Origin of the sequence: Galbitalea soli (assembly GCF_010686725.1) — a bacterium.
Lineage (GTDB): Bacteria > Actinomycetota > Actinomycetes > Actinomycetales > Microbacteriaceae > Galbitalea > Galbitalea soli.
Genome location: NZ_JAAGWZ010000002.1, coordinates 453,251 through 566,615, shown reverse-complemented (window position 1 = coordinate 566,615; position 113,365 = coordinate 453,251). Strand labels below are relative to the sequence as shown.

The 113,365-nt window shown below is 69.0% G+C and carries 105 protein-coding genes, 1 tRNA gene and 2 pseudogenes (2 of these 108 cut by a window edge); 41 read left to right on the top strand and 67 right to left on the bottom strand.

From position 1 onward, the window contains the following. The 4 genes from G3T37_RS08815 to G3T37_RS08800 form a co-directional block, all read right to left on the bottom strand. A protein-coding gene (locus G3T37_RS08815; RefSeq protein ID WP_174247756.1) for a putative sulfate exporter family transporter crosses the window boundary here: on the bottom strand, positions 1–898 show its 5' portion. The gene continues 119 nt to the left of window position 1, outside the view; only the first 898 of its 1,017 coding nucleotides appear in the window; it begins with the start codon at positions 896–898; its stop codon lies beyond the left edge, outside the window. Continuing rightward, on the bottom strand, positions 895–1,671 hold the full coding sequence (locus G3T37_RS08810) for a fumarylacetoacetate hydrolase family protein (protein WP_163473185.1): 777 nt from the start codon (positions 1,669–1,671) through the stop codon (positions 895–897). Before G3T37_RS08810 ends, G3T37_RS08815 begins: the two co-directional genes overlap by 4 nt. Positions 1,672–1,707: 36 nt before the next feature. After that, the gene (locus G3T37_RS08805; protein ID WP_241732357.1) at positions 1,708–2,784 is read right to left on the bottom strand and encodes a branched-chain amino acid aminotransferase; all 1,077 of its coding nucleotides are present in this window, start codon (positions 2,782–2,784) and stop codon (positions 1,708–1,710) included. A gap of 62 nt (positions 2,785–2,846) precedes the next feature. Next, positions 2,847–3,899: a 3-isopropylmalate dehydrogenase gene (locus G3T37_RS08800; RefSeq protein ID WP_163473183.1), complete on the bottom strand. Its 1,053-nt coding sequence runs from the start codon at positions 3,897–3,899 to the stop codon at positions 2,847–2,849. A gap of 90 nt (positions 3,900–3,989) precedes the next feature. Between G3T37_RS08800 and G3T37_RS08795 the strand changes: the two genes are divergently transcribed. Then, entirely contained in the window at positions 3,990–4,250 is a 261-nt protein-coding gene (locus G3T37_RS08795) for a DUF6458 family protein (RefSeq protein WP_163473181.1), read from the top strand. Positions 4,251–4,273: 23 nt separating this feature from the next. On the opposite strand, the gene serA is transcribed toward G3T37_RS08795, so the two are convergent. Continuing rightward, positions 4,274–5,863 (bottom strand): phosphoglycerate dehydrogenase, encoded by a 1,590-nt coding sequence (serA, locus tag G3T37_RS08790; RefSeq protein ID WP_163473179.1) that lies wholly within the window; start codon positions 5,861–5,863, stop codon positions 4,274–4,276. A gap of 118 nt (positions 5,864–5,981) precedes the next feature. Between serA and G3T37_RS08785 the strand changes: the two genes are divergently transcribed. After that, positions 5,982–6,389, top strand: coding sequence for a DoxX family protein (locus tag G3T37_RS08785; protein WP_163473177.1), 408 nt, complete (start codon positions 5,982–5,984; stop codon positions 6,387–6,389). 62 nt (positions 6,390–6,451) lie between these two features. On the opposite strand, the gene G3T37_RS08780 is transcribed toward G3T37_RS08785, so the two are convergent. Together G3T37_RS08780 and G3T37_RS08775 are read right to left on the bottom strand one after the other, a co-directional pair. Then, positions 6,452–6,769 carry a hypothetical protein gene (locus G3T37_RS08780; RefSeq protein ID WP_163473175.1) on the bottom strand — a complete coding sequence of 106 codons (318 nt, stop codon included), beginning with the start codon at positions 6,767–6,769 and terminating at the stop codon, positions 6,452–6,454. A gap of 1 nt (position 6,770) precedes the next feature. Then, positions 6,771–7,286 carry a hypothetical protein gene (locus G3T37_RS08775; protein WP_163473173.1) on the bottom strand — a complete coding sequence of 172 codons (516 nt, stop codon included), beginning with the start codon at positions 7,284–7,286 and terminating at the stop codon, positions 6,771–6,773. Positions 7,287–7,351: 65 nt separating this feature from the next. On the opposite strand from G3T37_RS08775, the gene G3T37_RS08770 reads away from it, so the two are divergent. Both G3T37_RS08770 and G3T37_RS08765 read left to right on the top strand, forming a co-directional pair. Beyond that, positions 7,352–8,161 (top strand): FAD binding domain-containing protein, encoded by an 810-nt coding sequence (locus G3T37_RS08770; protein WP_163473172.1) that lies wholly within the window; start codon positions 7,352–7,354, stop codon positions 8,159–8,161. Continuing rightward, positions 8,158–10,884, top strand: a complete 2,727-nt coding sequence (locus tag G3T37_RS08765) for a molybdopterin-dependent oxidoreductase (RefSeq protein WP_163473170.1) — start codon at positions 8,158–8,160, stop codon at positions 10,882–10,884. Before G3T37_RS08770 ends, G3T37_RS08765 begins: the two co-directional genes overlap by 4 nt. Positions 10,885–10,935: 51 nt before the next feature. Here the strand turns inward: G3T37_RS08765 and G3T37_RS08760 are convergent, their stop codons facing one another. Genes G3T37_RS08760 through G3T37_RS08750 form a run of 3 tightly spaced genes read right to left on the bottom strand, consistent with a single transcriptional unit; the run spans position 10,936 to position 14,242 of the window. Next, complete coding sequence (locus tag G3T37_RS08760) at positions 10,936–12,294, bottom strand: 8-oxoguanine deaminase (protein ID WP_163473168.1); 1,359 nt, start codon at positions 12,292–12,294, stop codon at positions 10,936–10,938. Beyond that, positions 12,291–13,379: an XdhC family protein gene (locus tag G3T37_RS08755; RefSeq protein ID WP_163473167.1), complete on the bottom strand. Its 1,089-nt coding sequence runs from the start codon at positions 13,377–13,379 to the stop codon at positions 12,291–12,293. The genes G3T37_RS08760 and G3T37_RS08755 overlap by 4 nt, the downstream gene beginning before the upstream one ends. 35 nt (positions 13,380–13,414) lie before the next feature. After that, positions 13,415–14,242: an SDR family NAD(P)-dependent oxidoreductase gene (locus G3T37_RS08750; RefSeq protein WP_163473165.1), complete on the bottom strand. Its 828-nt coding sequence runs from the start codon at positions 14,240–14,242 to the stop codon at positions 13,415–13,417. 100 nt (positions 14,243–14,342) lie between these two features. On the opposite strand from G3T37_RS08750, the gene G3T37_RS08745 reads away from it, so the two are divergent. After that, positions 14,343–15,638 (top strand): amidohydrolase family protein, encoded by a 1,296-nt coding sequence (locus G3T37_RS08745; protein ID WP_163473164.1) that lies wholly within the window; start codon positions 14,343–14,345, stop codon positions 15,636–15,638. A gap of 16 nt (positions 15,639–15,654) precedes the next feature. On the opposite strand, the gene G3T37_RS08740 is transcribed toward G3T37_RS08745, so the two are convergent. Then, a complete protein-coding gene (locus G3T37_RS08740; protein ID WP_163473163.1) occupies positions 15,655–16,605 on the bottom strand; it encodes a PDR/VanB family oxidoreductase in 951 nt (316 codons plus the stop codon). Then, positions 16,602–17,165: a helix-turn-helix domain-containing protein gene (locus G3T37_RS08735; protein WP_194241568.1), complete on the bottom strand. Its 564-nt coding sequence runs from the start codon at positions 17,163–17,165 to the stop codon at positions 16,602–16,604. The genes G3T37_RS08740 and G3T37_RS08735 overlap by 4 nt, the downstream gene beginning before the upstream one ends. Before the next feature lie 240 nt (positions 17,166–17,405). Between G3T37_RS08735 and G3T37_RS08730 the strand changes: the two genes are divergently transcribed. The 8 genes from G3T37_RS08730 (at position 17,406) to G3T37_RS08695 (ending at position 25,028) form a co-directional block, all read left to right on the top strand. Next, positions 17,406–18,659, top strand: coding sequence for an amidohydrolase family protein (locus G3T37_RS08730; RefSeq protein WP_163473162.1), 1,254 nt, complete (start codon positions 17,406–17,408; stop codon positions 18,657–18,659). Between the two features lie 5 nt (positions 18,660–18,664). Further along, complete coding sequence (locus G3T37_RS08725) at positions 18,665–19,441, top strand: ABC transporter ATP-binding protein (RefSeq protein WP_163473160.1); 777 nt, start codon at positions 18,665–18,667, stop codon at positions 19,439–19,441. Next, positions 19,441–20,304, top strand: a complete 864-nt coding sequence (locus G3T37_RS08720; protein ID WP_163473159.1) for an ABC transporter permease — start codon at positions 19,441–19,443, stop codon at positions 20,302–20,304. Before G3T37_RS08725 ends, G3T37_RS08720 begins: the two co-directional genes overlap by 1 nt. Positions 20,305–20,378: 74 nt before the next feature. After that, entirely contained in the window at positions 20,379–21,554 is a 1,176-nt protein-coding gene (locus tag G3T37_RS08715; RefSeq protein WP_163473157.1) for an ABC transporter substrate-binding protein, read from the top strand. 10 nt (positions 21,555–21,564) lie between these two features. Next, positions 21,565–22,326, top strand: a complete 762-nt coding sequence (locus G3T37_RS08710) for an SDR family NAD(P)-dependent oxidoreductase (RefSeq protein ID WP_163473155.1) — start codon at positions 21,565–21,567, stop codon at positions 22,324–22,326. 31 nt (positions 22,327–22,357) lie between these two features. Continuing rightward, positions 22,358–23,680 (top strand): FAD-binding oxidoreductase, encoded by a 1,323-nt coding sequence (locus tag G3T37_RS08705; RefSeq protein ID WP_163473153.1) that lies wholly within the window; start codon positions 22,358–22,360, stop codon positions 23,678–23,680. Further along, the gene (locus G3T37_RS08700; protein ID WP_163473151.1) at positions 23,677–24,459 is read left to right on the top strand and encodes a creatininase family protein; all 783 of its coding nucleotides are present in this window, start codon (positions 23,677–23,679) and stop codon (positions 24,457–24,459) included. The genes G3T37_RS08705 and G3T37_RS08700 overlap by 4 nt, the downstream gene beginning before the upstream one ends. Beyond that, on the top strand, positions 24,456–25,028 hold the full coding sequence (locus tag G3T37_RS08695) for a pyridoxamine 5'-phosphate oxidase family protein (protein ID WP_163473150.1): 573 nt from the start codon (positions 24,456–24,458) through the stop codon (positions 25,026–25,028). Before G3T37_RS08700 ends, G3T37_RS08695 begins: the two co-directional genes overlap by 4 nt. An 8-nt stretch (positions 25,029–25,036) precedes the next feature. On the opposite strand, the gene G3T37_RS08690 is transcribed toward G3T37_RS08695, so the two are convergent. Continuing rightward, entirely contained in the window at positions 25,037–26,128 is a 1,092-nt protein-coding gene (locus G3T37_RS08690; RefSeq protein ID WP_163473149.1) for a methylenetetrahydrofolate reductase C-terminal domain-containing protein, read from the bottom strand. Between the two features lie 65 nt (positions 26,129–26,193). Between G3T37_RS08690 and allB the strand changes: the two genes are divergently transcribed. The 3 genes from allB to G3T37_RS08675 are packed head-to-tail and all read left to right on the top strand — an operon-like array spanning position 26,194 to position 29,019. Further along, the gene (gene allB, locus G3T37_RS08685; protein ID WP_163473147.1) at positions 26,194–27,552 is read left to right on the top strand and encodes an allantoinase AllB; all 1,359 of its coding nucleotides are present in this window, start codon (positions 26,194–26,196) and stop codon (positions 27,550–27,552) included. 25 nt (positions 27,553–27,577) lie between these two features. Next, on the top strand, positions 27,578–28,471 hold the full coding sequence (gene pucL, locus G3T37_RS08680; protein WP_163473145.1) for a factor-independent urate hydroxylase: 894 nt from the start codon (positions 27,578–27,580) through the stop codon (positions 28,469–28,471). Positions 28,472–28,485: 14 nt separating this feature from the next. Then, complete coding sequence (locus tag G3T37_RS08675; protein WP_163473143.1) at positions 28,486–29,019, top strand: nucleoside deaminase; 534 nt, start codon at positions 28,486–28,488, stop codon at positions 29,017–29,019. Between the two features lie 73 nt (positions 29,020–29,092). Here G3T37_RS08675 and uraH read toward each other — a convergent pair whose 3' ends face one another. Both uraH and uraD read right to left on the bottom strand, forming a co-directional pair. Beyond that, a complete protein-coding gene (gene uraH, locus G3T37_RS08670; RefSeq protein ID WP_163473141.1) occupies positions 29,093–29,419 on the bottom strand; it encodes a hydroxyisourate hydrolase in 327 nt (108 codons plus the stop codon). Continuing rightward, positions 29,416–29,904 (bottom strand): 2-oxo-4-hydroxy-4-carboxy-5-ureidoimidazoline decarboxylase, encoded by a 489-nt coding sequence (uraD, locus tag G3T37_RS08665; RefSeq protein WP_163473140.1) that lies wholly within the window; start codon positions 29,902–29,904, stop codon positions 29,416–29,418. Before uraD ends, uraH begins: the two co-directional genes overlap by 4 nt. 19 nt (positions 29,905–29,923) lie before the next feature. Between uraD and G3T37_RS08660 the strand changes: the two genes are divergently transcribed. Next, a complete protein-coding gene (locus G3T37_RS08660; RefSeq protein ID WP_163473138.1) occupies positions 29,924–30,469 on the top strand; it encodes a nucleotidyltransferase family protein in 546 nt (181 codons plus the stop codon). On the opposite strand, the gene G3T37_RS08655 is transcribed toward G3T37_RS08660, so the two are convergent. The 7 genes from G3T37_RS08655 to G3T37_RS14635 form a co-directional block, all read right to left on the bottom strand. Beyond that, on the bottom strand, positions 30,466–31,287 hold the full coding sequence (locus tag G3T37_RS08655; RefSeq protein WP_163473137.1) for a MurR/RpiR family transcriptional regulator: 822 nt from the start codon (positions 31,285–31,287) through the stop codon (positions 30,466–30,468). The genes G3T37_RS08660 and G3T37_RS08655 overlap by 4 nt on opposite strands. Next, on the bottom strand, positions 31,284–32,561 hold the full coding sequence (locus tag G3T37_RS08650; RefSeq protein ID WP_163473136.1) for an allantoate amidohydrolase: 1,278 nt from the start codon (positions 32,559–32,561) through the stop codon (positions 31,284–31,286). Before G3T37_RS08650 ends, G3T37_RS08655 begins: the two co-directional genes overlap by 4 nt. Beyond that, positions 32,558–33,787, bottom strand: coding sequence for a pyridoxal-phosphate-dependent aminotransferase family protein (locus G3T37_RS08645; RefSeq protein WP_241732282.1), 1,230 nt, complete (start codon positions 33,785–33,787; stop codon positions 32,558–32,560). Before G3T37_RS08645 ends, G3T37_RS08650 begins: the two co-directional genes overlap by 4 nt. 70 nt (positions 33,788–33,857) lie before the next feature. Beyond that, positions 33,858–34,865 (bottom strand): sugar phosphate isomerase/epimerase family protein, encoded by a 1,008-nt coding sequence (locus G3T37_RS08640; RefSeq protein WP_163473134.1) that lies wholly within the window; start codon positions 34,863–34,865, stop codon positions 33,858–33,860. After that, entirely contained in the window at positions 34,862–35,968 is a 1,107-nt protein-coding gene (locus tag G3T37_RS08635) for a Gfo/Idh/MocA family protein (RefSeq protein ID WP_338401224.1), read from the bottom strand. Before G3T37_RS08635 ends, G3T37_RS08640 begins: the two co-directional genes overlap by 4 nt. Positions 35,969–35,970: 2 nt before the next feature. Then, positions 35,971–37,074: a Gfo/Idh/MocA family oxidoreductase gene (locus G3T37_RS08630; protein ID WP_163473132.1), complete on the bottom strand. Its 1,104-nt coding sequence runs from the start codon at positions 37,072–37,074 to the stop codon at positions 35,971–35,973. Next, positions 37,071–37,850 carry a sugar phosphate isomerase/epimerase family protein gene (locus tag G3T37_RS14635; protein ID WP_163473130.1) on the bottom strand — a complete coding sequence of 260 codons (780 nt, stop codon included), beginning with the start codon at positions 37,848–37,850 and terminating at the stop codon, positions 37,071–37,073. Before G3T37_RS14635 ends, G3T37_RS08630 begins: the two co-directional genes overlap by 4 nt. 92 nt (positions 37,851–37,942) lie before the next feature. Between G3T37_RS14635 and G3T37_RS08620 the strand changes: the two genes are divergently transcribed. Continuing rightward, positions 37,943–39,100, top strand: coding sequence for an ROK family protein (locus tag G3T37_RS08620; RefSeq protein WP_163473128.1), 1,158 nt, complete (start codon positions 37,943–37,945; stop codon positions 39,098–39,100). Here G3T37_RS08620 and ligD read toward each other — a convergent pair. The 4 genes from ligD to G3T37_RS08600 form a co-directional block, all read right to left on the bottom strand. Further along, positions 39,066–40,403: a non-homologous end-joining DNA ligase gene (ligD, locus tag G3T37_RS08615; RefSeq protein ID WP_163473126.1), complete on the bottom strand. Its 1,338-nt coding sequence runs from the start codon at positions 40,401–40,403 to the stop codon at positions 39,066–39,068. The two genes, G3T37_RS08620 and ligD, sit on opposite strands and share 35 nt — an antisense overlap. 86 nt (positions 40,404–40,489) lie before the next feature. Further along, positions 40,490–41,284 (bottom strand): ferritin family protein, encoded by a 795-nt coding sequence (locus G3T37_RS08610; RefSeq protein ID WP_163473124.1) that lies wholly within the window; start codon positions 41,282–41,284, stop codon positions 40,490–40,492. A gap of 49 nt (positions 41,285–41,333) precedes the next feature. Then, positions 41,334–43,598: an SDR family oxidoreductase gene (locus tag G3T37_RS08605; protein WP_163473122.1), complete on the bottom strand. Its 2,265-nt coding sequence runs from the start codon at positions 43,596–43,598 to the stop codon at positions 41,334–41,336. Further along, a complete protein-coding gene (locus G3T37_RS08600) occupies positions 43,595–44,416 on the bottom strand; it encodes a hypothetical protein (RefSeq protein WP_163473120.1) in 822 nt (273 codons plus the stop codon). The genes G3T37_RS08605 and G3T37_RS08600 overlap by 4 nt, the downstream gene beginning before the upstream one ends. Positions 44,417–44,493: 77 nt before the next feature. Between G3T37_RS08600 and G3T37_RS08595 the strand changes: the two genes are divergently transcribed. The 3 genes from G3T37_RS08595 to G3T37_RS08585 are packed head-to-tail and all read left to right on the top strand — an operon-like array spanning position 44,494 to position 47,683. Then, positions 44,494–45,273 carry an SDR family NAD(P)-dependent oxidoreductase gene (locus G3T37_RS08595; RefSeq protein ID WP_163473118.1) on the top strand — a complete coding sequence of 260 codons (780 nt, stop codon included), beginning with the start codon at positions 44,494–44,496 and terminating at the stop codon, positions 45,271–45,273. After that, positions 45,270–46,016 (top strand): lysophospholipid acyltransferase family protein, encoded by a 747-nt coding sequence (locus tag G3T37_RS08590; protein ID WP_163473116.1) that lies wholly within the window; start codon positions 45,270–45,272, stop codon positions 46,014–46,016. Before G3T37_RS08595 ends, G3T37_RS08590 begins: the two co-directional genes overlap by 4 nt. Continuing rightward, entirely contained in the window at positions 46,013–47,683 is a 1,671-nt protein-coding gene (locus tag G3T37_RS08585; protein WP_163473114.1) for an FAD-binding protein, read from the top strand. The genes G3T37_RS08590 and G3T37_RS08585 overlap by 4 nt, the downstream gene beginning before the upstream one ends. Before the next feature lie 8 nt (positions 47,684–47,691). On the opposite strand, the gene G3T37_RS08580 is transcribed toward G3T37_RS08585, so the two are convergent. The 5 genes from G3T37_RS08580 to G3T37_RS08560 all read right to left on the bottom strand — a co-directional run bounded on the left by G3T37_RS08580 (position 47,692) and on the right by G3T37_RS08560 (position 51,543). Further along, the gene (locus G3T37_RS08580) at positions 47,692–48,234 is read right to left on the bottom strand and encodes a YbhB/YbcL family Raf kinase inhibitor-like protein (protein WP_163473112.1); all 543 of its coding nucleotides are present in this window, start codon (positions 48,232–48,234) and stop codon (positions 47,692–47,694) included. Between the two features lie 104 nt (positions 48,235–48,338). Then, a complete protein-coding gene (locus tag G3T37_RS08575) occupies positions 48,339–49,223 on the bottom strand; it encodes an ABC transporter permease (RefSeq protein WP_163473110.1) in 885 nt (294 codons plus the stop codon). After that, positions 49,210–50,190, bottom strand: coding sequence for an ATP-binding cassette domain-containing protein (locus G3T37_RS08570; protein WP_163473108.1), 981 nt, complete (start codon positions 50,188–50,190; stop codon positions 49,210–49,212). The genes G3T37_RS08575 and G3T37_RS08570 overlap by 14 nt, the downstream gene beginning before the upstream one ends. Next, positions 50,187–51,254 carry a LolA family protein gene (locus tag G3T37_RS08565; protein WP_163473106.1) on the bottom strand — a complete coding sequence of 356 codons (1,068 nt, stop codon included), beginning with the start codon at positions 51,252–51,254 and terminating at the stop codon, positions 50,187–50,189. The genes G3T37_RS08570 and G3T37_RS08565 overlap by 4 nt, the downstream gene beginning before the upstream one ends. 88 nt (positions 51,255–51,342) lie before the next feature. Beyond that, positions 51,343–51,543 carry a hypothetical protein gene (locus tag G3T37_RS08560; RefSeq protein WP_163473104.1) on the bottom strand — a complete coding sequence of 67 codons (201 nt, stop codon included), beginning with the start codon at positions 51,541–51,543 and terminating at the stop codon, positions 51,343–51,345. Positions 51,544–51,705: 162 nt separating this feature from the next. Between G3T37_RS08560 and G3T37_RS08555 the strand changes: the two genes are divergently transcribed. Continuing rightward, positions 51,706–52,404: a histidine phosphatase family protein gene (locus tag G3T37_RS08555; RefSeq protein WP_163473102.1), complete on the top strand. Its 699-nt coding sequence runs from the start codon at positions 51,706–51,708 to the stop codon at positions 52,402–52,404. A 10-nt stretch (positions 52,405–52,414) separates the two neighbouring features. On the opposite strand, the gene G3T37_RS08550 is transcribed toward G3T37_RS08555, so the two are convergent. Next, positions 52,415–54,295: a thiamine pyrophosphate-dependent enzyme gene (locus G3T37_RS08550; protein WP_338401223.1), complete on the bottom strand. Its 1,881-nt coding sequence runs from the start codon at positions 54,293–54,295 to the stop codon at positions 52,415–52,417. Positions 54,296–54,434: 139 nt separating this feature from the next. Further along, positions 54,435–57,251 (bottom strand): LuxR C-terminal-related transcriptional regulator, encoded by a 2,817-nt coding sequence (locus G3T37_RS08545; RefSeq protein WP_163473098.1) that lies wholly within the window; start codon positions 57,249–57,251, stop codon positions 54,435–54,437. A 138-nt stretch (positions 57,252–57,389) separates the two neighbouring features. On the opposite strand from G3T37_RS08545, the gene G3T37_RS08540 reads away from it, so the two are divergent. The 3 genes from G3T37_RS08540 (at position 57,390) to G3T37_RS08530 (ending at position 59,071) form a co-directional block, all read left to right on the top strand. After that, entirely contained in the window at positions 57,390–57,644 is a 255-nt protein-coding gene (locus tag G3T37_RS08540) for an SCO4226 family nickel-binding protein (protein WP_163473096.1), read from the top strand. A 96-nt stretch (positions 57,645–57,740) separates the two neighbouring features. Continuing rightward, positions 57,741–58,391, top strand: coding sequence for a helix-turn-helix domain-containing protein (locus G3T37_RS08535; RefSeq protein WP_163473094.1), 651 nt, complete (start codon positions 57,741–57,743; stop codon positions 58,389–58,391). Beyond that, entirely contained in the window at positions 58,388–59,071 is a 684-nt protein-coding gene (locus G3T37_RS08530; RefSeq protein WP_163473092.1) for an SRPBCC domain-containing protein, read from the top strand. The genes G3T37_RS08535 and G3T37_RS08530 overlap by 4 nt, the downstream gene beginning before the upstream one ends. 9 nt (positions 59,072–59,080) lie before the next feature. Here the strand turns inward: G3T37_RS08530 and G3T37_RS08525 are convergent, their stop codons facing one another. After that, positions 59,081–59,428, bottom strand: coding sequence for a hypothetical protein (locus G3T37_RS08525; protein ID WP_163473090.1), 348 nt, complete (start codon positions 59,426–59,428; stop codon positions 59,081–59,083). A gap of 175 nt (positions 59,429–59,603) precedes the next feature. Between G3T37_RS08525 and G3T37_RS08520 the strand changes: the two genes are divergently transcribed. Then, positions 59,604–60,215: a hypothetical protein gene (locus G3T37_RS08520; protein WP_163473088.1), complete on the top strand. Its 612-nt coding sequence runs from the start codon at positions 59,604–59,606 to the stop codon at positions 60,213–60,215. An 18-nt stretch (positions 60,216–60,233) separates the two neighbouring features. Here the strand turns inward: G3T37_RS08520 and G3T37_RS08515 are convergent, their stop codons facing one another. Next, the gene (locus G3T37_RS08515) at positions 60,234–61,385 is read right to left on the bottom strand and encodes a low temperature requirement protein A (RefSeq protein ID WP_163473086.1); all 1,152 of its coding nucleotides are present in this window, start codon (positions 61,383–61,385) and stop codon (positions 60,234–60,236) included. Positions 61,386–61,775: 390 nt separating this feature from the next. On the opposite strand from G3T37_RS08515, the gene G3T37_RS08510 reads away from it, so the two are divergent. The 3 genes from G3T37_RS08510 to G3T37_RS08500 all read left to right on the top strand — a co-directional run bounded on the left by G3T37_RS08510 (position 61,776) and on the right by G3T37_RS08500 (position 64,862). Further along, positions 61,776–62,732: a sugar ABC transporter substrate-binding protein gene (locus G3T37_RS08510; RefSeq protein ID WP_241732281.1), complete on the top strand. Its 957-nt coding sequence runs from the start codon at positions 61,776–61,778 to the stop codon at positions 62,730–62,732. A 94-nt stretch (positions 62,733–62,826) separates the two neighbouring features. Further along, positions 62,827–63,579 (top strand): ATP-binding cassette domain-containing protein, encoded by a 753-nt coding sequence (locus tag G3T37_RS08505; RefSeq protein WP_163473082.1) that lies wholly within the window; start codon positions 62,827–62,829, stop codon positions 63,577–63,579. Beyond that, a complete protein-coding gene (locus G3T37_RS08500; RefSeq protein ID WP_163473080.1) occupies positions 63,576–64,862 on the top strand; it encodes a sugar ABC transporter permease in 1,287 nt (428 codons plus the stop codon). Before G3T37_RS08505 ends, G3T37_RS08500 begins: the two co-directional genes overlap by 4 nt. Positions 64,863–64,941: 79 nt before the next feature. On the opposite strand, the pseudogene G3T37_RS15390 reads toward G3T37_RS08500, so the two are convergent. Both G3T37_RS15390 and G3T37_RS15385 read right to left on the bottom strand, forming a co-directional pair. Then, positions 64,942–65,457: pseudogene (locus G3T37_RS15390) on the bottom strand (patatin-like phospholipase family protein); the annotation flags it as partial. Between the two features lie 158 nt (positions 65,458–65,615). Beyond that, positions 65,616–65,732: pseudogene (locus tag G3T37_RS15385) on the bottom strand (hypothetical protein); the annotation flags it as partial. On the opposite strand from G3T37_RS15385, the gene G3T37_RS15305 reads away from it, so the two are divergent. Then, complete coding sequence (locus tag G3T37_RS15305; protein WP_163472620.1) at positions 65,676–65,921, top strand: hypothetical protein; 246 nt, start codon at positions 65,676–65,678, stop codon at positions 65,919–65,921. The pseudogene G3T37_RS15385 and the gene G3T37_RS15305 sit on opposite strands and share 57 nt — an antisense overlap. Here the strand turns inward: G3T37_RS15305 and G3T37_RS08485 are convergent. The 7 genes from G3T37_RS08485 to G3T37_RS08455 form a co-directional block, all read right to left on the bottom strand. After that, positions 65,894–66,757: an IS3 family transposase gene (locus tag G3T37_RS08485; RefSeq protein ID WP_194241563.1), complete on the bottom strand. Its 864-nt coding sequence runs from the start codon at positions 66,755–66,757 to the stop codon at positions 65,894–65,896. The two genes, G3T37_RS15305 and G3T37_RS08485, sit on opposite strands and share 28 nt — an antisense overlap. 8 nt (positions 66,758–66,765) lie before the next feature. Then, on the bottom strand, positions 66,766–67,050 hold the full coding sequence (locus tag G3T37_RS08480) for a transposase (RefSeq protein WP_163473078.1): 285 nt from the start codon (positions 67,048–67,050) through the stop codon (positions 66,766–66,768). Between the two features lie 350 nt (positions 67,051–67,400). Further along, positions 67,401–67,856, bottom strand: a complete 456-nt coding sequence (locus tag G3T37_RS08475) for a hypothetical protein (RefSeq protein WP_163473076.1) — start codon at positions 67,854–67,856, stop codon at positions 67,401–67,403. Positions 67,857–68,234: 378 nt separating this feature from the next. Further along, a complete protein-coding gene (locus G3T37_RS08470; protein WP_163473074.1) occupies positions 68,235–75,113 on the bottom strand; it encodes an RHS repeat-associated core domain-containing protein in 6,879 nt (2,292 codons plus the stop codon). Positions 75,114–75,253: 140 nt separating this feature from the next. Continuing rightward, on the bottom strand, positions 75,254–76,279 hold the full coding sequence (locus G3T37_RS08465) for an ABC transporter permease (protein ID WP_163473072.1): 1,026 nt from the start codon (positions 76,277–76,279) through the stop codon (positions 75,254–75,256). Positions 76,280–76,371: 92 nt separating this feature from the next. Then, positions 76,372–77,007 (bottom strand): ABC transporter ATP-binding protein, encoded by a 636-nt coding sequence (locus G3T37_RS08460; RefSeq protein WP_163473071.1) that lies wholly within the window; start codon positions 77,005–77,007, stop codon positions 76,372–76,374. An 11-nt stretch (positions 77,008–77,018) separates the two neighbouring features. Further along, on the bottom strand, positions 77,019–78,080 hold the full coding sequence (locus tag G3T37_RS08455) for a peptidoglycan-binding domain-containing protein (RefSeq protein ID WP_163473069.1): 1,062 nt from the start codon (positions 78,078–78,080) through the stop codon (positions 77,019–77,021). 222 nt (positions 78,081–78,302) lie between these two features. Here G3T37_RS08455 and G3T37_RS08450 point away from each other — a divergent pair, with 222 nt between their 5' ends. From G3T37_RS08450 to G3T37_RS08440, 3 genes are all read left to right on the top strand, one after another. Continuing rightward, positions 78,303–78,641 (top strand): hypothetical protein, encoded by a 339-nt coding sequence (locus G3T37_RS08450; protein WP_163473067.1) that lies wholly within the window; start codon positions 78,303–78,305, stop codon positions 78,639–78,641. 155 nt (positions 78,642–78,796) lie between these two features. Beyond that, positions 78,797–79,327, top strand: coding sequence for a hypothetical protein (locus G3T37_RS08445; protein ID WP_163473065.1), 531 nt, complete (start codon positions 78,797–78,799; stop codon positions 79,325–79,327). A gap of 214 nt (positions 79,328–79,541) precedes the next feature. Beyond that, entirely contained in the window at positions 79,542–79,778 is a 237-nt protein-coding gene (locus tag G3T37_RS08440; RefSeq protein ID WP_163473063.1) for a hypothetical protein, read from the top strand. Between the two features lie 159 nt (positions 79,779–79,937). On the opposite strand, the gene G3T37_RS08435 is transcribed toward G3T37_RS08440, so the two are convergent. The 4 genes from G3T37_RS08435 to G3T37_RS15380 form a co-directional block, all read right to left on the bottom strand. Continuing rightward, entirely contained in the window at positions 79,938–80,354 is a 417-nt protein-coding gene (locus tag G3T37_RS08435; RefSeq protein WP_163473061.1) for a hypothetical protein, read from the bottom strand. Between the two features lie 8 nt (positions 80,355–80,362). Next, positions 80,363–81,226, bottom strand: a complete 864-nt coding sequence (locus G3T37_RS08430; RefSeq protein WP_163473060.1) for a hypothetical protein — start codon at positions 81,224–81,226, stop codon at positions 80,363–80,365. Between the two features lie 525 nt (positions 81,227–81,751). Beyond that, positions 81,752–82,120, bottom strand: a complete 369-nt coding sequence (locus tag G3T37_RS08425) for a hypothetical protein (protein WP_163473058.1) — start codon at positions 82,118–82,120, stop codon at positions 81,752–81,754. A gap of 1,381 nt (positions 82,121–83,501) precedes the next feature. Continuing rightward, positions 83,502–83,786, bottom strand: coding sequence for a DUF3892 domain-containing protein (locus tag G3T37_RS15380; protein WP_163473056.1), 285 nt, complete (start codon positions 83,784–83,786; stop codon positions 83,502–83,504). 167 nt (positions 83,787–83,953) lie between these two features. Between G3T37_RS15380 and G3T37_RS08415 the strand changes: the two genes are divergently transcribed. Together G3T37_RS08415 and G3T37_RS08410 are read left to right on the top strand one after the other, a co-directional pair. Further along, a complete protein-coding gene (locus tag G3T37_RS08415; protein ID WP_163473054.1) occupies positions 83,954–84,328 on the top strand; it encodes a peptidase inhibitor family I36 protein in 375 nt (124 codons plus the stop codon). Between the two features lie 795 nt (positions 84,329–85,123). Beyond that, entirely contained in the window at positions 85,124–85,294 is a 171-nt protein-coding gene (locus G3T37_RS08410) for a hypothetical protein (protein WP_163473052.1), read from the top strand. A 6-nt stretch (positions 85,295–85,300) separates the two neighbouring features. Here G3T37_RS08410 and G3T37_RS08405 read toward each other — a convergent pair whose 3' ends face one another. The 7 genes from G3T37_RS08405 to galU all read right to left on the bottom strand — a co-directional run bounded on the left by G3T37_RS08405 (position 85,301) and on the right by galU (position 93,269). Continuing rightward, positions 85,301–87,931 carry an FtsX-like permease family protein gene (locus G3T37_RS08405; RefSeq protein ID WP_163473050.1) on the bottom strand — a complete coding sequence of 877 codons (2,631 nt, stop codon included), beginning with the start codon at positions 87,929–87,931 and terminating at the stop codon, positions 85,301–85,303. Between the two features lie 164 nt (positions 87,932–88,095). Beyond that, positions 88,096–88,830, bottom strand: a complete 735-nt coding sequence (locus G3T37_RS08400; RefSeq protein WP_163473048.1) for an ABC transporter ATP-binding protein — start codon at positions 88,828–88,830, stop codon at positions 88,096–88,098. Continuing rightward, positions 88,823–89,491 carry a PadR family transcriptional regulator gene (locus tag G3T37_RS08395; protein WP_338401221.1) on the bottom strand — a complete coding sequence of 223 codons (669 nt, stop codon included), beginning with the start codon at positions 89,489–89,491 and terminating at the stop codon, positions 88,823–88,825. Before G3T37_RS08395 ends, G3T37_RS08400 begins: the two co-directional genes overlap by 8 nt. A 958-nt stretch (positions 89,492–90,449) precedes the next feature. Next, positions 90,450–90,522 (bottom strand) — tRNA-Ala (locus tag G3T37_RS08390). A 70-nt stretch (positions 90,523–90,592) separates the two neighbouring features. Then, a complete protein-coding gene (locus G3T37_RS08385) occupies positions 90,593–91,606 on the bottom strand; it encodes a hypothetical protein (protein ID WP_163473047.1) in 1,014 nt (337 codons plus the stop codon). Between the two features lie 110 nt (positions 91,607–91,716). Next, on the bottom strand, positions 91,717–92,376 hold the full coding sequence (locus G3T37_RS08380; RefSeq protein ID WP_163473045.1) for a GNAT family N-acetyltransferase: 660 nt from the start codon (positions 92,374–92,376) through the stop codon (positions 91,717–91,719). A gap of 2 nt (positions 92,377–92,378) precedes the next feature. Further along, complete coding sequence (gene galU, locus G3T37_RS08375; RefSeq protein WP_163473044.1) at positions 92,379–93,269, bottom strand: UTP--glucose-1-phosphate uridylyltransferase GalU; 891 nt, start codon at positions 93,267–93,269, stop codon at positions 92,379–92,381. Positions 93,270–93,309: 40 nt separating this feature from the next. On the opposite strand from galU, the gene G3T37_RS08370 reads away from it, so the two are divergent. The 3 genes from G3T37_RS08370 to mscL all read left to right on the top strand — a co-directional run bounded on the left by G3T37_RS08370 (position 93,310) and on the right by mscL (position 94,904). Next, entirely contained in the window at positions 93,310–93,900 is a 591-nt protein-coding gene (locus G3T37_RS08370; protein WP_163473043.1) for a 5-formyltetrahydrofolate cyclo-ligase, read from the top strand. Between the two features lie 28 nt (positions 93,901–93,928). Continuing rightward, positions 93,929–94,387, top strand: coding sequence for an FmdB family zinc ribbon protein (locus tag G3T37_RS08365; RefSeq protein ID WP_163473041.1), 459 nt, complete (start codon positions 93,929–93,931; stop codon positions 94,385–94,387). Positions 94,388–94,448: 61 nt separating this feature from the next. Beyond that, the gene (gene mscL, locus G3T37_RS08360) at positions 94,449–94,904 is read left to right on the top strand and encodes a large conductance mechanosensitive channel protein MscL (RefSeq protein ID WP_163473039.1); all 456 of its coding nucleotides are present in this window, start codon (positions 94,449–94,451) and stop codon (positions 94,902–94,904) included. A 349-nt stretch (positions 94,905–95,253) separates the two neighbouring features. On the opposite strand, the gene G3T37_RS08355 is transcribed toward mscL, so the two are convergent. From G3T37_RS08355 to G3T37_RS15300, 3 genes are all read right to left on the bottom strand, one after another. Next, a complete protein-coding gene (locus tag G3T37_RS08355) occupies positions 95,254–95,463 on the bottom strand; it encodes a hypothetical protein (protein ID WP_163473038.1) in 210 nt (69 codons plus the stop codon). Further along, a complete protein-coding gene (locus tag G3T37_RS08350; protein WP_174247755.1) occupies positions 95,456–99,208 on the bottom strand; it encodes an AAA family ATPase in 3,753 nt (1,250 codons plus the stop codon). Before G3T37_RS08350 ends, G3T37_RS08355 begins: the two co-directional genes overlap by 8 nt. Before the next feature lie 114 nt (positions 99,209–99,322). Next, complete coding sequence (locus G3T37_RS15300; RefSeq protein ID WP_163473035.1) at positions 99,323–100,300, bottom strand: CHAP domain-containing protein; 978 nt, start codon at positions 100,298–100,300, stop codon at positions 99,323–99,325. Between the two features lie 295 nt (positions 100,301–100,595). Between G3T37_RS15300 and G3T37_RS08340 the strand changes: the two genes are divergently transcribed. Then, positions 100,596–102,185 (top strand): GAF domain-containing serine/threonine-protein kinase, encoded by a 1,590-nt coding sequence (locus G3T37_RS08340; protein ID WP_163473034.1) that lies wholly within the window; start codon positions 100,596–100,598, stop codon positions 102,183–102,185. 73 nt (positions 102,186–102,258) lie between these two features. On the opposite strand, the gene G3T37_RS08335 is transcribed toward G3T37_RS08340, so the two are convergent. From G3T37_RS08335 to G3T37_RS08325, 3 genes are read right to left on the bottom strand one after another with little or no spacing between them, the layout of a single operon-like run. Then, a complete protein-coding gene (locus G3T37_RS08335; protein ID WP_163473033.1) occupies positions 102,259–102,666 on the bottom strand; it encodes a VOC family protein in 408 nt (135 codons plus the stop codon). A gap of 9 nt (positions 102,667–102,675) precedes the next feature. Then, positions 102,676–103,101, bottom strand: coding sequence for a helix-turn-helix transcriptional regulator (locus G3T37_RS08330; RefSeq protein WP_163473032.1), 426 nt, complete (start codon positions 103,099–103,101; stop codon positions 102,676–102,678). Between the two features lie 36 nt (positions 103,102–103,137). Next, on the bottom strand, positions 103,138–103,344 hold the full coding sequence (locus G3T37_RS08325) for a DUF3499 domain-containing protein (protein WP_163473031.1): 207 nt from the start codon (positions 103,342–103,344) through the stop codon (positions 103,138–103,140). A 66-nt stretch (positions 103,345–103,410) separates the two neighbouring features. On the opposite strand from G3T37_RS08325, the gene G3T37_RS08320 reads away from it, so the two are divergent. Beyond that, positions 103,411–103,854, top strand: coding sequence for a metallopeptidase family protein (locus G3T37_RS08320; RefSeq protein ID WP_163473030.1), 444 nt, complete (start codon positions 103,411–103,413; stop codon positions 103,852–103,854). 10 nt (positions 103,855–103,864) lie between these two features. On the opposite strand, the gene G3T37_RS08315 is transcribed toward G3T37_RS08320, so the two are convergent. The 4 genes from G3T37_RS08315 to galE all read right to left on the bottom strand — a co-directional run bounded on the left by G3T37_RS08315 (position 103,865) and on the right by galE (position 109,696). After that, positions 103,865–105,400 carry a DUF5719 family protein gene (locus G3T37_RS08315; RefSeq protein WP_163473029.1) on the bottom strand — a complete coding sequence of 512 codons (1,536 nt, stop codon included), beginning with the start codon at positions 105,398–105,400 and terminating at the stop codon, positions 103,865–103,867. Continuing rightward, entirely contained in the window at positions 105,393–108,224 is a 2,832-nt protein-coding gene (locus tag G3T37_RS08310) for a glycosyltransferase family 2 protein (protein ID WP_163473028.1), read from the bottom strand. The genes G3T37_RS08315 and G3T37_RS08310 overlap by 8 nt, the downstream gene beginning before the upstream one ends. A 10-nt stretch (positions 108,225–108,234) precedes the next feature. Next, positions 108,235–108,552 carry a WhiB family transcriptional regulator gene (locus G3T37_RS08305; RefSeq protein WP_163473027.1) on the bottom strand — a complete coding sequence of 106 codons (318 nt, stop codon included), beginning with the start codon at positions 108,550–108,552 and terminating at the stop codon, positions 108,235–108,237. Positions 108,553–108,730: 178 nt separating this feature from the next. After that, positions 108,731–109,696 (bottom strand): UDP-glucose 4-epimerase GalE, encoded by a 966-nt coding sequence (gene galE / locus G3T37_RS08300; RefSeq protein WP_163473026.1) that lies wholly within the window; start codon positions 109,694–109,696, stop codon positions 108,731–108,733. A 177-nt stretch (positions 109,697–109,873) separates the two neighbouring features. Between galE and G3T37_RS08295 the strand changes: the two genes are divergently transcribed. Then, a complete protein-coding gene (locus tag G3T37_RS08295; protein WP_163473025.1) occupies positions 109,874–110,827 on the top strand; it encodes a helix-turn-helix domain-containing protein in 954 nt (317 codons plus the stop codon). 26 nt (positions 110,828–110,853) lie between these two features. On the opposite strand, the gene G3T37_RS08290 is transcribed toward G3T37_RS08295, so the two are convergent. Both G3T37_RS08290 and manA read right to left on the bottom strand, forming a co-directional pair. Beyond that, positions 110,854–112,068, bottom strand: a complete 1,215-nt coding sequence (locus G3T37_RS08290; protein WP_338401219.1) for a glycosyltransferase — start codon at positions 112,066–112,068, stop codon at positions 110,854–110,856. A 152-nt stretch (positions 112,069–112,220) separates the two neighbouring features. Continuing rightward, positions 112,221–113,365, bottom strand: the 3' portion of a protein-coding gene (manA, locus tag G3T37_RS08285) for a mannose-6-phosphate isomerase, class I (RefSeq protein WP_163473024.1). It continues 1 nt past the right edge of the window; the window shows 1,145 of its 1,146 coding nt (coding positions 2–1,146); its start codon straddles the right edge of the window (only 2 of its three bases are visible, at positions 113,364–113,365); its stop codon occupies positions 112,221–112,223.

The following is a 113,365-nucleotide window of genomic DNA, read 5'->3' as shown; positions in this document are numbered from 1 at the left end:
CGCCGATCCCGAACAGCGCCATCGCGAGCAGCACGGACTGCACCGTGGCGCCCACCGCGACCACACCGGCCGGCAGCGGGATGAAGGTGCGCACGGCGACGAGCGCCAGGAATCCCACGATGAACAGCGGCACGACGGGCGGACGCGCGCCCCCCGCCACCCCGCGCCGCCGTGTCTGCACCGCGGTGACGGCGACGATCGGCGCGAGCATGAGCACTCGGGTGAGCTTGACGACCACCGCGGCGGCGAGCGCCATCGCCCCCGCCGTCTGCGCCGTCGCCACGACCTGCCCCACGTCGTGCACGCTCGCGCCGGTCCAGTGGCCGAACTGCACCGGGTCGAAGCCGAGGAGACCGGCGAGGGCGGGCAGCACGACGATCGCCGCCGTGCCGTAGAGCGTCACCAGCGCGGTCGGCGTCGCCGTGTCGCGAGGGTCGGATGCCCGTGCCGCACTCATCGCCCCCACCGCCGATACCCCGCAGATGGAGAACCCCGCGGCGATCAGCACCGGTTCGTCGCCGGGCAGGCGGAACAGTCTCCCGATGAGCAGCGTGAAGAAGTAGCTGACGACGACGAGCACGACGATCACGATGATCTCGGGCCAGCCGAGGGATGCGATGTCGGTGAGGCTCAGTTGGAGTCCGAGCACCACGATCCCGAGCCGCAGGAGGCGCCGCGCGGAGAGGTCGAGACCGGGTTCGAGCACGCCGCCGAGCACCGGTCGGAGGGGTGGGATGCTGCCCACGATGACCCCGAGGACGAGCGCGGCGGTCAGCCACGGCACACCGGGCAGCACCTGGTGCACCCCGAACGCCAGGGCCGCCGCCGCCCCTGCGACGCACACGCCCGGAAGCACGGTCCAGGGCGCGGGACGCCGGGCGTCTGGCGCGGAGGTCACCCGACGGTCGGTCGGTTGCGCGCGGGGTTGCTGAGCGTACCGATCCCGTCGATCGTGATGTCGACGGTCTGACCGTCCACGAAGCCGCCCAGACCCGCCGGCGTTCCGGTGAGGATCAGGTCGCCGGGCAGCAGGGTCCACACGTCGGAGGCGTAGGCGATGATCTCGGGGACGGTGTGGATCATGTCGCCCGTGTTGCCGTGACGGCGCGGTTCGCCGTCCACGTAGCTCTGAATCTCGAGGCCGCGCCAGTCGAGCTCGGTTTCGATGACCGGTCCGATCGGGCAGAAGGTGTCGTATCCCTTTGCCCGGGCCCACTGCCCGTCGGCGAACATCTGGTCACGCGCCGAGACGTCGTTGGCGATCGTGTAGCCGAAGACATAGTCGGCGTAGTCCTCCGCCTTGACCTGCTTCGCGATCTTGCCGATCACGATCGCGAGCTCACCCTCGTGCACGATCCGCCCCTCGACGGGAGGGATCTGGATCGCGTCGCCCGGCCCGATGATCGCGGTGTTCGGCTTGAGGAACAGGAGCGGAGCCTCCGGGCTCTTCATGTCCATCTCGTCCTTGTGCTCCGGGTAGTTGAGCCCGACGCAGACGATCTTCGAACGAGGGATGACCGGCGCGAGCAGCCTCACCGAGTCGAGCGGCACGCGCTCGTCGGTGGTGCTGAACCCGCTGAACATGGGGTCACCGCTCAAGACGACGAGGTCGTCGCCATCGACGATCCCGTATCGGGGGTCGCTGTCGGTGCTGAAACGGGCGATCTTCACGCTGTGAACCTTACGGGTAGGGGGGTGGGTCGACGCTCAGGCATCGAGGCGGGTCATCCATCCGTGCGGGTCGGGAAGCCGACCGTACTGGATATCCGTGAGCTCCTTGCGCAGCGACATGGTCAGCTCGCCCGCGGGCGCGTCCGCGTCGCCGACCGTGAAGTCGGCCGCCTTCAGCTGGGCGATGGGGGTGATCACGGCCGCGGTTCCGCAGGCGAACACCTCGGTGATCTCGCCGCTCGCGACGCCCTCGCGCCACTCGTCGATCGTGACGCGGCGGCGCTCCGTGGTGAGCCCCCTGTCCCGGGCGAGCTGGAGCACCGAGTCGAGGGTGACCCCCTCGAGGATGCTGCTGGACTCGGGCGTGACGAGCGTGCCGTTCTTGTAGACGAGCACGACGTTCATACCGCCGAGCTCCTCCAGGTACTTGCTCTCCTCGGAGTCGAGGAAGAGCACCTGCGCGCAGCCGTTCTCGTAGGCCTCCTGCTGCGCGACGAGGGACGAGGCGTAGTTGCCGCCGGTCTTCGCCGCGCCCATACCGCCGCGGCCGGCGCGCGAGTAGTCGGTGGAGAGCCAGATCGAGACCGGCGCGACCCCGCCGCTGAAGTAGGCGCCCGCCGGGCTCGCGATGAGGTAGTAGTTCACCTTCGCGGCGGGCCGCACGCCGAGGAACGCCTCCTTGGCGAACATGAACGGACGAAGGTAGAGGCTCGTCTCGGGGGCCGACGGCACCCACTCCTTGTCGACGGCGATCAGCTGGCGCAGCGAGTCGAGGAAGTACTCGGTGGGCAGCTCGGGAAGCGCGAGACGGCGGGCCGAGCGCTGCATGCGCTTCGCGTTCATCTCGGGGCGGAAGGTCCAGATCGATCCGTCCACGTGACGGTAGGCCTTGAGCCCTTCGAACACCTCCTGCGCGTAGTGCAGCACGGCGGCCGCCGGGTCCATCGCGATCGGGCCGTAGGGCTGCACGCGGGGACGGTGCCAGCCGCCCCGCTCCGACCAGCAGATGTCGACCATGTGGTCGGTGAAGTACTTGCCGAAGCCGGGGTCGGCGAGAATCTTCGCGCGCTCCTCGGGCGACTTGGCGTTCTCATTCCTGATCGTCTGGAACATCAGATCGGGCGTGGCCATCTGCAACTGAATGGGCATGTGCGGTTCTCTCTCGAAGCGGTGAACTAATTCTGCGCCAGCCGGGCGACGATCGCGTCGCCGACCGCGGCCGTGGTGCGCGGGGTGGGCGAACCCTCAGCGAGATCGGCGGTCACCGCCGCCGCGACCCTGGCCGACGCATCCGCATACCCGAGGTGATCGAGAAGCAGGGCGACGGAGAGGATCGCAGCGGTGGGATCGGCTTTCTGCTGCCCGGCGATGTCGGGCGCGGATCCGTGGACCGGCTCGAACATGCTGGGGAAGGTGCCATCCGGATTGATGTTGCCCGAGGCTGCCAGTCCGATGCCGCCGCTGATTGCGGCCGCGAGATCGGTGAGGATGTCGCCGAAGAGGTTGTCTGTGACGATCGTGTCAAATCTAGCGGGATTCGTGACCAGGAAGATAGTCGCCGCATCGACATGCAGGTAGTCGACGCTCACCGCGGGGTACTCGGCGGCGATCGCGTTGACCGTGCGCTGCCAGAGCCCGCCCGCGTTGGTGAGCACGTTGGTCTTGTGCACGAGTGTCAGACGGCCCCGACGCTTCGCCGCCGTCTCGAAGCCGAACCGCACGAGACGCTCCACGCCGTGGGCGGTGTTGATGGAGACCTCGGTGGCGATCTCGTGCGGCGTGCCCGCGCGGATGACCCCGCCGTTGCCCACGTAGGGGCCCTCGGTGCCCTCCCGCACGACGACGAAATCCACGTCGCCGGGGGCGGCCAGGGGCGAGACGACGTTGGGATACAGCGTCGTCGGCCGGAGGTTCACGTAGTGGTCGAAGGCGAAGCGGAGCTTGAGCAGCAGTCCGCGCTCGATGATGCCGCCCGCGAGGCGGGGGTCACGCGGATCTCCGCCGACCGCGCCGAGGAGGATCGCGTCGTGCGTCGCGAGCGCCGTGAGGTCGTCGTCACCGAGGATGCTGCCGGAGGCGAGGTAGTGCGCGGCGCCGAAGGGGTAGTCGGTGGTGTTGAAACGGACCCCCTCCGGGGCGACCGCGTGCAGCACCTTGACCGCCTCGGCGATGACCTCGGGGCCGATCCCGTCGCCGGCAATGACTGCGATGCTGTGGTTCTGTGGCATGCATTTACAGTACCGCCGGGGACAGCTCCCGCTTTTCGCGCGAAATGCAACCCCTTGCCGCCGCGAACGCGACACGGCCACCCTGACACCATGAGTATTGGATCCGGAATCGTCCTGTTCGTCATCGGCGCGGTGCTTGCCTTCGCCGTCAACCTGCAGAACTCGGTCGTCAACCTGCACCTGATCGGCTACATCCTGATGGGTGCCGGGGTGATCGTGTTCCTCATCGGGATGATCTTCATGTTCCGCAAGCGTCAGTCGGTGACCACCGTGCACACCGGCGTCGACGCCAACGGCCAGCAGGTCGCGCAGCGACGCACCTCGGTGACGCCGGACGACCCCACGCTGTAGCCGGTCGAACCGGCCCTCATGCGCTAGTCGACGATGTCGATCTCGCGCATGAGGGCCGCATCGATCGCGACGCGCACCTTCTCGAGAAGACCCTCGGGCACGATCGAGTCCACTGTGAGCACGCTGAGCGCCTGGCCGCCGGCCGTGCGGCGCGCGATCTGCATGCCCGCGATGTTGACGTTGGCGTCGCCGAACTCCTTGCCGTAGAGGGCGACGATGCCCGGACGGTCGGTGTAGAGCATCACGATGAGGTGCTCCGCGAAGGGGACCTCCACGTCGTAGCCGTTGATCTCGACGATCTTCTGGATCTGCTTCGTGCCGGTCAGCGTTCCCGACACCGAGATCTGCGATCCGTCGCTCAGCGCGCCGCGGATCGTGAGCAGGTTGCGGTACTCCTCGCTCGTCGCGTCGGTGACGAGCCGCACGGTGACCCCGCGCTGCTCCGCGAGAAGCGGCGCATTCACGTAGCTGACCGACTCGCTGACGATGTTGGAGAAGATGCCCTTCAGCGCGGCCAGCTTCAGCACGCTCACGTCGAAGGCGACGATCTCGCCGCGCACCTCCACGTCGATGCTTGTGATCGGGCTGTCGGCGAGACCCGCGAAGACCTGACCGAGCTTCTCCATGAGCGGGATGCCCGGGCGCACGGTCGGGTCGATGACCCCGCCCGCCACGTTCACGGCGTCGGGCACGAGCTCGCCGCCGAGCGCGAGGCGCACCGACTTGGCCACCGCCACGCCCGCCTTCTCCTGCGCCTCGTCGGTCGACGCACCGAGGTGCGGGGTGAGCACGACGTTCTCCAGCTCGAGCAGCGGTGAGGAGGTGGGCGGCTCGCTCACGAACACATCGAGCCCGGCGCCCGCGATGCGCTTCGACTTCAGCGCCGCGTAGAGCGCGTCCTCGTCGATGAGCCCGCCGCGCGCGACGTTGACGATGAACGCGGTCGGCTTCATGCGGGCGAACTGCTCGGTGCCGATCATCCCGGTGGTCTCGGGGGTCTTGGGCATGTGGATGGTGATGAAGTCGGACTGGGCGAGCAGGTCATCCAGCCCCAGGAGGGTGACGCCGAGCTGCTGCGCACGCGCGCTCGTGACGTAGGGGTCGTAGGCGACGACGTTCATGCCGAAGGCCTGCAGACGCGCGGTGATGAGGGCGCCGATGCGGCCGAGGCCGATGATGCCGATCGTCTTCTCGTAGAGCTCGACACCCGTGTACTTGGAGCGCTTCCACGTGCCGGCCGCGAGGCTGTCGTGGGCCGCCGGGATGTGGCGGGCGAGGCTCAGGATGTGGCCGACCGTGAGCTCGGCGGCGGAGATGATGTTGGAGGTGGGTGCGTTGACGACCATGACGCCGGCCTCGGTCGCCGACTTGATGTCGACGTTGTCGAGTCCGACGCCCGCGCGCGCGATGACCTTCAGCTGCTTCGCCGCGGCGATCGCCTCGGCGTCGACCTGGGTGGCGGAGCGGATGAGGATCGCGTCGGCGTCGGCGAGCGCCGCCAGCAGCGCTGGGCGGTCGGTGCCATCGACGGACCGGATGTCGAAGTCGGGGCCGAGGGCCTCGACGGTAGCGGGCGAGAGTTCTTCGGCGATGAGCACGACCGGCTTGGCCACGAATCGAGTCCTTAGCTTGGTGGGAATGGGTGCGAACCTGCGGCGCAACCCCTGCGAGTTTAGTGCGCGAGCGTGAGGCGGTTGAACGCGGCGACGACCCGGGGCGCAATATAGGGTCATGCCTCCCGCCCTCGCGTCCGCCATCGTCGTCGTCCGCGTGCTCATCGCCCTCCTGTTCATCGGCATGGGCATCGTGCACTTCATCCCCGCCGTCACGCACGGCATGGCGGCCATGATCCCGCCACGCCTGCGTCGCTCGCGCGTGGCCACTCCCCTGCGCCTGGTCTGGTTCACGGGGATCTGCGAGATCGCGGGCGGCGTCGGGATGCTCATCCCCGCCACGCGCTTCGCCGCCGCCCTCGCGCTCAGCGTGTTCCTTGTGGCCGTGTTCCCGGCGAACGCCTACGCCGCGGAGCACCGGGATCGCTTCGGGCGGGTGGCGATCCCGTTCTGGCCGCGTCTGATCGCGCAGCTCGCGCTCATCGTGCTCGTCGTGGTGGTGGGCGTCACCTCGGTACCGGCGTAGGCGCTGCCGCGAGAGCGGGGCCGTGGCCGTGGCCGTGGCCGTGGCCGACGGCGCCGCACGGTTCACACCAGCGGCGCCAGCTCCACCGAGGAGATCGCGACGCAGGCCAGCAGCGCGAGGCCCGCGAGGAACAGCAGCGCGCGCACTCCGAGGCCGCGTCGCCGGCCGAGCAGGAACGCCGCCGCGTACACGACCGCGGGGAGCGCGACGTCGAGCACCAGCAGCCACCACGGCGTCGAGTCGGCGCCCAGAATGGTCGGCAGCAGGATCAGGTTGCCGATCGCCGACCAGAGCACGTAGGCGTAGAGCAGCGCGAACGCGATCGCGACGGCGCGCGAGGGCCAGCTGTAGCGCGGGCGTGCGGGGGCGGGTGTCGTCATCTCAGCTCCCCACCACGAACGACCACGGGATGAGCAGCAGCGCACCGCCCACGAGCCAGAGCAATCGCTGGTACGCGGCCCTGCCGCGGGTGAGCGCGAGCGCGAGACCGAACCACAGCGCGGGTGCGACGACCGCGAGGTACTGCTCGACCGCGAAGGCCGCATCGTCGAGCGGGCTGCCGGAGGCGTAGACGAGGCGCTGCAGCGACACGATCCAGCCGATCGTGTAGAGGAGGTAGACGCCGCCGAGGATGCCGAGCGTGACGAGCAGGATGGAGGAGGCGACCGGAGCGAAATCGACCTCCGCCTCGGCGTCGGCATCGGCGTCAGCCCGTTCGCCTGCGCCCGCGCCTGCGTCGCCGCCTGCGTCTCCGCCTGCCCCGGCGTCGGCGTCTGCCCGCGGCGGGGGCGGGGTGCGGGGCTGCGCCGGGGTGCGGGCGGGACGCGCGAGGGCGTGCGTGTGGTCATCCCCCTCGTCCCAGCGGAGGGCCTCATCCTCGTCGTCGTCGCGCGCCACGCCTCCAAGTATCCCCGACCGCGTTAACACGTCCGTCACATCCCTGATGTTGACTCTATGAACATATGGACCTCATCACCGTGCAGCAGATCCGGGTGCCGGCCACCCGTGACGAGGTGACGTTCGCGCCCGGCGAGCGGCCCCTGGGCGGCGGCACCTGGCTGTTCTCCGAGCCGCAGGAGGGGCTGACCGGCCTGGTCGACCTCACCGCGCTGGGCTGGGAGCCGCTCACGGTGACGGATGACCTCCTCACCGTCGCCGCGACCTGCACGATCGCCGAGCTCACGCGCCTGCCCGCGCACGACGGCTGGGCCGCGCATCCCCTCATCGCGCTCTGCGCCGACTCGCTGCTCGCGTCGTGGAAGATCTGGAACGTCGCGACCGTCGGGGGCAACGTCGCGCTCGCCCTCCCGGCGGGCGCCATGACCTCGCTCATGAGCACGCTCGATGCCACCGCGGTGATCTGGACCGCCGACGGCGGTGAACGGCGGATGCCCGTGACCGAGTTCGTGACCGACGTGCGCGTCACACGGCTCGCCCCCGGCGAGGTGCTGCGCGCCCTCGAGGTTCGCACGGCCGCCCTCCGCTCACGCACGGCGTTCCGGCGGATCGCGCTCTCGCCGCTCGGCCGCTCGGGGACCCTCGTCACCGGCCGGCGGGGCGCTGACGGCGAGACGGTGATCACGATCACCGCGGGCACGCCGCGGCCCGTTCAACTGCGCTTCGACGAGGTGCCGAGCGAGCGGGCTCTTGCCGACGCGATGAGCCGCATCGAGGAGTGGTACGACGACCCGCACGGTTCGCCCGACTGGCGCCGCGCCGTGTCGACGCTCTTCGCGGAGGAGATCCGGCAGGAGTTGGGAGGGGCCGCATGAGGTTCGAGGTGAACGGCACGCCGCTCGACGTCGAGGTCGAGCCGGGGCAGGTGCTCCGCACGCTCCTGCGCGAGAACGAGCACTACGAGGTGAAGAAGGGCTGCGACGCGGGCGACTGCGGCGCCTGCTCGGTGCTCGTCGACGGCGATGCGGTGCACTCGTGCATCTACCCGGCGCACCGGCTGGAGGGACGATCGGTCACGACGGTGGCGGGGCTGGGTTCGCCCGATCATCCGCACCCCCTGCAGCAGGCGTTCGTGGCGGCCGCCGGGTTCCAGTGCGGGTTCTGCACGGCGGGCATGATCGTCACCGCGTCGACCTTCAGCGACGCCGACCGGGATGACCTGCCGCGGCTACTGAAGGGCAATCTGTGCCGCTGCACCGGCTACCGCTCCATCCACGACGCGATCTGCGGGGTCACCAACACCGAGACCGCCCCGACCGGCGAGGCCACGGGCCACTCCGTGCGGGCGCCCGCGGGCATGCGTGTCGCGACCGGGCGCGAGGAGTACACCCTCGATCACACGACGACGGGACTCCTGCACCTCGCCGTACTCGGCAGCCCGCACCCGCACGCGCGCATCGTCTCCATCGACACGAGCGCCGCGGAGGCGATGCCCGGCGTCGAGCTGGTCCTCACCCACCTCGACTCCCCCGCCACCCTGTTCTCGACGGGGCGGCACGAGAGCCGCAACGACGACCCGGATGACACGCTCGTGCTCGACCCGGTGCTCCGGTTCCGCGGCCAGCGTGTCGCCGCCGTCGTGGCCGACTCGGTGCGCACCGCGCAGTTGGCGACGGAGCGGATCGTCGTCGAATACGAGCTGCTTCCCGCGGTGTTCGATCCCGAGCAGGCGCGCGCCCAGGGGGCGCCCCTCTTACATGCCGACAAAGGCATGGAGAGCCGGATCGCCGCCCCCGAGCGCAACACCGTCGCCGAGATGCACGGCGAGACGGGCGACGTGGAGGCCGCACTCGCCACCTCCGCGGCGACGGTGGAGGGCACCTGGCGCACCCAGCGGGTCAGCCACGCCTCGCTCGAGACCCACGCGACCCGCGGCTGGCTCGATCGCGACGGGCGCCTCGTGCTGCGCACCTCCAGCCAGGTGCCGTACCTCGTGCGCGACGAGATCTGTCACGTCTTCGCGCTGCACCCCGACCACGTGCGCGTGTTCACGGCTCGCGTCGGCGGCGGCTTCGGCGGCAAGCAGGAGCTGCTCACGGAGGACATCGTGACCCTCGCCGTGCTTCGGCTGGGCCGGCCCGTGCAGTACGAGTTCACCCGCACGGACGAGTTCACGATCGCGCCGACTCGCCACCCGATGCGCGTGACCGTGCGCGCGGGAGCCGATGCCGAGGGCCGCCTCACCGCCCTCGCGGTCGACCAGCTGATGGACACCGGCGCCTACGGCAACCACGGCATCGGCGTCATGTACCACAGCGTGCATGAGTCCGTCAGCGTGTACCGCGCGCCCAACAAGCGGGTGGATGCGCAGTCCGTTTACACGAACAACCTCCCCTCCGGCGCCTTCCGCGGCTACGGCCTCGGCCAGGTGATCTTCGCCATCGAGTCGGCGATGGACGAGCTGGCCCGCCGCTGCGGGCTCGACCCCTTCGAGTTCCGCCGTCGCAACGTCATCACGCCCGGGGAGCCGATGGTCGTCGTCGACCCCGGCGAGGTCACCGACCTGGGCTACGGCAACAGCTACGGTCTCGACCAGTGCCTCGACCTGGTGCAGGATGCCCTGCGCACGCCGGGCGGCCTCACCCCGCCGAGCGGCCCGCGCTGGCGCCTCGGCACGGGGGTGGCGCTCGCCATGATCGCGACGATGCCGCCGCGGGGGCACTTCGCCGACACGACCGTCGAACTGCTCGCGGACGGCGACTACTCGATCGGCGTGGGCACAGCGGAGTTCGGCAACGGCACGACCACGGTGCACGGGCAGCTGGTGGCCTCGGCGCTGGGCACCACACCGGATCGCGTGCGGATCCGGCAGTCAGACACCGATGTCGCCCGCTACGACACGGGCGCCTTCGGTTCGGCGGGAGTCGTCGTCGCGGGGAAGGCGCTGCTCGCGGCCTCGCACAAGCTCGCCGCCGCCATGCGCGAGCGGGCGCTGCGCCTGGTCGATGCCGAGCGCCACGACGAGTCGCTGCGCGATGAAGCTGCCGGCGTGGTTCCCGGTGGCGTGCGCGTCGGGGACCGCCTCGTCACCGCCGCCGAGCTGGTCGCCGCCGGACCCCTGATCGCAGACGGCAGTCACGACGGCACACCGCGCTCCGTCGCGTTCAACGTGCACGCCTTCCAGGTGGCCGTCGACGAGGCGACCGGCGAGGTGCAGATCCTGCGGTCGATCCAGGCGGCGGATGCCGGCACGGTGCTCAACCCGGAGCAGCTGCGCGGCCAGATCGAGGGCGGCACCGCTCAGGCGATCGGCACCGCGCTCTACGAAGAGATGATGCTCGATGGCGAGGGCCGCGTGATCACCGACGCGTTCCGCAACTACCGCACTCCCAAGTTCTCCGACATCCCAGTCACCGAGGTGCTGTTCGCCGACACCTTCGACGAGCTCGGCCCGCTTGGCGCGAAGTCCATGAGCGAGGCCCCCTACAACCCGGTCGCCCCGGCCCTCGCGAACGCGATCAGGGATGCGCTGGGCATCCGGCCCCAGGAGCTCCCGATGTCACGCGACCGACTGTGGCGGATGATCGCCGCGGGCTGACCGCTGCACGCGCGGCGCCGAGCGTCGCCACTCGGCGGCCGGCCTCGCCCGTCACACGCGCCGGGCGAGCTCCCGGGCGGCCGACGCGGCAGTGCGAGCGACCTCCGCCTGATCCACTCGGGCGAGGTCGCCGTCGCGAACGACGACCGTTCCGTTCACGACGAGGCGGGCGAGGGGCGGCATCGACGCGAGCGTGAGGGCCGCCACCGGATCGGCGATCCCGGCGTGCTCCACGCCGTCGATGCGCCACAGCGCGAGGTCGGCGAGCTTGCCGGTCTCGATCGAGCCGATCTCGGTCTCGCGGCCGAGCACACGCGCGCCGCCGATCGTCGCGATGCGGAGGGCGTCGCGACCGCTCATCCGGTCGGCACCGGAGCGGAGCCGGTTCATGAGCAGCGAGTTGCGAATCTCGGTGCCGAGTTGACCCGACTCGTTGGAGGCCGCGCCGTCGACGCCGAGGCCGACCGGGACTCCCGCCCGCAGCAGCTCCGGAATCGGCGCGATCCCCGCCGCGAGCCGCGCATTGGACGAGGGGCAGTGCGCCACCCCGGTGCCGGTCGCGGCGAAGCGCGAGATCGCGGTCTCGTCGAGGTGGACGCAGTGCGCCATCCAGACGTCGTCGCCCAGCCAGCCGAGCGAGTCCAGATACTCGGTGGGGGTGGCGCCGAAGCGCTCCCGGCAGAACGCCTCCTCCTCGACGGTCTCCGACCCGTGGGTGTGCAATCGCACACCCAGCTGGCGCGCGAGCACGGCGGATTCGCGAAGCAGCTCAGCCGTGACCGAGAACGGGGAGCAGGGCGCGATCGCGACGCGCACCATCGAGTCGAAGGCGGGATCGTGGTACCGAGCGACCGCGTCGGCGCTGGACTGCAGTGCGGCATCCGTCGACTCCACGGCGAAGTCGGGCGGGAGTCCGCCCTGCGAGCGGCCGAGGTCCATCGAGCCGCGGGTGGCGTGCAGGCGCACCCCGATGTCGCGCGCGGCCTCGACGATGCCGCCGACGATGTCGCCGGATCCCTGCGGGAACACGTAGTGGTGGTCGGCGAACGTCGTGCACCCCGAGCGGGCCAGCACCGCCATCGCCCCGGCGGCGCCGTCGCGCACGAGCTCCTCGTCGATGAGCGACCACGCCGGGTACAGGGCGACGAGCCAGTCGAACAGGATGGAGTCCTGGGCGATGCCCCGCGTGAGCCACTGGTAGAGGTGGTGGTGGGTGTTCACGAGGCCCGGGGTCAGCAGATGACCGGTGGCGTCGACCCGGGTGGCGCCCGCGAGGAACTCGGGCGGCGCATCCCCCTCGCCCACCGCGACGATGCGGGTGCCGTCGACCACGAGGTAGCCGTGCTCGTACTCGGTGCCGACCGCGTCGACCGTCGCGATGTAGGCGTTCTCGATGACGGTGCGGCTCACGCGCGAACCGCCTCGCGGATGGTGTGGATCTGCCCCTGCGTGGAGCGCAGCGGGCGCGCGCTCGACGCCGTGCGCGCCTGGAGCACCTCGGCGAGGATCGAGATCGCCGTCTCCTCGGGTGTGCTCGCCCCGAGGTCGAGGCCGATCGGCGAGTGCAATCGGCCCAGAGCCTCCTCGCCCACGCCGCGCTCGCGCAGCGACTGCAGCCGACGGCCGTGGGTGCGCCGCGACCCCATCGCCCCGACGAACCCGGCGGGCGAGTCGAGAGCGAGGTGGATCACCTCCGCGTCGAAGCGGGCGTCGTGGCTGAGCACGCAGACGACCGAGCGGGCGTCGATCGCGAGACTCGGCAGCACCTCGGGCGGCCAGCCGACCACCACGGAGGCGCCGGGAAAACGCGCCGGCGTCGCGAACAGCGGCCGTGCGTCGCACACCGTCACGCGGTAGCCGAGCGCCTGCGCGGCGCGCGAGAGGGCGGCCGAGAACTCCATCGCCCCGACGATGACGAGGTGCGCCGGCTCGGTCGCCACCTCCACGAACACGTCGAGCGGCTCGCCGTCGCAGTCGATCGTGCTGAGCGCCGACCCCCCGAGGGCGATGCGCGAATCCCGCTCGGCGAGGAGTCGTGCGGCGTGGCGGGCGGCGAGCTCGGTCGTGCGGGCGGCCGTGAGCGGTGTGGTGTCGTCGGGGGCGTCAGCGGCGGGGGGAACGGGGGTCAGGAGGGCGACGGGATGACCGAGCCGAGCATCCCGCAACACCCCGTGCACCTCGTCCCCCGGCCGCACGAGCCGCACCACGATACTAAGCTGGCCCCCGCAGGTGAGCCCCACGGAGTACGCGGTCTCGTCGCTCACGCCGTAGTCGACGGTGCGGCTGAGGCCGTCGGCGAGCACGGCCTCACAGGCCTCGACGACGGCGCCCTCGACGCAGCCGCCGGCGATGCTGCCGAGCACCGCCTCGCCGTCGAACGCCATCGAGGTGCCGACCGTGCGCGGCGCGCTGCCCTCGATCGCCACCGCGGTCGCCACGGCGAGCGGTCGCCCCGCGTCGAGCACGGCGAGCAGCCGGTCAGCGATCTCGAACATGTGACCAGCGTCGCACACTCGACATTTCGGCGTGGTTACGGCTCGAGCCCCACGAGGCGCGCGCTCGCCTCCCAGTCGGCGTGCGCGAGCGGCAGGTCGTAAGCCTGGCGGCTGCTGCGGGCGATCGCGCGCTTCACGAAGTACTCGCCCTGCGGCCAGTCCACGCCGGGCGTCGTGGTCGCGAGCCACACCAGTGTGTCGGCCCCCGTGGCCGGGGAGCCCAGCAGGCGGCGCAGGGCCGTGGTGTACATCCGCCGCATGAAGGTCGTGCTCTCGGCGGCGAAGTTCGTGGCGATCACTCCGGGGTGGAAGGCCGCCGCGCTGATGCCGGCGTCACGGTAGCGGTAGTCGAGTTCGCGCGTGAAGAGGATGTTGTGCAGCTTCGCGTCTCCGTAGGCCTTGGTGGGCGTGTACCGGCGCTCGTTGCCGAGGTCGGCGAGGTCGATGCGGCCGAAGGAGGCCGCCGCGGCGCTCGAGGTGGCGATGACGGATGCCCGGCTCTCGACCAGCCGATCCATCAGCAACCGCGTCAGCAGGTACGGCGCGAGGTGGTTGACCTGGAGGGTCTTCTCCAGCCCGTCGACGGTGAGCTCGCGCTCCCCCATGATGCCGCCCGCGTTGTTGGCGAGCACGTCGATGCGCGGATACGCCGCGAGCAGTCCCGCGGCGAGCGCCCGCACGTCGTCGAGGCGGGCGAAATCGGCGACGAAGTGGTCGGCGTTGAGCTCGCGGGCCATCGCGTCGGTCTTGGCGGCGGAGCGCCCGACCAGCACGACGCGCTCCCCGGCGGCGGAGAGGGCGCGGGCGGCCGCGGCCCCGATGCCGTCGCTCGCCCCGGTGATGATGATCGTCCTGCCCGGCATCGCGCACTCCCTCAGGCGCCTCCGGCGCACACCGTCAGCGTATCGCCGGCGCCCCGCCCCGCGACACGTGCCCGACACACGCGGCTGCTAGAAACAGGGCATGCTCAGAATCACCGGCGCCACTCGCATCATGATCGACAGCCAGACCGAACGCACCGGCGACCTCACCACGAGCGACGGCGTGGTCGTCGACGGGGCGATCGGCGGCGAGCGCCTCGATGCGACGGGCTGCGTGGTCACGCCCGGGCTCGTCAACGCCCACCACCACCTGCTGCAGAGCGCCTTCCGCACTCTGCCGGGCACCCGCGGCGTCGAGATGTCGGTGTGGCTGCCGACGATGGCCGCCGCCTACGCGCGCGCCGGGGTGGATGACGACCTCGCGCACGCGGCCGCCGCGGTCGGGGTCGCCGAGGGTCTGCTCAGTGGGGTCACCACGGTCGCCGACCACCACCTCACCTGGCCCACCGGAGCCGACACCGTCGCGATCGCGAGCGCGACCGCGGAGGCGGCCGCCTCGCTCGGGGGGCGACTCGCCTTCGTGCGGGGCGCCGCGCGCGACGATCCGCAGGAGGTCGCCGCCTCGGTCGTCGCGATCGTGGACGCGCTCATGCCGACGAGCCGGGGCGGGGTGAGCGACGACGGCATGCTCCAGCTCGCGGTGGGGCCCGCCGGAGTGCACAGCGACGGCAAGGAGACCTTCGACGTCTTCGCCGAGCTGGCGCACCGCTTCGGCCTGCGCCGCCGCACCCAGGCGAACGAGCAGGTGGATGTGCGGGTGGCTCAGGAGCAGTACGCGGGAGCCCGCCCGCTCGACCTGCTGGAGCGCTGGGGCTGGCTCGCGCCGGACGTGACCCTCGCGCACCTGTGCGAGGTCACCGACGAGGAGATCGCCCGCCTCGCCCGCAGCGGGGTGACGGCCACGCACGCCCCGGGCTGCGACCTGCCGATGGGGTGGGGCATCGCTCCGGTGGCGAAGCTGCGGGCGGCGGGCATCCGGGTCGGTCTGGGCACGAGCGGCGGCGGCAGCAACGACGCCGGGCACCTGCTGGCGGATGCCCGGCTCGCCATGCAGGTCGCGCCGCTGGTGGGGCCACCCCTCGCCGCGCGCGAGGTGCTGGGGATGGCGAGCGAGGAGTCGGCGGCCGGGCTGGGACGAGCCGAGCTGGGGCACCTCCGGATCGGCGCGGCCGCGGACCTCTGCGTGTGGGACGTCTCCGGGGTGGCGGACGCGGGCGTCGCCGACCCCGTGGCGGGCCTGCTCTGGGCGAACCCGGGGCGCCGCCCACGGCACGTGGTGGTCGCGGGCGAGCTGGTGGTGCGCGACTACGAACTCGTGCACGCCGACGAGCGCGCGCTCGTCGCGACCCTGGCCAAGCGACTGGCCCGCGTGGCCTGAGACGGCGCCCGCGCGGCTACAGCTCGAGCACGAGCCGCGGGCAGGCGGCGCGCGAGACGCAGATGTACATGACATCCATCGCGGCCTGCTCCTGCGGCGAGAGGATCGAGTCGCGGTGATCGACCTCGCCCTCCAGCACCACGGTCTCGCAGGTGCCGCAGGTGCCCTCGCGGCAGCTCGACAGCACGAGCACCCCCGCCTCTTCGACGACCTCCAGGATGCTCCGCTCCGGCGGCACCGTCAGCGTCTCGCCCGACACCGCGAGCTCCACCTCGAATGCCTCGTGCAGCACCGGCTCGCCGAGGTGCTTCGCCTCGAATCGCTCCAGGTGCAGCTCGACACCGCCCGCGGCCGCCTCGACGGCGTCGATGAGGCGGGTCGGACCGCAGCAGTAGACGACGGTGGTCGGGTCGAGCGTCTCGAAGAGCCTGGACAGGTCGAGCCGCGCGCCCTCGTCTGCCGCATAGACGGCGACGCGATCAGGATGCCCGGCCTCCAGCTCCCCCACGAACGCCATCGTGGCGCGCGACCTCCCCGCGTAGGCCAGGAGGTAGTCGACGCCCGCCGCCTTCGCGGCCGCGACCATCGAGCGGATCGGAGTGATGCCGATGCCGCCGGCCAGAAACAGGTAGCTGCGCCCCTCCTCGGGCTGGAAGGCGAAGTGGTTGCGCGGCCCGCGGACGCGGAGCCTGGCCCCCTCGGCGACGGTGTCGTGCAGGTAGGCGGATCCGCCGCGGCCGTCGGTCTCGCGCAGCACGCCGATGGTCCAGGTGGGGGCGCCGACCTCGCCGACGAGCGAGTACTGCCGCTCGCCGAGGGGCAGGATGACGTCGATGTGCGCGCCGGGCTCCCAGGCGGGGAGAGCGAGGCCGTAGGGGTGCCGCAACTCGATGAGCCGCACGCCGTCGGCCGCACGGGTGGTGGACGCGACGATGACATCGCGTTCGATGTCGGAGGAGGAGCTCATAGTTTGTCGGGTTTTTCCTTGACGACGAAGAGTCGATAGCCCGCCTCATCGAGGGCGCTCCAGCGGTGCGGAGTGCCTCCAACGTAATAGAGCGAGTCGCCGGCGCTCAAAATGTGCGAGTCCTGGCCGAGGAGTTCGACGAGCACGGTGCCCTCGATGACGTGCAGGAACTCGTCTTCCGCGTGGGTGAAGAAGTCCGCCGCGACGAGGTTGTTCCCCGTGATCTCCATCGGCCGGAAGCGTCGGCGTCCGTGCACCAGGAGGCGCGCCTCGCCCTCGCCGTAGTGCCCGCGCGATCCCTCGCCGGCGCGCACGAGCGAGGTGCGGGTGGGCTCGTCAGGGAGTTCGACCTCGTCGTCGACGGCGAGGAGTTCGAGCTGGCTGGAGCCCAGCGCGCGCGCGATCTTCTCGAGCGAGGTCATGCTGGGCCGCGCCCGCCCGCGCTCGAGCTGGCTGAGGAAGGGGTGGGAGAGTTCGGCCTGTGCCGCGAGCTGCACGAGCGTCAGCCCGCGGGCGCGGCGAAGCTCCCGGATGCGGGACCCGAGGCGCTGGGCCTGCAGATCGATCGCGAGTTCGAGCGATGTAACGGGGTCCTCCTCGTCAGGGCTAACTCGTGATGGTCTATCACGATCACCGTGCGCCGTGACCGGTTATTTACACGTCGAAACGATCGCGTTACGTGCCGGAAACGCGGCGTCCGTACATTCGTTCATGTTGAACACATCAACATTCGCGTGCAGCAGACTCGAAGGTGCGTCGCTCTGCACGGCTCCCGCCCCCGTCGAAAGAGCAGCCGCACCGTGACTTCGCTTCCTCGCCCGATCTCCGCGCTGAGGAACGCCACGCTCGCCGACGGCAGCGTCGTCGACGTCGAGCTCGACGGCGACCGGGTCTCGGCGGTCCTCCCCGCCGGCAGCCTCGTGGATGCTCCGGCCGACGTCACCCTCGATCTCAGCGGCTTCGTGCTTCTCACCGCCCCGGCCGAGCCCCACGCGCACCTCGACAAGGCGCTCTCCTGGGATGAGATCAACCCGCCGATGGGCGACCTCGGTCTCGCGATCGCGTCCTGGCGCGAGTACGCGACCGACATGACGATCGAGTCGATCGCCGACCGCGCGCGTCGCCAGGCGCTCGCGATGCTCGCCCAGGGCACCACCGCCATCCGCACTCACGTCGACATCCTCATGGGCGACGAGCCGCTCCGCAGCTCGCTCGCCCTGCTGCAGGTGCGCGAGGAGCTGCGCGACCTCATGGACATCGAGATCGTCGCGCTCGCCGGGCCCGACGTGCCCAGCGCCGACGTGGAGGCCGCACTCGACGCGGGCGTCGACCTCGTCGGCGGCGCGCCGCACCTCGCTCGCGACCAGAGCGCCGACCTCCAGCGCCTCCTCGCGATCGCCAAGGCGCGCGGCATCGGCGTCGACATGCACACCGACGAGAGCCTCGACGGCGACCACACGCTCAGCGAGCTCGCGGTGACCGTGCGCGACTGGGCGCAGCCGGTGTCGGCGGGCCACTGCGTGCGGCTCGGCACGCTGGATGCGACGACCCGAGACGCGGTCATCCGCGAGGTCGCACTCTCTGACGTGGGCATCATCGCGAACCCGATCACGAACCTCTACCTGCAGGGCTGGGAGACGCCCGTCGCCACCCCGCGCGGGCTCACGCCCGTGCGGGAGCTCCTCGATGCCGGAGTGCGCGTCGCCGCCGGCGCCGACAATGTGCGCGATCCGTTCAACCCGCTGGGCCGCAGCGACGCGCTGGAGACGGCGATGCTGCTCGTCGCCGCCGCGCACCTCACCATCGGCGAGGCATACACGGCCGTGAGCGACTCCGCCCGCTCGGTCATGTCGCTGCCGCTTGCCGGGCCCGTCGTCGGCGCGCGAGCCGAGCTGCTCGCGGTGCGCGGAACCGGGCTCCCGGACGTCGTGGCGAACGCCTCGGCCGACCGCTTCGTCATCCACGCCGGCAACCTCGTTGCCCAGAGCTTCGTGACCAGCCAGGTCGCGGCGCCCTCCCCCCTCCGCACCACTGTTCTCACGGAAACCAGGTGACGTCCATGACGACTACCGCCCCCTCCCCGAGCGTGACCGGCACCGCACCCGGAACGCTGCTCGACTTCCGAAACGTCGCGATGCAGTTCCCCAACGGCACCATCGCGCTGCGGAACGTCGACCTCACCGTCAACCGCGGCGAGTTCGTGACCGTCGTCGGCCCCTCGGGCTGCGGCAAGTCCACCCTGCTCCGCATCGCCTCGGGCCTGGAGAAGGCGTCCGAGGGAGTCGCCGAGGTCGACACCGACCGCATCGGCTACGTGTTCCAGGACGCGACCCTTCTGCCCTGGCGCTCGATCAGCAAGAACGTCGAGCTCCTCGCCGAACTCCACCACATGCCGAAGGCGCAGCGCGCGGCGAAGGCGCAGGAGGCGATCGAGCTCGTCGGCCTCAAGGGCTTCGAGAAGAACCTGCCGAAGCAGCTCTCCGGCGGTATGCGGATGCGCGCCTCGCTCGCCCGCTCGCTCACGCTCGAGCCGGAGCTCTTCCTCTTCGACGAGCCCTTCGGCGCACTCGACGAGATCACCCGCGAGCGGCTGAACGACGAGCTGCTGCGCCTCTTCGTCGAGAAGCAGTTCGCCGGGCTCTTCATCACGCACTCCGTCTCCGAAGCGGTGTACCTGTCGACCAAGGTCATCGTCATGTCGGGGCGTCCCGGATCGATCGTCGAGCGGTTCGACGTGCCGTTCCCGATGCCGCGCGACCCGGATATCCGATTCACCCCGGAGTTCGCCGAACTCGTCGGCGAGGTCTCCCACGCACTCCGAGAGGGGCACAGCTGATGGCAACCGAGGCGCTCGTCGCACCGGCCGCGCGCCGCGGCCGCATCCGACTCCGTCCCTCCACCTGGTGGCAGCCGGTCGTGGTCTTCTTCGGCCTCATCGGCCTCTGGGATCTCATCGCGCTGTACTACGACAAGGTTCAGCAGCTCAGCTTCCTGGTGCCCTACCCGCTGCAGGTCGTGGAGGTCGTGTTCGCCCCGAAGGCGCTGCTCAAGCCGGGCCAGGTCGCGCCGAACCCCAGCTTCCTGAGCCAGCTGCTCGACGCGCTGGGCAAGTCCACCACGGTGGCGCTCACGGGTCTCGCGATCGCGATCGTGATCGGCGTGCTGTGGGCGGTGCTGATGGCTCAGGCGAAGTGGGCTGAGCGGTCGTTCTTCCCCTACGCGGTCATCCTGCAGTGCATCCCGATCCTCGCGCTTGTGCCGCTCATCGGAAACCTCTTCGGCTTCGAGTTCAACTCCCGCGTGATCGTGACCGTGATGATCTCGCTGTTCCCGATGGTGTCGAACACCCTGTTCGGCCTGCAGTCGGCCGACCGTGCCCAGCGCGAGCTGTTCACCCTGCAGGGCGCGAGCCGCTGGACCACCCTCACGAAGCTCCAGTTCCCCGCGGCGCTGCCCTCGATCTTCGTCGGCCTCCGCACCGCGGCCGGGCTCTCGGTGATCGGCGCGATCGTCGGCGACCAGTTCTTCCAGCGCGGCACCCCCGGGCTCGGCGTGCTGATCTACGTCTCCAACTCCCGCCTCAACGGCCCGGGCACCTTCGCGGCGATCATCACCGCCTCGCTGCTCGGGGTGGCCGTGTTCCTGCTCTTCGGCCTGATCGGCCGCCTCGCGATCGGCAAGTGGTACGACTTCACCTGATCCGCGCCCCACGACTCCTCTCGACGCACCACTGCACCTCCGCATCCTGCACCGCACCCACAACAAGGAGAACCATGCGTAAAACAGCTCTACGGTCCGCCATCGGCCTCGGGACGGTGATCGCCGCGACCCTCGCTCTCGCGGGCTGCGCCACCTCCACGCCCACCAGCACCACGACGACGGCCGCGGCCGCCTCGGCCGTCGACCTCTCCGGCGTCTGCCCGGCCACGGTCACGATCCAGACCGACTGGAACCCCGAGTCGGAGCACGGTCACCTGTACCAGCTGCTCGGACCGAACCCGGTCATCAACGCCGACAAGAAGTCGGTCTCGGGGGCGCTGTACTCCGGCGGCAAGCCCACCGGCGTCAACGTCGAGATCCGCTCCGGCGGGCCGGCGATCGGGTACCAGACGGTCTCCAGCCAGATGTACGCCGACAAGAGCATCACGCTCGGCTACGTCACGACCGACGAGGCCGTTCAGCTCTCCGACAAGCTGCCGACCACCGCGGTCTTCGCGCCGCTCGACATCGGCCCGCAGATGATCATGTGGGACCCGTCCTACTACCCCAACGTGACCGACATCGCCTCGCTCGGCACGGCCCTCAAGGCCGACGGCGGCGTGGTGCGCTACTTCGGTGGTGCGGCCTACATGGAGTACCTGATGGGTGCGGGAATCCTCGACAAGAGTGTCGTCGACGGAAGCTACGACGGAAGCCCCGCCAAGTTCGTCGCCGCCAAGGGCAAGGATGCGCAGCAGGGCTTCGCGAGCGCCGAGCCGTACATCTACCAGAACGAGGTGGCGGCCTGGGGCAAGCCGGTCAAGTTCCAGCTGACCAACGACGTGGGCTACCCGGTCTACGCCTCGGCCGTCTCGGTGCGCACCGGTGAGCTCGCCTCGCTGACCCCGTGCCTCAAGAAGCTCGTCCCCGTGCTGCAGCAGGCCGAGGTCGACTACTTCAAGAGCCCGGCGGCGACCAACGCGCTCATCCTGCAGCTCGTCAGCGCCTTCAACAACGGCTGGGTCTACACCCAGGGCGTGGCCGACTACTCGGTCAAGGAGATGAAGTCGCTCAAGCTCGTCGGCAACGGCGACAACGCGTACATGGGCGACATGGACCAGACCCGCGTGCAGAAGATCATCGACATCGACACCCCGATCTTCACGAAGAGCGGATCGGCGCCGAAGGCCGGCCTCACGGCGGCGGACATCTTCACCAACGAGTTCATCGACAAGTCGATCGGCTTCTAGGCAGGTTCGCATGAGCACACCATCGGTGACGACGACCGCGAGGCTCGCGGGCACGCGCGTCGTCGTCACCGGCGGTGCGCGAGGCATCGGCGGCGCGATCGCCGCCAGCTACTCCCGAGAGGGCGCCCGCGTGGCTATCCTCGACCGGCTCGTGGGCGAGGGTACCGCCCTCGCCCACGAGCTCGGCGGCACCTTCCACCCCGTCGATCTCCTCGACCCCGAGGCGACGACAGCGGCTACCCAGGCGGCGGTCGACGGGCTCGGCGGAGTGGACGTGCTCGTCAACAGCGCGGGGATCCTGCGCTTCACCCCCCTCCTCGACCTGACGGTCGAGGACTGGAACGAGACCTTCTCCATCAACACCCGCGCGATGCTCACCACTATGCAGGTCGTCGCGCGCCGCATGATCGCGGCCGGTACCGGCGGCAAGATCATCAACCTCGCGAGCATGGCCGCCAAGAAGGGCGGCGCCGGCGAAGGCGCGTACCCCGCCTCGAAGGCCGCGGTCGTTGCGCTCACGCGCGTCGCGGCGCTCGAGTGGGGCCGCTACGGCATCACCGCGAACTCGCTCTGCCCCGGCTACATCCTCACCGAGATGGGCGCCGCGACCCGCACCGAGGAGATGGTGCGCGAGTGGGCGAGCTACTCGCCGCTCGGCCGCCTCGGCGAACCCGAGGACGTCGCCGCCGTCGCGCTGTTCCTCGCCTCCCACGACTCCGACTATCTGACCGGCCAGGCGATCAACGTCACCGGCGGCATGGTCATGCACTGATCCCTCACCGCACCCTCAGGAAGACGAACACATGACAGACACCGCCATCGCGGCCCTCGAAGCGGAGCTGCGCGAACTGCTCGGCGATCGGGCCGTCACCGTCGAGCTCGCGGCCCGCGAGCGCGCCTCCATCGACGGCGCGAAACTGTCGCCGGTCATCCGCGAGCAGTTGCCGCTGGGGCTCGCCGACCTCGTCGCCTCCCCCACGACCGCCGAGGAGATCGCCCTCGCCGTCGGCGCGGCGGTGCGCCACGGCGTGCCCATCACCCCGCGCGGAAAGGGCACCGGCAACTACGGCCAGGCGATCCCGATGAGCGGCGGACTCGTGCTCGACCTCACCAAGGCGCGGGCGATCACGGAGGTCGGCGACGGATTCATCACGGCGGAGGCCGGGGCGACGATGGTCGCGCTCGAGCAGGCCGCCAACAAGGCCGAACAGCAGATCCTCATGTACCCCTCGACGGCGCAGTCCACCCTCGGCGGATTCCTCTCCGGCGGATCCGGCGGCACCGGGTCGATCAAGCACGGCTCCAACAGCAACGGCTTCGTGCTGGCGCTCGACGTGGTGCACGCGGTTCCGGATGCCCGGCTCGTGCACGTCGAGGGCGAGGAGGCCCAGGCCTACGTGCACAACTACGGCACCGCCGGCATCATCGCCCGCGCGACGGTGCGGCTCGAGCCGCTGCAGGACTGGCAGGGATTCTTCGCGAGCTTCGACCGCTTCGAGGACGCGCTCTCGCTGATCCGCCCCTTCGCCGACCTCGACCCGACGCCGCGTCTCGTCTCCGCCGACCTGCCGACGCTCGCCAACGCGCTTCCCGACGACCCGGGCATCCCGGCCGACCGCTCCAGCCTGCGGGCGATCCTCGACCCCGCCACGATCGAGGAGGCGACCGCGCTCGTGATCGCGGCGGGCGGGCGGGTCGACGACATCCGCGGTGGCCCCCAGACCTCGATGAAGATCAGCATGATGTCGTACAACCACCCGATCGAGTGGCTGCAGAAGGCCTACCCCGACCGCTACTTCCACGTGGAGGTCTCGGGCGACGCGCTCGTCGACCGCATCGACGAGGTGCACGCCGTCTACGAGGGCGGCATGCTGCACATCGAGTCGCAGCACGGGCGCCCCATCGGGATGCTCGCGGGGGTGTACACGAGCGCCGAGGATGTCTACGCGGGCTTCGACAAGCTGACCGCCCTCGGCGTCGGATTCCACAACCCGCACCAGTGGTTCGTCGACTTCGAGCCGGCCCGCACCGCCGCGCTCGCCGCGACCACCGACCCGAACCACCTGCTCAACCCGGGCAAGCTCGTCACCGAGGCCCCGCTCACCACCGGAGGCAAAGTCTCATGACCCGCGAACTCATCAATCTGTCCGGCCCGGCCGCCGACGCCGCGCTCACCGAGAACTCCATCCTCGTGCTGCCGACCGGCGCGATCGAGCACCACGGACCTCACCTGCCGCTCGCGACCGACTGGCTCATGGCCGACCTCATCGCGCGCGGCATCGTCGAGGAGGCCGCCGCCGCGGGACAGGACGTGTGGCTGCTGCCCTCCCTCGCCTACACCAAGTCGGACGAACACAGCTGGGCCCCGGGAACCTTCTGGCTGAACGCCGACACCCTCCTGCAGACCGTCGTCGATATCGGGCGCAGCATGCTCACCACCAAGGCGCGCACGATCGTCTTCTACAACGGGCACGGCGGCAACATCGCGCTCCTGCAGGTCGCCCTCCGCGAGCTGCGCCGCCGCTTCGGGCTGCGCACCTTCCTCACCGGAAGCGCGATGGCGGCGGGCGATGGGCAGAACGGCCCCGATGAGCTCGGCTTCGGCATCCACGGCGGATACGCCGAGACCTCGATGATCATGCATCTGCGGCCGGAGCTGGTCGACCTCAGCAAAGCCGACCGCTGGGTGCCCGACCACATGGCCGAGCTCGAATACATCAAGTTCAACGGCGGACGCGTGCACTTCGGCTGGCTGAGCGACGACTTCGGTCCGGCCGGCGTGGTCGGCGACGCGACCGGATCGAACGCGGAGTACGGCGCCGAGCTCTACGCGAAGGCCGTCGCCGACGGCGTCGCGGCGCTCGCCGAGATCGCCGCGTTCCGCCACCTTCCGGAGGAGTCGTGAGCTACCCCGCGGAGGCCCTCGCGCTCGTGCGCGAGTGGTTGCCCGACAACGACGACCCGGACCGCCCGCAGATCACGCTCTCCACGGTGACCGCGGACGGCGGGGCCGACGCCCGCACGGTGCTCATGAGCGAGTTCGACGAGGACGGCTTCTACTTCCACACCGACGCGCACAGCCGGAAGGCGGCCGACATCGCCGCCAACCCGCTCGTCGCGATCACGGTGCTGTGGCCCGGCTTCACGCGGCAGCTGGTGATCCGCGGCGCGGCCGAACCCGCCGCTCCGCGCGAGGTCGCTGCGGCCTACGAGAAGCGCTCCCCATACCTGCAGCAACTGGCCTGGCAGAACTCGGTGGAGTTCGCGCAACTGCCGATCGACGAGCGGCGGCGCGCGTGGGCATCCTTCACCGAGGCCCACCCCGACGGCTTCCGCCAGCCCGCGAACTGGGCCGGCTATCTGGTGAGGCCGTTCCGCCTGACCTTCTGGACCAGCAACCCCGACACCGCCAGCCATCGCGTGGAGTATGTCCGCGACGGCGAGGCGTGGTCGGTGCAGCACCTCGCGGGCTGATGATTCCGCTAGCGAGTGGTGACGCCGATGCCGTCGGCGATGCGGCCCAGCGCCTCGGCGAACCACGCCTCGCGCCCGGCGCCCGCGCCGCCGGAGAGATTCACGCCGGCGACCGAGTCGAGCGCGAGCATGCCGTGCGCGAGTTCGACCGCGGCGGCGATGCCCTCCTCGAAGGGGTCGGCCGCGCCCAGGATGCGCTCGAGGTAGCCGGGCGGCAGGGCGAGACTCGTGAAGCTGCGCAGCAGCTCGGCGCTCGCCCGGTCCACGACGATCGGGATGCACGCGATGTAGTCGAGCGTGACGCCGATGTCGTGCGCCCGCGCGATGAACTCCCGCACCGGCTGGACCCCGCCGGCGTGGTTGACGAAGCAGACCTCCGCCCCCGCGGCCGCCTTCTGCAGCAGGCGATCGGCGCGGCGCCCGACCGGCGGCGTCGCCGGCGACTCGCCCACCGAGACGAGGTGCCCGGCCGCCCGCGCGAGCGAGGCGGCCTCGGTCGAGTCGAGGTCGAAGACGGGCACGGCATCCGGGCGCGAGCCGGTCAGGGTGTGGTCGCCCGTCACGCAGTGCACGGCGCCGACACCCGCGTGGGCGAGCGCGGCGAGCTCACCCTCCATCGCGACACGGTTGCGGTCGCGGCAGTTGAACCCGGTCCACGGCGTGAGGCCGGCGGCGAGGATGAGCGACGCCCGATACGCGGGCGGAAACTGCACGCGTGCCGATCCGGCATCCCCCGCGAGTACCGCATCCACCCGGCCGCTCAGAATCGCGCCGCACTCAGCGATGGAAGCCGCATCGAGCGCTCGGGCCGGGAAGTCGGCGACGACGATCGGGCGGGTCGCGATCAGCTCTCGCATCCGCTCGCCGCCCGCCGAGGGGATCACCGGCGGCACCGGATCGGCGGCGGGGAAGGGCGCCCGTGCCACCACATCCTGGTCGCTCGTCACCCGCTCGGTGATCTCCGCGGGCGCGATTCCGTGCCAGCGGACGGTCGCCACGTCGAGGAACACGCAGGGGTGCGGCGACACCTCGCAGGTGCCGTCGAATTCGACCCCTCCGCAGGGTCCGTACTCCATCGATTTCGGACAGGTGGTCAGCATGCGGTCATCGTAGCGACCGCGTGTTTCGCGCCTGTTCCAACCCCCGTCACGAGAGCACCCCGCCCATGAGCACCCCCTTCGACCTGGTCATCCACGCCCGCCGCGCCCTCATCGACGGGGAGAGCCGCGAGGCCTGGATCGGCGTCAGCGACGGTGTGATCACCGAGATCGCACCGCACCCGCTGGAGGGGCCGCTCGCCACCCTCGCCGACGACGAGATCCTCATCCCCGGCCTCGTCGACACGCACGTGCACGTCAACGAGCCCGGGCGAACCGCCTGGGAGGGCTTCGCGAGCGCGACGCGCGCCGCTGCCGCGGGGGGCGTCACGACGATCGTCGACATGCCGCTCAACAGCATCCCCGCGACCACGACGGTGGAGGCGCTCGCGACCAAACGGGCGGTGGCCGCCGCGAAGTCGGTCATCGACGTCGGCTTCTGGGGCGGGGCGGTTCCCGAGAACCTCGGCACGCTGCGCGAACTGCACGACGCGGGCGTGTTCGGCTTCAAGGCCTTCCTCGCGCCCTCCGGCGTCGACGAGTTCGGGCACCTCGACGCGGCGCAGCTGGAGCGCGCCCTCGACGAGATCGCCGGCTTCGGAGGCCTGCTCATCGTGCACGCGGAGGACCCGGGGGTGCTCGACGCGCACGCGGGCGCGGGCGGGCGCCACTACGCCGACTTCGTCGACTCCCGCCCGGACGCGGCCGAGGTGACCGCCATCGAGCGCGTGATCGCGGGCGTTCGCCGCACGGGCGCGCGGGCGCACATCCTGCACCTCTCCTCGGCGGCGGCGCTCCCTGCGATCAGGGCGGCCCGCGCCGAAGGGCTGCCGCTCACCGTGGAGACCTGCCCCCATTACCTCACCATCTCGGCGGAGCAGATCGACGACGGGGCGACCCAGTTCAAGTGCTGCCCGCCGATCCGCGACGAGTCCAACCGGGATGCCCTGTGGCAGGCGCTGCTCGACGGCGACATCGACATCATCGTCACTGACCACAGCCCCTCCACGGCCGACCTCAAGTTCGCCCACGACGGCGACTTCGCGCTCGCCTGGGGCGGAATCGCCGGTCTCCAGCTGGGCCTCGCGGCGATCAGCACCGAGGCGGGTCGGCGCGGCATCCCGCTCGCGCGGGTCATCGAGTGGATGTCCACCCGCCCCGCCGCCCTCGTCGGGCTGGGCGCATCCCGAGGCTCGATCCGCGTGGGCGCGGTCGCCGACCTCGTCGCCTTCGCCCCCGGCGCGAGCTTCACCGTGCACGCGGCCGAGCTGCTCCACAAGAACCCGGTGACCGCCTTCGACGGCCGCGAGCTCCGCGGCATCGCGCGCCGCACCTGGCTGCGCGGGACCCTCGTCGACGTGGGGGCCGACGCCCCGCCGCGCGGGATCCTGCTCGACCGACCCACCGACCCCTCCCACCAGCGCTGAGCTGGCCCCACCGAAAGGCAGAACCATGGCGATCATCCTGGGCGACAACCAGTACGGCAAGGCGGAGTCGCGGCTCGTGCGCATCTACCGCGACAGCCCTCGGCACGAGATCCGCGACCTCAATGTGACGACCGCCCTGCGCGGCCCCTTCGAGCCCGCCTATCTGGCGGGCGACCAGTCGAACGTTCTGCCGACGGACACGCAGAAGAACACCGCCTATGCCTTCGCCAAGTCGAAGGGCGTCGAGGCGATCGAGACCTTCGGACTCGAACTGGCCCGCCACTTCGTCGGCGACGTCTCGCCGGTGACGGGCGCCCGCATCGAGATCGAGGAGTACGCCTGGGAGCGCGCGGTCGTCAATGGCGCCGAGCACGACCACACCTGGCTGCGGAAGGGGCCCGAGATCCGCACCGCCGCGATCACGGTGGACGCGAGCGGCGAGCACGTCGTGGGCGGGCTCAAGGAGCTGGTCATCCTGAAGTCGACCGGGTCGGAGTTCGCGGGATTCCTCAAAGACGAGTACACGACCCTCGGCGAGACCAACGACCGCGTCATGGCGACCGCGCTCAAGGCCCAGTGGCGGTTCACGAGCACGGCCGTGGACTGGGATGCGGTCTACGCCGACGTGAAGCGGATCATGGTGCGCGAGTTCGCCACCCTGCAGTCGCTCGCCCTGCAGCAGACCCTGTGGCACATGGGGAAGGCGGTGCTGGAGGCCCACGACGAGATCGCGGAGGTGCGACTCGCCGCCCCCAACAAGCACCACTTCGCCTACGACCTCAGCCCCTACGGCATGGACAACCCGAACGAGGTCTTCTGGGCCGCCGACCGGCCGTACGGCCTGATCGAAGCCCAGATCCTGCGCGAGGGCGCGGCCCCCGCGGGCGACGCCTGGCGCGTGTCGGCCGGGCTCGCGTGAGGGCGGACGGCAGCATGGACATCGTGAACGTGAACCCCGCAGACGACGACCCGGTCGGCATCGCCGGCACCGCCGGCACCGAGGCGGATGCGCGCTGGCTCGCTCGCACGATCGAGCTGGCGACCCTCAACGTCGCCGACGGCGGCGGGCCGTTCGGCGCGCTCATCACGCGCGACGGCGAACTCGTGGCGGAGGGCCAGAACCGGGTGACCGCCACCCTCGACCCGACCGCGCACGCGGAGGTCACGGCGATCCGCGCGGCCTGCCAGGCGGTGGGCGACTTCTCCCTCGCGGGGGCGACGCTCTACACCTCCTGCGAGCCGTGCCCGCTCTGCCTCTCGGCGGCGCTGTGGGCGCGCATCGACCGCGTGGTGTACGCGGCCGACCGGCACGACGCGGCGCGCGGCGGCTTCGACGACCGGGAGTTCTACGAGCTCTTCGCGCGCGACCGCTCGACCTGGCACATCAGCATCGAGGCGGTGCGCCCCGACAACGCGCCCGAGCCCTTCGACGCGTGGCTGGCGCACGAGCACCGCACCGACTACTAGGGGCGGATGCGCGTGGGCGTGGGCCGCGCGGGCAGCACCGGGGCCCGGTCGCGGCGCCGTGGGCCGCGCGGGCTCAGCTGCCGCGATAGGTGGAGTAGGCGAACGGGCTCAGCAGCAGGGGCACGTGATAGTGCGCCTCGGCCTCCGTCACCTCGAAGTCGATCGTGACGCGCGGGTAGAAACCCGTCTGGCCCACCGACGCGAAGTAGGCGGAGGTGTCGAAGACCAGCCGGTACTCCCCCGGCGCGAGCTGGTCCGGTCCCAGCTCGGGCACGCGACCGTCGGCGTTCGTCGCGGCCCCCGCGAGCACCTCGCCCGACCCCGTGTAGAGCACGACCGGAACGCCCGACGCCGGGCGCCCGAGGCTCGCGTCGAGCACGTGGGTGGTGAGCTGGCTCATGAGGGGTCTCCGAACAGTTTCTCGAGGCGGAGGAGCGCGATGTCGCGCAACTGCTCGCCGACGATGGCGAGCTCGGTACGGTCATCCAACTGGATGCGACGGCGCAGTTCGGTGAGGATCTCGGCCCGGCTGCGCCCCGCCGCACGAATGAGGAAGACGCGGTCGAAGCGCGCCTCGTACTCGGCGTTGCCCGCGGCCAGCGCGGCCGCCAGAGCCTCGTCGTCGGCGTCGACGGCGGCCTGCTCGCTGCGGCTGAACGCCTGCGACGCACCAGAGCCCACCGGCTTCTCGCCGATGCGCGGGTGGTGGACGACCGCCTCATCGATCTCGGCGTCCGCGAGCGGCGTGGCCGCGGCGTGCGCGACGGCGAGGAGCTCGGTCAGATCGGCGTAGGGGGCGGCCGAGGCGACCTCCTCCACCCACCGTTCCACCCCGAGGGCGGTGCGCAGACGGTCGCGGAGCTCGGGGCCGGGAAGGTCGATCATCGTGTGTATAACTGTACCCATGGCTTCCCTCTGCGGACTCGTGCTCGCCGCCGGGGCGGGTCGGCGGATGGGCGGACCCAAGGCCCTCCAGCGCCGCGCCGACGGCGTGCCGTGGCTCGCCCACGCCTCCGCCGTGCTGCGGGCGGCCGGCTGCGAGCGCGTGCTCGTCGTGCTCGGTGCCGCCGCGGACGACGCGCGAGCCCTCGTGCCCGCGGGCGATGAGGTCGTCGTGGCCGAGGACTGGGCGGAGGGCATGTCGGCATCGATCCGCGCGGGCCTCGCCGCGGCCTCCGGAGCGGCGGTGCTGCTCACCCTGGTCGACCTCCCGGAGCTGCCGGACGCGGTCGCGCGACGCGTCGTCGCGGCGGGGTATGGGCCCGACTCGCTGCGCCAGGCCGCCTTCGACGGCCGGCCCGGCCATCCGGTGCTCATCGGGCGCGAGCACTGGGGCGCGCTCGCCGCGGAGCTCCGCGGCGACCGCGGGGCGCGCGGCTACCTGCTCGCGCACGGTGCGCAGGAGATCGAGTGCGGCGACCTCTTCGACGGCGGCGACGTCGACCGCTAGCGCGGCTCCAGCTCGTCGAGGCGGTCGTACAGCTCGTCGATCATCCGCACTCGGCGGCGGCCGTCGGCCTCGCGACGGGCGAGCACGGCATCCGCGATGAGGCTGATGACGCTCGCGACCGCGGCGTAGCTGTCGAAGGCCCCCACGCTGTCGGTCGAGCACTCGACGACGAGGTCGCCCGCGGCGGCGTGGCGGCGGCCGCCGGCGTCGGTGATCAGGATGACCGCCGCCCCGGTGCCCCGCACCGCCGCGGCCACCGCACCGAACAGCTCGGGCCGTCGGCGCAGTCCGATCAGCACGACCGCGTCGCGCGCGTCGATCGAGGCCAGCTCCTCCCCCACCGACTGTCCGGGGTGCGGCGCGACCTCGACGCCGTCGCGGGCCTGGGCGAGCTGCTGGCGGAGGTGCAGCGCCATCGGGTAGCTGTTGCGGAAGCCGATCACGAGCACGCGTCGCGCGTCGGAGAGCACGCGGGCGGCCGCGCGCGGGTCGACCTCGGCGAGCGCCGCGCGGAGGTTGCCCTGCTCGCGGTCGAGGTGGGCCTCGAGCGAGGCGGGCACCGCACCGGCGACCGGGGTGCCGCTCGCGCGCAGGGCGCGGGCGTGGTCGCGCAGATCCTCCGCGCTGTCGAAGCCGAGCCTGCGGTACAGGCGGCTGATGGTCGCCTTCGAGACGCCGCTGAGCGTGGCGACCTCGGTGAGGTTGTAGACGGCGAGGTCGACGAGGTGCTGGCGCAGGAAGTCGGCGCCGCGCTGCTCCTGCGGCGTGAGCTCGCGATAGCTCTCGTCGATCCGCTCGGCGAGGCTCGGCGCGCTCATGCCCGCTCCGCGCCCGCGGGCTCGGCCCGCTCGGGCTCCGCCGCCGCGCGGTGCCGCTCCGCGACCGCGAGCACCGCGGCCTCGAAGGCGTCGAGCGCGGCCGCGACGTCGGCCCTCTTCACGTGCTCGTCGGGGTGATGGCTCACCCCGCCCCGGCAGCGGATGAACAGCATCGCGATCGGCGTCAGCTCCACGACGGCCACGCCGTCGTGACCCGCGCGGCTCCACAATCGCAGCGGCTGCTGATCGCCCGTCGCGCGGATCCCCGCCTCGATCGCCCGCTGAAGCCGCTCGTCGCAGCGCACCGCGTCCGCGCGGTAGATCTCGCGGGCCTCGAAGACGAGCCCGCGACGGTCCGCGATCTCCCGGGCCGCCGCCGTGATCGCGGCGAGGCTCCCATCGCGCGCCTCATCGAACTCCGCGCGCAGGTCGAGCGAGAACTCGACCCGGCCGGGGATCACGTTGACGCCGCCCGGGAACGCCTGCAGCCGGCCCACCGTGCCGATCACGCGGTGCTGCTTCGAGAGCCGCTCGATCTCGACCACGAGCTCGCTCGCGCCCACGAGGGCGTCGCGCCGCCGGTCGTAGGGGGTGCCCCCGGCGTGGCCCGCCGAGCCCGTCATGGTGAGGGCGAAGCGGCGCGCACCCGCGATGGAGGTCACGACGGCGAGGCGCCGGTCCGCGTCCTCCAGATAGGGGCCCTGCTCGATGTGCGCCTCCAGGTAGCCCACGTAGTTCTCCGGCCGCCGGAACGCACCCGGCAGGCGGGCCGGGTCGAGCCCGTAGTCGACGAAGGCCTCCGCGAGGGTGATGCCGTCGGCATCGGCGAGGTCCCACCACGCCGGATCCCAGGTGCCCGCGAGCGCCCGGCTCCCGGTGAGCGCGTTCCCGAAGCGGGTGCCCTCCTCGTCGCTGAAGGCCACCACCTCGAGGGCGAAGGGCAGTCGGATGCCGCGGCGCGCGATCCTCGCGGCGACCGCGATCGCCAGCAGCACGCCGAGCATCCCGTCGTAGCGGCCGGCGTCCGGCACGGTGTCGATGTGGGAGCCGAGCAGCAGGGCGGGCAGGCCGTCGGACTCGCCCTCGAGGCGCCCGCAGCGGTTGCCGGCCGGATCCTGCCAGCTGTGCAGGCCGGCGGCGGTCATCCACTCGCCGACGAGCGCGCTCGCCGCGGCGTGCTCGGGTGACAGGTGCACGCGCTCGAGCACGTCGGGGCGGCTCGAGATCGCGTTGAGCTCGTCGCAGCGATCCATGATGAGATCGGCGTCGCTCATGCCGCCGTCGCCTCCCCGGCGTAGAAGTCGAGCGCGGCCCCCACACCGCTCCCGCCCGTGACGGCGACGCCCCCGCGGCGGAGCACCTGTTCGAGCGCGGCGAGGGTGAGCAGCACCGTGTCGCGACGGGCGTTGTAGCCCATGGTGCCGATGCGCCAGACGCGACCGTGCAGGGGGCCGAAGCTCGTGCCGATCTCGATGCCGTAGTCGCCGAGCATCGCCGCGCGCGCCCCGTCGCCGTCGATGCCCGCCGGGATCTCGACCCCGACGACGTTCGTCATCTTGACCGACTGGTCGCCGAAGAGGGTGAGGCCGAGCGCGCGCAGACCGTGCACCATCGCGGTGCCGTGCAGGCGGTGCCGCTCGACGGCGGCGGGAATGCCCTCCTCCACGAGGATGACCGCGCACTCCCGCGCCCCGTACAGCGCACTCGTCGCCTCGGTGTGGTGATTGAGCCGCTTCGGTCCCCAGTAGTCGAGGATCTGCGCCAGGTCGAAGTAGTTGCTGCGGATCGGCTGGGCGATCACCGGGTCGCCCTCGGCGCGGATCCCCGCCTCGATGCTCTTCCGCGCGGTGATGATCTCGACCGCGCGGGGCGACAGGGTGATGGGGGCGCTGCCGGAGGGACCACCCAGGCACTTCTGGAGGCCCGCGGTGACGACGTCGATGCCCCAGGCATCCGTCTCGAAGGTGTTGCCGCCGAGCGACGCGGTGGCGTCGGTGTAGAGCAGCACACCGTGCCGCGCGCAGATCTCGCCGATCTCGTCGAGCGGCTGCGCGAGCGTCGTGGAGGTGTCGCCGTGCACGATGGCGAGGAGCTTCGGGCGGGTCTGGATGATCGCCTCCTCGATCTCCGCGGGCGTGAACACCGTGCCCCACTCCCGCTCCCGCACCTGCACCTCGGCGCCGCAGCGCTCGGCGATCTCGCGGAGAAGGTGCCCGAACCGACCGAAGATGGGCACGAGCACCACATCGCCGGGTTCGATGAGCGAGACGAGGGCGGCCTCGATGCCCGCCCGGCTCGTGCCGTCCACAATGAGGGTGGCCTCGTTCGCCGTGCGGAACACCTGGCGGTAGAGCGCCATCGTCTCGTTCATGTAGCCGGTCATCGCCGGGTCGTACTGCCCCACGAGCTGCGCCGACATGGCCCTCAGCACACGCGGGTCGGCGTTGATCGGGCCGGGACCCATCAGCAGTCGAGACGGCGGGTTGATGGATGTCGTCATGGCGGGCCTCTCGCGCGGTGAATCAGTTGTTCCAAGAATACACGTCTCGGAACAACTGTTTCATGACCCCCTACTGATTCGAGAAGGCCGCGTCGAACGACGCCGCCGGCAGCTCCCACAGCAGCGAGCGGATGAACGTGACCGCCTCCGCGGCGCCGTGCAGGCGATCCATCCCGGCGTCCTCCCACTCGATCGAGATCGGCCCGCGGTACCCGATCGCCTCGAGCGCGCGGAAGGAGTCCTCCCACGGCACGTCGCCGTGGCCGGTGGAGACGAAGTCCCAGCCGCGACGCGGGTCGCCCCACGGAAGGTGGGAGCCGAGCACGCCGGCCCGACCGTTCTGCGGGCGCAGCCGGGTGTCCTTGCAGTCGACGTGGTAGATGCGGTCGGCGAAGTCGACGATGAAGCCGACCGGGTCGATGTTCTGCCACATCATGTGCGAGGGGTCCCAGTTGAAGCCGAAGGCCGCGCGGTGGTCGATCGCCTCGAGCGTGCGCACCGAGGTCCAGTAGTCGTAGGCGATCTCGGAGGGGTGCACCTCGTGGGCGAACCGCACGCCCTCCGCGTCGAAGACGTCGAGGATAGGGTTCCAGCGATCGGCGAAGTCCTGGTAGCCCGCCTCCAGCACGCTCGCGGGCACCGGTGGGAACTGCGCCACATACGGCCAGATGCTCGACCCCGTGAAGCCGACGACCACGTCGACCCCGAGTTTGCGGGCGACCCGGGCGGAGCGCTTCATGTCCTCGGCCGCGCGCCGGCGGACCCCCTCGGCGTCCCCGTCGCCCCACACCGCGGGTCGCAGGATGGCCTGGTGCCGGAAGTCGATGGGGTCGTCGCAGACCGCCTGACCGGCGAGGTGATTGGAGATGGCGTGCACGCGCAGACCGTGGCGGTCGAGGATCTCGAGTCGCGACGCGAGGTAGGCGTCGTCCTCGTCGGCGCGCGCGAGATCGAGGTGGTCGCCGGATGCGGCGATCTCGAGGCCGTCGTATCCCCAGGAGGCGGCGAGCCGGGCCACCTCCTCGAACGGCAGGTCGGCCCACTGGCCGGTGAACAGGGTGACGGGGTGCGAACTCATGCTGTTCCTTCGTCGTCGATGGTGATCCAGTGTCCGGTCTCGGCCGAGTCCAGCACGGCCTCGGTGATGCGGGCGGCGCGCAGCCCGTCCGCGAAGCGCGGCAGCCCCTCCGGGCTCTCGCCCCCGATCGCAGCATAGGTGTCGGCGACGAAGCCCGCGAACGCGTCCACATAGCCCTGCGCGTGCCCCGCGGGAACGACCGAGAGGCGCGCGGCGTCGGGCCCCAGCTGCGCGGGATCGCGGGGCAGCAGCACGCGCCCGCTGCGCCGCCCCAGCCACAGCGTCTCGGGCTGCTCCTGATCGAAGGCGATGCTCTCCGCGCTGCCGGCGATCTCGAGGTGCAGCCGGTTCTTGCGCCCCGGGGCGGCCTGCGACACGAGCAGGGTGCCGATCGCTCCGCCGCGGGTCTCGAGGGTGACCGCCGCCGCGTCCTCCGTCGTGACCGTCGCGTGGCTCGGCCGCGAGCCGAAGAAGGTGCTCGTCAGCGCGCTCACGCGCGCGATCCGGTCCCCCGTCACGAACTCGATGAGGTCGACGAGGTGCGAGCCGATGTCGCCGAACGCGCGCGAACGACCGCCCAGCGCGGCGTCGACCCGCCAGTTGTCGTCGCCCGCCTCCAGCAGCCAGTCCTGCAGATACGAGCCGTGGATGCTCAGCAGCCGCCCCACGTGACCGGCGGCGACCCGCGCGCGGGCCTCGCGCACCATCGGGTGGAACCGGTAGACGAACGGCACCGTCGCCGTGACCCCCGCGCGCTCGGCGGCCCGCACGAGCTCCTCGGCCTGAGCCACCGTCACGGCGAGCGGCTTCTCGCAGATGACGTGCCGGCCGGACGCGATCACGGCCAGCGCCTGCTCGTGGTGGAGCGCGTTGGGCGTGCAGATGTGGACGACGTCGAGGCGGTCATCCGCCAGCAACTCGGTGAGGCCGTCATAGGCGTGCTCGATGCCCAGTTCGTCGGCGGCCCGCTGCGAACGGGCCGGGCTCGACGAGCTGATGCCGAGCAGGCGCGCCCGAGCCGAGCGAGCGGCGCGGCTGTGCACCGCGGCCATGAACCCGCCGCCCACGAAGCCCGCGACGAGACCGTCGGCCGCCGTGCCCACGATCAGCCGCCCAGGGTCGCGACGCGCGGGTCCCAGCCCTCGTCGAGCGGCGGAGCAACGGTGACCGTGCTCTCCACCGCGACGGGATGCCCGGCCTCCGCCGCCTCGATGGTCGACACCATGATGTCGACCACGTGGTAGGCCTGCTCACCGCTCGCCCGCTCCGGTCGCCCCGCGCGGATCGCCTGCGCGAGTTCCGCCACGCCGGTGCCGCGCGAAGTGGTGACCCCGGTCGCCGGGATGATCTCGCTCGTGTGCGGGTCGCGGTGCAGCACGAGGTCGCCTTCGAACATGTTGGGGTCGGGCACGACGAGCGTGCCGCCGACCCCCGCGACCTCGAACTGCGTGCGCCCGAGCTTCGAGTCGAAGCTGAACAGGCTCTGCGCCGTCTGCCCGCTCTCGAACTCGTACAGCGCGCTCACGTGGGTGGGAACGGTGACGTCGAACTCCTCGCCGGCGCGCGGCCCCGAGCCGATGGTGCGCCGGGCCTTCGACTTCGAGGCGACGGCGCTCACCCGGGTGACCGGCCCGAACATCTGCACGAGCGCGGTGAGGTAGTAGGGCCCCAGGTCGAACAGCGGCCCAGCACCCTCCTGGAACAGGAAGTCGGGGTTGGGGTGCCAGAGCTCCGGTCCCGGATTCTGGGTGAGGGTGAGGGCGGTCAGCGGCGCGCCGATCCCGCCTGCCGCGAGAAGGCGCAGGGCCGACTGGATGCCCGCCCCCAGGAAGGTGTCCGGCGCGGTCGCGACGCGCAGGCCGGCCGCGTGCGCCGCATCCAGCAGCTGGCGCCCGCTGGCGCGATCGAGCGAGAAGGGCTTCTCGCTCCACACGTGCTTTCCCGCGGCGAGGATCTGCAGCCCGACCTCCACGTGCACCGCGGGGATGGTGAGGTTGACGACGATCTCGATCCCGTCGTCGGCGAGCAGTTCGGCGACGCTGCCCGAGCGCGCGATCCCGTACTTCTCTGCCTGCGCCCGGGCGCGGTCCTCGTCGAGGTCGGCGACGAAGCGCACCTCGAGGTCGGGGAATGTCGTGAGGTTGTCGAGGTACTGGCTGCTGATGACGCCCGCGCCGATCACGCCGACGCCGACCCGTGCCGCGCTCACGCGAGGCCCACCGCGACGAGGTAGGCGTAGCTGTCGGCCACGGCGGTGAAGCGGTCGCCGCGGGAGTCGTCGAGCTCGACGACCCGGAGCGCGGTCGGCGCGGCGGCGATGATGTCGGCGACCGGCAGCACTCCGCTGCCCACCGCCACCTGGTCTTTGGTGTCGGCGGTGCCGGGGCCGTCCTTGATGTGCAGCGCCACGACGCGGTCGCCCAGACTGCGCAGCAGGGCGACCGGGTCGCCGCCGCCCACGGTGACCCAGTAGGTGTCGACCTCGAGCACGATGCCCGGCTCCAGCAGCCCCGCGAAGTACTCCAGCGCGGTCTGGTCGCCGATCCGGCTCTCGATCTCGTGCGCGTGGTTGTGGTAGCCGACCCGCACGCCGTACGCGGCGGCGACCTGGGCCGCGGCGTTCAGCAGTTCGGCGGTCTTCTCGATGTCGGCAGCGGTCAGCCAGTACTCCGGCGTGACGTAGGGGTCGATGACGGTGGGGATGCCCAGCTCCTGCGCGGTCGCGAAGAAGGGCTCAACCTCTTTGCCCAGGTAGTTCGCGTGGGTCGTGGGGGCGCTGAGACCGGCCGCCGCGAGCGCGTCTCCGAGGCCCGGAAGCTGGGTGAAGGCGAACGGCTCGACGTTGCTGAATCCGATGTCGGCGAGGCGCTGGAGGGTGCCGGGCAGATCCGCCTGGATCGCCTCCCGCACGGTGTAGAGCTGGACGCTGAGTTGGGGGTGGGACACGGTACTCCTCGGTGAGCGGTCGATCGGTGGTGGTCCCATTCAAGCAGACTTCTGTCATCACGCAAGCAAAAGTGTCGAACTATTTCGCAAAACGCGGGAAGACCCGACCCGCTCTGTGGTTCAATGGGGCCATGACCGCCCCGGCCGCCCCGCTCGTCGCCGCGGAGGACGCCCCCGTGCTGGCACTCCTGCGGGACGGCGTGCCGCACACGCGCGCCCAGCTCATCGAACTCAGCGGGCTCTCCCGCTCGACCCTCGGCCTGAGACTGGACTCCCTCCTCGCCTCCGGGCTCGTCGGTCCGGCCGGGGGCGGCGTCTCCTCCGGTGGGCGCCCGCCCGCCTACCTGGCGTTCCGCGCCGACGCTCGCGTGATCGGCGCGATCGACCTCGGCGCCACGCACGGCGTCGTCGCGCTCACCGATCTCGCGGGGCGCATCCTGAGCCTCGAGAGTCGCGAGCTCGATATCGCCGAGGGGCCGCTGCCGATCCTCGACTGGGCGACGGATGCCCTCGCACGGCTTCTCGCCGCCGCGCGCCGCCCCGCCCGCGACCTCGCCGGCATCGGCGTCGGTGTGCCCGGCCCCGTCGAGCACTCGACCGGCATTCCCACCAACCCGCCGATCATGCCCGGCTGGGACGGCTTCGACGTGCCGGCGCGGTTGCGCGAGCGGTACCGCGTGCCGGTGCTCGTCGACAACGACGTGAACCTGCTCGCGCTCGGCGAGCACGCGACCGTGCACCCCGGGGTCGACGACCTGTTCTTCGTCAAGGTCGCCACCGGTATCGGCGCGGGGATCATCAGCGGCGGCCGCCTGCAGCGCGGCGCTCAGGGCACCGCCGGCGATCTCGGGCACGTTCGCGTCCCGTTCTCGTCGCGCACCCCGGCGCACGGCGCGGCGGATGCCGACCTCGAGGCGCTCGCGAGCGGACCGGCGCTCGCGGGCGCGCTGGCCGCGGCGGGCATCCCGGCGACCTCGACGAGCGACGTGGCGGCGCTCGCGCGCGCCGGCGACCCGGCCGCGATCGACGCGGTGCGGCAGGCCGGACGCGATCTGGGCGAGGTCGTCGCCACCTGCGTCAACGTGCTCAACCCCTCCGTCGTCGTGATCGGCGGGGGCCTCGTGCTCGCGGGCGAGCACCTCGTGGCCGGGGTGCGCGAGGTGGTCTACGGCCAGTCGACCCCGCTCGCCACGCGCTACCTGACGATCACCGAGTCACGGTCGGGCGAGACCGGCGGCGTGACGGGCGCCGCGATCATGCTCGTGCAGCACCTGCTCGAACCGCGCTGAGCGGCCCCGCGGAGGGGCGCACCGGCAGGGTGCGAACCGCCTGGCGGATGGGGTCGGCGACCAGCAGGTGCACGAGCCACGCGTCCGACCTCCCGGCCTCGGTGTTGATGAGGGCGAGACGATGAGACCCGTGCGCGCCCGTCACGGTGAGGATGATCTCCCCATCGTCGTGCCACTTCTCGACCTCGTACGTGCCCGAGTCGCGCATGCGCCCGGCGGCGTCCACCTCGTGCTCCACCCGCTCGGCGGCCTGGTTGTGGCGCGGGTCGGTCGGCAGCCCCTTCGGCAGCACCCAGCGATAGCTGCGGCCGTGCCGGTGGACGCTGAGCAGGATTCCGTGCCGCCGGCCCGCCAGCTCCTGAATCACGAAGCTGCGCCCGCCGGTGACGGGCGCCGCCTTCACCGTCTCCGGCCCGCCGCCGAAGCCGCTCATCGGGTCGTCTCCGCCCCAGACCCGACGCAGCACCTCGCGGTAGTGCAGCTGGGCGAGCGCGGGATCGTCGAGTTCCGCCCAGTGCCGCGGGGCCGCGACGGTCGGGGTGAACCGCCCGCGTAGCGAGTAAGGCACCACCGTCGTCTTGTTCTCGCTGTTCTGGCTCCAGTCGACCAGCACCTTGCCCGCGCGCAGGCTCCGCTTCATGTCGCTCACGACGAGGTCGGCGTGGTCGCTCTCCAACTCGCGGGCCAGCTCGTGCGCGAGCGCGCTCACCGCGGCGGAGCTCCGCGAGCCGTCGAGCGCGGCGTAGAGGTGGATGCCCTTGCTCCCGCTCGTCACCGGAACGGGCTCGAGCCCCATGCCCTGCAACCGCACGCGGGCCAGCCGTGCCACCTCGGCGCACTCGGCGAGCCCGGCGCCCTCCCCCGGGTCCAGGTCGAGCACGAGCCGGTCGGGAGCCCGGTGACCGCCGTGCGGGCCGAAGCGCCACTGCGGCACGTGGATCTCGAGGGCGGCGAGCTGCGCGAGCCAGACGAGGGTCGCGGCGTCGTTGACGAGCGGGTAGATGTTCACGTCGTCGGCATGCTGGAGGGGGCGCCGCTTGACCCAGGCGGGGGCGGAGTCCTCCAGGTTCTTCTGGAAGAAGACGGCACCCGGTTCCTCGGGTGAGCCGACGCCGTCCACCCAGCGCTTCCGGGTCGCCGCGCGGTCGGTGGAGTGCGGCAGGAGGAACGGCGCGATCCTCGTGTAGTACTCGACGACATCGCGCTTCGTCGTCCCCGTCGCCGGGTAGAGGATCTTCGCGGGGTGCGTCAGCGTGAGTTCGTGGCCCTCGACGGTGAGGGTCTGGGAGTCGGCTGATGCCATGTCGTCATTCTTCGCGCGCTTGCTGTGCCCCGGCTAGGGCTTGACCGTGCTCCCCCTGAGGGTTACCTCGCGACGCGAGGAGCCGATCAGGCCGCGATGCCGAGCTTGTCGAGCGAGTCCTCGACGATCTTGAGGCCCTCGAGCCCGGGCAGTCCGCTGATGGCGGCATCGATCTTGCGGGCCGCCTTTCGCCCCTCCGGGCCGCTCATGAGGTGGTTCATCACGTGGACGACCTCGCTGCGCTCCATGATGCTCGACCCGACGGGCGCCCAGAACTTGCCGAGCGCGAGACGCGCGATCACCTGCGCCTTCTTGCTCTTGGCGAGCCGGTCGCGGGCCTGGGAGGTGTAGAAGGCGACGTGGCGCGCCTCCTGCTTGGCGATGCGCTTGAGCAGTTCGGCGAGCACCGGGTCCTGCTCCAGCTCCGCCATGCGGTTGTAGGCCTGGATGGCCGACCACTCGTTCGCCGCACCCCACGCCATGTGCACCGCGACGAAGTCGTTGCCGACGATCTTGCCGAGCACCGACTGCTTGATCGGGTCGAGGCGATCCTTCCAGCCGAGCTTGAGGCGGTTCGCCTTCAGCTCGTCGAAGTCGACGGTCACGCCGTGGATGCCCAGCACCGTGGCGAGCGCCTCGCCGTGCCAGAACTCCTCGCGGTTCCACATCGTCATGAAGGCGCTCATGTCGGCCTCCTTGTGCGAGGGGGTCGTGAGCAGATCGCGCGTGTAGCAGACGGTGTGGTACTCGACGTCCGTCATGTAGCGGAGGGTGCGCAGCGAGGTCTCGTTGAGCGGCTCGGTACGGAACTTCTCGAGGTCGAGGTCGTCCCAGTTCACGCTGACGGATGTCGCGGTGTACTTGTCAACGTCAAAAGCCATGTCGTTGTTCGGGAGGGAGGCTTGCGCCTGTCCTCTCGCTCCCTTCGTGTCAGTCGGTTGGATCCCCGGGCGTCAGATCATGCGACCCGCGCGTCCAGTTGTGGATTCTCCAACGTCTTCGTTGTGCCTCGCGGGAGAGATTGGTGTCGGGGTTGACCGCGTTCGGGTTTCCCAGCAACTCCAACCACACGAGGTCGGCATGACTGTCACCATAACCATACGACTGCGAGAGGGTGATGTCGTGGGTCTGCGCGTACTGGCGCAACCAGGCGGCACGTGCCTCATCGACGAGCGGCGGCTTGGCCAGGTATCCGGTGAGCACGCCATCCTTCACATCCATGGTGCCGGCGACCACCTCGTCGAAGAGGTGGGCGATGGGCTGCACGAGCGTGCCGATCGACCCGGTCACGAGGATCGTGCGGTGCCCGGCCGCGCGGTGCTCGTTGATGCGGTCGATCGCGGCGGGCATCGTGTGGCGCAGCAGCGTGTCGCGGTAGCCGCCCCTGACGACCCGGTCGAGTCTCGCGGCGGGCATGCCGGCGTAACGGCGCAGGAACACGCGGATGAACTCTCCGCGGTCGTGCCGCTCCGCGCGCAGGTAGCGCGGCAGCGAGCCGAGCAGGCTGAGCACCTCGCCCGGCCAGGCGGCCTTCCGCAGGCCCGCCGACCGCACCCACAGGTACTGCTGCACGATGTTGGAGTCGACGACGGTGCCCTCGAGATCGAAGATGGCGACGACGTCGCTGCGCGTCGGCAGGGCCTTCTCGGCGCGCTCCGAGGCGGCGGGCCGCTTCTGGAAGGCGCGCGTCATCGCCGTGATCGACGGGAAGTGCACCCGCTGCAGGTAGTCCTCCCAGTCGATCTCGGTCACGTCGAATCCGATGTCGGCACGGGCCTTGGCGGGCAGCGCCGCGTTCAAGGCCTTCGTGCGGGTGTCGTCGAAGATGATCTCGGTCTGCACGTAGGCGCGGTAGAGCTGGGTGAAGTTGCGCAGGGACTCGAGGTCGCGCCGGTTGGAGTCGACCTTGGCCAGGCGCTCGCGCGTGCGGGCCGAGGACGGCAGCCGCTCGAGTGCCGCACCCAGCAGCTCGTTGGCGCGCTCCTTGGCGAGCAGTGATCGCTCGACCCGGCGGCCCCCCGGGAACTTCCACATCGGCACCGCGATGTGGCCGCTGTCGCCCTGCGGCATCGGGTTGGCGAGGAAGAAGGTGTTCACGTTCTGGAACATGCGGTGGAACGGCAGCGGATTGCCGGCCCCCGAGCTCACGTGGAAGTACTCCGGCTCGCCGGCGGGTGCCGGGTTGGCGGCGACCGCGAGGATCACGTTGACCACGAAGTCGACCGGGATGAGGTCGAGCACGCTGTCGGGAAGCCCCGGGAACTCGGGCAGCATGCCGCGACCGTAGGCGAGGATCAGCGGGTCGGCGACCTTGAAGCCGTCGATCCAGCCGGGGAAGGGGTGGCGCAGGGCGCTCTCGATGATCGCGGGACGCACGATCGACAGACGGTGACCCGCCTGCGCCCACATGGTCTCGGCGGCGCGCTCGGCGAAGGCCTTCGTGAGCGTGTAGACGTCGGTCCAGCCGAGGCTCTCGGCGCGCATCCGACCGTAGTCGACCAATCGCGCCTGCACCCAGGCGACGCGGGCCGCCTCGGCCGCCTTCGCGACCGCCTGCGGGCCCTCCTTGCCGTGACCCGCCTTCGCCTCGCCGATGAACTTGCGCAGGGTCTGCGGCTCGCGCGACGCCATCTCCACGCGCACGCGGGCGCCCTTCGCCGCCTCGTACTCGGCGCGCCAGTCCACCTCGTGGGTCAGGCTCGCCTCCGGCTGGATGCCCTTGCGGATACCGCCGACGTACGCGGTGGAGACGTGTACGACCCGGGGGTCGCCACCGCTCGCGGCGAGCGCCTCGTAGAGCCCGATGGCCCCGCCGACGTTGGTGTCGAAGGCCTGATCGATGGGCGGATCGAACGAGACGGTCGATGCCGAGTGGATGACCACGTCGAGGTCGCCCGGAAGCGCCGGAACGTTGCTCAGCCCGCCCTCGATCACGCGCAGTCGATCGCGCACCGCGCGCTCGACCTCCTCCTCGCCCACGCGCTCGCGCCAGGCGGTGAACACCGGCTTGCGCAGCAGGGTGCGCAGGCGGTCCTCACCACTCGTGGACCCCTTCGTGCGGATCAGCAGCGAGATGGTCGTGCCGGGGTGCGACGACAGCAGGCGTTCGAGGATCGCCTGGCCGACGAATCCGGTGCCGCCGGTGAGGAAGACGTGCGCCGACCCGAGGTCGGTCGCGGCGCGACGCGGGCTCACGGGAGGAGCCTCTGCGCGACGGTGGACCCGATGCGGGCATCCATGCCGGGGAGGGCGGCGACGCGGGTGCCGATGAGCGCGGCACGGTCCGCGCCCTCACTGCCCCCGAAGACGAAGCGCTCGAAGAAGCTGCGGTCGGAGTCGGCGCGGTCGACGGCGCCGATCGGCCACACGGCGTGCAGCAGCTCGGTGCGGGTGAGCTTCACCGCGCGCGGCGACTCGCTCAGCCGGCGGCGGGCCTCGTCGTCGAAGAAGCGCGCGTGGCGTTCCTTCACGTCGAGGATGAGCTGGATGGTCGCGGCGAGTGCGGGACTCTTGCTCACGGCCGACAGCCTCTCGTAGGCGGTACGAGTGATCCACTCGTCGATGAGGCCGGTGGTCATGTGGACGGCGATGATGGGAACCCCTTGCCTGATGGCGGATACTGCTCGGCGAATGGGACCACGGCGGTCCCTCGCGTCGGCGTGTGCGGTGCGGGTGCGGCCTTCCTCGATGGCCTGCGCGCGCGGCTGGCCGTTGGCCTCGAGCACCGCGTCGAGCGCGTCGGCGATCCAGAACTTCTCGAACGCCCAGGTGACCAGGAAGGCGGTCACCCGCGCATCCTTGTGGGTCGCGGTGACGAGCAGATTGCGCAGGTGCTCCATCGTCGCGCTCTCCAGGCGACCGAGGTACCGCACCGCGTGCAGGCTCTCGTCGCTGAGCGGCGCCGACGCGAATTCGTCGAGGTGCAGTTCGTCGCGGTGGTTGCCGCGCGCCGTGCGGGTGAATTCCCGCACATTGAATCGCACACCGGAGCGGATGTCGCCGCTAGAAGTCATGAGAGTAAGCCCTTGCTACCGAGGGTGACGAGTGCGCTGGGCACAACGTTGCCTGTCAAGACCGTATCGTAAGTGGCATGGGTGTAGCTCTCGTGACCGGGGGAACGTCCGGCATCGGTGCCGCGTTCGCCAGAAAACTCGCTGCCCGTGGCTACGACCTCGTTCTTGTCGCTCGCTCCGAGGAGCGGCTCGCCGAGATGGCGACCGAGCTGCGGGCGCTCGGCCGCACCGTCGAGGTGCTGCCGAGCGATCTGTCGGTGCGAGCGGATGTCCAGCGCGTCGCCGATCGCCTCGAAGACCCCGCGCATCCCATCGACATGCTCGTCAACAACGCGGGCTTCGGAGTGCACACGCGACTGCTCGATCCCGACGTCGCCGCCCATGACCGCGCCTTCGAGGTGATGTGCCGCGCGGTGCTCGTGCTCTCGGGCGCCGCCGCGCGCGGGATGCTGCCGCGCGGACGCGGCGCGATCGTCAACGTGTCGAGCACGGCCGGCTTCATCACGATGGGCAACTACTCCGCGATCAAGGCCTGGGTGACCTCCTACAGCGAGGGCCTGTCGGTCGAGCTGAAGGGCACCGGCATCAGCGTCACGGCGCTCTGCCCGGGCTGGGTGCGCACCGAGTTTCACGATCGCGCCGGGATCCGGTCGAGCAGCATTCCAAACTCGATGTGGCTCGACGCCGAACCAGTCGTCGACGCGTGTCTGCGCGACGTGGACAGGGGCAAGGTGATTTCCATACCCACTGTTCGCTACCGTGTGCTGATCTGGTTGGCCCGACACGCACCTAAGTCGGCGATTCGCGCGATCTCAGGTTCCATCTCATCCTCACGTCGGAAGCCGGTCACCGCATGACTGCTGGAGCACAGGGCAACACCGAGGCCACCCCCTCCGAGCCCGTGCGCGACCGCTTCAACTCGCCCGGCCACGCCGCGGCCCGCTTCGTCGCCCAGCGCGGTCTCCTCAAGCCGCTGGTCTGGTCGCTCACGAGCGTGACCGTGCTCGGCCGCTCCCGGCTGAAGGGCGTCAAAGGCGGCTTCGTCGTCGTCGCCAACCACTCCAGCCATCTCGACACCCCGCTGATCTTCGGCTCGCTTCCCCGGCGGCTCGCCCGCTACCTCGCCGCGGGTGCGGCCGCGGACTACTTCTTCGACGTGTGGTGGCGGCGCGGGCTCACCGCCCTGTTCTTCAACGCGTTCCCGGTGCAGCGCGAGGGCAAGACACGCCGCTCCATCAGCGCCAAGTCGCTCCTGCTGCGCGGCGTTCCCCTGCTCGTGTTCCCCGAGGGCACGCGCTCGAAAGACGGCACCTTCGGCCCCTTCAAGCCGGGTGCGGCGGCCCTCGCCGCGTCGTGCGGGGTGCCGTGCATCCCCACCGCCCTCATCGGCGTGCACATCGCCCACCCCCGCGGCACCAACTGGCCGAAGAGCGGGCGTCTGCCCGTCGGCGTGGTGTTCGGCGACCCGATGACGGCGAAGCCGGGTGAGAGCGCCGTCGACTTCACCGAGCGCATCCGGCACGAGATCGAACGACTTCGGGCGGAGCATTCGGCCAGTATCCTTGGGCAGCCGACACCGGAAAGAGGAGTGCAGCAGTGACCGACGTCAAACACATGAAGTGGTGGGGCTGGGGCATCGAGGGAGTGGGATTCCACTACGACGACAAGCCCGCCTTCGCACCCTTCGTGAAGTACGCGGTCGGCCTCGACCTGTCGACGCCCGCCACCCCGGTCGCGCCGTTCTCAGAGATCACGGTGCCGGCGAGCCGCGCGAGCGAGGAGTTCGTGTCGCGGCTGACCCGCATCGTCGGCGCCGACAACCTGACGACGGATGACCAGGCTCGGGTCGTCCACACCTTCGGCAAGAGCATCCGCGACCTGATCCGGGTGCGCGCCGCCGACTTCCCGCGCACGCCCGACGTGGTCGTCTACCCGGCCGACGAGGTCGAGGTGCAGCAGCTCGTCGATGCGGCGGTCGAGGCCGATGCGGTGATCATCCCGTTCGGCGGCGGCAGCAACATCGTCGGCAGCCTCGAACCGCTCGCCAGTGAGGAGCGCACGGTCATCTCGCTCGATCTGGGGCGGATGCGCCGCGTGCTCGAGATCGACGAGGAGTCGGGCCTCGCCCGCATCGAGGCGGGCGCCCAGGGCCCCGACCTCGAGGCCCAGCTCGTGGAGAAGGGCTGGACCCTCGGCCACTTCCCCGACAGTTTCACCCACTCCACTCTCGGCGGCTGGGTCGCGACCCGGTCGTCGGGCATGCAGTCCGACAAGTACGGCGACATCGCCGACATCGCGCGCGGGCTGCGGGTGGTCCGCCCGGGCGGCACCCTGGTCATCCGTCCCCTGCCGAGCACCTCGACCGGGCCGAGCGTTCGCGAGATGATCATCGGCTCCGAGGGTCGTCTCGGGGTCATCACCGAGGTCACCGTGCAGGTGCATCGCACCCCTGAGAAGCGCGACGTCTACGCGTACTTCTTCCCCAACTGGGGTGCGGGCCTCGCGGCCATGCAGGCGATCGCGGAGAGCGACGCCACACCGTCGATCACGCGCGTGTCGGACGCGCGGGAATCGGCCTTCTCGCTCGCGACGAGCAAGGAGTCCTCGGGCGTCACCAAGTTCATCACCGGCACCGTGCTGCCGGGCCTCATGAAGCTCAAGGGCTGGAAGAACCTCGACGAGATCTGCCTCTCCTTCATCGGCTACGAGGGCAGCGAGTCGCACGCCAAGCGGCAGAAGAGCCTCGTCGAGGCGCTCGTCAAGAAGCACGGGGGCTTCGGCGTGGGCACCGGGCCAGGTGTGCTGTACGACCAGAAGAAGTTCGACACCCCCTACCTGCGCGACTTCCTGCTCGACCGGGGGGCCGCCGCCGATGTCTCGGAGACGGCCGCGCCGTGGTCGAAGCTGCAGACCGTCTACACGAACGCCTACGCAGCCGCCAACCGGGCCTACGCCGAGCTCGGCGTGCAGGGCTGGATCATGGCGCACCTGTCGCACTCCTATCACTCGGGCGCGTGCCTGTACTTCACCTTCGCCTTCGTGCACGGGGATGCCCCGCTCGAGCAGTACGACGTGGTCAAGCGAGCCATTCAGCAGTCGTTCATCGACTCCGGCGCCACGCTCAGCCACCACCACGGTGTCGGGCTCGAGCACGCGCCGTGGCTCGAGCAGGACATCTCGACCCAGGGCGCGGCCGTCATGCAGGGTCTGCTCGATTCGGCCGACCCGACCCGCACCTTCAACCCGGGGAAGATCACCGGAAAGTAGGAGCGGGGTTACGCGACCTCGTATCGGGCGACGATCGTCGCCCGCGCGAGCGTGTGGCTGAACAGGGTGAATCCGAGCAGGGCCGGCGAGGCATCCGCCCCGATGCCCAGGGATTCGACGTCGACGGCGTGCACCCCGATGAAGTAGAGGTGCTCGCCGTGCCCCGCGGGCGGGGCCGCGCCGATGTAGCGCGCGAGTCCGCCGTCGCCGCGCAACTGGAACGCACCGGCGGGCAGGCCCGATCCGGTGTCGTCGCCCGCGCCGGTCGGCAGTTCGGTGACCGTGGCGGGAATGTCGACGACCGCCCAGTGCCAGAATCCCGAGCCCGTCGGGGCGACCGGGTCGTAGATCGTGACCGCGAAGCTCTTGGTCGCAGGCGGAAAACCCGACCAGCTGAGCTGCGGGCTCACGTCCTCGCCGCCCGCGCCGAAGATCCCGCTCACCTGCGGGTTCGCGAAGGTCGCGCCGTCGGCGATGTCGGTGCTCGTCACGGTGAAACCCGGCACCGCGGCGATCTCGTCGTAGGGACGGCGTTCTCGGGCTGTTGTCATGGTGTCCTCCTCCTCGACTCTCGTCGGCCCGCGCCGATCGCGCGGGGCCCGGGCGGCCGGCCGAACGGCCCGGCCGAGGAGCCGGGTGCGGGGTGCGCCGCGGCTCACGAGAGAATGTCCTTCGTGGTGAACCGGCCGCAGGCGAGCGCGCCGAACACGACGAAGTAGCCGAGCTGCAGCAGCGCGTTGCTCCCGAAGGAGTCCCAGCTGATCGGCTGGCGCAGCAGGTCGCCGAAACCGAACCAGTAGTGGCTGAACAGCCAGGGGTGAATCGCGTCGAGCTGGGGCAGCGAGTCGAGCACCTGCGAGACGACCGCGAGCACGATCGTCGCGGCCATCGCTCCCACCGGCACGTCGGTGAGCGTCGAGATGAAGAGCCCGATCGCGCTGAGGCCCAGCAGCGACACCGTGATGAACAGCGCGACGAGCAGGGAGCGCACGACCGACTCGCCAACACTGATCGTGTCGCCCGAGAGCAGCGTGACCGGTCCGACCGGGAACAGGACCGCCCCGGCGAGCGCCCCCGCGACGGCGACGCTCAGGGTCGCCGCGACGCAGAACACCGCCGCACCCAGGTACTTGACCGCGAGCAGCCGGATGCGCCCCGCCGGCGCCACGAGCAGATACCGCAGCGTGCCCGCCGAGGCCTCACCCGCGATCGTGTCGCCCGCGACCACGCCCACCGTGAGCGGCAGGAACAGCGGCACGCACACGACGAGGCCGACCGCCGCGACGAAGAGGCCGTTGCTCGTGATCTGATCGAGGAACGCCGGACCCCGCCCGCTGGCCGAGGCGGCGGGGCGGAGCTTGACCGCGACGGCGATGAGCACGGGCACGATCGCGAGCGCCCCGAGCATCGCCCAGGTGCGGCGTCGCCGGAAGAGCACGCTGATCTCGGTGCCCAGCAGTCCCCAGCCGAGGGTGGCGCGTGCCGCGGCGGGGCCCGATCCGCCGGGCGCGCGCTCGTCGGCGGTCTCAGCCCTCGACATCGAAGCCCTCCCCCGTGAGTGCGACGAAGCGGTCTTCGAGACTGGGCCGCTCGACCGAGTAGCCGTGCACGCGCACCCCGTCGGCGACCAGGCGGGCGACGATGTCGAGGGACTCCCCGCGCGCATCGTCGGCCGGGTCGAAGCGGGCCTCGATCACGACGTCGCGCGGGGCCAGCCCGGCGGCGGGCGGCTCGTCGACCGCGAGGCCGAGGCGGGCGAGACTGCGGGCCGCGGCCGCGGGGTCGGGCGTGAGCAGCCGAACCCGGGGCTGGCCCGCGTAGCGCAGGTCATCCAGGGTGCCCTGGGCGACCAGGCGCCCGGCGCTCATGATCGCCGCGTGGGTGCAGATCTGCTCGATCTCGGCGAGCAGGTGGCTCGAGACGAAGACCGTCGTGCCGCCCGCCGCGAGCGAGCGGATGAGCGAGCGCACCTCCCGCGTGCCCTGCGGGTCGAGCCCGTTCGTCGGCTCGTCGAGCACGAGCAGATCGCGCGGGGTGAGGAGCGCCCCGGCGAGCCCCAGGCGCTGCTTCATGCCGAGCGAGTAGGCCTTGACCTTCTTGGATGCCGCTGCCGACAGCCCCACCCGGTCGAGCGCCTCCGCGACCCGGGCCGCGTGCGTCGCGCGGGGGGCGTACAGGTCGGCGCTGTCGAGCCGGCTCAGGTTCGCGGCGCCCGAGAGGTAGGGGGCGAAGCCGGGGCCCTCCACGAGCGCGCCGACGCGCGGCAGAACGGTCGCGACGTTGCGCGGCATCTCGTGGCCGAGAAGCTGCGCCGTGCCGCTGCTCGCGGAGGCGAGCCCGAGCAGCATGCGGATGGTGGTGGTCTTGCCCGAGCCGTTCGGCCCGAGGAACCCGAAGACGGAGCCACGGGGAACGGTGAGGTCGATCGCATCGACCACGGTCTGCCGCCCGAAGCGCTTGGTGAGACCGTGGGTCTCGATCGCCGGTGCCGGGGCGGCGGCGGTCACTTGCTTCGCGCGGCGGCCACGGCCGCGAGGGTCGACTCCGGCACGGACCCGGCGACGACGCGGCCGTCGGCGGTGAACAGCACGTTGACGATGCTCGTGTGGAAGAGTCGTCCGCCCGGTACCACGGAGGTCAGCGCGGTGAACTGCTTCGAGGAGGTGAGCGTCCGGGTTCGCGCGTCAGCGGCGATCGTCACCACCGCATCCCAGCCGGTGCCGGTGACGGTGCGGGCCGGTGGGGTGGTCGCCGGCTTCGATGGTGCGGGAGCGGCGTGCTGGCGGGGCGCGGTCTGCTCGGTGACGGTCGCCCCGGCGGGCGGGGTGAAGGCGAACAGCGAGGCGGCCGGGCGGGCGAGAGAGATCGAGGTGAAGCCGAGGCTGACGGCCGGGGCGGTCTGCGCCCGGGCGGTCACGTCGACCCGCAGGGGCAGGCCGGTCGCGGCGTCGACCGCGATGGAGGCCGAGCCGACGAGGGTGTCCGTCGCCGTCGGCGTGAGGATCAGCTCGTAGGCTGCGCGGCCCGCGACCCGCTCGCTCGTGCCGACCCGCAGCGTGCTCGACTTCTGGAGAGCCGCCACGATGCGGTCGGCGGCCTCTGCGGGCGTCGGAAGAGTGGCCGGGAGCGGGACGGCGCGGTGGCGGTCGCGACTGGGAACCGTCGCGTGGGTCACGGTGTTGCCGGCGGAGCTGTAGACCCAGACGTCGGTGCCGTTGCGCACCACGTCGCGCTCGGCGAGCTGGTCGAGCTGCTGCACGCGCACCCGCGAGGCACCCGAGACGTAGACCCGCACGGTGTGGGTCCCGGTGAGGAGGGCGAGCGTGCCGGCGAGCGATGACCCCGAGCCGAGGCCCGTCGTCGGCAGGGACGGCAGGCCAAGGTCGGAGGTCTGGGAGATCGTTCCCGAGAAGGCGGTGACCGACGACGAGGCCATCAGCTCCAGCACCTGCGCGGGCGTCTTCGCGGGAAGGTGCACGGCGGCGTCAGCCGACATGGGAACGGCGATGGCGATACCGGCGATCACGACGGGGATGACCGCGGCGGGCATCCACTTCTGCCAGGTCTTCATGGGAATCGAACCTCCAGCACCTCACGCGGGTGCGTGCGGCTGAGGCTACGCCCGCAGGCTCGATGTTGGCTGGGTGACGCGCGCCCGCTCAGACCGTGGCGTACAGGCTGCGCAGGGCATCCGCGATCGTGTCGTAGGTGCCGAGCGGTCGCTTCTCGGTGTTCATGAGCGCGTAGCCCCGAGAGGTGCGCAGGATGCTCCCCGCGGGTTCGTCGGTCAGCTGGTGCCGAACGTACCAGCGACCCTCCCCCGCATCGACGAGGAAGAACAGTTCGGTCATCGTTACCACGGGGCGCCTTCTTTCGATTCGTGCGAGCGCGGCGGTCATCACTGACAGTGTCCGCTCGCGGCGGGTCGGGCCTCAATCGACGGCGGGCGAACAGTGGATGAACGTCCGGCGGCGATCGCGCGACCGATTGCCCTCCCGCACCAGCGTGGCTAGCGTGGGCTGATGCGGCTCATCCTCCTTCGGCACGGGCAGACGCACTCCAACGTGGTGGGCGCGCTCGACACCGCGGTGCCGGGCGCCGCCCTCACGCTCATCGGCGAACAGCAGGCCGCGGCCGTTCCGGCCGGACTCACCGCGCTGCTGGCCGCGACGACGGCGGCGGTCGGCACCGTCGTCGACGAGATCGTCGTCTCACCCCTGCTGCGCACCCAACTCACCGCCGCGCCGCTCGCCGCGGCGACGGGACTCCACCCGACCGTGCTCGACGGAGTCCGCGAGGTCGCGGCGGGCGCGTTCGAGTTGAGGACCGACCACGACTCCCAGCACGAGTACACCGCGACCGCCTTCCGCTGGGCGCGCGGCGACGTCGAGCTGCGCATGCCGGGCGGCGAGACGGGCGCGGAGTTCTTCGCGCGGTTCGACGCCGCGATCGAGCACGTGCTCGACTCCGGCGCCGAGACCGCGGTCGTCGTGAGCCACGGTGTCGCCATCCGCACCTGGGTCGCCGCGCGAAGCACCAACCTCGACGGCGGATTCGCCGCCGGGCACCAACTCGCGAATACCGGGCTGGCCCTGCTCGAGGGGCCTCGGCTCGGCCGGCTGCGTCTCGTCGACTGGCATTCCGAGCCGGTCGGCGGGGAGTTGCTCTCCGACCACCACGCCGTCGACCCCGCGGGCGGGACGACCGAGCCGATCCCCTGACCGCGGGGCGCTACCTGAGGTAACGGCGCTGCTCGGCGCGGCGCTCCTCGTAGACCTCGCGCGCACTCACGGTGTCGGGCAGCGTCGACACCTCGGCGGCCGGCACCTCCCACCAGCCCTCCCCCGACGGCCCCTCGATGAACGGGTCGCCGGTGATGTGGATGACCGTGGTGGTCGAGGCACGCTTCGCCTCCCGAATCGCGGCCACGAGTTCGTCGATCGCGTCGGCCGAGGGGGCGATGCGGATGACATCGACGCCCAGGCTCGCCGCGTTCGTGGCGAGGTTGATGGGGAGCCGGTCGCCGGTCTCGAAACTGTTCGCCTCGGAGTCGTGGTAGCGGAAGAGCGTGCCGTAGTGATCGGATCCGGCGAGCTGACCGAGGCGGCCGACCGCGGCGAGGCCGTGGTTCTGCACGAGCACGACGATGATCTTGAGGCCCTCGGCGCTCGCCGTGACGAGGGATGAGTGCAGCATGAGGTAGGCGCCGTCGCCGAGCAGCACGATGACATCGCGGTCGGGGGCGGCGCGGGCCACCCCGACGCCCCCGGGGATCTCGTAGCCGGGGCTCGCCGTCGCCGCCTCGATGTGGCAGCCGAGTTCGCTGCGCGGTCGCCAGAGCGCGGGGAGTTCGGCGGCGGTCGACCCGGAGGCGGCGACCACCACGTCCTCCGGGTCGCTCGCCTCGTCCACCGCGCCCACGATCTCGGCGGTGCTCGGAAGCGCGCGCCGATGCCGCGTGAGCGCGCGGTCGCGCTGCTCTCTCCACGCCGCCCGCTCCCGTGTGTACTCCTGCCGGTACGCGGCCTGGACACTCCAGTCGGCGAGCTCCTCCGCGAGGTCGAGGAGCGTCTCGCGGGCATCCGCCACCACCGGCAGTGTTCCGTGGCGCACGGCATCGAGCGCCGAGAGGGTGATCGATGCCACGCGCACCCCGGGGTGCTGGAAGGCGGTGCCGCTGGAGGTCGTGAGGTCGCTCAGGCGCGCCCCCACCGCGAGCACGAGGTCGGCACCGCGCGCGACGCGGTTGGCGGCGGGAGTGCCGGTGGTGCCGATCGGGCCGAGGTACTGCGGGTGGTCATCCGGCATGCTGCCCAGTCCCGAGACGGTCACCGCGACGGGGATTCCGCTCGCCTCGGCGAGCTGCCTCAGCGCGGCCGCCGCGTCGGAGTAGAGAACGCCGCCGCCCGCGACGATCAGTGGTCGCGCCGCGTCGCGAAGGGCGCCGAGCAGCCGGGCGAGCTCGGTGCGGTCGGGGCGGGGGCGACGGATGACCCACTCGCGGTCATCCAGAAAGCCGGCGGGCACCTCCAGCGCCTCCGCCTGCACATCCTCCGGGAGCACGATCGTGACGGCGCCGGTCTCGGCCGGGTCGGTGAGCACGCGCATCGCGCCGAGCGCCGCGGGCACGAGCTGCTCGGGCCGGTGCACGCGGTCGAAGTACCGGGAGAGCGGGCGGAAGGCGTCGGTGGCGGTGACGGTCGCGTCGTGCGGGAAGCCGGCGTAGCCGCGCGCCGGCTCGCTCACGCGACTCGCGAGCGGGTCGGACGGCAGCAGGAGCACCGGGAGGTGGGCGGCGGTCGCGAGCGCGGCCCCGGTGAGCATCCCGGTCGATCCCGCCCCCGCGGCGCCGGTGCAGGCGAAGGTGGCGCGACGGCGACTCATGCGCGCGAAGCCGACGGACTGGTGCACCATCGCGAGCTCGGTGCGGGCCTGGTGATAGGGCATGAGCGTCGGCTCGCTGAGCGCGTACTGGCGGAGCGCCTGCCCCACGCCCGCGACGTTTCCCTTGCCGAAGATGCCGAAGGTGCCGACGATGGCCCGCGATCGATGCTCGCCGTCGACCGTCCACTGGTGAGCCAGGAACTCGATGAGCGCCTGCGCGACGGTCAACCGTCTCGGCTCCCTGGTGTGCGGTGCCGCCATGGGGCGCCCCCTCGCCGTTCAACTCGCCGACAGGTCGAGGGAGACCGCTCGGAGCGCCACCGCCGGAGAATCCTCGCGCCCACTGTAGGGGCAGCACCCGGAGCGCTCAAGGCCTCCGCGCGGACGGGGGCGCGTCCACAGGAATGGGGGCGCGAGCGGGGGCGTCGCGCGCGACCACCCACGCGGCGATCTCCGCTCGTCGTGCGGCCCCCAGTTTCGACAGGATGTGCTCGACGTGCGCGGAGGCGGTCTTCGCCGAGATCACGAGGGTCGCCGCGATCTCCCGGTTCGTCGCGCCCTGGGCGATGAGGCGGGCGACCTCGAACTCGCGGGGCGAGAGCTCGTCGCGTCGGAGGCTGCGGCCGGTACGGGCATCCACCTCGGCCAGATCGCGGATGCACTGCTCACGCTCCCGTGCCCGGCGCAGCCGCCCCCACTCCGCCCGCGCCCGTTCGAGCGACTCCCGCGCGCGCAGCAGCTGGCGGTCGGCCAGCAGCAGGAGCCCCTCGGCGTGGTCGAGCGCCGGCAGGGTTCCGGGAATCCCGCGAGCCGCGATGAGCGAGCGACAGCGGGCGAGCCAGGCGCGGGCCGCGAGGGTGTCCCGCCGCGCGAGCTGGGCGCGCACCCCGGTGAGCACGAAGGGGAACAGGTAGGCGGCGTCCGTCACCGCGGCGGAGAGCTCCCACCCCGTCTCGCAGAGGGTCACCGCGTCGTCGGCCCGCCCCTCCGCGAGGGCGAGCTCGGCGAGACCCCAGACCGCGGGCGAGAGTCGCTGCAGCTCCCCCATGCGCTCACCGATCTCGCGCGCCGCGGTCAGGTGCTCGAGCGCGGCGTCGAGGGCCGGCCGGTCGCCCGGGCCGTCGACGCCCGATCCCGCCTCGAGCGCGAGGTAGCCGAGCACGTGGAGGGCGGTCACGCGGGTCGTGATCCCGCCGCGGCCGTCCACGAGCGCCGCGTCCGCGAGCGCCCGCGCCTCCGCCGGCCGGCCGGTCGCCCAGCGCACGTGCGCCAGGTGGGCGGTCAGGTAGTGGTGGTCATTCCACTGTTCGAGGCGCCGGGTCACCTCCAGGCCCTCCGCGATCCAGCGCTCGGCACGGTCGTACTCGACGAGGACGGAGGCGCAGGAGCCGATCATCCGGTAGCCCCGCGCGATGCGGGTGTCGAGGCGGTGCTCGGTCGCCGCGCGGATGCCGTTCTCGAGCAGCGCCCAGCCCTCATCGCCCCGCCCCGCGAAGACGAGGACGGAGCCGAGTGAGAGATCGAGGTCGATCCGGATCGCCTCCGCGCCCTCGCCCGCCGCGTGCCGGGCCGCCTCGCTCCCCACCGCGATCGCGTTGTCGAGCCGGCGGTCGAGCATGAGCCCCGCCGTGATCGCCGCGAGGAGCTCCGCCCGCGCGAGCTCCGCGCGCTGACCCGCGACCCCGTCGATGCGGGCGAGAGCCTGGCGGGCGATCGCCTCCCGCTCGGCGAACGGCACCCCCAGCAGGTGGAGGGCGGCGAGCTGCTGCGAGACATGACGGGCGGCCGCCACCTCGTCACCGTCCCGTCGATGGAGCTCGATGGCCGCGACCCACTCGCGCAGGGCCGCCTCGTTGTCGTCGACGGCGGCGAGTTCGCGGGCGAGGTCGGAGTGCACGAGAGCGCGCTCGGCCACGGGCGTCGACGACGGCATCGTGCGCTGCGCGCGGCGGTAGAGCGCGACCCCCTCGCGATGGGCCCCGCTGCGCACCGCCTCCCGGGCCGCGCGGAGCGCGTGACCGTACGCCGCGGCGGGCCGGTGGGCACGCTCCAACTGGTCGGAGAGGAACGCCGATCCGAACCCTGAGCGCTCGGCGACCTCGGCGACCGTGCCGTGCAGCGCGCGGCGGCGGTACGGCGGGATGCCCGCGTAGACGGCATCCCGGATGAGAGCGTGTCGGAAGTCGACGTCGTCACCACCCGCGCCGGGCACGAGCAGAAGGCTGTCGGTGAGCTCTGCGAGCGCCGGATCGAGTTCGCCGGGCGAGGCGGCGCTGACCTCGCGCAGCAGGTCGACGGCGCAGGAGCGGCCGATGACGGCCGCGGCCTCCAGCACCTCCCCGGCCGACCGGCTCAGGCGAGCCGCGCGCTGGGCCACCGATTCGGCGATCGTCTCGGGCACGGCGGCGCCGTCGAGCAACTCGGTGACGATCAGCTCCTCGACGTGCAGCGGAATGCCGTCGCTCCGGTCGAACAGCGCGGCGAGCTCCGCCGAGGCGGGTGCGGCCCCGCGCAGCGCGGTGACCATCGCGGCGGTGCCGTCCGGGTCGAGCCGGCGCAGCCGCAGCTCCTCGGCGACCCGCTGCTCCACGAGCCGCGCCCGCCACGCCCGCAGGGCGCTGCGCGGGTACAGTTCGTCGCTGCGAAAGGTCGCCACAAGCATCGCCGGCAACTCGCGCACGCGCGACCCGACCCGCTCGAGCACGTCGAGGCTCAGCTCATCAGCCCAGTGCAGATCCTCCACGCGCAGCATCGTCGCCTCCGAGGCGAGCAGCGCGCCGACCTCCTCGGCGAGCTCGGCGACCAGCAGCCGCCTCCGCCGCACCGGGTCGCCCGTCTCGCGCAGACCGCCATCGAGCCGGGTCGTCAGCCGCTCCGCGGAAGCCCGGTCGCCGGTGGCCCTCAGCTCCCGCGCCAGATCGACCAGCACCGAGCCCGCCACCTCGGCGTCGCGCGGGAACACCGCCACGCGAAGCCGCCGACCCGAGCCGCGCATCCGGTCGTCGACCTCGGCGAGCAGGCGGCTCTTGCCGATTCCCGCCTCGCCCGACACGAGCAGGAACTGCCCGTCACCGCTGCGTGCGGACTCCCAGCGTCGCAGCGCGAGCGCGAGCTGCTCATCGCGGTCCACCAGCACGGGGCACACCCGTGGCCGGTCAGCGTCAGCCTGCCGGTGGGCGGTCACGCGGTCATCCTATTCCCGCCCCGACGAGCCCGGATGACCGATCCCGCGGCCCTCCGTCGCAGATAGGTCGAACGACCGATGCCACGCCGTCGCCCGCGCGGGAGGGTGAGGAGACACGCCAGAGAAGGGACGATGAACATGGCGACCAACAGGTACATGGACGTGCACGACGGTTTCGTCGGGGTCACGAAGGAACAGCTCGCGGAGGCCCACGCGGCCGACCTCGCGATCGAGGGCGAGGAGGGCGTGCACTTCGAGCAGGCCTGGCTCGACCCGGAGTCGGGCAAGGTCTTCTGCCTCTCGACCGGCCCCTCGAAGGAGGCGGTCATGCGCATTCACGAGCGCGCCGGCCACCCCACCGCCGAGGTGTACGAGCTGTCGATCGAGGTGTGATCGCGCGGGGCGGGTGCGCCGCGCGATGCGGTGCGCCCGCCCCGCGGCCGGCGCCCGCCCCTTGACAAATTTATTTGTCGGTGAAATCCTGATCCCGTGAGAGACGTGGAGATCATCGAGAGCGCCGGGGCCGCTGAGGCCTGCCTCGACCCGATGCGCAGCCGCCTTCTCGCCGCCCTGCGCGAACCCGGCTCCGCCTCCACGCTCGCCCAGCGCACCGGCCTGCAGCGGCAGAAGATCAACTACCACCTGCGCGCGCTCGAACGCGCCGGCGTCGTCGAACTCGTCGAGGAGCGCCGCCGCGGCAACATGACCGAGCGGGTCGTCCAGGCGACGGCCGCCTCCTACGTGATCTCGCCCGCGGCGCTCGCCGAGCTCGCCCCCGACCCCGCCGCGCGCCCCGACCAGCTCTCCGCCCACTGGATGCTCGCGATCGCCGCCCGCCTCGTGCGCGAGGTCGGCACCCTGCTCTCGCGCGCCACCGCCGCCGGGCGCCCGCTGGCGACCCTCACGATCGACGCCGAGCTGCGCTTCGCGACCGCCGCCGACCGCGCCGGGTTCGCGGCCGAACTGAGCGAGACGCTCGCCGCCCTCGTCACCAAGTACGACAGCGCGGCCACCGCGACCGCGCGCCCGCACCGGCTGATCGTCGCGCTGCACCCGAGCATCACCGCGGCCGGCGACGCCGCGGCCCTCACGCCATCCACCACGACCGCCATCACCGCCAACCAGAGGAGACCACGGTGAATCATCCCTTCGAAATCATCGCCGAGACGATCGTCGACGGCACCCCCGAGCAGGTCTACGACGCCGTGACGGCCGAGACCTCCGCCTGGCTGTTCCCCACCGAGGGGATGGCCGGGGTCGAGCTGATCGAGGAGCGGCCGACCCACCACAAGAATCGCCTCGACGGGCCCGACGGCTGGTACAACCAGCTGGAGCAGCTGATCGAGGCGAGGCCGGAGGGCACGTTCATCCGCTGGATCCACAGCGGCGTGATGACCGATGACTGGGAGGCTCAGTACGACGGCGCGAGCCGCCACACCACCTTCTACCTGCACACTCTCGGCCAGTACGTCGCCCACTTCGCCGGCCGGCCGGTGACCTTCGCCGATATCCAGGCTCCCCCGGCGTCGACGGCGGCGGGCTCCTTCGACCGCGTGCGCGACGCCCTCGGCATCACGCCGCAGACCGCCGCGGGCGACACCGTCACCGTCGATCTCCCGGGCGCGGGGCCGACCGTTTTCACGGTCGACTGGAACGCCGATGTGTTTCTGGGGCTTCGCGGCGAGGATGCCCTCTACCGCTTCTTCGGACGGGACTCGTTCGGCGCCACCGTCGGGCTCACCGTGCACGACTTCAGCGGCGCGGAGACCCCGCGCCTCGAGGGCGCCTGGCGGGCGTGGTTCGACGAGCTGTTCGCGTGAGGTGAGCGGCTACGCCGCGTCGAACGTCGGCGTGCGGTGCTCGTACATCTCGAACAGCACGGCCGAGAGGTCTTCGATGCGCACGAGCACGCGGTGCTCGCGGATGCGCTTCGTGGGGGTGCTGATGACCCCCATCGCCTCGAGGAGCTCGGTGACCAGCTCGGTCTCGTCGTAGCTGATCCGCATCGCGCGCTCGAGGCCGAGCGGCGTGAAGACCTGGCTGAGAACGACGAGATCGACGGCGCGGACGAGCAGATCGAACTGATCCTGGTCCATCGCGCGGATGATCTGATCGAGCACCGAGTCGAAGGCGATCGGTGAGTGGCTGCTGTTGGGGGCGACAGCGAATTGCGACATAGCAAATTCCTCTTCGGGTCGAGGCATTACGCCCGGCGGCGGGGTGTTCCGCGAGCGTCCCCCGCGAACGGGGTGTCCATACCTTATCGTGACGAGGTCTCACAGCCAAGAGCCGGGGCCAAAATTGTCTCGCTCCCGACCCTCCACCGGGGCGCCGATCTCCTAGCCTCGAAGTATGCGAAGGGTCAGGCTGCCGAGAAGACGCGAGAGGCGTCTCATCACCGGCACCTTCGTCGCCCCGCCGAAGGCCGAACCGATCACCGTCGAGCGGTCGGTCGAGGAGGGCCTGCTCATCGCTCAGTCGGCCCTCGTGCTCGACGTGAAGAACCAGATCATCGTCGCGGCCCTGCGCCACGGCGACGACTTCGACGCCGCCCTGACCCGGCAGGTCGTGCGCACCGAGTTGCTCACGCTCTCCACCGAGTACCGCGAGTCGGCCGACCGTCTCGCCGGCCTGGCCGCGCACGCGCTCACCGTGCGGGCGCGCGGCGGCGGGGAGCCCTATGGCCCGGCCGATCATCCCACCCTCATGAAGCGGGCGGAGGTGAGCCGGCGCATGGCCGACACCCTGCGCGAGCGCAGCACCGACGACGACTACTGCGCGCAGATCTGCGAGCGCGCGCGCCAGCGGGCCTGGGAGGACGTGGGCGACGCGATCGAGGCGCGGCTCGACCGACTCGTGCGGCTGGACGCGCCGCGCGAGGATCCCGACTACCCGGCCCGGCGTGCGGAGCGCATCGCGACCTTCCTCGCCCTCGACCTCGGCCCGCTGCTGCACGACGCCTGAGCGGAGCCCGCCCGGCGACTATCGCCCGACGACCGCTCCGGGACGCCTGCGGTTCAGCACCGACACGACGGTGACGAGCACCACGACGCCGAGACCGCCCGCGAGCAGCGGCGTGGCGGTCATCCCCGAGACGCTCGCGATCGCCACCAGAGCCAGCGGCAGGATCACGCCGGGCGCCGCCCACGGCAGCACGAAGGTCAGCGGGGTGCCGTAGCGCCGGATCACGATGGCGTTGGTGAGGTAGAAGAGCGCGAGACCTCCCCCGAGCGCGATCGTCGACCCGGTCGCCGGAGCGGAGTGCGGGTGGGCGATCGCCGTCGCGAGGCCCGCCGCGAACATCGTGATCGACGCCACAATGAGGTAGGGGATGATCATGACGGTGTCGAGCAGGGCGCCCACGTCGCGGCGCGCGACCACCGCGGCGACCCCCTCCTCGATGATGCTGCTGCCCGAGACGAACAATCCCCAGGCGATGAGCGCGATGGTGGCGAATCCGAGCAGCGCCGCGAGACCCGCGGCGGCGCCCCAGTGCGCGCTCAGCGAGACGATGACGCTCACCACCGACTCCCCCATCAGGATGATCAGGAACAGGCCGAGCCGCTCGCTCGCGTGCGCCACATCCAGCCGCGCGAACCGCGACAGCGACCGCGCGCCCGCCCGCAGCAGGATCACCTCGAGCAGGATCGCGGCGGCCCACACCGCGAAGTCCCACGGGATCGGCACGAGGGCGGAGCCGATCCAGAGCAGGGCGGTGACGCCGTTGTAGACGGCCGGGCGCCACAGCGGCACTCCGGAGAATCGGGCGCGGTAGCTCCAGAGCACGAGCAGGACGAGGCGGAGCATCCCGTTGGCGAGCGCGAACGCCCACACCCGGTCGGTGGTCTCGGTGACCGACGCGGCCATCACCGCGATCGTCGCGGTCGCAAGGAGCAGGGCAACGCCGGTCAGCCGGCGCGGCAGCGGCGGGAGCTCGTTGACGCAGGCCGTGACGTTGATCCAGGCCCACCACGCCGGCACCGACCACGCCACGAAGGTGAGGTACTGCGCGGGCCCGGGCGCGCCGTGGAGCACCGCCGCGAGCTCGGTGATGAAGGCGACCATGGCGAGGTCGAAGAAGAGCTCGATCCAGTCGACGCGCCGCCCCGGAGGCAGCGCGGCGTCGTCGGTCATGCGCTTATTATCCCGACTCGCCGATCTGCCATTGCGAAATTTCTTCACCGGATTGCGCCGCCCGCGTGGAGCGCTCTCACGCGCTAACCGCTTGGGAACAGGGGTTTTTCCGTGGGCGAAAATTTCGGGCTGATTCCGTTACCAAACCGTTATATGACCTTATGTTGCGCAACCCTGCATACGGGAACATGCTTCAGATACCACCGCTCAAAGTCGAGCGTGGGCACCAAGGAGTGCTCTCCTTCACAGCAGAAAGGGAGTGACATGAAGACGTCTTCATGGATCTCGGTACCGGTCGCCCTTGCGGCAGCAGCATTACTCCTCACCGGATGTTCGTCCGGAACCCCCTCATCCGGAAGCAGCTCGAAGGCTTCCACACGAGCGTGCGTCATGCTCCCCGACTCGGCGTCCTCGCCGCGGTGGGAGAACGGCGACCGCCCCGCCCTCACGAAGGCGTTCACCGATGCCGGCTTCAGCGCCGACGTTCAGAACGCTCAGGGCGACACCAACAAGTACGCGACCCTCGCCGACCAGGAGCTCACCAAGGGCTGCGGTGTCATGATCCTCGTGGACTACAACGGTGCGGCAGTCGCCGTCACGCAGAAGGCACAGAAGCAGGGCATCCCAGTCATCGCCTACGACCGCCCGATCACCACGGGCACGGCCGATGCGCCGTCGATGCTGGCCGACTACTACGTCTCGTTCGACAACGAGAAGGTCGGCGAGCTCGAGGGCCAGTCCATCGTCGATGGCCTGAAGGCCGCCGGCAAGGACCCGGCCAAGGCCGTCGTGGTCTACATGGGCGGTGACCCCGCCGATGGAAACGCGAAGCTGTTCCACGACGGAGCCGTCAAGGTGATGAGCGCCGCCGGCATCAAGCCCGCTGCGGAGCCCGTCGGTGTGTGGGACGGCCAGAAGTCGGCGACCAACTTCGAGCAGGCTCTGACCTCGCTCGGTGGCAAGGTCGACGCCGTCTGGGTCGCGAACGACACGAACGCGGCCGGTGTCATCACCGTCCTCGACAAGAACGGCCTCAAGGTTCCCGTCTCCGGACAGGACGCCTCGGTCGCCGGTCTGCAGAACGTGCTGCTCGGCAAGCAGACGGCCACCGTCTACAAGCCGTTCAAGCTCGAAGCCGATGCCGCCTCCCAGCTCGCCATCCAGCTGCTGAAGGGCCAGAAGCCGACCGAGTCGAACACGCTCTACGGCAAGCCGTTCATCGCGGTCACGCCCATCCTGGTCACGCCCGACAAGGTCGAGACCGTCGTGACGGCGGGCGACGCCAAGGCGTCGGATATCTGCACGGCGGATGTCGCAGCCGCCTGCACGAAGTACGGCGTCAAGTAGGGGGCGCGCCCCCCACTGAGGCTCTGCGTCCGGTCGTCGACGGCCGGACGCAGGGCCTTGCCGTATCCCCCACACTCAGGAAAGGAACTGCGACATGGATTCCCCTCTCATCGAGCTGATCGATGTGAAGAAGAGCTTCGGACCCGTCAGCGTGCTCAAAGGCGTCTCGCTGAAGGTCTTCCCGGGCAAGATCACCGCACTCGTCGGTGACAACGGAGCGGGCAAGTCGACGCTCATCAAAGGACTCGCCGGAGTCCAGCCCTACGACGAGGGTGAGGTGAAGTTCGACGGGCAGCCCGTCGCGCTGCACAACCCGCGCGAGGCATCCCGCCTCGGCATCGAGGTCGTTTATCAGGACCTCGCCCTGTGCGACAACCTCGACATCGTGCAGAACATGTTCCTCGGGCGCGAGGAGACGACGCTCGGCACCTTCGACGAGGGCCAGATGGAGCGGGAGGCATCGGAGACGCTGCGATCCCTCTCGGTGCGCACCGTCAAGTCGGTGCGGCAGAAGGTCTCCTCCCTCTCCGGTGGTCAGCGGCAGACGGTGGCGATCGCACGGTCGGTGTTGAAGTCGGCGCGGGTGGTCATCCTCGACGAACCGACCGCGGCGCTGGGCGTCGCCCAGACCGAGCAGGTGCTCGCGCTCGTGAAGCGCCTGGCCGAGAAGGGCGTGGGCGTGCTGATGATCAGCCACAACCTCGTCGACGTGTTCCAGGTCGCCGACTACATCAGCGTTCTGTACCTCGGCCAGATGGTCGCGTCCATCGAGACCTCCGCCACCACCAGCGACGACGTCGTCGGCTACATCACCGGAAGCAAGACCTACACGGGGGCGTCGATATGAGCACCACCACCACACCTCAGACGCCGGCCCCGGCGCCGACCCCCGCCTCCGACCTCATCGGAAGCGGCCAGGAGGGCGGGATCCGCGACCAGGTCTCGGCCTACCTGCAGCGCGTGCGCGGCGGCGACATGGGCGGGCTCCCCGCCATCGCCGGGTTCGTCGTGCTGTGCATCCTGTTCACGGCGCTCAGCCCGTACTTCCTGACCGAGCGCAACTTCGCCAACCTGCTCACGCAGGCGGCGACGCTCGTCATGCTGGCGATGGCGCTCGTGTTCGTGATCCTTCTCGGCGAGATCGACCTCTCGGCCGGCGTCACCTCGGGTGTCGCCATGTCGCTGTTCGTCGTGCTCTCCGACCCGGGCGGGCTGAACCTCAACTGGATCCTGGCGCTGCTGGTCTCGCTCATCACGGGAATCGTGATCGGCATGTTCATCGGGTTCTTCGTGGCGCGGGTCGGAATCCCATCGTTCGTCGTAACGCTGGGTCTGTTCCTGGGATTCCAGGGACTGCAGCTCATCATCATCGGTGACGGCGGCCTGTACCGCATCCAGCAGCCCGAGATCCTCGCCATTCAGAACAGCAACATGCCCGACTGGGCCGGCTGGGTGATGCTCGTGGTGATGATCGCCATCTCGCTCGCCACCTCGCTGCTCGACCGGCGGCGGCGCACCCGCGCGGGTGTTCCGAACCGCACGATCGCGCTCATGTGGATCCGGCTGGTGGTCATCGCGGTCATCGCCGGCATCGTCATCGCCCTGCTCAACCAGAACCGGGGTACCGGCTTCCTGGCGGTCTCGGGCGTGCCGATCGTCGTGCCGATCACGCTGTTCATCCTGTGGTTGGGCACGTTCATCCTCGACCGCACCCGCTTCGGGCGCTACCTCTACGCGGTCGGCGGCAACGCCGAGGCGGCCCGTCGCGCCGGCATCAAGGTGGTGGGCATCAAGTGGGCGGCGTTCACGGTCTGCTCGTTCCTCGCGGTCGTCTCGGGTGTGTTCAGCGCGAGCAAGGTCGGCTCGGTCGACGCGGCCTTCGGACGCGACATCGTGCTGAGCGGTGTCGCGGCGGCGGTCGTCGGCGGGGTCAGCCTGTTCGGTGGTCGCGGTCGGCTCATCCACGGTGCGATCGGTGCGCTGGTCATCGCGGTCATCACCAACGGCCTGGGCCTGCTCAACCTGCCGGGCGGCGTGAACTTCCTCGTCACCGGCGGCGTGCTGATCCTTGCCGCTACGATCGACGCAGTCTCGCGTGTGCGTTCCGGCGGGTCACTGATACGCCGGTAAAAGACTCCATTGGAGGAGACGGTGCCCCGTCCGAGCCTCGGCTCGGGCGGGGCTCCCGTCGTTCAGGGGCATCGGATGCTCAGCCGCGCCAGAATGCCGCGACCTCGGCGGCCACGGCGCGACCGAGTTCGCGCCCGGCCCGTGCTGCGGGCGGCCGCACCGCGGGGTCGAGCGGATTCGTGCCGAAGGCCGCGAGGGATGCCGCATCCGCTGAGATCAGGTGCACCCGCGCGGGTGCCAATGCCTCCAGCTCTGAGGGCGCGATCATGGCGCCGGCGGCGGTGAGCGCCGGCTGAGGCAGAAGGATGAGCACGGGGTCGAACCCCGCGGCGAGGTCGGCGTTCGCCATTGTGCGCACCCCGCCGTCGATGTAACGATGGCCCGCGAGCGGCACGGCCGGCCACACCCCCGGTACGGCGGAGCTCGCCTCGACGGCGTCGACGAGCGACACGCCGGAGTGGCGGTCGAAGACGATCGGCACACCGGAGTCGGCGTCGACCGCCGTGATCCGCAGGTCGCGGTCGTTCCAGGCGAGGCCGCCGACGCGCGACTCGATGACGGCCCGACGCACCGCGCGCTCGACGGTCGGAGGTTCGAGGCGATGCGACCGATGCGGCTGCGCGCGTCGTCCGCCGAAGTTGCTTCGCTCTGCGCGGCCGCCATGCTCGCCATGAAGGCCTCGAAGTCGACCTCGACGAAGATCTCCGCGGTCTCGGTCGAGACCTGGCGGGCGAACACCTTCCCCAGCGGCGTGCCCGCGGCGACGTGCGCGGCAACATTCGCGCCCGCGGAGGTGCCGATGATGGCGGTGGGGTGGCCGAGGACGCTCGCCGCAGCCTCGGGCTCGAGATCCTGGATTCCCAGCAGCACCCCCGTCTCCCACGCTATGCCCGCGAGACCGCCGCCGGCCAGAACCAGTGCACCATCTGCCATGCGTCGACGGTATCCCGCGCCGCATTCGGTCAACTGGCCTATTGCCACGTTGCTACGTGGAGCCTGACCCGGTTTCCCGGACGGTTTCTTTGTGTTGATCATGCCGCGATTTCGGTGGCGGTGTGAAGGGCTTCGTAGTCGGCGGGGCTGAGGTTGCCGAGGGCGGTGTAGCGGCGGGTCGGGTTGTAGAAGCCCTCGATCCACTCGAATATCTCCGACGACAGTTCGGTCTTCGACGTCCAGTTCGATCGGTCCAGGAGCTCGCGCTGCATCGTCGACCAGAACGATTCGATGAGTGCGTTGTCGACGCTGGATGCGACCCGACCCATCGAGCCGAGCAGTCCGGCTTGCCGGAGCCGCTGTCCGAAGAGCCAAGAGGTGTATTGCGCGCCCCTGTCCGCATGGACCACGGTTCCGGGTTCGGGCCGGCGGCGCCAACGTGCCATCTCGAGCGCATCGACGACGATCTCCGCGGTGATCCGATCTGAGATCGACCACCCCACGATCCGCCGACTGAACGCGTCGATGACCGCGGCGCAGTAGACCCAGCCGTCCTTCGCCCGATGCTGCGTGATGTCGCAGAACCACAGCCGGTTCGGCGTATCCGCACGGAACTGCCGCTTCACGGGATCCTCGTGCGTGGCGGTCTCCGGCTTCCAACCGCGCCGCTTGCGGCGATGTGAGACGCCGACCAGTCCGTCTTGTCGCATCAGCCTTGCAACGCGTTTGCAGCCGACACGGACGCCAAGCGCGATCCGCAGCTCCGCGAGCACACGCGGCGCCCCATAGGTCGCCCGGGAGTCGGCATGGATGCGCCGGATCGTGGTCGTCAACGCGGCGTCCGCGACCGCCCGCGCCGACGGGGGTCGGCTCGCCCAGTCGTAGTAGCCGGAAGTCGAGATCTTCAGGAACCGGCAGGCCACCGCGACGGGGACACCGTCCGCGGCAAGCTCCTGGACCAGCCGGAATCCTATTTTGGGAGCACGTTCTCCCGGGCGAAATAGGCGCTCGCGCGCTTGAGGATCTCGTTCTCCATCTCCAGCACCCGGATCCGGCGACGCGCCTCGACCAGTTCTTTGTGTTCGTCTGTCGTCAAACCGGGCTTGCGGCCGCTGTCGACTGCGTCACGGTTCATCCAGTTCCGCAGGCAGGACTCGCTGATCCCCAGATCCCGAGCGGTCTGCGCGACCGGGTTCCCTTGAGCGACCAGATCCAGGGCACGACGCCGGAACTCCGGCGGGTGAGCAGCAGGCATCACGGACTCCTCTCTGAGACGATCATCGCCTCAACTCAGGTGTCCGGAAAAGCGGGTCAGGCTCCACTCCCATTGACCCATGTCGTCGCTGGCGTCTGTGTCGTTGTTCAGCGGGGTCGACCACATCACACAAGATCGGTTCACACGGCCCGTGGCCGCCGGTTCGATTCCGTCGAAGGAGGTCCTCGAAGCATGCGCGGGGGCGCGCCGGCCGGAAACGACACCGCCAAAAGCAGGGAGGCGGCGAGGATGCTGATGAGACTCTTGCGCCTCATCGCTTCTCCAGACCTATGATTCGGGGTTCCAATGAGCGAGAGCGCGAGAGCGACTTACCGGCGCCCCGGCTCGCGTTAGTGGGAGATAAATCCGGGGTGTTGAGACATCCACCTGTCGTACAGCTGCGGACTTTTGATCAGTCGCCCTGCTCCATCGACGGTGACTTTCGGATCGAAGTGACGGATACGGTCGGACATCCTCTTTATCGCCGTTGTGCGGATTCCGACGCCCACCGCGTTGACCACAAAGCCGATCACAATGAGGCCGAAGCCGAACGACGCGACGGTGTAGACGTCAGAAAGGGACCCTGTGGCGGAAAACGTGACGATCCCCCCAGTTATGAGCCCCACTACTCCGACGACCATGACCCATCCGCTGATCACCAGGATTACAGCCCCACCCACCAGGCGGTTGGTGAAACCCTGTCCAAATCTTGGACCGTATGCCTCGCGCAACTGTGCGACGAGCAAGCGGGGGTGGATCATGTTCCACAGACCCTGCGCCTGGCGAGCGTCGTTTCGGTTTGACATTGCTACCCCTAAGATCCAGCAGGAAATGTGCAGACCACTTTCCCTAGTTCGACATCTTGAATGGTGATCGTGTGGCCCGCCTCGCTGACTAGGTACCGCCGATCCACGGGTTGATCCGACGGCGCGGTGAGAGCGATTGGATGGCTCGGCGACACGGTGTGTGTGGCGTGCAACATTTCGAAGGAAGCCGGGATCTCACACCCGTCGGCGATGTAAAGGCTTCGACCGTGGGTGTATTGGTGAATGAGATAGACGCCCACTCCTACTGCGATGAGGATGAGCACTCCGGCTATCCGGAACGGCACAGACTTAGCCATGGACTTTCCTTCTGGTTTTCGAGGACAGCTACCGCGTGTCGACGTGGTGACGGGCAGACTACTAGCCGCACACGACTGTTTTCAGGCCCTCCACCCCGTCTGGCACGGCATTGTTCAAACCGATCGCGCCGAGAGCCAAATTAATTCCGTCCCTTCCTAGCTTGCCGGCGAGCGCGTTGCCGATGCTTCCTAGGGGTCCTCCGATGACATCGAGGGCGATGGAAGAGCAGGCCTCGAAGGTTCTCTTCACCGCGCAGTTCCCTCCATCAATGACCTTGCTTGCTACATCTGTGATCTTGGTGACCTTTTCGGCGCCCTGAGTTATTCGGGCTCCTGTTCCGATGGTATCGACGTCAGCGGCGATGCCCTCCTCAGCGATACCTTCCCCAACCGCGTCACCAATAGCATCCGCGGCAACGTCGGCACCGATGTCAGCTCCTAATTCCGCGACTCCCACTGCTACTCCTGCGTCTCCGATTGCGCCGACACCGGTTGCGGTCAGGGCAACGCCAGCGACCACGAGGCCGACAATACCCACTACGGCCAAAGTGTCACCCCAGCCCCACAATCCCAGGGGGTCGAACACGTCCAATGGGTTGTTCATGCCGTAGACGAAGGCGGCGTGGGTGGCACCGACGAGCGGGTCAACCGACAGGAACAACGTGGTGGCTGGGTCGTAGTAGCGCGCCCGCAGGTAGATCAACCCAGACTCAGTGTCGGTGTATTGCCCATTGAATTGAAGCGGCGTGGACGTCGTGCCGGTATTGCTAGTCACTGCTCCAGCTACTGAATATGAATAGTGGGCGACTGCCGCGCCGGTCGAGTCGACAAGTTCCGCGGTCGAGCCTTGCGCATCGTTGAAGTACCAGTCGGGGCTCGCGCCGGCAGTAGCTGTCTGTTCGATCGGCGCGCCGCTAGGACCGTATATGTAGTCGAGCGTTCCGTCGGTGAGCATCTCGGGAACGGTCCCGGCGGGGCTCCAGGTGAATGAGGTTGTCGTGGAACCCACGGTTTTACTGGTCCGCAGTCCGTCGCCGTTATAGACATAGGAGGCAGTCACCGCACCGGATATGTTGTCCAGCTCACCAGCTCCGTTCCATGCGTAGTTGGTGGCGGTAGAACCTGACGGCGTCTTTGACGTGCGCTGACCGTCAGCATTTGTTGTGTACACGGTCGCGCCGGAGACTGGTGTGCTGCAGCTTGGGGAAGTCACCGTCGTTGTCGTGGCCCAGCAGAGCCGGTCTGCGCTGTCGAACACCTGAGTTGTTGCGCCGTTGAGGGTGGGATTGGTGGCGTTGTCATAGCTGTGGCTGGTGGTTGTCCCTCCCGTGACCGAAGTTTTCAACTCATTGTTCGCGTTATACGTGTAGGTCGTCGCGGACCCCAGTGCCCCGTTTGCCGGCGTCGAACTCGATTCGTTCCCGGCGTTATCGCGACCGTAAGTGAAGGTTCCGAGGGCCGTAGCGCCCTTGGCCAAGGCAGTCGAGGTTTCCTGAGATGCGTTGTTGTATCCGATGGTGTCGGTCGTTCCGTTCGGGTAGGTGATGAGTGTGTTGCGGCCATCGGCGTCATAGGTGAAAGTGGTTTGCCGTCCGGCGGCGTCCTTGATGTTCGCCAGCTGATTGAGCGTATTGAAGCCTCGTGTGACGGTGTTGCCTGCTCCGGGATAGACGATTGAGGTCTGGTTGCCTTCCGCGTCGTAGGTGTAACCGACCGCTGTGCCGGCACCGCTGACGTACGAAACAAGTTCACCAAAGTTGTCATAGCTGTACGTCGAGGTCCCGGTGGCGTCGGTCATGGTCGCTCGTCGGCCGGCCGCGTCGTAGGTGTAAGAGACCGAGTGCGCGGTCAAGGTCCCCGTATAGCTAACGGAGGCGAGCTCGCCTGCTTTGTCGTAAACAGAGGATGTCGTGGTTCCGTTCGGGTCGATGAGGCTGTTCTGATTGCCGTCCGCGTCGTAACCGTACTGGGTCACTTTGGAATCTGGATCCGTGACCGTGCTCACGCGCCCCTGACCGTCGTACGTATAGGTGGTGGCGTGCGCGCCGAGGTCGGTGACAGAGTGCGATGTCCCGTCGTCGTTGTAGACCGTAGTCTCGGTTCCTGTCGGGGCGGCGACTGTCACTGCCCGGTCGTCGTTGTCGTATGTGGTTGTGGTTGTGTTCGCATCCCCGTCAGTTGACGTGAGCACGTCCCCGTCTGCGTCGTAGGTCAGCTTCGTGGTGTGACCGAGTGGGTCGGTAGTGATCAGGACTCTGCCCCAGGCGTCGTGAGTGTATGTCGTGCAACCAGTTGCGGGGGGTGCGCATGAGGTTGTGCTTCCGGCAGCGACACCGCGGGCCGACACCGTGGCGGTCAGCAGACCTTTCGTTGTGTCGTATCCGTACTTCGTCGTGTTTCCTGCGGCGTCCTTTGTTGACGTCATGTCGCCGTACGCGTCGAAAGTCAGCGTCGTCTTGTTGCCGTCATAATCGGTGGCTACGGACGGGTCCGCGGGATAAGTGGTCGAGGGGTAGGTCACGGATTCGGTGCGGCTGACCGTTGCCGGAGGGTTGCTGTCGCTACTCTCGGCGCTCTGTCCAGGTTCAGCGATCGTCTCGCTGGTCTGAGCTCCTGCCGCGTTGAAGGTATTGGTGGTCTGCACCAGATCCGGTGTCGTCTCCTCAGCGACATGGCCGTTCGCGTCGTAAATGAAATCTGTGGTCCGGCCGAGGGCATCGCTGAGCGACGTCTGGTCACCGTTGTCGTCGTAGGTGAACGTCTCGACTCCGCCGTCGGGGTTTGTCTGCTGTGAAACACCGAGCGTTTGCGGGTCGTAGGCGTAGGTCCACGTTTGTGCGACTGCGCTTCCGTAACCCTTCGTGTCGGAGGTCAGCAGCCCGTTGGTGTACGTCTGGAGGTCTTTATGGCCGACGGCATCGGTAACTAACGTCTGGCCGGCGACGAGACCTGCTCCGGTGTCAGGGCCGTAGGTGAATGTGGTTGTCTTGCCCATCGGGTCGGTCTGCGACGTCACTCGCTCGGACGAGTCGTAAAGCATCGAGGTGGTCGGAGTTGGCGTCCCGGTCTTGCCGTAGTTGTTCGGGGTGCGGAACGACGACATCAGGTTCGCGGCGGTGTAGGTGTATTGGGAGTGATCCTGGTCCCCGTCAACGCCGCCGGGTCGCAGAGTACCGACGCCATAGATGTCGGTCAGCTGTCCGGACGCGTTGTATTTATAGTCCACTTGTTGGCTGGCGGAACTGACGACGGAAGTAATGTGGCTGCCGGTCCACGTGAACGTATAAACCCTTCCGCCTGCGTCTGTGACCGTGTGGAGGTGCCCTGAGGCGTCATAGGCGAACGCTTCACCATATTTGGGCGATGCGGCGTAGCCAGCCTGGTCATACTCGGCCGTCAGATGTCCCGTGGATGTGTCGAATAGTGCGATGAAGGTCCCACGCCGCGAGTATGTGTAGGTTGTGCCGGACTTCGTGAGGGTCGCGTCGAATCGCGGGGAGGTCGGCGTGTAGGTCGATCCTGACAATGTGAATCCCACCCGGGAACCATCTTCCTGGAGTATCGTCACGGCGCTCGTCGATGGGTCGGTGGTCGCGCTGAGGCCGTATGAATATGTCCACCCCGGACCGAACGCTCCGGAGATGGCGCTCGACCCAGCGGGACCCGAAGGGTCGGCCAACGCTGAGGAGTAAGTGAGGGTGAGGTTCAGGGATGCCCCGCGCCCACCTGTGGCGAGGTCCTGAGAGGTGATGCCGAAGTAGCCGGTGCTGGTGTCGACCGGATCCCCCGCGGCTCGCTTCCCGCACAAACAGTTGACCCACGCCGGGTTGGAGCCGGCAGGTGCATCCTGGAGCTTGACGGGTCCACCGAGCGGGATGTTCGGGGTGCCTCCCTTGGGCACGAAGGCGATGGCGTCGAAGGCGACGTCAAAGGCTCCAGCGGTCATCGAGCTGGCGTTCGTGAGCGTCACTGTGCCGCCGGGTTGCATGCCGAAGGTGCCGAGCGAGACCCAAACCTCTTGTCCGAAGTCTTGATTCAGTCGAACGGCGGTCTGTTGCCCTCCGCCACCGGGGTTGACGGTGTAGGTGGCGTCGACGGCGACGGCGCCGGTGGCCGGGAGGTGCACCATGATTTTGTAGTTTTGTGTGCTTGGCAGCGAAGGTGCCCACACGCCTTTGTCGATCAGGGATGTGCTCGACGCCGGCTCGGTGTGCGTGAAGTACACGTGTCCCCCGAGACCAGCCCCGAGTTGATGAAGGTCGATGTCTCCGATTGGATCGCCGCTTGAATTCTGACCAGACGTCAGCGTGAACGATCCGCTGTTGGTCCACGCCGACCCTGAGCACCCCTGAAGGTTGTCTGCTGGCGTAGCGAGATCGTCGGTGATCAGAGAACCGGCCGGCACCTGGGAGGTGTCGATCGTGCAGGTCTTCGTCACGGGTCTGGTGGCCGGAGGGGTATAGGTGGGTTCTGAGCTACCAGCCGCGTCTGTGTAGCTGCTCGTGGCGCAGGTGTTTGAGCAGGAGGTGATCCACGTCACCGGTGTGTGCCACCAGCATTCGGAGTCGGAGAGCGAGCAAGTCGAGGTTGCAGGATTGCAGTCATCCCCCGCCGTTGAGCAGAACGCGGTCGTGGGTGGGATTTGGAGCCATCCCTCACCCCCGTGGAAGTCGGCCTGCGTGTACGCGGTGAATCCATACCGTACGATCGCCGAACCCATCCATCCCATGATTCGTTCTTCGTAAGGCCAGGACGACGGGTGAGCGGCATCGCCGTACGTGTACTCGAGATAGGGCAGTCGCGCGGGGCTATACGAAGGGTTGGCCGGGTTGTTGGACCACCCGAGTCCCCAAGTCCCATCGGGACCGGTGCAGGATGCACTGGGTGTGCAACCGGTGGTGTTCCCGAACGCCGCGGTGGGCTGAATGCCAGTGTTGTACGCCCATGCCGCGAGGTACCAGTTTTCCAAGTACCGAGGGTCGCCACCGTTCACTGTGATTCCCGCCGCATAGAGCTGGTTCCACGTTTTCTCAAGGATCTGCAAACCGGCGGCAACATTCTCTTGATAGTCGACGGCGACTTTCATCTGCCCATGCGCTGTGATGGTGGTGTCACCAACGTGCATACCGGTGGTGACCTGCGCTAGACCGTACCCACAGTCAGCGGCGGGATAGTTGATGGTCGAAATGCTGTTGCCCGCACCGTAGTAGTCGGCGATGAGCGGGTCCCCTGCGATGCCAGGCAGTGCATGCCAAGACGACTGATTGAAGTTGCTCTCTTGCGCAACGATTGCTTCCATGACCGAACGCGGTACGGAATTCCAGGTGTCCGAAGAAGGGTGACTCAATGGCACCGGCGGGAAATCGCTGCTCGGCGAATAAGAAGCCAGACCCATGTTGTCGAAGTTCGCTGGGCGAGTGGACGAGGAGCCGGTCAGAAGGCCTTGCTCAGCCATTTCAATGGCCCAACTCACCTGAGCGTTGCCGGGTTGCATGGCTTGGAGAGTCGGCGAAAGGCGTGGGACGGCGCACGTGGGTGTCGTGGCGCCAGGTGAAAGTGCCGGTGTCACGCTGTGATCGGTGGTGCTCCCGACTGTGATCGAAGCTGCGGTGCTTGCTGCTCCGGTTTTGAAAGTTGCGGCTGTCTTGCTTTCTTTTGGCGATACGCCGGATATGTCGTCTCCATCGGAGGACTTTGCCGAGCCCCGTGGACCGGTTGTCCGAATGCTCCGTGACCTCGTGGACGGAGTTGTCGTGAACTTGGAGTTGAAAAGTTTGTGGGTCGCGGTGAGTTCGAGCGCGGCGACGTCGGAGTTCTTGGTCGACAGGTTGGGGCTGGATGCCTTGCTTGACTTGACCGGCGTGGAACGTCGGATCGAGCCGAAAGCGGCGTTGCGGCGAAGTGACACGGTTGTTGGAGCCATTCCGAGGTGTGTCAGTTTCACCAACTTGATGTGGGCGTTCGTCGTGAACGTTTGTGTTCCCGTGGCGGTGTTGACTCCGTTTGCACCCTCGAACAGGCGCAGTTCGCTGGTCTCTCCTGTTCCCAATTTCTTGAGTGAGCCGGCTGAGTAGTGCCAGACCGCGGCGCTGTCATTTGAGGCGGCGTGCGAGAGAAAGTCCAGCCCGCCGTCCGCGGCGGGGACGAGGGAGTACGGGGCGCCGTTCATCGCGCTGGTGAGCGTGGTGGCGGCGATTGGCGCCTTGGCTGTACCCCCGTTTGCGATGCGCACAAGTGCGTTTCCGCGTGCGCCAACGAGCATCTGTCCGGTCACGACGGCTGAGGTGATCTGGCCTGCCACGATGGAGTGTTTGGTTTGCATACCGGTTGCGAGGGAGTAGGTCGACAGCTCGGTGGTCTGCTGGTCGGCGCCGATACTCGCGGTGAACGTCGCGGTGTCGCCGGCGCCGCAGCTCGGTGAGAAGTAGAACGAGCCGACTCCGGAGGCGAGCGCGGTGACTTTGCCCGATGCGATGTCGACTTCATAGGCATATGCGCCCGCGGTGCGCTGCGATTCGATGTCCTCTCCGTCGGCGGGGAGCACGGAGACAGCCGCGTATTTGCCATCATCAGTGAGGCATTGGTATCCGTACCAGGTCGACTCGTCGAGGTTCGCTGGTTTGATCACGGCGATGTCGGACCAGGCATAGGCTGACGATTCCCGCGCTACGCGAAGGTGGTAGCCGTCAGACTCTCCGATGCCGTCGATAGCGATGTCTGTTGATTTGGCTGCTGCGCCTTTGACGTCGGCAAGTTTCGCGGTCGACGTCGGAACAGCCGCCGCTGTAGCGGGCGTTGCCGCGCGCGCCGGTCCGCTGGAGAAGACGCCGGCGACGAGAAGAGTCGCGCTAAGGCCGGTAGTCAGGATACCGAACGTCCATCGACCGAGCCGGCCCTGACGGCGATAACGAGCGGAGAGAATTCCATGGTGGAGGTGCATGCGACGACCTGTCTAGAAGTATGCCCAGTTGCGGGCGGGGGCCTGCTCGGCTCACGTTGGCATACACCGACTTGTCTGTATAGTCCTCTTTTATGAGGACCAGTCGCTTTTGGATGATGTGCTTGCAAGTGTAACCGGGGTCAGGGCACGCGCAGTTCTGCTACCGGGTCGCGCCTGGCTGCGACGACAGCGGGGATCACGGAAGCGGCGATGCTGACGATGACGGCAAGCACAGCGACCGCCGTCGCGTATGAGACTCCGGGGATGGGCTGCTGCTGGATCGCGAGCGTCAGTTCGGAGCCGAGGACTCCCGCCACCGCTCCCCCCGCCGCGAGGAAGGCGACTTGGAATGTAACCAAGCCGATCACCAGTGATCTCGTGGCTCCGAGTGCTCGTCGACGGCCAAAGTCTTTGCGCCGCATCAGTACAAGCCCGTACAGCATCGCCGCCAGCACAGCGGCCGTGACAGCGAAAATGATTGCAACGAGCGCCTGCGACGAGGCGGCAAGTTGCTCTTTGATGAGCCCACGCAGTTCAGCAAGGTTCTGACTTGTCGAGATTGTGATTTTTGTCGGGTCTGTTGTGCCGAGCAGAGGGAGCATCGCGCGCGTGACGGCAGAGACCAGTGTTGGGCGCTTGACCGTGATGACGAGGACCGAGATTGGACCAACGTCGCTCGCGGACACCGGCACAACGGTTAGAGGTTGCAGGAAATTCAGATAGCTCGGCGTCACCAACTCTCCCGCGACGTCGATGTTTTTCCCGTTTGACAGGCTGATGCCCCCAACCTTGTCGGGAAGCCCCAAATCGAACAGAGCCGACTGGGAAGACCACCCTTCCTTGCCGGGAAGGGGAATCGAACGGGGGAGGTGAAGCGGTGTGGGTGAGCTCGCGAACATGTTTCGAACGGGCAGGTTGGTGTCGTCGCGAATTGCCGAATTGTGTCCGTCGATCGGGGCACTGAACGCGCCAAGCCAGGCGATGTCGCGGATGCGCCTGACCCGGCCGATGACTGCCGGGTCGAGTTCCGATCCGGTGGACGCTTGCACGGTTATCGATCGAGTGCCGGCGGAGTCGAGCGATGCGACCACGTGTTCTTGCGCTCCGTCCGTGCGACCCGAGGTGAGGATCACGCTCGCGCAGCTGGCGGCGACCAGTGCGAACACCAAGAGCGATGTGAGGGCCTGGGATCTGACGGTCGCTAGGGTTTCTCGAAGGAAGTCCCGCAGCTGAGGCGCCTGTGCGGACCTTTGGGCTTTCACAGTTCGAACTCACGATCACAGGCGGCGATCACGTTGGGGTCATGCGTCACTACGACTACCGTTGTGCCCGCGTTCGCCCGGGCACGTAGCGCGTTGATTACTACCGCGGCGGACGCGGCGTCCAGGTTGCCGGTTGGCTCATCAGCAAGGAGATGATGAGGGTCTGCAAGCAAAGCGCGACATAGCGCGATGCGCTGAGCTTGTCCGCCGGATACCTGATGTGGTTTCGCTGACGACCGGAGCTCGACTCCGAACATTTCCAGCAACTCCGTTGCCCGTCGCCTTGCGCCTGGTAGCGCATCTCCGCGGTAGAGCGCAGACTCGGTGACGTTGTCGAGGACGGTTCGCGTGGAGTCGAGTGCCGCGTCTTGAAAGACGAATCCGAATGCCTTTGCCCGCATTCGGGCGCGGGAAGCATCCGAGAGCAGGCCTGTGTCGACGTCATCCACGATCACCTGTCCTGCGGTCGGACGAAGCATGATCCCGGCGACATACAACAGCGTGGATTTTCCTCGTCCTGACGGCCCTGTGATGGCGGTCATGCGACCGGGCTCGAACACTGCGTTAACGGCTTCTAAGGTGGCGGACTTCGCCCGTGGGTAAACAAATCTGAGGTCGGTGATGCGCAGCATTGGTCCGTCGGCTAACTCGTTGCCGGGACTCGAACGACCGTTCCAGCAGGGATCCCCGACACAACGCTCAGACCGTTAGCGTCGGCAAGATCCTTCACTCGACGAATGCGCCCATCGGCTTCAACGACCTCGAGGGCTCCGTTGGACGGAGTTCGAAGCGCGCCGCTTGGGATGACAACACCGCGTACCGTGGCGGACAGGATGATTTTCGCACTGAGAGAGGTTTGCCCGGTCGCGGGTATTTGTGTGCACTGGTCAGGCGGGCAGATCGTGTCTCCCGATTTCGGCCGCAAAACGACGTTGACGTTTCCCTGTTGATCCGTGGATTGCGGCCCAATCGCCGCAGACCACTGAGCCCCGCTTGGTGCCGAAATGGTTACATCGGATTGCAGCGGAATAGCGGACGCTAGGTCAGGAGTCGTCGAGATTGTGAAGTCCGGCGAGGCGGGCAGCGAGAGAACTGTCTGCTCACCGCCCATGAGAGACGCACCTACCTCGACCACTTTCGGATCGAGAGTGAGCCGTTGCGAGAGCGTTGGAACATAGATGACGTCACCCATCTGCACCGATCCAGTCGGATCGATGCCGAGCGACTTCTGCCAATTATTGACCGCTTGCCCAGTGACGTAGTCAAATGTCCCGCGAGCGACCCCTGACAGGAGGTGCTGGTTCACAAGAAAGTCCTGCAACTGCTTCACGTCAGCGCCGTGGTCGCCCAACGCGAGCCCGCGAAACGCCGGCACGACGCCCGGGAGAACAACGACTGGACGAAGGTCGACCGCGTAAATCTTTGAACCTGCGTGTAGCGCTCCCGGGTGCTTTAGATAGATCTTCGTGACTGTGCCGACCGCTCCGTTTCGAGCTACTGGCGTCGTCGTCCATTCGGCGATGGCGTTCAACGACAGTGATGAACCGACGCTTCCGAGTGTCGCTTTCGCGGTCGTGAATCTAGCTTGTGTCGCTGCGGGCGCGGCGGGATGGAAAACAGTCGAACCTGCCCAACCGGCGGCGGCGCCGATCACTATAGCGACGAAGACGATCCCGACGATATTGAGCGCTCTTGGGCTCTCCATGAGTGTCTCCTCGCGGATTGGGTGTCCAACCGGACCCTGGAATCGCAGCCCAATAGTGTGGTCGGCCGGCCGTTCGATGCACGACGGCTCGGACTACTGAAGCATGCCACAAGTCCCAAAATTCGTGATGTCCTCACTTCTGCTGACTTGATGTCGAGCTGAGGGGCGAGGATTATTCGCGACGATGGAACACCATCGCATCTGGGTCAGGAAGGATTGCGCGTGAAACGCAAAGCTGTTCTATTCGGAATTTCAAGCTTGGTCATCGCCGCTTCGCTCGCACTGGTTGGCGCATCGGCGGCTCAAGCGTCTTGGACATACGCCTACCGCTGGGGCTACGACGATTGCTCGTCCTACGGCACTTACACGCACATGACGTCAACGAACAAGGGCAAGCTCGCGCATCAAATTTCCGACGGTGTCGCTGGATACGTCGAAACGGATTACAACAACGGCAGCACCTACATGAAGCGGTCGACCTACGGACCGTCACGCTACGCCGACTGGGGAACGATCGGATACGACACAACTCCGATGACCCAAGAATCCTGGGGCTGCTGACAGAGTTCATGACAATTTGCAATTCGAGGTCCCGGACGAGGGCCGCTCTCGCACAGATGTTCGTCGTTGGCAGCGTTCTCGCCACGTGTGCGGGATGCACTGCGGCGTCGACCTCACCGGCTTCCCATGCTAGCCACGCCCCTTCGTCGACCGCAGTGCTTAATGCCGCAACAAGCAGTTCGCCGTTGTCGCCCGAACTTGAAAACGAGAAGCAAGCCCTTCTTCAGGATTATCCGGGTGTCAAATTACCGGGTCCGCAGATGGTCCGCGCGGTCACGCTCGACGAGTGGCCCCAGGCGCACTCAGCTTGCTTGGTCAAGGCAGGGTATCCAGCGACAGTGACGCCTGACGGCGGAGTGCAAACTCACGTAGGCGGAAAACAAGACGAGGCGTTTCAGATTCAGACTTGGGTGTGCGATGTGCAATTTCCGCTGCAGTCGAAGTTCGAGAAGTCGCTCAATACCGCGCAATACACTGCACTGTGGAAATATCAGAAAGGCGACCTCGCTAAGTGCCTGACCGCGCATGGTTTCACTGTGGACAGCCCCCCGAGCCTTCAAACCTTCATCTCCACGTACGGCCGACCAGGGTCGTGGAGCCCCTACTCGAATGTCAACGGAACTGACGCCGAATTCACTGCGATAAACAAGGAATGCCCGCAAGTACCAGATGATTTTTACAACTAGACGCAGGTTGCCGACGGCCGTATCCGCGGTTTTAGTCGCAGGGTTCGTTGTGGCGAGCCTCGCTGGCTGCGGGTTTCTGAAAGCGGCATCGGCATCGGGGCCATCCACAATCGGTTCGCAGTCGAACGGTGGAAGCTCGAGTGCTGCCGCTCCTCCCATCCGTACTGCGCCGACGCCATCTCAGACACCGGTCCCTCATCGGGTGGGACCCCTGGTGAACGGCTTGCCACACGATTACGGGGTTGTCGACGGCGCGCGAGGAACGGTCAGCGCCGAAAAAAATGGCGCTCCTTACCAATACAAGGTTGCCGCCGGCGACCGCCTGAATGAGATTGCTCACCGGTTTGGCTATTTGAACGGGGACGCGATCGAGAAACTGAATGTGAAATCGACCAAGTACGGCACGTACATTTATGTCGGTCAGTTGCTGTACCTGCAGAACCCGAAGTAGGCGTCCTGCAGCTCGCGAGCGTTGCGCGGCCGGCGATCTCACATCGTCTCTGGACAATTGTGCTGGGCCCCATCGTGTAGCTAGAACATGTATGTCCCACGGATCGTCCCAATTGACCTCGGTGACCACATGCCCATCGTCACCGATCCACGGTGTGCTTCATTCTCGATCGCACGCGGAAAACCGCACTCCGGCGTCGAGGTCGCTTATCGGCACTGTCGCGCCCTCCGCGATATTGGGCAGATGCAGGATGAGGCAACCCTGATAGCTCAAAGTCCTCGCCGAATACACGACGCATCGGTCGAACCCGATCCGGAGCGGCGCGGTTATGGTCAAAGTTTCTCCGACATCGAGGTCACTCCGGCCATCCACGCAATTCTGCAGCGTGACAGCGCTTCCGGTGTCATTCACCAGAGTGATGTCCTTGACGGGCGTGTCGATGATGGACCAGAGAAACGTCCACGAGCCCACGACTGCCGCTGCGCTGACTACCCAGAGCACAACCCATCGGGCAATGATCTTCGGCTTCCGATCGGAGGTTGCGCTGACTCGTATGCCGCCCCACTCAGTTCGCATCTGCTCGCCTAGCGACCGAGCCCGCGGGTGACAATGAAGTCGCCCACGTCGAAGCACTCGTCGTCCGTCAGGACGGGGCATTCCCAGCCGTTCGACGCCATGTGCGCGAGGGCCTCCTCACTCAAACCGATGCCGTAATGCTCCACGTAATCCGCCGTGTCCTTCCACCAGCAATACGTTCCATCTGAGAGAAATGCAGTTCCGAAGTCGCGGTTGAAGGTCTCGCCGAGTAAGTCCTTCGTGTGGTCCCCGCGAAGAACGACCTCGGCGGTGCGCAGGTATCTGACCACCGCCGGACGCAGGGCCGGATCCAGCATGCCCACCCGCGCTCGGAGATACACCGCATACGCCTCGTCAGATCGCACGTCGGCAGCGAAGCCGTCCAGGGGCTCGACTTTGCCGGGGTAGTCCGCGTCGCGCGAGAACAACTGCATAACCGCCTCCGACGCGGCCGCCTGCCAGCGGCTGAGCTCCCCCTCATCCCGGAACGACAGCCAACCGGAGTACTCGATCGCGACGGAACTGAGTATCGCGCTGCCGTCAGAACGCAGGAGGTGCAGGTTCTCCGGTCGCTCCGGCTCGCGCCACTCGAACAGCGCGGGAGCCGCCGTCAACTCGACGACCGCCTCCGCGGTGATCCGCGCCACCCGCCGGGAATCCACCCCCGGCGGCAGCATCAGACCATCTTCGGTGGCCACCCCGCCGCTGACGCCCATCCGCCGGAGCACCCCATCACCCACGTCGTCGGTGCCGACATCCTCCGGAGAGAACGCCACGAACTCCACAAACGGCAAGAGGCTGTCAATCAACTGCCGGTACGCCGAGCCCACCGGATTGGAAAAAAAGCTCAATTGAAAGTTATCCAGCGTCATTCCCAACCCAAATGTGGTCGACCGGGCCAATGGCCAGGTGAAGCCTCCGTGCGACGCCACGTGCGGGGAGCGCCGTGCTCTGCGGTGCGTGCGCGGAGGCCTGCACCCCAGCGTGGCAGGGCTGCGGCGGCACTGCGTCGGCCGCGAGGATGACCGGGGGTCGGTAATCCGGGCGACATCGCGACCCCACCCGCGGTGCACGCCCGTCGCGCCGTCAGGTCGTGTCGGCCCATGCGCTGCCCCGCCCAGGCTCGCCGCCCGGCTACCAATTGAACAGGGCCAGATAGATCGAATGAGCCAGCGTCTGCCAGTCGATCTCGTGCGAGGCCTGATCGACCAATCCGCTCGATTCTTCCTCCGTCCCGTCGGATCACCATCACGCTCGATCACCACCCACAGAGCGGGATCAACAACCGGAGCTTCGCCGCCCTCGTCCAGCTCCTCAGCCAATGCACCGCCCTTCGAGGAACTCCCGCGATTTTCGATTTGGCCGCAGAGGGCCAACCGACGTGGTCGAAGACCGCGTCACGAGGTCGCCCCCGCCGCAATCGCCGCCACGCAGAGAAAGGTCGCCTCGACGAGCAGGACGGAGCACGCGATGACGACTTCGCGCAGTCCATTGCGCCCGATGGATGCGACAGAGATCAGCGCGAGAAGTGCAACCGCGAGTGCGAGCGCCATAGCCAGGAACGGGAAGACGCCAGCGAGATACGACGGATCATCGATCAAGAGAACGCCGGCCACGAACGCTGCCGCCTGCGGGATCGCCACTACGGCCGGCGCGTAGCGAACGCGCGGATGCAGCTCCCGGTGCGCACCCGGCGCGACCGGGGCCACCGCCGCGTCGGTCGTCGCCTGTGACGGAATTGGCGTCGCTGGGGTCTGGTCGCTCACATCACTCATCTTTCACTACCAGCGGGAGCGCGCGGATGCTTGTTGACGACCAATGAGTCCCCGTCGGGTTCCACTGCACCACGATTCTCGAGAATAGGGCGCACGGTGGTTTCGCCCGAGATGACGAATGCCCCGCCGAGCGAACTCGAGCGGGGCATCCGGTGCAGTGGACCTGAGGCGACAGTGTTCGAACTTTACGCTGGAAGTGGGCCGACTGCTCTCAAGAAACCACGCTCGATCGGAATTTTCAACGGCGAGAAGCAGCACTGTCGATGAAGTTCGAGTTATCTCCCAAGGTCTCGCGATTGGGCCAACCCAACTGGACAGCCCGGGCGCCACATCAAACGGCGGCGGCGTTGGAGTATGGGTCATCAAGCCACGGCAAGCAGACGCACACCTTCCGAAGCGTGCTCAACCGCTGCACGTTGACGTCTAGCTGCAATGCGCAGCGAGCCTGGAACTGATCAGGGAGCTGGTCACGCATCCGACAAGGCATCAGCAAAGTCAAAAACCCGCATCGCGGGGGGAGACGCGGATTGCGACGGCTCCCTCGCCCGTGATCCGCCTATCCTGAGGTTGTGCGCGAATTTGCCATCTTGATGGTGGGTCTGGCGGGAGTGCTCGCGACCATATTCGTCGCGGGCGAGTTCGGTCGTCGCGCTCGGATTGCCGGGCCTGAGGTCTATCCCGGCCCGTACGACAACACGACGAAAAACAAAGCAAATAGCTTGATCGCCGCGAGAAGGCCGCCGACGATCTCGGTGCCCCGCGAAGTCATTGTCTTCCTCGCACGGAGGAACCTATCTGAGTCACGATTTATGGCGTACGCGTTCGCCATCACACCCGTGTGCTTGGGTGCCGCGATCACACCCGGATACCTAGTCCCCGGCCTCAGCGCCGCCGTGTTGGGCGGTCAGGCTTTTCTTTGTCTGTTCGCGTTGGTGTTGTTCACTAATCGGTTATGCCTCAATCGTGGCAGCCGAATGGCGCTTGACCTCGGACTGCAGCAGTCTCAATCCGAGGATCCGAACAGAGGAATCGGGTGTCGCAGTCCGCTATGCCCTAGCGGTCCCGACGCAGCATCGCCCACACCTGAGGTCCAGGAAGGCAATCTTCAGCCAGGCGAAGAATAATCTGACTGCGGTGACGACTACGAGATTCTTCCTCGCAGTACCGTGGACTCGAAGATCAGACGCATTCGCGCCGTGCTGCAGAACGATTTGCCCCTTGACCGGTTGGGGGAACTCGCGCCCGTAGTTCGCACACCGAGCCGCGTTCCGTCGTGAGTCATAGATCGGGCGCCGTCACACGACAATGTCAAACGGTCAGAGCCGAAGTCATGTTCGAATATAAGTGCTAAGGCTCGCGTCGACCAACGCGCCTATCCCTCGGGCAGATTCTCAAGATTGTCGAGTTTGGTGCTATCCGGAGCAGTCCTTATGTAGGGCGCAGCGAAGCAATTTGCGCGAGGGCAGGATATCGCCGTCCGGATAGTTGCCGTATACCCGCCTGCACTTGTTGACCAAGTGTCTCCGGCGTTGATGCTGTTCACGACTTGGCTGCGCGAGTAGTAAAGGCCCGTCGCTGTGATCACGCCCTCTATATGCCGATGGCTCCGGTCAGAGGACAACTGCTTGCGTACCTTCGTAACGGTGTAACTGGTCATCGGAAACTTATCCGCTCGGGTATACGGAGTATATAAAAAGAATAACCTACTCACACTCACGTATTCAAAAAAGTCGCACTTAATGCCTACTGCGTAACTAGTCTACGACGGCCATGATCTGGATCGGGAAGATATCCCGCATATCCCGAAGGAAGGATCCGCCGACCATGATCAGAAACCCAATTGTCGCTGGAGTGGCAGCTGCGGTAGTCGCACTTGCAGGAGTGGCCGTAACCGCTGGGCCGGCGTCTGCCGCGCAATCAGACTGCCCGTCGGGCTACGCCTGCCTCTGGCTCGATCAGAATTACACCAACACTCTCTACAAGAACTCTGGCTCGCCGAACAGCGTCACGAACAACGACACGGCGTCGTCGCTTTACAACAGGCAGTCCACCTCCGTGATCTTCTGGGAGGACATTAACCACGTGGGTCGCACGATCACGTTCGCATCCGGCGGTGCCGCCAACTCGCTTGCCGCATACAACACGAATCTCGGCACCTTCGAGACATCGAACGACCGAATCAGCAGCTTCAGTCACTAGCTGATCAGGCGGAATGGCGTGCGCCGAGGGGAACCCGGCGCACTCTGTTCTGCCCAGCAGAAAAGTCCCTGACGCTGCCGAAGTGAGGTACATTCCATGAGGGTCTGCCTAGGCGCAATATTCCTGGTAGTGGCCGTGACGCTCGCGGGTTGCTCGTCCATGCCGCCCGCACCTCCGCACCCGACGACCACGGGTCTCGACGCCGCTAGGTTCGGAGGTGTCCACGCTGTGGTCGACGGCCAAATCGGCACGATAACTCTTCCGTTAGATGTATACCAAATGACCTGGGCAGAGCTCCAAGTCATCGACCATGCAAATGACGTGTTGCTCGACGATTGCCTTAGGAAGTCCGGGTTTACGAACCCGCTGCGAACACTCGACAGGTCCGCGATCCCAGTTGCAGAAGATCGTAGGTACGGGATTTGGGTGGCCGTAAACGCGCGTCGGTACGCGTATGAGTTGCCATCCTTCGCGTTTGCGGTGAAAGGGGACGCTCTCCTTCGAGCGCAGTCGGCGGCCTGGTCCAGTGCGGAGGATTCCTGCCTTAGGTCAACGCCATTGCTCCCTGAACTCACTTACACCGACAGCAGGGCAGGCCTGCAAGGCAGCCCGATCAAAACTGGTACCGACGGAGCCGCCGCTGCATACCTCGCGGCATCCCGTACGAAAGCGTGGCGCATCGCGCGGCAACAGTGGTGGGCTTGTCTTCGAATGCACAAGGTGAGCCCCAGAACGAACGCAACCGACTGGAGTCCGGTCCTTCCGACGAATCCGGCTGCCGCACCTCGAACGGCCATGATCGATGTCAACTGCAAGGCGTCCACGAAGATCATCCAGACGCTGGCCGACATTGAAGCTCGTTATCAAGCAGCCTTCATTGCGCACCACCGGGAGCAGCTCGAGTTCGAGCGGAGGGCGGTCGCCGATGCCGTCAGAGAGGCGAAGAGGGTCATCGCAGCAGGCTGACCCAGCTCAGCGTTCGATTGGACGGGCCGGAGTCCTGCTGCCGGTAAGGATGGCACTCGCTAAGGCCACAACAAGTGGGATCCCAAACGCAGTGATCCCAAGCTGCACCAACGGTGGCGTGAATGGCAACCCCGACTGGCCACCGCTTGTTACAGCGATCGCGAGTACCGGCAGGGTGCCCAAGGTGGTGCCTATAACGGCGCCCGTTCCAGCAATGCAGTATGCCTGCCAAAAGTTGAATGACCTTCGGAGTCGCGGCGTTCCCCCTGACGCGACAATTGTGAACACATCGTGACGGCCGTCCGAACGCGCGAGCCCGATTGCCACCGAGGCAGCGCCGAGTACAAGCAACGCACACAGAGCTACCAAGGCCCATGCCTGGAGGCCCGCTTCAGATGGCGGTCCCACCTCTACGTGAGATTGGATCAATTGTTGGTCGCCCGTGAGCGATTGGTTGATTTTATTGAGCCCGTCGAATTCAGAGTCTGTTGGCTTGCCGCTGGACTTGACCAAGACCATACCGGGCGCCACTTTCAGGCCAATGGATCTCGCCGTGGTGTCCAGCATGAACACTGCAAAATGCAAGTCGTGTGGGATCGGCTCGACGACCGCGGGCAGCGTGGCAGAGTGAACCGGCCGGCTCGGGCGTCCCATTCCCCCTTCCGCTCCCTCTTGAGCATCCGATGCGAGTTGATCTCCCGTCCTCCAGTCGATAGTGACTTGCCCTGAACGCAGATACTGCGGGTAAAGAGAAATCGCTCCGCCGTGGCTGAGCGTAGAAACTGCGCGCGTCGAGAGAGATCGGCCGATAACGACCTCGATATCGTTCACGGATCCGACCCAGATATTCTGATCCATGACGTAAGGCCGCCCACCGCAGCCTTGAGTGTCCAGGCTGGGATTTGAATAAATCCCGTGGGGACACGCCGCGATCACATTCATACGGGGCATCGCGAATAGGTCCCGGGCACTGCCGGGCGCGCCCGTGAAGGTCGCGGATGCTTCGAGAATCGTTGCGCGCTTCGCATCGAAAGTGGCCTTCATCGCGTCGGCCACAGCGAGCGCATTCGCGGTCGCCGACGCCGACGCCGAATCGGGAGTTACCCAGTCACGAAGATCCGCTTGCGCCAGCCCTGGAGATGTCCAGTAGTCCCATCGTGAGCGAGCTTGGGCCTCAGTCGATGCGGCAAAGGTCATGACGAAGGAACCGAAGAAGATTGTTGCCATGATCGCTGCAACGGCTGGAACTGTGCGCGCAGCATTTCTGGAGACGTCGCGAGCGCCGAGCTTGGCGCCAAGCCCGATGCCCGATGCACCCCACGAGATGGCTGAGAGCAACGCAGGGGTAGCCATGATGGCCCCGATTTGCATCACGACAGGGCCAAGAACGAGTAGCACAAGGCCAGCAGAAAGCGTCGGTGGATCGACGAGTCCACCGGCCAATCGGACTGCTGCCACTACCCCACCAGCCAGCGAGATCACGGCACCGAATGCGGCGAGGAGAAGTCCGATAATTGGTCTGCGCCGCTTGATCGCTTGAGGCCTGAGAGCGCCGCGCAGTGCGGAGAAGACATCGGTTCGAGAAGCAGCTCGGGCTGGTAGCGCTGACGCGACCCACCCGGATGCAATTGCGAACACGACCGTGGACAGCAACACCAGTGGGTTGGGGTGGAACCCTGGGTATTGTGTAATGTTCCCGTCGCTCGTGAGCTGCATATACGCCCATGCCCCACCAACTCCGGCGGAGGCGCCGATCACACCGCCTATTGCGCCGAGCACAACGCCCGAGAATGAAATCACTGCGAACAGAGTCGCCCTGTCCCCGCCGACGCTCGCAAGGATCGCGAGGTTCCGCTGCTGTCGTCGCGCCCCCACCATAAAAGCAGCGCCGGCAAGCAGCATCACCTCAAATAGGGAGAATCCCGCTAAGGGAACGATGGTGCCGAGTTGTGCCACAGGCAGCGTCGGCGCGTCGGCGGGAACCTCTGTTGGCCCCAAAATGGACAGGTTGAGCAGGACCTCGCGAGACAACACGACCGCGCCGGACTTGTTCATGTCCTGGACCATTCGCCACGACACTGGCGTGTCGGGCAGATAAAACGTAGTCGAAGCCAGGTCCGTACTTCCGCTCACTGCACCTGCGGGAGTGAATATCTCTTGATTATTGGATGGCTTGGTTCGATCCCGCAGAGTCCCGACAATCTGAAATGCACTTGTCTGGCTTCCCTCGATGAACACTGATTCGCCGAGGTGCTTGCCAAGCCGTTCCAAGGCGGCCGGCGTGACGAGTATTTGCGACTTCGATCGGGGCGAGTGGCCACTCACCAGGGCGAACTTTCCTGCAAATGCTGGGCCCCACGAGTCACCTTCGAGTACTGCGAAGATTCCCTTGCCGGTTGCCGTCCCGACCGTTGCCGAGAGCAGCTGGAGCGGGATCACTCGATCATTTCCGAGGAAGTCCGATGGACTCCGGCGCGGATCGTCGACAGCGTGATGGGTTGGGTTGCCGTGACTGTCGGTCTCGAAGCGAACGTTGCGCGGGTTGTTTGGGCTCTGCACCAGAGTGGCATCCGGAGGGAACTCCATGACAAAACTGGCTTGAGTCCGGCCGAGTTCCGCCGTGACCGTTTCATCCACTGAAGGAATTGTACTTGTGAGCACGGTCCCTAGAGCAGAGAGGCCGAAGACAGGCAGAGCAACGAGAGCGACTATCAACCCGCTTCGACCTGAGGCTTGAACAGTGGAGCGCCTAGCCACCCTCAAGGCGACCCGGAAGCGACCAAGATTTACGCCGAGACTCCTCACGGTGTCGACTCCGGGCGAGAACGCGTGAGCAGCACGGATGGGCTTTCCGATCGGGCTTGGTCCACGATGCGTCCGTCGCGGATGAAAACTATGCGATCCGCCCATGCGGCGTGGCGTGCGTCGTGGGTGACGATGATGCATGATGCACCGGAATCAACGCGATCCCTCAACATTCCCAACACAATTTCGCTCGTACTGCTGTCTAACGCGCCAGTTGGCTCATCCGCGAGGATTAGCGAGCGCCCTCCGACTACGGCTCGCGCGATGGCGACGCGCTGCTGTTGGCCGCCTGACAGCTCAGACGGGTACCGCCCGGCGTATTCAGAAAGCTCCACAAGCGCCAGAGCTTCCATCGCAATGCGTGTCGCCTTCCTGAGACGAACGCCGTCAAGTTCCAGGGGAAGCGCGACGTTTTCGAGAGTGTTGAGAGATGGAACGAGGTTGAAATCTTGGAATATAAACCCCAAGGTTCTGCGGCGAATCGCTGAAAGCTGCCGCGGCGCACACTCGCGCAGGTTCTTACCGTCCACCCAGACTGAGCCCGACGATGGGGGGAGCAACCCGCCGGCAACAGTGAGAAGCGTCGACTTACCTGATCCCGAGGCGCCCATGATCGCGACCATCTCGCCCTCAGAGACGTTGAGGTCTATGTCCACCAGCGCGGGAACGGAGGTTGCACCGTCGCCAAATTTCATGCTGACTTGCTCCAGGACGAGCACATCCTTACTCATTTGCAGCTGCCTTTACCGGGCGCCCGCGGCGAACTTTCGATCCAGACAGAGGGAGTGGTTCGACCCCGCCCTCAGCCACAGCTCTAACTAGCCGAGCTTCCGAATGGTCGAGCCATCGCACTTCACCCTCCGCCGCAAAAATCATTGCGTCGATCGTCAATAGCCATGCGAGTTCGTCCGCAGACGTCGGATCAGTCGTTGAATTCTTCACACGCGTCAGACTCTGCAGGAGTTGCAGGGTAGCCGTGCGCTGAGCTTGTATTACCCTCGCTATGTCGACGCCCGGGAGAGTCACGGCAATGGCCAGTTTCATGACGAGTTCGTCGCGCGATGCCCCTTCGCGGACGACCGGTGAACTCAACCAGGTATCGACCTCAGATCGGCCTTGGTCGGTAATCGCGTAAGTTACTTGTCCATCACCGTCGGACTCCATCCGGGACGCGTATCGATCGCGGACAAGCCTGTCCAATGTTGTGTAGACCTGCCCAATATTCATGGGCCACGCCGAACCGGTCCGTCGATCGAACTCCCTCCGGAGTTGATACCCGTAGCAAGGTCCTTGATTCAAGATGGCCAGCAGGCCGAGCCGAACGGACAAGGGTCCCCCGAACTGTGTTAGTGCCGAATAGATACTCAGTAAGTGTATGTTGCGGCCGATCACTGGCCATCTCCTCGCCCGCGTGTCCCGACGACACTCAGACGACGCCTGACGGGAGGGTCACGTGGACGTTCTCGTTGACGAGGCGCCCCGACCTGTTTTTCAGGGAACGCGGCCTCAATCTCACACAAGAGGTAATGGTGACCCGAGGAAGCGGGGCGCGAGCTTGACTCCATGATCGTGACGTCGCCCAGCGGGGTTGAAGGCTTGAACGGAGCCCGACCGCGGCGCACTGCGATATCGAGGGACGTTCAATACGCCTCGTTGCGCGTTGCGACAGGCTGGAGTCTGAGATGCGCGACGGATGCAATCGCCGATCCCAAGACAACATGAGGAATCGCTGCGCTTCGTAGACGGCGATTCGCGAACGAAATTGGACCCGAGGCGAACTGGTCTCAGGCGTCTCTCATTGCGACGAACGGATTCTCGCAGTTCGCGATGATCGCGCTATCCCCGATGCGAACTTCAGGCGACAACTTTACGCACGCACGCCGCGTTTTGTACCGGCCCGGCGGAGCAAGAATCACGACGAATATTGCAGCTGAGAGCCCTCATCGATTCGGGCCACGGACCCGTCGGCCCTCTATCGCACCGAGCGATGTTCACAAGCCGACGTGACCGACACACATCGACAAGTCGACCGACTACGATCCAGACCGGCAGCCGGGCCGCGTCAGGCCGCTCCGCTCGAGCCACAACTCAAGCGGGACTCAATGGGACCTAGCTCCCTCGCGGAGGAATGGGAGGCAGGTTCAGTATTCAGGTGCGCTCCCGTCCATCTAGTGCTGCTGCGAGAAGACTTGCCTTATCCGGGACGCCAACGACTCGGTGGAGAAGGGAACCGCCAGCACGTCGAGTCAGCGTGACGGCACCAACCACAGCAAGCACTCAGGTTCGCCGCCACAATCGTCCAGCCAGCAAAAAAGACACCCGACCGGTGTCCGGTCGGGTGTCCAGTCAGTGGACCCTAGGAGATTCGAACTCCTGACCTCCTCGATGCGAACGAGGCGCGCTACCAACTGCGCCAAGGGCCCGTTTACTGCGTAGCTACGTTATCAGGTCGCGCGCGCACGCAATAATCGGCGACCCGACACGTCGCTTCGGTCAGGCGGTCGCGCGCCGGCGACGCAGAACCTCGTCGAGGTCGGTGCCCACGGCGCCCAGTCCATCGAGCACGCCCATGCTCGCGTAGCGGCTGGGTGCGGCGGCAGGGGTCGCCGCAGACGCGCTCGCGGTCCCTTGCGCGACCGGCGTCTCTCGCGCCGACGATGCGGGCCGGGTCACCGAGCGGCCGGTGATCGGGGTCACTCCCGGTGCCGTCTGCGCGTCGCGCAGCGCACGGTCGGCCTCTCGCGCCGCGGCGCGCAGGATCGCGGCGTGGTCGAGCGAGCGCTGCGGCGGATGCTCGGCGGGCGCCTCACTGCGCGACAGGTACAGCGGCTTCGGGATCGGCACCGGGGTCCACTCGGTCGCGCGGGCCTCGGCCGCCGCGTCCTCCGATCGCACGATCGGTCCCACCGAGCTCGTCTTGCGCAGGGCGGTCGCGGCTCGCGCCGGACCCACCGAGCGTCGCCGCGCGATGCTCGCCAAACGCCCGAGCGCGGCGAACGACACGACGCCCACGACCGCAGAGAAGCCGATGACCGCCACCGCGGCCACGGCCACGCCGGTCATCGCGATCACGACCAGCTGCACCACGATGAGCACGAGCGAGGCGAGCAGCAGCAGCGTGGCGACGGCCCGCGTGCGGCGCAGGCGGCGCGACATCCGAGCCCTGGCGACTGCCTCCTGCACGGGCGGTTTGGCCGCCTCGACGAGTTTGCGGCTGGCGACGCGGTTGGCCTGGGCCTGCCGGGAGCGCTCGATGGCGAGCGCGAGGCGCTCGTGGTCGGTCACCTCTCCCGACGGCGAGACGATGGGGGCGGCGGGCTCGGTGCGCGGCGGGGCGACGAGAGCAGCCGTCTCCTGAAGCACGCGCAGGGCCTGCTGGCGGCGCACCTCGGCCCGCTCGCTCGCGATGTAGTCGCGGCGACGAAACCACGTGGGCATGAGATAGACGAGCCAGAGGCCGGCAGCAAGGGCGACGATGACACCGCCGCCGACTCCCGAAAACTCCATGTGCCTACGGTACGAGCGAGGTCCCCGATTGCCGCCTCGGCACGCGGGGCGCGCCCCACACTCGGTGCGCGACGGATGCTCGGCGCGGGTCGACCGCGACGCGCAGCGTCTCAGCCCCGCGACACCACGCGCAGCGGAACAGCCGCCCGCGCGCGGTCCGAGGCGGGCACCGTCGCATCCTCGGCCACCACGTGGCCGTCGAGCCAGCGCCGCAGCACACCCTGAGGCAGTTCATCCACGGTCAGAGCGAAGCAGAAGTGGTCGCGCCAGTCGCCGTTGATGTGGATGTAGCGGCGGCGCAGACCCTCGTACCGGAAGCCGAGCTTCTCGACCACCCGGAGCGAGGGCGCGTTCTCGGGGCGGATGCAGATCTCCATGCGGTGCAGGCCGAGGCCGAAGAAGGCGTGGTCGGTCGCGAGCGCGACTGCGGTGGGGGTCACGTCTCGCCCGGCGAACCGCTCCGCGACCCAGTACCCGATGGTCGCCGAGCTGAGCGACCCGTACGCGATCGACGACACGTTCAACTGCCCGGCGAACTCGCCCTTGTAGTCGATCGCGTACGGGAGGCCCAATCCCGCGCGTGCGTTGGCCTGGAGGCTGCGGATGCTCGACCGCACGTCGAAACTCAGCGGGCCGTGGGGGTTGGTCGCCTCCCACTGGCGCAGCCACGACCGGTTCTCGACCAGTTCGCGCTCCAGTGCACGTGCGTCACGAAGCCGGATCGGCCGGATCGTGACATCGCCCTCGACGAGCGATGGGATTGTGGCCACGCCTACTCCAACTTCGAGACGAAGTCCTTGAGCCACGGGCGCAGAGCCTCCCCGAGGTCCTCACGTTCGACGGCGAGCTGCACGATCGCCTTGATGTAGTCGAGGCGGTCACCGGTGTCGTACCGGCGGCCGCGGAAGACGACACCGTAGACGCCGCCGGCGATGTTCTCGCGGGCAAGCTCCTGCAGGGCATCCGTCAATTGGATCTCGCCACCCTTGCCGGGCGCGGTGTGGGCGAGCACGTCGAACACCTCGGGCTGCAGCACGTAACGGCCGATGACGGCGTAGTTGGAGGGCTGGGTGCCCGGGGCCGGCTTCTCGACGAGCCCCGTGATGCGCACCACGTCGTCGGCGTCGGTCGCCTCGATGGTCGCGATTCCGTACATGTGGGCGACCTCGGGGTCGACCTCGAGGAGGGCGACGACGGACGCCGTCTTCTCCCCCGCGACCTCGATCATCTTCGAGAGCAGCACGTCGCGGCTGTCGATGATGTCGTCACCCAGGAGCACGGCGAAGGGCTCGTGCCCCACGTGCATGGCGGCGCGGAGCACGGCGTGCCCCAGGCCCTTCGGGTCGCCCTGACGCACGTAGTGCATGTCGGCCAGGTCGGTGGAGAAGTTGACCTTCTCCAGCTTCTCGGTGTCGCCCTTGCGTTCGAGGGTGGCTTCGAGCTCACCGACACGGTCGAAGTGGTTCTCGAGCGCGTTCTTGTTGCGCCCGGTGATCATGAGGACATCCGTGAGCCCAGCGGCCACGGCCTCCTCGACAACATATTGGATAGCCGGTTTGTCAACGACCGGCAACATCTCCTTCGGCATCGCTTTGGTGGCAGGAAGGAATCGGGTACCCAATCCGGCGGCGGGGATAACTGCTTTAGTAATCTTCGTGGCCATAGGGAACAGGCTACCGGGCAACTGCTCCTAGAATTACAGGATGACCGACGACGTCAGTCACCAAAAGCGCGCCCTTCGGGCGGAGTTGCGCGAACGCAGGCGCACCATGACCGCCACCGAGCGCGAAAACGCGGCCCTCGGAATCACGCGCAACCTCGAGGCCTTGACAAGCGATCTCGGCGTCGACTACATCGCCGCCTACCTCTCCACCCCCAACGAACCGCCCACTCGCGACTTCCTCCACTGGGCCTGTGAGCGGGGCATCCGGGTTCTCCTACCCATCTCCCGTGCCGACGGCCTGCTCGACTGGGCGCCCTACGACGCGAGCGACGAGGCCGAGGATGTTCAGGGCATGCCCATGCCGACCAGCCAGATCCTCGCCCCCAGCGCGATCGACAACGTGGGGCTCATCATCGTGCCCGCCGCCACCGTCGACACGAGCGGAATGCGCATGGGGTGGGGGCAGGGCTACTTCGACAAGACCCTCGGCTCCATGGAGAAGTGCCCGCCCGTCTATGCTGTGATCTTCGACAGCGAGCTCGTCGACCGTGTGCCCAGCGAGGTGCACGACAAGCGCGTCGACGGCGTCGTCACGCCGACCGGGATCACCCGCTTCCGCGCGTCCCGCTGACCCGACCCGCCCCATTCAAAGGATCACCATGCCCACGTACTCGTACCGCTGCACCGAGTGCGGCACCGCCTTCGACATCCAGCAGGCCTTCACCGACGACTCGCTGACCGAGTGCCCCAACTGTTCGGGCCGTCTCCGCAAGATCTTCAGCGCGGTGGGAGTGAGCTTCAACGGCAGCGGCTTCTACCGCACCGACTCGCGCGCGGGCGCGAAGGGCCAGGGCGGAGACTCTGGAGCGGGGAGCGGCGCGGGCGGCGGTTCGGGCGGCGGAGCGGGAGGCTCGGGCGGGTCGGGTGACTCGGCCGGGTCGGGATCCGGGTCGGGATCGGGATCGGGGGCTGGTGCTGGATCGGGCGGTGCCGGGTCGGGCGGGTCGGGCAGTGGCGGCTCGGGCGGTGCCGGCGGCTCGGGCGGGTCATCCGCCGGATCGGGCGCAAAGGGTGCGAAGTCCCCCGGGGCTCCGGCACAATCGTCTACGTCGGCGTAGGGGTCGCCCCACTCGCCGTCTGGCCCGCGCAACCAGCGCCCACCACGAACGGGAGTCCCTCATGCTCAAAGGTTTCAAAGAGTTCATCCTCCGCGGAAACGTGATCGACCTGGCGGTCGCTGTCGTCATCGGCGCCGCGTTCACCGGCATCGTCAACGCGATCGTTACGAGCGTGCTCAACCCACTCATCGGCGCGCTGTTCAGCGCGCAGAGCCTCGCGAAGGCCCTGCCGGTGGTCATCCCCACCCTCAACGGCAGCGGGAAGCCCGCGACGCTGTTCTTCGGTGCGGTGATCGCCGCTGTCATCCAGTTCCTGCTGGTGGCGATCGTCGTATACTTCGCGCTCGTCGTGCCCATCAACTTCCTGAAGAAGCGCGCCTTCCAGAAGAAGGAGGCCGGGGTGCCCGCCGTGGAGGCCGACACCCCGCCGACCGAGCTCGAGCTGCTGACCGACATCCGCAACCTGCTCGCCAACACCTCCGCCCCCGGCGCAGAGCACGGCAAGCACACCTCCTGAGTGCCGGGCGGCGGCGCGGCAGCTGGCCGCGCGGCGCGGCCTGCTCCGCCCCGGTTCACGTTCCCGGCCCACGCGCCGGTTCACGTCCCCGTCCGGCCCGCCGGTTCACGTCCCGGCCCACGCGCCGGTTCACGTTCCCGGCCCACGCGCCGGTTCACGTCTCAGGATGAGCTGTTGCTCAGCCGCCCGAAACCGCCACGACCACTTCACCGACGCGCCAGAAATGGCGGCACAGTCGCGTTGACGCGCGTCGCCATCCTGCATTGCGAACCGGAGGGCCGCACGGGGAGCTGGACCGGGGCCGCGCGGGGGCACGCGGGCGGCCCACGGCGCACCCGGCCCGCCACGGTCAGTAGTGCGGCGGCTTCTCGGCGCGCAGGCGGTCGTCGTTCTCGTCGAGGGTGTGGCGGGTCGGTTCGGGAGCCGGCGCGGGATCGGTGCCCGGCGGCGGCGGCGTGGTCACCCGACGACGCACGCGACGGCCGGGCGACGGCTCTCGCGCGCTCGTGTCGTCCGCAGCGCCCCCCGCACCCGCGCCCGAGGCCTCGGGCTCAGCCACGCGCCGGGGTCGGGATCACGGGGATCGGCTCGGTGATGGGTGCCGCGTCGGCGCCGAGGAGCCGCATGACCTTCGCGGCCACCGCATCCGGATCACTGAACAGTTCGAAGGAGTGCACCCGCAGGTAGTGCCAGCCCAGTCGGCGCAGCACCTCGGGGCGCAGCCGCAGCGATTCGCGCAGGCTCGCCCGGTGCAGCACGGCGTCGGTCTCGATGGTCGCGCAGTAGCCGAGGTGGGAGACGACGAGGCCGAGCTTGCCGCGGTGGCCGAGCGCGACCCGCAGTCCGCGGTTCTCCAGACGGCGAGCGAGATCGACGAGCATAGGGTCGCTGTCGTCGGGAACCGGAACCTCGGCGAGGCGGGCCCCGATCTCACCGAGCAGTTCGGCGAGCGCGGCCGCGCCGTTCTGCATGCGCTGGTCGTCGAAGTCGCTCGGCTGGAAGCAGGTGACGATGACCATCGACCGGCGGGCGCGGGTCATCGCGACCGCGAGCATGCGGTCGCCGCCCGGCTCGCCGAGCGCGCCGAAGTCGGAGAGCACGCGGCCGTGCGGCGTGCGGCCGAACCCGATGGAGAAGATGACGCGGTCGCGGCTCTGCGCCACCGCCTGCTCGATGGTGGTGACGGTGAACGGCTCCGCGCGGTCCCCGATGACGAAGTCGGTGAGGTCCGGGCGCCCGGTCACGGCGCCCAGCACCGCCTGCTGCACGCGCACGGCGTGGAGGGGGCTCGCGGTGATGACCATGAGCGATTCCTGCGGGCGGGTCGCCGCGTGGTCGAGAACGAGCCGCACGACCCGCTCGACCTCGGCGTCGACACTCTCGACCGCGCCGGACTCGGGGTCGGGCATCCCGTACCCGGCCTCGACGTACTCGAGAGCGATGCTGGGATGACCGAGGAAGCTCCCCGCCCACGGCAGCGACTCGATGCGGCCGCCGTAGAAGCGCCGGTTGACGAGTTCGGCGAGGTCCTCCCCGCCCGCGCGATAGCTGCGGGTGAGCGACAGGGTGGGCAGCAGGGCCGAGAGTCGGGCGAGCGCCGACTCGGAGTGCAGCTCGTCGGGGTCCTCGCCGGCGACGATGAGCCCGTCCTCGGGGTCGGTGATCGCGACCTCGAACGGCGACGGGCTCTGCGTGACGGGGTCGCCGAACGCGACGACCTGCCGGGCACGGCGAATCGCTCCGAGGTTCTCGGCGAGAGTGGTGGCCCCGGCGTCGACGAGGATGACCGCGTCGAACGGCACCGTCTCCGCGATGCTCGGCACCTCATACGGTGACGCGACCCACACCGGCGCGATCGTGCGCGACAGGTGCGGCGCGGTGGCCTGCAGTTGGACGGCGTCGACCCGCTCGCCGCGGAGCAGCCGCTTCAGGGCGCTCGCCTCCTCGGGCCAGTCGACGAGGCCGATCTTCCAGTTCTCGGCGAGCTGCCAGGCGAGCAGCCCGGGGCTGCCGGCGGCGTGCGCTTCGTCGACGAGGCGGAAGTCGGCCTCCAGCCGGTCGAGCACGTCGATGTTCGCGCCGAGCAGCGCGCGGTCCCCCGCGAGAAGCGATTCGAGCGCCGACTGCCACCAGGCGAGCTCGAGTTCGGCCTCGACCTGCGACTCGGGCACGTGGCGCGCGGCGAGGTCCTCGGTGAGCGGCTCCAGCTGGAGGTCGCGCAGCGTGGTCATGAGCGCCGACCGCTCCTGGAAGTTGTTGAGCACATCCGACTCGGCGGCCAGGGCCGCCACGCGATCGACGAGCTCCGTGAGGGGCAGGTAGGCCAGCTGGGTCTCGCGGGTGGTCGCGCCGAGCGGTTCGTCGAGTAGTGCGAGGTCTTGCGCGACCTCCTGGTACGAGACCTGCACGTCGGCGATGCCGACCGGCACCTCGGGTGCGACGCCCTCCGAGACGAAACGCTGCCAGAGCACGCGTTGCTGCTGAATCCGCACGAGAGCCTCGTGCAGGTCGGAGACGTGCACGCCGGGGCGCACGTACTCCTTCGCGAGCTTCTTGAGTCGGCGGCGGTTCGCCGACGACATCTCGGGGCCCTCCTTGCGGGGCGCCGTCGCGACGATGAGTTCGCTGAGCGATCGGTCGAAGACGACGGGCTGGAAGCGGTCGAGGGTGTCGCGGATATCGATCAGCAACCGCAGGTACACACCCAGCTCGGTGATGTTCTCGAACGGCCGCATGTGGGTGTTGCGGATGAGATCACGGGCGCGTGCCAACAGGCGCGGGATGCTCTCGTCGTTGAGTCGCTTCGCGGTCGCGTGCGCGTGCGCGGCGGCGGCCCCGTCGGTGAAGCTCGCGCCGTACCACGGCGAATCGCCCGGGCCGTAGCGGAACTCCCCGAGCGCGGCGGCGGTGACCATGGTCTCGGATGCCCGTGCCCGGTCGGTCGCGAGAGCCTCGACCGTCGACCGGCTCAGGCGGGCCGTCGTCTGCGGCGGAGTCGGGAGCAGCGCGAGACGGCTGAGCTCGGCGACGCAGTCCAGCACGCTGATGCCGAGTTCGGCATCCGGTCGGGCCAGCGCGCCCCGGTAGTCGAGCAGCACCTTGCGAAGCCGGATCAGGGCGTCGTCCACCTCCGCGATGAGGGGCTGCTTCGCCTTCTCGCTGCGGGAGATCGAGCGGATCACGTCGCGGCGAAGGGTGGTCGGCGCGACCGCGAGGCCGGCGAGGCCGATGTCGCTGAGGCGCTGCGTGATGCCCTGCAGGGATGACCGGCGCGCGCTCACCACGAGCACGCGCTTGTTCTGCCCCACGAGTGCGCCGATCGCGTTCACGATGGTCTGCGTGCCGCCCGTGCCGGGCAGGGTCTTGACCACGACGGAGTTGCCCGCCGCGATCTGCGCGACCACGTTCTCCTGCTCCGCGTCGGCGTCGAGCAGCAGCACGTCGGTCTCGGGCGGGCGGTGGTCGGAGTCGACCGGCTCGATGGGCGCGTAGCTCTCCTGCACCGTCCAGGTGGCGGCCGCGTTGCCCGCGAGGGCGTCGAGCACGGGGTGCTCGAGCCGCGCCGCGTCCTCCACGAGAGCGGTCGAGACGTCGGCGAAGGAGGAGACGACGAGGCGAGGATGCACGGTGAACCAGTCGAGGTGACTGGTCAGCCCGCGCAGCCGGTCGATCACCGGGTTGGGCTTGAAGGAGCCGTCGTCGTCGGTGAGCGCGACGAATGCCTCGGCGTCGAGGTCGAGCTGGAACTGCTCACTCATGGCCCGGGCGAAGTCGGGGTTGAGGAAGGCATCGCCGCGCAGCTTGAGTTCGAAGTCGGAGCCGCGGCGGCGGATGGCGAGCGGGCGCAGCAGCAGCGGCGCACGGAACTCCTCCTCGCCGAAGCGCCACTCCGCGATGCCGATGCCGAGGTGCACGCTGTCGATGCCGCGGGCCGCGGAGAGCTCGAGGCCCTTCGCGGCGATGGCTCCCGCGGCGATGCGCGCCCCGCGCAACGCGACCTCATCACGAATGAGGCTGGAGAGCAGTGTCGTCTTGCCGGTGATGAACTGCGCGAGTCCACCCGGGTGGGTCGCGCTCAGCTCGATTCGGGTTCGCGGGGTGTCCACGAAATGCAGCAGTGGGGAGGGTCCACCGATGAGGGCGAGCTCCTCTCGCCACTTGGTCCACACTGGTTCGGCCACGTTTCCCGCCTTGAAAGTCGGATCCCCCAGGTTCAGCGCGTGCGGCGCCGTCACCTGACGAGGGGCGTATGTCGGCGCTTCGTCGACAGAGAACTCATCGTCGTCTCTTCCGGCACGCCACACGAGGCAACCTTAAAGCCGGCAGAGCCCGAAACAAGGGAGATCGGCGGGGTTTCGCGGCTATTGGGCCGACGCCGTGCCCCGGGCGCCCCGATCGAGCGCCCTCCGAGACCCCGATCAGGCGGGCGGCGGGTAGAGGAAGCGGCCGACGGAATCGATCGGGATGGTGCGCATCGCGTACGCCCGACTCGACATTCCGTTGTACTCCTCGATGGTGACCGTGTTGCCGTTCACCGACTTGACGTACGCGACGTGGTTGCCGACGAACCAGGCGACCGAGCCGACGATGGGGGTCGCACTCGTCTTCCAGCCGTGGCGCTCCCAGGCCGCCTTCCACTGGGAGGCGTCGCCGCCGCCCGGCGTCAGGTTGGACCAGGTCCACTTCCACGGTGCGTGGGTGACCCCGGCGTCGCGGTTGAGTCGCCACGCGACGAAGTCGACGCACTGGCGGTAGTAGTAGTTGAGCGGCGAGAGGGTGTTGCCCGCGTTGGGCCACGGGTAGTCGTCGCCCGCGGCGTGCGGCTGCACGGAGTAGTTGGCCAGCGCGGTCGCCGTGATCCGCTGCTGCTGGTACTCCTTCATCGAGGTTGCGGTGATGAGGTCGCGCTTCGCGGCGGGAACCTGCGCCGAGGCATCCACCGTCACCGCCTGCGGAGCACCGCCCGACGACTTGGTCGCGTTGGCGAGGATACCCGCGGTGCCCGAGGGCAGGAAGGCATAGGCCGGCATGATCGTGGTGCCCACGATGGCCGAGACGACGAGGATGACCAGCCCACCGATCACCGACGCACCGATGCCGCGCGTGCTCGACCGCCGCGCCGAGACGACCGGCTTCGGTGCCGGCGCAACCGCGAGCTTGCGAACGAGCGCCCGGTCTTTGCGCGACATCTTCGCGGTCGCGGGCTGCCCGGCCCGCGGCGGGTTCGTGCGCACGGGAGCGGGACGCGCCGAGGTGGTGCCGGCGGGGCGACGAGCGGGCGCGGAGGTGGCAGCCCGCATCTCCCGGCGGGAGGAGTACTGAGGCGCAGCGGGCGTCAAGGGCTCCACTGATCGGACGAGGTCACCCGTCTGATCGGGCGTCTGCTCATCGGACACAGGCGTGTACCTCCGGGCTAGTTCACGGGCGGCTTGCGGGCAATTTCCCACGCGGAAGCCATCCAGTTCCTTGTCGAGGATACGGGAGGATGCCCGATCTGTCACTGTCAGGAAACGAAATGGTAACGAAAGGGGGCGTTCGACGGGGGACACGGGGGCGCTGGATCCCTGCTGGCGACTGGGATGCGCGGGCCTCCGACGCGTGTACCAAAACGCCCCTGCGCGCAACCCCCTTACCACTATTTACGGTGCGCACTCCGAACTCCCTAAAATCAGGAAATGAGAGTGGGTTGCCATGACAGCTCCGCACGCTGACGCGTCGGGACGAACCTTGGCCGGGCGCTACTGGCTGGAAGAACCGATCGGTCAGGGCGGCATGGCGACGGTTTACCGCGCCCGCGACGAGACGCTCGGCCGCCACGTCGCCGTGAAGCTGTTCACCGACCGCTCCCCCGACGAGAATCGTCAGGAGACCGAGCTCGGAGTGCTGGCCGCCCTCAGTCACCACGCCATTGCGAACCTCCTCGATGCCGGCTTCGACTTCGACGAGGGCGGGCATCCGCACCGCTTCTTCGTCATGGAGCTCGTGACCGGCATCGACCTCCACCAGCGCATCGCGCAGGGGCCCCTCCTCTCGCGCAACATCGCCGAGATCGGCTACGACCTCGCCGAGGCGCTCGAGTACGTGCACGCCCGCGGCGTCGTGCACCGCGACATCAAGCCCTCCAACGTGCTCCTCGTCGACTACAACGACGGCAACGTGCGCGCCCGGGCCAAACTGACCGACTTCGGTATCGCCCTCTCGGCCGACAGCGAGCGTTTCACCCGCGAGGGCGCGACGACCGGCACCGCCGCCTACCTCAGCCCAGAACAGGCGAGCGGACGCGACGTCACCGGCGCGAGCGACGTGTACGCGCTCGGCCTCGTGCTCTTGGAGGCCTTCACGCGTCGCCTCGAGTTCCCCGGTGGCCTGGTCGAGTCGGCGGTCGCACGACTCTCCCGCGACCCCGTGATCCCGCCCGAACTGTCGCCGGGCTGGCAGCAGCTGCTCGCCGCGATGACCGCGCGCGACCCCGCCCAGCGCCCCCAGGGCGCCGACCTCGTGAGCATGTTCCGGCAGCTCGTGGTCGCCGAACTCAGTCGCCACCGCGAGGAGAGCAGCGAGGCGCTGCCGCGCGATGAGTACGGGCGCATGGACGCGGTCGGCCGGTATCGCATCCTCGACACTCCCCCGGACGGCGCCTTCGACAGCATCACGGCCCTCGCGGCGCGCCTCTTCGACGTGCCCGTGGCGATCGTCAGCATCGTCGACCACGACCGCATCTGGTTCAAGTCTCATCACGGCATCGAGATCGAGCAGATCGACCGCGATCCCGGGCTGTGCGCCTCCGCGATCATGGATGACAAGCCGTGGATCATCGAAGACGCCCGCTTCGACCCGCGCGCGTTCAGCAATCCGCTCGTCGCGGGCGAGTTCGGTCTCCAGTTCTACGCGGGGGTGCCGCTCACCACCCGCGACGGCCACAACCTCGGCACCCTCTGCGTGCTGGACTTCCAGCCGCGGACGGTGACCGACAAAGACATCGACACGCTCACCGGGCTCGCGGCGGTCGTCATGGAGCAGCTCGAGGTGCGACTCGAGGCGATCCGCACGACCGGCGAACTGCAGCGGGCGACCGGCGAACTCCAGCGCGCGACCGGTGAAGTGCACCGCACGATGCCGCTGACGCCCGCGGACATGCCCACGGTCCCCGCCTACGACGGACCGATGACGCCGGGGTCGTACCCGGCGCCGATCTCCGCGCCCGGCGTATCAGGACCCGCGCCGTTCCCGCCGCGCTCGGCCGCGCAGGCCGCCGCCGAGCATCCGCCCGCGCTGTCCTGACGCGCAGGCAGCCTGCCGCCGCCCGCGGCGCGGCCGGCACCGCGCCCTCGGCGACCCGATCCGTCGGACCGTCTCAGCGCGCCGCCTGCGAGATCCGCACGGTGTTGCCGGAGGGGTCGCGGAACGCGCAGTCGCGCGGTCCCCACGGCTGGTCCATCGGCTCCTGCAGCACCTCCGCGCCGCTCGCGAACACGCGCTCGTAGGTGGCGTCGAGGTCGTCGGCGGCGAACACGACGTTGGGCAGCGACCCCTTCACGAGGAGCTCCTGCAGGGCATCCCCGTCGGCCGGTGACCGCCCCGCGTGCGGTTCGGAGAGGACGATCGCGAGACCCGGTTGCGCGGGCAGGCCGAGGCTCACCCAGCGGAAGCCGCCCGACGCGACGTCGTTCACGACCGCAAGGCCGAGGGCGTCGCGGTAGAAGGCGAGCGACTCGTCCGGGTCGTTGACGGTGATGTGCGTGTACTGGAGTGCGATGGTCATGCGGTCACTCTAGGCACCGGATGCGCGGGTCGCTTCTCGAAATCTGCTCGGTCGGGTGGTCATCATGGCCACACAGGCAGGCATCGCGTTCACGGCCGGGTGCCGCCCGGCGCGATAGGCGCTCGGGGTCACGCCCACCAACTCGGTGAACCGTGCGCTGAACGACCCGAGGGAGGTGAAGCCGACCGCGACGCAGGCGTCGGTGACGGTCATCCCGCCACGGAGGAGCGCCATCGCCCGTTCGACCCGCCGGGTGGAGAGATAGCTGTACGGGGTCTCGCCGTAGGCGGCCCGGAACTGCCGCGAGAAGTGCGCGGGCGACATGAGGGCACGCCGGGCGATGGTCGGCACGTCGAGCGGCCGCGCGTACTCGCGGTCCATCAGGTCTTTGGCGCGGCGGAGGTGGGCCAGATCGGCGAGCTCCTGCGGGGTCATGCTTCGAGGGTAGCGCTGGGAGCGGTCGCTGCGACCCTACAGCCCCAGGAAGACGTGGCGCACGACCTGCCAGCCCTGCGGCGCCGACAGCCGCTCGGCGTGCTTCTCGCAGAGGTCGTAGCTGTGCGGCTCGGCCGACTGGCTCAGCGGCCCGAGCACGGCCATCGAGTCCGCGTACACGTAGGTCAGGGTGGAGACTGCATCATTCGTGCAGGCCACCTTGCTGCAGGGTCGACCGCTCATCGTGGAACCAGCCTAACCGGGCCCGTGGGCGGAGCCCGGGCGGGCACGCCGGTCTAGCATGGGGGTATGGCGACCCCCCGGCGAGCGAGCGGTTCCGGCTCCGCGCGACCGGGCTGGCGCGACCGGCATGGGCGGGGCATCCGGTCGTCGGTCACGGGGCCCAACCTGCCGCTCCTGCGCACGCGGGCCGACCTCTTCGATCTGACGGTCGCCTCGACCGCCGAGTACCTCAAAGACCTGTGGCCCGACGAACTGGACGGGGTCGCCTTCGAGGTCGCGGTACTGCCGTCGGCCATCCTGAGCCCCGTCGGCCTCGACCGCTGGCGCGTGAACTCGGCCGAGCGCAGGGTCACGCTCTACCGCCTGCCGATCGAGCGACTCTCCCGGCTGCATCGCTACGACGAGCTGCACCGTCGCATGATGATCGAGAGCTGCGTCTTCCGCGCGGTCGCCGAACTCCTCGGCAAGGACCCCTGGGATCTGGCCCCGGAGCGCTTCCGCCACCTCTGAGCGGCTTGCCTCAGCGGTAGACGCGGATCGGTGTCGACGCGGCCTGCGCGGGCGTGACCGCGAACGCGGAGACTCCCCCGTCGGTGCTGCCGGTGACGGCCGCGTAGAGGCCCGCCGGGCCATCGAGGCGGATGCTGCTGCCGGGCGGTTCCACGATCGCGATCGCCCCACCCGCCGAGATCTGATGGCGGGTCGCCGGCGCGCCCTGCGCGGTCACGGTGACGGTCGCGGCACGCGGCGCGGGATTGTAGACGTGCAGGATGCTCGCCTGCCCGAGCGGAGTCGCGAGCAGGGCGACCGCACCGAGCGGCCGGCCCGCGGGCGTCCAGGCGAAGTCGGCGCGGGATCCGACCGCGGCCGAGCCGACGGTCGACACGCGCACGGCGGCGAGAACGGGCTGCGTGGTCGTGACGACGAAGGTGTAGTGGCCATCCGAGAGGTCATCGAAGGGAACGTCGGTCACGTGCCCCGCGGTCACGTCGACGGGGAAGGAGTTCGCCTTCGCGCTGGAGCTCTCGGGAATGACCGAGACCGTCGCGGTCAGGTCTTTCGAGCCGGGGACGAAGAGGCGCAGCACCGGCGCGAGATCCTCGTAGCCGCGCGTTCCCAGCACCGCGTCGACCGCGGCGCCGCCCTCGAGAGAGATTCCGGTGAGCACGGTGCGGGTCGCCGGCCCGGGCTGGGGCGACACGATGTCGACGCCGCCGGGGGCGAGGCCGCGGATCGTCGACTGCTGCAGCACCGCGACGATCTGGCCGCCCGTGCTCGTGACGTGGACGACGGGCGCTCCGACGGAGGGTGCGAAGCCGGCGAGGGAGAGCACGCGCTGACCGTGCGGCCGCACCACGATGCCGCTCATTCCGGGCGAGGTGACGGGACCCTTCTCGTCGAAGATCTGCAGGGTCACCGTGGCGTCGACCTCGGAGGGGTTGGAGAGCGAGACGAGCGTCGTGCGGCCGATGGCCGTCGATCCGCCGTCCAGCCAGGCGTCGCTCGACGGCGCGACGCACGCCGCAGCGGCGAGCCCGAACGCCTCCTCGGTGTTGATCGACTGCGCCTGCGCGGCGGCGACGAGGGGGGACGAGCTCGCCCCGGGCGTGCCGGCCGCGGTGACCAACTGCGGGGCGGCGGAGGAACCGCTCGTGTGGGCATCCGACTGGGTGAACGGTGTCACGCTCACGCTGCCGGCGGTCGCACCGCTCGTGACGGCGGGTGCTCCCAGCGCCGAGACGCGCGTGGCACCGGCGCCCGAGGCGTCGGAGAGACGCAGGAGTCCGCCGGGGCAGGTGAGCTGCTGCTGCGTGGGCACGGGGGTGATCATCGCGCTGGGCGCGCCGTGCCGGATGCTCGGCAGGGGCACGAGCGCCGCCGCGGCGATCACGGCCGCCGCCACGGCGATGGCGACGAATCCCGCGATCACGCGAGCGCTCACGATCGCCGCACCGCGCAGGGTGGGCTTCGCGCGCGGGGTGCGCGGGTCGAGATCGCCGTCGTCGGAGGGGATCACAACGATCTCCTCGGGAGGTGCTTCTCTCTCGTCAGGCATCGTCATCCTCCCCCAGGCTGGCCGGCGCGTCGCGTTCCGCACGGGAGGCGAGCCGTCGCCGCCCGCGGCCCGTCGGTATGGCGAGCAAGAGGGTCGCCACGAAGACGACGGCGAGGGCGAGGCGGATGCCCGTTCCCACGAGTCCCGCCGAGGGCGGCTCCGCCGCCAGGCCGCTGAGCGGCAGTGCCTCGTAACGCCAGAGCGTGCCGCGGGAGGTGTTGCCGATCGGGGTCAGCTGGTCATTGCCCCCCAGCGCCTCGGTCGCGCGCTGGAACACCTCGCCCGCGGATCCGTCGGCCGCGGGCCGCAGCAGGACGAAGCGGATTCCGTCGCGCTTCATGATCGCCGTCACGTCGAGCCCGCTGCGCGAGACGAGGTTGCCGGCCAGCCGGGCGTTCGCGGCCTCGGCGGCGGAGAGCGACCCGCGGGTGGAGACGAGCGTGCTCAGCTGATCGAGGGTCGTGCCCGTGCCGCGATCGACGCGCGCCGAGATGCCGCCCGAGTCGGTGGGGGTGAGAACCAGCGTGCCGAGCCGCGGCCGACCACTCGCCTCCGCGTTCACGTAGGCGGGCAGCAGGGTGCCGTCGCTCGCGCGCACGGGCGAGGATCCGACGAGCACCGCCGCGAGCAGGGGCGCCACCGCGAGGACGGAGGCGACGGCGATGAGCAGTCCCGGCAGCACGACGCCGCGCCGGAAGGCGTCGAGGCCGACCGCGACGGAGGCGGTGAGCCCCAGCCAGTAGAGGCTCAGCCCGGCCCCGGGCCAGAGGGTGACCGGGTGCGCGGCCGTCGAGACGAGCTGCACGTGGGTCGCCGCGACGGCGGTCACGAATCCAAGCAGACCGACCGCGAGCGCGGGAATGGCCCGGCGCGCGCCGGGAAGGAACACCGCGGCGATCGCGACGACGGCGAAGGGCAGCAGCAGGGCGGCGGCCACGAGGTAGCCGGGTGCCGCATCCAGGCCGAACAGGCGGCCGACCGCATCCCACCCGCTCAGCGAGGCGTCGGGCGAGCCGAGGGCCAGGTGCCAGCCGGATGCCCGGCTCGAGGTCACCACCATCCCGGGGTCGGCGAGCAGCGCGAGCGGGGTGCCGCGCAGTACCTGGGCCGCGACGAGGGGTGTGACGAGGAAGGCGGCCGGGATGATCACGCCGATCGTGCGGTGCGCACCGGTCGGACGCGCGAAGGTGAGCACGACGATGAGGAGGACGAGCGCGGGGACGACCGACGGTGCTGAGGCGGCGATCGCGGCGAACAGCAGCCCGGCCGCCCCCGAGGCGGACCAGCTGCGGGCCGCGGCGAGGAGCGCGAAGGCGAACCAGGGCAGCAGGATGTGCACGAGGACCGCGCCGAGGTGCCCCGTGCTGAGGTCGTTCAGGAAGGGGGGTGCGACCGCCCAGACGAGCGCCGCGATGGCGGGCGGCCAGGCTCGCTCGCTCACCCGGGTGGCCGCCCACCAGGCACCCGCGGCGGCGAGCGGGAGGGCCAGGAAGTAGAGCACGACGATGCTGAGCGAGGGCGACCAGAAGGTGAGCGAGCCGAGGACGGCCAGCACGGCGACGAAGGGGTCGGAGGCGCCCACGAAACCGCCGCCCACGTCCTGCCAGCCGTAGCCGACCCGGGCCCACAGCGAGGCGATGTCGGGCGAGAGCGGGATCAGTCCGCCGCCGCTCAGGGCGCTCGAGCCGAGGAACGGCAGGAACACGACGACGCCGATGACCGCGGCCAGGAGCATCACCCAGATCCCCCCGCCGGAGAGGAAGCTCGCGCGATCGCGGGGCAGGACTCCGCCGCCGACCGTGTCGACGAGGCCCGGGTCGCGCCGCCCGGCACGACGCTCGCGGGCCACGGCGCTGGTCATCCGCAGGGGCGCGATGGCCTTCCAGCCCACCCGGCGGGTGCGTGCGAGGTTGCGGCGGGCGGGGGCGATCGAACCGGAGAAGGCGGTGCGGACCGCCGTGCCGATCTCGCCGCCGACGGCGCCCGGCTGCTTGCGGATCAGGTGGCCCATCGAGCGCAGCAGCGCGAGGGGCAGCAGGAGCAGCCAGTGCAGCGGCAGGAGGACGGCTCGGGAGTAGACCATGCGGCGGTGGAGCTGGGCCGCCCGACGGATGCGCACGAGCGCGGCGACCCGCACGGATGACCGGCCGAAGAGTTCCGCAGGCCCCGCCGATGCGACGCGCGCGCTCGGCACGCCCACCACGCGCCAGCCCGCCAGCCGGGCCCGCACCGCCAGATCGAGTCCCGCATCCGCCGAGGGCAGTCCCGGGTCGAAGCCCCCGAGCGCCGTCCAGACCGAGCGGCGCACGAGCATTCCCGCGGCGGCGACGGCGAGCACGTCGCTCAGGGTGTCGTACTGGGCCTGATCGAGCTCGTTCTCGACGAGCGCGATGGCTGCGCCGAAGCGCGTGAGGGTCTCGCCGTACTCGGCGATGGTGTCGGGCTCGTCGGCCCGCATGAGCTTGGGCCCGGCGATGGCGACGGAGGGGGCGATCTCGACCGCGCCCAGGAGCGCGGCGAGGGCGGTCGGCTCCGGCACGTTGTCGTGGCCGAGCAGCCACAACCATTCGTCGTCGCTCTCGGGCGGCGGAGCGTTGTAGACGCCCTGCGCGACAGCGGCACCGAAGCCGCGCACGTGACTCGTGGCGATGACCTGGCTCGCGACCGAGGCACCGAGAATGCCCGCGGAGCCGTCCGTCGAGGCGATGTCGACCGCGATGAGCGAGTCGGGCCGCCGCGTCTGAGCGTCGAGTGCGGCGAGGGTGCGAGTCAGGGAGCCGGCCCCGTTTCGGGCGACAAGGATCGCAGTGACTCTGGCGTGCATCTAGTCGAGACTAGGCGCGCTTTCGCAGTTTGCGTCGCTCCCGCTCCGACAGTCCGCCCCAAATTCCGAAACGTTCATCGTTCTCTAATGCGTACTCGAGGCACTGCGACCGCACCTCGCACGAGGAGCAGATCTTCTTCGCGTCGCGGGTCGATCCACCCTTCTCGGGGAAGAACGCCTCGGGGTCGGTCTGCGCGCACAGCGAGTCGGTCTGCCAGGCGAGCGGGTTATCCTCGATGACGGCCGGGCGTACCCCGGGAACCCCGAGACGCACCGGATCAACGAACCAGTTGTCGGGGACGGACGGGCGATACTCGCTGGTCGCCATGCACTCTCTCCCCTCGGGCAGTGGGATAAGGAAATCCCCCATCGCCGTAAGGTAATTACATCGGTGTAGTTCCCCTCAAGTCAAGTCGCCGATGATAAAACCTTCGACCCGCGGATGAGGTTCGGCGCGCCGTGTCCCCCGAACGAGTGACGCGGGCTGCGCGAGCGGACGAAGCCGCTCAGACGACGGCGGCGCGGCGTGCCGCCCAGGCCGATTCGACCATGTCGTCGAGGCTGTGACGCATGCGCCACTCGAGGTCGCGGGCGGCCAGATCGCCCTTGGTCACGATGCGCGCGGGGTCGCCCGATCGGCGCGGCCCGATCTCCGGGGTGAAGTCGATCCCGGTGACGCGCGCGATCGCGCTCATGATCTCGCGAACCGACACCCCGTCACCGCTGCCGAGGTTGTAGGCGGGCTCGACGGGCTCCCCCGCGTCGAGGCGCTGCGCCGCGACCACGTGGGAGGCCGCGAGGTCGGCGACGTGGATGTAGTCGCGCACGGCGGTGCCGTCCGGTGTGTCGTAGTCGTCCCCGTTGATGCGCGGCGTGCGGCCCTCGACGAGCGCGTCGAACACGAGTGGGAAGAGGTTGTGCGGGCTGGAGTCGTAGATCGAGGGGTCGCCACTGCCCACCACGTTGAAGTAGCGCAGGGAGGTGTGCCGCAGACCCGTGGCCACGGCCTGATCGCGCAGCAGCCACTCGCCGATGAGCTTCGACTCGCCGTAGGGCGACTCCGGCGCCTTCGGGGTCTCCTCGGTCACGATCGCTCCGGGCGGGGTGCCGTAGACGGCGGCGCTCGACGAGAACACCACGCGGTCGACGCCAGACTCCGCCATCGCGCCCAGCAGCACGGCCGTCGCGGTGACGTTCTGCTCGTAGGTGTGCAGGGGACGCTGCACCGAGACGCCCGCGTACTTGAAGCCCGCGACGTGGATGACACCGGTCACGCCGTGCTCGCGGATCGCGTCGATGAGCAGGCCGCCGTTGAGGATGCTGCCGTGCACGAACGGCACGCCCGCGGGCACGAAGGTGGCGTGCCCGCTCGAGAGGTCGTCGACGACGACCGGCTCGATCCCCGCGTCGGCGAGCGCCCTCACCACGTGCGCCCCGATGTACCCTGCTCCGCCTGTGACCATCCAGCTCATGGCTCAACGGTATCGGTCGGTCCCGACTTCCTGCACCCGTGTCGCGGGGCGGGTGTCGCCGGGGCGCCGCGCGGGTCGTGCCGGTGCGGATGACCGTGGCAGAACATCCACGAATTGCGAAGTACTGCCACTCGTGCCAGAGTGGCGGGCGTCACCCTCCCGTGAAAGGTCGTCGCCGTGCTCCGCAAGGTCGTGCTCCTCGCCATCCCCGGAACCGCACCCTTCGAGTTCGGGGTCATCTGCGAGGTGTTCGGCATCGACCGCTCGGAGATGGGCGGACCCTCCTTCGAGTTCCACATCGCGACGGCGGACCCCGGCCCCGTGCGGACGAGCCTCGGCTACGACATGGTCATCCCCACCGGTCTCGACGTGGCCGCCGACGCCGACCTCGTCGCCGTGAGCGCGCACACGACCGACCACGTCGACCCGCGGTTCCTGGAGGTGATCCGCGCGGCGCACGCGCGCGGCGCGTGGGTGCTGAGCGTGTGCAGCGGCGCGTTCGTGCTCGCGGAGGCGGGCATCCTCGCGGGGCGCCGCGCCACGACGCACTGGATGCACGCCGACCGGCTCGCCGCCCGCTACCCCGACACCCGGGTGGACCCGAACGTGCTGTTCGTCGAGGACGGCACGGTCATCACGAGCGCGGGGACGGCCGCCGGCATCGACGCGGCACTGCACCTCGTGCGCAGGGAACTGGGCGCCTCGGTCGCGAACGTCGTCGCCCGGCGCATGGTCGTGCCACCGCACCGCGACGGCTCGCAGGCGCAGTACATCGCCGCGCCGCTGCCCGAGTCCCCCAGCGACTCCCTCGCCGCCGTGACCGAGTGGATGCTCGATCACCTCGCCGACGACCTCACCGTCGACCAGCTCGCCCGCCGCGCCCTCATGTCGTCGCGCACCTTCGCCCGGAGGTTCCGCGCCGACCTCGGTACGACGCCCGCCGCGTGGCTGAACCGCCAGCGGATGCTGCGCGCCCAGCAGCTGCTCGAGGAGTCCGACGTCGATCTGGAGGCGATCGCCCGCACCACCGGGTTCGGCACCGCCGCCGTGATGCGCCACCACTTCGTCAGGGTGCTGCAGACCACCCCGACCGCGTACCGGCGGACCTTCGGCGCGCGCGCGGCCGGGTGAGCGGTGCGCGCGCACCCCTTCGTGCCTCAGGCCTCGTCGGATGCCGATCGGTGCCGACGGATGACGGGCAGATCGCTGTCGTCGTCATCCTCATCTCCGACCGGCACCGTGCCCGCAGCGGGGGTGCGACCCGGTGCGTAGATGACTCTCGAGTGGTAGGTGAATCGCACCACGAAGGCGAGCGCGAGCGTCACCGCGGTGGCCGGCACGGCGGCGATGCCCCAGAGGGTCACCATCACGTACAGCACGGGGATGCGCACCGCCGCCTCGACGTTGTTGAAGATCACCGACTTCGCGAAGCGCACGCGCCAGTGCGAGGCGCCGTGCAGGAGGTCATGGAACACGAAGTGCTCCTGAAGGATGAAGTTGGCGATGATCGTCACTTCGGCGGCGATCGCCGCCGCGATCAGGTACTCCATACCCAGGGAGGTGAGGAGCCACACGATGGCGAGATTGGCGAGCGCCCCGATGACGCCGATCACCGCGAACGCGGAGGCCCGCCCGAAGCGGAGCGCCATGAGCTGCCGCAGGAACCGGACCCCCTGGGTGACCGACGCCTTCGACTCCCCGGCGAAGCGGCGTCCGAAGGAGAAGGGCTCCTCCAGCACGCGCATGCGGTGCGGCTGGCGCACCAGGATCTCGAGCAGGATCTTGAAGCCCCGCGGCTGCAGCCGGTCGATCGCGACACGCGGCCGGTGCACGAGGAAGAACCCGGTCATGGGATCGGTGCAGTCGCGCATCCGGGACGGGAACATCGCGCGCGTGAGCAGCGTGGAGGCCTGCGAGACGAGGTGCCGAATCGGACTCGAGAGTCCCGCGGCCTCGCCCTCGCCTCGGTACCGCGATGCGATGACGATGTCGGCGAGGCCGGTGCCCGCGGCGGCGGCCATCACGGGAATCATCTCGGGCGGGTGCTGCAGGTCGCCGTCCATCACCTGCACCCAGTCGTGGGCGGCGGCGCGCATCCCCGCGATGACCGCCCCGCCCAGCCCGCCCGTCGGCTCGACCCGGTGGAGCAGGCGCACCGGCACCCGGCCGTCGTCGGGGATGGCCGCGATCACGGCGGGGGTCTCGTCGGTGGAGTCGTCGACGAAGATGATCTCGGCGGTCATCCCGACGGTCGCCGCCCGGATGCGCCGCACCAGTTCGACGACGTTGCCCGATTCGTTGAACGTGGGAACGACGACGCTGACCGCGACCGGGGACGCGGCACCTGTCGCGGCGGTATCACTCGGCGTCACGGGGGTCCAAACGGTCTGTGGGATCAGGGAGCAGAAGCCTGCGAACGCTGCACTGCCGGGAACGCGCCATCTTGCCGACGACCACAATAACCGTCGCCTCAGAGAATCGCGTGGCGGAGCGATCCCGCTCCCTGAGAAAAATGGCAGCCGGCTCAGGCGCCCCGCGGAGCCGTCAGCACCGACGTCGCCAGAAACAGGGTCGCATCGCCCGAAAATCCCAGGCTCCCCTCGTCGGCCGTGACGTAGAGCGCCTCGCCACGCGAGATCGCGCGCGAGCCGCTCGCCCCCGCGATCACCGCCTCCCCCGCCGTGCACAGCACGATCGAGTCGGCGGGCGGAGTGAAGTCCGCGTGCGCGGACCCGGGGCGGATGACCACGAGCTCGAAATCGGGCACATCGGGCCGGAACACCTCGACCCCCGCCTCCGGCCGGGTTCCCGCCAGCAGCGGCACCGGCAGCGGGGTGAAGTCGAGCACGCGCAGCAGCTCGGGCACGTCGACGTGCTTGGGCGTCAGCCCGCCGCGCATCACGTTGTCGCTCGCCGCCATGAGCTCGATGCCCACGCCCTTCAGGTAGGCGTGGATATTGCCGGCGGGCAGGTAGATCACCTGCCCCGCGGTCAGCACGGCCCGGTTGAGCAGCAGCGAGATGGCGATCCCCGGGTCACCGGGGTAGGCGCGCGCGAGCATCCCCACCGTCTCGAACTCGAGGCCCGGCGCGGTCTCGGCGAGCGCGACGAGCCGCTCGACCAGGGTGTCGACGCCCGGCCCGCGCGAGATCAACCACTCGAAGACGGCGGGCAGCGAGGCGTCGTCGACGAGCCGGTCGAGCAGTGCCGAGACCGCGGGGTCGGCGGCGAGCGGCTGGAGCAGGTCGCGGGTCGCGGCGACGGGACGGAACCCGCACAGCGCGTGATACTCGTCGCTGAGCGCGCAGAGCAGCTCGGGCTTGTGCAGGGGGTCCTTGTAGTTGCGCGCCGGGTCGTCGAGGGCGATCCCGAGCGCATTCTCACGCGCGAAGCCCTCGGCGGCCTGCTCGAGGGAGGGGTGCGCCTGCAGGGAGAGCGGTGCGTCGGCGGCCAGCACCTTGAGCAGGAACGGCAGTCGCGTGAGCTCCCCGAGTGTGCTCGCCCCGCCCGCCTCTGCGGGCCGCACGACGCGGGACGGCGACCCGGGATGGGTGCCGAGCCAGAGTTCCGCCTCGGGTCCCCCGGGAGCCTCATGGCCGAGGAGTTCGGAGATCCGGCCGGCCGACCCCCACGCGTAGTCGCGCGGCGTATTGGTAATGCCTACAAACA

Excerpts from the sequence above, each read along its gene's own strand:
- G3T37_RS08330 (WP_163473032.1), bottom strand. The coding sequence starts at position 103,101 with ATGACCCCGCAGGAGCTCGCCGATCTGGCCCACCTCCGCCGCGCCAAA.
- G3T37_RS08475 (WP_163473076.1), bottom strand. The coding sequence starts at position 67,856 with ATGTCAAACCGAAACGACGCTCGCCAGGCGCAGGGTCTGTGGAACATG.
- G3T37_RS08510 (WP_241732281.1), top strand. The coding sequence starts at position 61,776 with ATGCTCCCCGACTCGGCGTCCTCGCCGCGGTGGGAGAACGGCGACCGC.
- G3T37_RS08590 (WP_163473116.1), top strand. The coding sequence starts at position 45,270 with ATGACTGCTGGAGCACAGGGCAACACCGAGGCCACCCCCTCCGAGCCC.
- G3T37_RS08385 (WP_163473047.1), bottom strand. The coding sequence starts at position 91,606 with ATGGAGTTTTCGGGAGTCGGCGGCGGTGTCATCGTCGCCCTTGCTGCC.
- G3T37_RS08460 (WP_163473071.1), bottom strand. The coding sequence starts at position 77,007 with ATGCTGCGCATCACCGACCTCAGATTTGTTTACCCACGGGCGAAGTCC.
- G3T37_RS08795 (WP_163473181.1), top strand. The coding sequence starts at position 3,990 with ATGAGTATTGGATCCGGAATCGTCCTGTTCGTCATCGGCGCGGTGCTT.
- G3T37_RS08785 (WP_163473177.1), top strand. The coding sequence starts at position 5,982 with ATGCCTCCCGCCCTCGCGTCCGCCATCGTCGTCGTCCGCGTGCTCATC.
- allB (WP_163473147.1), top strand. The coding sequence starts at position 26,194 with ATGAGCACCCCCTTCGACCTGGTCATCCACGCCCGCCGCGCCCTCATC.
- G3T37_RS08480 (WP_163473078.1), bottom strand. The coding sequence starts at position 67,050 with ATGCCTGCTGCTCACCCGCCGGAGTTCCGGCGTCGTGCCCTGGATCTG.
- G3T37_RS08690 (WP_163473149.1), bottom strand. The coding sequence starts at position 26,128 with ATGCTGACCACCTGTCCGAAATCGATGGAGTACGGACCCTGCGGAGGG.
- G3T37_RS08600 (WP_163473120.1), bottom strand. The coding sequence starts at position 44,416 with ATGACTTCTAGCGGCGACATCCGCTCCGGTGTGCGATTCAATGTGCGG.
- G3T37_RS08620 (WP_163473128.1), top strand. The coding sequence starts at position 37,943 with ATGACCGCCCCGGCCGCCCCGCTCGTCGCCGCGGAGGACGCCCCCGTG.
- G3T37_RS08400 (WP_163473048.1), bottom strand. The coding sequence starts at position 88,830 with ATGAGTAAGGATGTGCTCGTCCTGGAGCAAGTCAGCATGAAATTTGGC.
- G3T37_RS08540 (WP_163473096.1), top strand. The coding sequence starts at position 57,390 with ATGGCGACCAACAGGTACATGGACGTGCACGACGGTTTCGTCGGGGTC.
- G3T37_RS08515 (WP_163473086.1), bottom strand. The coding sequence starts at position 61,385 with ATGACCGACGACGCCGCGCTGCCTCCGGGGCGGCGCGTCGACTGGATC.
- ligD (WP_163473126.1), bottom strand. The coding sequence starts at position 40,403 with ATGGCATCAGCCGACTCCCAGACCCTCACCGTCGAGGGCCACGAACTC.
- G3T37_RS08655 (WP_163473137.1), bottom strand. The coding sequence starts at position 31,287 with ATGAGCGCGCCGAGCCTCGCCGAGCGGATCGACGAGAGCTATCGCGAG.
- G3T37_RS08595 (WP_163473118.1), top strand. The coding sequence starts at position 44,494 with ATGGGTGTAGCTCTCGTGACCGGGGGAACGTCCGGCATCGGTGCCGCG.
- G3T37_RS08740 (WP_163473163.1), bottom strand. The coding sequence starts at position 16,605 with ATGAGCTCCTCCTCCGACATCGAACGCGATGTCATCGTCGCGTCCACC.
- G3T37_RS08640 (WP_163473134.1), bottom strand. The coding sequence starts at position 34,865 with ATGAGTTCGCACCCCGTCACCCTGTTCACCGGCCAGTGGGCCGACCTG.
- G3T37_RS08410 (WP_163473052.1), top strand. The coding sequence starts at position 85,124 with ATGATCGATGTCAACTGCAAGGCGTCCACGAAGATCATCCAGACGCTG.
- galE (WP_163473026.1), bottom strand. The coding sequence starts at position 109,696 with ATGAGCTGGATGGTCACAGGCGGAGCAGGGTACATCGGGGCGCACGTG.
- G3T37_RS08430 (WP_163473060.1), bottom strand. The coding sequence starts at position 81,226 with ATGACGCTGGATAACTTTCAATTGAGCTTTTTTTCCAATCCGGTGGGC.
- G3T37_RS08715 (WP_163473157.1), top strand. The coding sequence starts at position 20,379 with ATGCGTAAAACAGCTCTACGGTCCGCCATCGGCCTCGGGACGGTGATC.
- G3T37_RS08720 (WP_163473159.1), top strand. The coding sequence starts at position 19,441 with ATGGCAACCGAGGCGCTCGTCGCACCGGCCGCGCGCCGCGGCCGCATC.
- G3T37_RS08755 (WP_163473167.1), bottom strand. The coding sequence starts at position 13,379 with ATGTTCGAGATCGCTGACCGGCTGCTCGCCGTGCTCGACGCGGGGCGA.
- G3T37_RS08750 (WP_163473165.1), bottom strand. The coding sequence starts at position 14,242 with ATGCCGGGCAGGACGATCATCATCACCGGGGCGAGCGACGGCATCGGG.
- G3T37_RS08650 (WP_163473136.1), bottom strand. The coding sequence starts at position 32,561 with ATGAGCGACGCCGATCTCATCATGGATCGCTGCGACGAGCTCAACGCG.
- galU (WP_163473044.1), bottom strand. The coding sequence starts at position 93,269 with ATGGCCACGAAGATTACTAAAGCAGTTATCCCCGCCGCCGGATTGGGT.
- G3T37_RS08575 (WP_163473110.1), bottom strand. The coding sequence starts at position 49,223 with ATGTCGAGGGCTGAGACCGCCGACGAGCGCGCGCCCGGCGGATCGGGC.
- G3T37_RS08435 (WP_163473061.1), bottom strand. The coding sequence starts at position 80,354 with ATGCGAACTGAGTGGGGCGGCATACGAGTCAGCGCAACCTCCGATCGG.
- G3T37_RS08520 (WP_163473088.1), top strand. The coding sequence starts at position 59,604 with ATGCGAAGGGTCAGGCTGCCGAGAAGACGCGAGAGGCGTCTCATCACC.
- G3T37_RS08745 (WP_163473164.1), top strand. The coding sequence starts at position 14,343 with ATGCTCAGAATCACCGGCGCCACTCGCATCATGATCGACAGCCAGACC.
- G3T37_RS08800 (WP_163473183.1), bottom strand. The coding sequence starts at position 3,899 with ATGCCACAGAACCACAGCATCGCAGTCATTGCCGGCGACGGGATCGGC.
- pucL (WP_163473145.1), top strand. The coding sequence starts at position 27,578 with ATGGCGATCATCCTGGGCGACAACCAGTACGGCAAGGCGGAGTCGCGG.
- G3T37_RS08525 (WP_163473090.1), bottom strand. The coding sequence starts at position 59,428 with ATGTCGCAATTCGCTGTCGCCCCCAACAGCAGCCACTCACCGATCGCC.
- G3T37_RS08310 (WP_163473028.1), bottom strand. The coding sequence starts at position 108,224 with ATGCACGCCAGAGTCACTGCGATCCTTGTCGCCCGAAACGGGGCCGGC.
- G3T37_RS08675 (WP_163473143.1), top strand. The coding sequence starts at position 28,486 with ATGGACATCGTGAACGTGAACCCCGCAGACGACGACCCGGTCGGCATC.
- G3T37_RS08610 (WP_163473124.1), bottom strand. The coding sequence starts at position 41,284 with ATGGCTTTTGACGTTGACAAGTACACCGCGACATCCGTCAGCGTGAAC.
- G3T37_RS08555 (WP_163473102.1), top strand. The coding sequence starts at position 51,706 with ATGCGGCTCATCCTCCTTCGGCACGGGCAGACGCACTCCAACGTGGTG.
- G3T37_RS08565 (WP_163473106.1), bottom strand. The coding sequence starts at position 51,254 with ATGAAGACCTGGCAGAAGTGGATGCCCGCCGCGGTCATCCCCGTCGTG.
- G3T37_RS08700 (WP_163473151.1), top strand. The coding sequence starts at position 23,677 with ATGACCCGCGAACTCATCAATCTGTCCGGCCCGGCCGCCGACGCCGCG.
- G3T37_RS08415 (WP_163473054.1), top strand. The coding sequence starts at position 83,954 with ATGATCAGAAACCCAATTGTCGCTGGAGTGGCAGCTGCGGTAGTCGCA.
- G3T37_RS08305 (WP_163473027.1), bottom strand. The coding sequence starts at position 108,552 with ATGGCGACCAGCGAGTATCGCCCGTCCGTCCCCGACAACTGGTTCGTT.
- G3T37_RS15380 (WP_163473056.1), bottom strand. The coding sequence starts at position 83,786 with ATGACCAGTTACACCGTTACGAAGGTACGCAAGCAGTTGTCCTCTGAC.
- G3T37_RS08805 (WP_241732357.1), bottom strand. The coding sequence starts at position 2,784 with ATGTTCCAGACGATCAGGAATGAGAACGCCAAGTCGCCCGAGGAGCGC.
- G3T37_RS08580 (WP_163473112.1), bottom strand. The coding sequence starts at position 48,234 with ATGACAACAGCCCGAGAACGCCGTCCCTACGACGAGATCGCCGCGGTG.
- G3T37_RS08455 (WP_163473069.1), bottom strand. The coding sequence starts at position 78,080 with ATGGAGAGCCCAAGAGCGCTCAATATCGTCGGGATCGTCTTCGTCGCT.
- G3T37_RS08770 (WP_163473172.1), top strand. The coding sequence starts at position 7,352 with ATGGACCTCATCACCGTGCAGCAGATCCGGGTGCCGGCCACCCGTGAC.
- uraH (WP_163473141.1), bottom strand. The coding sequence starts at position 29,419 with ATGAGCCAGCTCACCACCCACGTGCTCGACGCGAGCCTCGGGCGCCCG.
- G3T37_RS08325 (WP_163473031.1), bottom strand. The coding sequence starts at position 103,344 with ATGAGCGGTCGACCCTGCAGCAAGGTGGCCTGCACGAATGATGCAGTC.
- G3T37_RS14635 (WP_163473130.1), bottom strand. The coding sequence starts at position 37,850 with ATGGGACCACCACCGATCGACCGCTCACCGAGGAGTACCGTGTCCCAC.
- G3T37_RS08705 (WP_163473153.1), top strand. The coding sequence starts at position 22,358 with ATGACAGACACCGCCATCGCGGCCCTCGAAGCGGAGCTGCGCGAACTG.
- G3T37_RS08645 (WP_241732282.1), bottom strand. The coding sequence starts at position 33,787 with ATGACGACATCCATCAACCCGCCGTCTCGACTGCTGATGGGTCCCGGC.
- G3T37_RS08725 (WP_163473160.1), top strand. The coding sequence starts at position 18,665 with ATGACGACTACCGCCCCCTCCCCGAGCGTGACCGGCACCGCACCCGGA.
- G3T37_RS08710 (WP_163473155.1), top strand. The coding sequence starts at position 21,565 with ATGAGCACACCATCGGTGACGACGACCGCGAGGCTCGCGGGCACGCGC.
- G3T37_RS08370 (WP_163473043.1), top strand. The coding sequence starts at position 93,310 with ATGACCGACGACGTCAGTCACCAAAAGCGCGCCCTTCGGGCGGAGTTG.
- G3T37_RS08320 (WP_163473030.1), top strand. The coding sequence starts at position 103,411 with ATGGCGACCCCCCGGCGAGCGAGCGGTTCCGGCTCCGCGCGACCGGGC.
- G3T37_RS08365 (WP_163473041.1), top strand. The coding sequence starts at position 93,929 with ATGCCCACGTACTCGTACCGCTGCACCGAGTGCGGCACCGCCTTCGAC.
- G3T37_RS08470 (WP_163473074.1), bottom strand. The coding sequence starts at position 75,113 with ATGCACCTCCACCATGGAATTCTCTCCGCTCGTTATCGCCGTCAGGGC.
- G3T37_RS08505 (WP_163473082.1), top strand. The coding sequence starts at position 62,827 with ATGGATTCCCCTCTCATCGAGCTGATCGATGTGAAGAAGAGCTTCGGA.
- G3T37_RS08335 (WP_163473033.1), bottom strand. The coding sequence starts at position 102,666 with ATGACCATCGCACTCCAGTACACGCACATCACCGTCAACGACCCGGAC.
- G3T37_RS08765 (WP_163473170.1), top strand. The coding sequence starts at position 8,158 with ATGAGGTTCGAGGTGAACGGCACGCCGCTCGACGTCGAGGTCGAGCCG.
- uraD (WP_163473140.1), bottom strand. The coding sequence starts at position 29,904 with ATGATCGACCTTCCCGGCCCCGAGCTCCGCGACCGTCTGCGCACCGCC.
- mscL (WP_163473039.1), top strand. The coding sequence starts at position 94,449 with ATGCTCAAAGGTTTCAAAGAGTTCATCCTCCGCGGAAACGTGATCGAC.
- G3T37_RS08780 (WP_163473175.1), bottom strand. The coding sequence starts at position 6,769 with ATGACGACACCCGCCCCCGCACGCCCGCGCTACAGCTGGCCCTCGCGC.
- G3T37_RS08340 (WP_163473034.1), top strand. The coding sequence starts at position 100,596 with ATGACAGCTCCGCACGCTGACGCGTCGGGACGAACCTTGGCCGGGCGC.
- G3T37_RS08315 (WP_163473029.1), bottom strand. The coding sequence starts at position 105,400 with ATGCCTGACGAGAGAGAAGCACCTCCCGAGGAGATCGTTGTGATCCCC.
- G3T37_RS08660 (WP_163473138.1), top strand. The coding sequence starts at position 29,924 with ATGGCTTCCCTCTGCGGACTCGTGCTCGCCGCCGGGGCGGGTCGGCGG.
- G3T37_RS08500 (WP_163473080.1), top strand. The coding sequence starts at position 63,576 with ATGAGCACCACCACCACACCTCAGACGCCGGCCCCGGCGCCGACCCCC.